This window comes from Dickeya sp. Secpp 1600 (assembly GCF_003049805.1).
GTDB lineage: Bacteria > Pseudomonadota > Gammaproteobacteria > Enterobacterales > Enterobacteriaceae > Dickeya > Dickeya fangzhongdai.
Genome location: NZ_CP023484.1, coordinates 1,267,414 through 1,382,756, shown reverse-complemented (window position 1 = coordinate 1,382,756; position 115,343 = coordinate 1,267,414). Strand labels below are relative to the sequence as shown.

Genomic DNA, 115,343 nt, shown 5'->3' with positions numbered 1-115,343 from the left:
TAACCGCAGCGCCTCCGGGTAAGGATCAAAATAGCGCTGCTGCGCCAGCCAGGCATCCGGGTACTCCGCCATGTAATGGCGCAGCAGGGTGAGCGGCGCCAGCAACGGCTGCATGCCCTGACGATAGCGATCGATCAACTGGGTCAGTTCCTGCCGCTGCCCGGCGGTCAACTGACGGCGAAAATACCCCTGCACATGCATCAGCACATTGGTGTGATTGCGCCGGGAAGCCGGGCGCGACAGCAGCGTCATAAATCGCAGCCGGTACTGCGCCGCAAACGCCTCCAGCGAATCCCACTGGTCCATCGCGGCGACGAACGGCCCCAGTTCGCGGTACTCCGGCTGCGAATGCGCCAGCAACAGCAGCTTGTAGCGGCTGTGGAAGCTCATCAGCGCGCCGCGGCTCAACCCTTTTTTCCATAACTGGTTGAATTCATGCAACGCATAGACCCGGGCAATGAAGTTCTCACGCAGCGCCGGATCATGCAGGCGACCGTCTTCTTCCACCGGCAGCCACGGCAACGTTTCCCTTACTTGCTGGGTAAACAGCCCCACCCCGCTTTTACGCGCGTTGTTCTGAGCGGCATCATAAATTTTAACCCGTTCCATACCGCAGCTCGGCGATTTGGCGCAAACGATATAACCGCACAGGTGCGCCAGTTCCGCCGCTTTTTCAGCGGAGAACGCGGCCATGTTGTCCGTCACATCCAGCCCGGAACCATTGCTGGCCAGCAGGCGCAGGCGCCCTTCATCCGACTTAACCAGCCGCAATGCCGGACGCGGCACCGGCAAGCCGATCGCCATCTCCGGGCATACCGGTTCAAAATGAAAATAGGGAGCAAGCTGCCCAACGGCAAAGGCCAGTCGTTTATGCCCGCCATCAAAACGCACCGGATTGCCAAGCAGGCAGGCGCTGATGCCAACGGGAATCAGATCGGCTGTCATGGTGTCCCCTGTATTAAAAGAGAGTGCTATCTCAATAGCATAGCGGAATTATCCCGCTTTCCCCGGAAGATAAACGTTACAGTCAGCGCATCCGCGCCGCGACTAACTGGCAAAATCATAACAGAGCGCGCCACGGCTACGCAGAGGGAAGCGGTCAGATATTCAGCAAAAGAAACAAGAAAAAGGGTACCAGCGGTAATAACAGCGCAAACAGCACAGAAAGGAAGAACAGCCGCCAGGCGGCTTTCCTGAACGAGCGGGGTCAATCAGTAAAAATAGCCGGCGGCATGCTCCGACTGTTCCAGCCACACCGGCTTATCGCTGGTCTTTAGCCAAACGCGATGCAGGTAGCTGTAAAAACGGGAACGGCCACGCCAGCACAGCATCACCGGCAGCGCCAGAATCCCCACCAACACCACGCCGATGCGGCGCAAGGCGACCCGGTACCAGGGATAAACAACGTAGGACATCATTAACGCCTCCTGATTAAACGGTTTACTTTTGATTAAATTTTACACTCATCGGACCAGATAGCAACACGAGAATTAACTATTTTTCCATCAACATCAATAAGTTAAATTATGGTTAATTTTTTGATTCTCAATGGTTACACATCACTAACCCACGCTAAAAAATCTGCCAGCCGGAATGCACCGACGCCTGCGCTCTTCTCTGGCATATCAGCAGCCTAACTGACGTATCTTTCACCATTTTTATACTTTTTTTACGCCCGCCTCGTGGAAATTTGCACCTTCTTTTTTCCGCTCTGCGTAGCCTGAACGCCGTAGGAAGAATCCCATTTCTCAGGCGCGCCTGACCAGTTAATGCCGTTGCACGGTGCGCCAGATAAGGGAAACGACCGGATGATAGCGAGTCAACACCGTTGGAGGTGACCTGTGAATATTGGCCTGATGGCAGGCGGTATGCTGGTGGTACTACTGCTGGTTTATCTTTTTTATGCATTGCTCAACGCGGAGGAATTCTGATGCCCAGCGATGCTTTTTTATTGATCGTCAGCCTGTTTGCGATCCTGCTGGTGCTGGCACAGCCGCTCGGCCAGTTTATGGCGCGGCTGGTGGAAGGCGAAACCGGCCGCATGCGCCGTTACGAGCTGGGCGCGGCCCGGCTGTGTGGTTTTTCAACCCGTGAAATGGGATGGCAACACTACACCGGCGCGATTCTGGTGTTCAACCTGTTGGGTATCGTGCTGCTGTTCCTGATGCTGGCGTATCAGGATCATCTGCCGCTGAACCCGCAGCAGATGCCGGGCCTGTCCTGGCATCTGGCGCTCAACACCGCGATAAGTTTTGTGACCAACACCAACTGGCAGGCTTACAGCGGGGAAAACACCCTGAGCTATTTCAGCCAGATGGTGGGGCTGACGGTACAGAATTTCCTGTCTGCCGCCACCGGCATCGCCGTGGCTTTCGTGCTGATGCGCGCCTTCGCCCGCCGCACTACCCACGAACTGGGCAACGCCTGGCTGGATCTGCTGCGCATCAATCTGTATCTGCTGCTGCCGATTTCACTGCTGCTCAGCCTGTTCTTCATTAGTCAGGGCAGTATTCAGAACTTCCTGCCCTACCAGCATCTCACCACGTTGGAAGGCGCATCGCAGGTGCTGCCGATGGGGCCGCTGGCCTCGCAGGAAGCCATTAAAATGCTGGGCACCAACGGCGGCGGTTTTTTAGGCGCCAACTCGGCTCATCCGTTCGAAAACCCGAACGCGCTGACCAATTTCGTGCAACTGCTGTCCATCCTGCTGATTCCGGCGGCGCTGTGCTTTACCTTCGGCCGGGTGGTGAATGACCGTCATCAGGGCCATACCCTGCTGTGGGCGATGTCGCTGATGCTGATCGCCGCCACCGCGGTAGTGATGTACGCCGAAGTGAGCGGCAATCCGCATCTGTTGTCGCTGGGCGCGGACAGCGCGCAAAACATGGAAGGCAAGGAATCCCGTTTCGGCATTCTGACGTCAGCCTTTTTCGCCGCCATCACCACCGCCACCTCCTGCGGCGCGGTCAACGCCATGCATGACTCGTTTACCGCGCTGGGCGGCCTGATCCCAATGTGGCTGATGCAGATTGGCGAAGTGATCTTCGGCGGCGTAGGTTCCGGCTTCTACGGCATGCTGGTGTTCGTGATGCTGACCGTGTTTATTGCCGGGCTGATGATCGGCCGAACCCCGGAATACCTCGGCAAGAAAATCGAAGCCTGGGAAATGAAGATGGCGGCGCTGGCGATTCTGATCACCCCGGCGCTGGTATTGTTGGGCACCGCGCTGGCGCTCGGCACCGAAGCCGGCCGCGCCGGCATCCTGAACCCTGGCGCACATGGCTTTAGCGAGGTGCTGTACGCCTACTCCTCGGCCGCCAACAACAACGGCAGCGCCTTTGCCGGCCTTAGCGTCAACACCCCGTTCTATAACCTGACGCTGGGTATCGCGATGCTGCTGGGCCGCTTCTCGTCGCTGATTCCGGTGCTGGCGATCGCCGGTTCGCTGGTGGCGAAAAAACGCCAGCCGGAAACCAAGGGATCGTTGTCCACCCGTGGCCCGCTGTTCATCGGTCTGCTGATCGCCATCATTTTGCTGATTAGCGCGCTGAACTTTATTCCTGCCCTGGCACTCGGTCCAGTTGCCGAGCATTTACAGTCAAGTCTGGTTCACTGAGCCGGAGAAAGAAGATGATTCGTAAACAGCAAACGCTTTTTGATTCCGCTCTGTTGCGTAACGCGCTGGTGGATTCGGTAAAAAAACTCGATCCGCGCGTCCAGTGGCGCAATCCGGTGATGTTCGTGGTGTATATCGGCAGCCTGCTGACCGCCGGTATCTGGCTGGCGATAGTCAGCGGACAAACCGCCGGCAGCGCCGGGTTCACCGGCGCGGTTTCACTGTGGCTGTGGGTGACGGTACTGTTCGCCAACTTCGCCGAAGCGCTGGCGGAAGGTCGCAGCAAGGCGCAGGCGGAAACCCTCAAAGGCGTGAAAAAAACCAGTTGGGCCAACAAGCTGGCCGCGCCGCACCATGACGCCGCCACCCAGAAAGTGCCGGCCGACAGCCTGCGCAAAGGCGACGTAGTGCTGGTGTCCGCAGGCGAGATGATCCCCTGCGACGGCGAGGTGCTGGAAGGCGGCGCCTCGGTGGATGAAAGCGCCATCACCGGCGAATCGGCGCCGGTGATCCGTGAATCCGGCGGCGATTTCGCCTCGGTGACCGGCGGCACCCGCGTGCTGTCCGACTGGCTGGTAATCCAGTGCACCGTCAACCCTGGCGAAACCTTTATCGACCGGATGATCGCCATGGTGGAGAGCGCCAAACGCCGCAAAACCCCGAACGAGGTGGCGCTCACCATCCTGCTGGTGGAACTGACCATCATTTTCCTGCTGGTGGTCGCCACGCTGTCGCCGTTCTCCTGGTTCAGCGTCACCGCCAACAACAGCGGCTCGGTGATTAGTATCACCGTGCTGGTAGCGCTGCTGGTGTGCCTGATCCCCACCACCATCGGCGGCTTGCTGTCGGCCATCGGCATCGCCGGCATGAGCCGCATGCTGGGCGCCAACGTCATCGCCACCAGCGGCCGTGCGGTAGAAGCCGCCGGCGACATCGACGTGCTGCTGCTGGACAAGACCGGCACCATCACGCTGGGCAACCGTCAGGCTTCCGCGTTTCTGCCGGCGCCGGGCGTGAGCGAGCAGGCGCTGGCCGACGCAGCGCAGCTGGCCTCGCTGGCGGACGAAACCCCGGAAGGCCGCAGCATCGTGGTGCTGGCCAAACAGCGTTTCGGTCTGCGCGAACGGGCGCTGCGGGACCTGGACGCCACCTTCGTGCCCTTCTCGGCGCAGACCCGCATGAGCGGCGTCAATATTCAGGGGCGCACCATCCGCAAAGGCGCGGTGGACGCGCTGCGCCGCTATATTGAAGCCAATCAGGGCCAGTTCCCGGCGGAAGTGGAAGACGCCGTCGCCGGCGTGGCGCGTCAGGGCGGCACCCCGCTGGTGGTCGCCGAAGGCAAGCGCGTACTGGGCGTGGTGGCGCTGAAAGATATCGTCAAAGGCGGTATCAAGGAGCGTTTCGCCGAACTGCGCAGCATGGGCATCAAGACCGTTATGATCACCGGCGATAACCCGCTGACCGCCGCCGCCATTGCCGCCGAAGCGGGCGTGGACGATTTTCTGTCGGAAGCCACGCCGGAAGCCAAACTGGCGTTGATTCGCCAGTATCAGGCGGAAGGCCGCATGGTGGCGATGACCGGCGACGGCACCAACGACGCCCCGGCGCTGGCGCAGGCCGACGTGGCGGTGGCGATGAACTCCGGCACCCAGGCGGCCAAAGAGGCCGGCAACATGGTGGATCTGGATTCCAACCCCACCAAGCTTATCGAGGTGGTGCATATCGGCAAGCAGATGCTGATGACCCGTGGTTCGCTGACCACGTTCAGCATCGCCAACGACGTAGCCAAATATTTCGCCATCATTCCGGCCGCGTTTGCCGCCACCTATCCGCAGTTGAACGCGCTAAACGTGATGCAACTGCACTCCCCTGCCTCGGCGATGCTGTCGGCGGTGATCTTCAACGCGTTGATTATCGTGTTTCTGATCCCGCTGGCGCTAAAAGGGATCAGTTATAAACCCATGAGCGCCGCGGCGCTGCTGAGCCGTAACCTGTGGATTTATGGGCTGGGCGGTCTGCTGGTGCCGTTCGTCGGCATCAAACTAATCGACGTGCTCCTGACTGTCACCGGGCTGGCGTAACTGAAGGTAATTATCATGAATTATGTCCGTTCTTCCATGGTTTTATTACTGCTGATGACCCTGATCACCGGCGTCGGCTACCCGTTGCTGGTCACCGCGCTGGGGCAATGGCTGTTCCCGGTGCAGGCCAACGGTTCCCTGCTTTATCGGCAGGACGAAGCGGTCGGCTCGTCGCTGATTGGGCAAGCGTTCAGCCGTGACGGGTACTTCCAGAGCCGCCCGTCCGCCACGTCGGACAGCGCCTACAACGCGATGGCGTCCGGCGGCAGCAACCTCGCCGTCAGCAACCCGGCGCTGGACAAAGCCGTCAGTCAGAACGTCGCGGCCTGGCACCAGCGCCGCGGCGACAACGCGCCGGTACCGGTGGAGCTGGTCACCGCTTCGGCCAGCGGCCTGGACCCGCACATTTCAGTGTCGGCCGCCGACTATCAGGCCGGACTGGTCGCCAAAGCGCGCGGTCTGACGCAGGATCAGGTAGAGCAGTTGATCAATCGCTATACGCGCACGCCGTGGCCCGCATTTATCGGAACGCCGGTGGTGAATGTCGTAGAATTGAATATGGCGTTAGACCAGCTTAAACCGCTTCCCTGATTAAGGGCCCACCCTACGAGGAACAGAAATGACCGACGAGGAACAGCGTCGACCCGACCCGGACAGCCTGCTGAGCCAGATTGAAGAACAGCCGCGCGGCAAACTGAAAATCTTCTTCGGCGCCTGCGCCGGGGTCGGGAAAACCTACGCCATGTTGCAGGAAGCGCAGCGCCTGAAGGCCCAGGGGCTGGATGTGCTGGTCGGGGTGGTGGAAACCCACGGGCGCAGCGAAACCGCTGCGCTGGTGGAGGGGCTGCCGCATTTGCCGATGAAGAAAATCAGCCATTACGGCCGTCATCACCATGAATTCGATCTGGACGCGGCGCTGGCGCGCTGCCCGGCGCTGATCCTGATCGATGAACTGGCGCACAGCAACATCCGTGGTTCCCGTCATCCCAAACGCTGGCAGGACGTGCAGGAACTGCTGGACGCCGGCATCGACGTGTTCACCACCGTCAACGTGCAGCACCTGGAAAGCCTGAACGACATCGTCGGCGGCGTGACCGGCATCCGGGTGCGGGAAACCGTCCCGGACCCGATTTTTGACGACGCCAATGAAGTGGTGCTGGTGGACCTGCCGCCTGACGACCTGCGCCAGCGCCTCAATGAAGGCAAAGTTTACCTGCCGATGCAGGCGGAACGCGCCATCGAAAACTTCTTTCGCAAAGGCAACCTGCTTGCTCTGCGCGAACTGGCGCTGCGGCGTATGGCCGACCGGGTGGACGACCAGATGCGGGCGATGCGCGCCAGTCAGGGACGCGAACGGGTCTGGCATACCCGCGACGCTATCCTGCTGTGCATCGGCCGCGGCGCGGGCAACGAAAAGCTGGTGCGCACCGCCGCCCGTCTGGCCGCCCGTCTGGGCAGCATCTGGCACGCGGTTTACGTCGAAACGCCGCGCCTGCACCGTCTGCCGGAAGGCGAACGACGGGCGATCCTGCGCGCGCTGAAACTGGCGCAGGATCTGGGGGCGGAGACCGCCACCCTTTCCGACCCGTCGGTGGAGCGCGCGGTACTGCGCTATGCCCGCGAGCACAATCTGGGCAAGATCGTGATTGGCCGTCACCCCGAACAGAAACTCGGCTGGTGGCGCCGCACCCGCTTCGCCGAGAAACTCGGCAAGTTAGGGCCTGACCTCGATTTGGTCGTGGTATCGGTGCAGGACGACGCCGCGCCGCCTCCGCCCAAGACCCCGGATATCCGGGGAATCACCGACAAATGGCGGTTGCAGCTGTACGGCTGCGGCGTCGCCGCCCTGCTCTGCACATTGATTACGCTGCTGGCGCTGTGGTCGCCGTTCTCCATGCTGGAGCCGGTCAATCTGGTCATGCTCTACCTGCTGGCGGTGGTGATCATCGCGCTGTTTTATGGCCGCTGGCCGTCGGTGTTCGCCGCGGTCATCAACGTCGCCAGTTTCGATCTATTTTTTGTGGTGCCCAAGGGGACATTCGCGGTAGCAGACGTTCAGTATCTGGTCACGTTTGCGGTGATGCTGACCATCGGTATTCTGGTAGGGAATCTAACCGCCGGCGTGCGTTATCAGGCCCGCGTCGCCCGCTACCGTGAGCAACGGGTGCGGCATCTGTACGAAATGTCCAAGGCGCTCAACCGCAGCCTGTCGGTGCAGGATATCGCCAAAGCCAGTCACCATTTCCTGCGTTCCACCTTTCAGGCCAAGATCGCCATTCTGCTGGCCGAGCCGGTATCCTCCCCGACGGCAGAGCTGCAACAGGCCGCGCTCGACGAACCCGATCAACTGATCGTCGATCAGGCCATCGCCCGCTGGAGCTACGATCACGCCGCCCCCGCCGGAGCCGGCACCACGACCCTGCCGGGCGTGCCGTATCAGCTTCTGCCGCTGGCGACGCCGCAACTGACCTTCGGCGTCATCGCCATCGAGCCGAATAATGTTCGCCAGCTGATGATTCCGGAGCAGCAACGTATGCTGGAAACCTTCACGGTATTGATCGCCAACGCGCTGGAGCGTTTGCATCTGGTCAAAAGCACCGAAAACGCGCGGCTGGACGCTGAACGCGAACAGCTACGCAACTCGCTGCTGGCTGCTCTGTCCCATGATTTGCGCACCCCGTTGACGGTGCTGTTTGGTCAGGCGGAAATCCTGACGCTTAACCTGGCGTCCGAAGGCTCGCCCTATGCGCCGCAGGCCAGCCAGATCCGCCAGCACATCCTCAGTACCACCCGGCTGGTCAACAACCTGCTGGATATGGCGCGCATCCAGTCCGACGGCTTCAATTTGCGCAAAGAGTGGCAAACGCTGGAAGAACTCGCCGGAAGCGCGTTGCGGCAGTTGGAAAATTCGCTGGCAAACAATACTATTCATTTACGGCTGCCGCAGGACATGACCCTGGTGTACTGCGACGCCAGCCTGATCGAACGGGTGTTGATCAACCTGCTGGAAAACGCCATCAAATATGCAGGCGAGCAGGCGACGATCACCGTTTCCGCCAGCCAGGTTTCCTCCCCGACCTCCGGCGATATGCTGGAAGTGCAGGTGCGGGATAACGGCCCCGGCATCCCCGAAGGTCAGGAAAGAATGATTTTTGACAAGTTCGCCCGCGGGCACAAAGAATCTTCCATTCCCGGCGTCGGTCTGGGGCTGGCGATCTGCCGGGCCATTGTGGAAATTCACGGCGGACGAATCTGGGCCACCAACGCGGATGACGGCGGCGCGGTGTTCCACTTTACTTTGCCGCTGGCGCCGCCGCCGGCGCTCGAACCTGAAGAGATGGAGTCCTGACCCTGTTACAGACCAACATCCTGATCGTAGAAGATGAGAAAGAGATCCGGCGTTTTGTCCGCAACGCGCTGGAGAACGAAGGCTGTCGCGTATTCGACGCTGAAACGCTGCAACGGGGACTGATCGAAGCCGCGACCCGTAAACCGGATCTGATTATTCTCGATCTGGGTCTGCCCGACGGCGACGGCATTGATTACATCCGGGATCTGCGCCAGTGGAGCGCGATTCCGGTTATCGTGCTGTCCGCCCGTACCGACGAGCAGGACAAGATAGACGCGCTGGACGCCGGCGCCGATGATTACCTCACCAAACCGTTCGGCATCGGCGAGTTGCTGGCACGGGTTCGGGTGGCGCTGCGCCGTTTCAGCGCCTCCCAGCAGGAAACCCCGCTCATTAGCTTTTCGAACGTCACGGTGGATTTGGTCAATCGTCAGGTCATGCGCGACCAGCAGGAACTGCACCTGACGCCGATTGAATTCCGGCTGCTGACCACCCTGCTCGCCAGCCCCGGCAAGGTGCTGACGCAGCGCCAACTGCTCAATCAGGTCTGGGGCCCTAACGCGGTGGAGCACAGCCATTATCTGCGTATCTACATGGGTCATTTGCGTCAAAAACTGGAACACGACCCGGCCCGCCCGCGCCATTTTCTGACCGAGACCGCCATCGGCTACCGGTTTATGCCCTAGCTTGTGTCCTTTAATGATTCATGCCGCTGGCGCCCTGCCCGCGTCAGGCGTAGCATCCTGATTTTTATCCGCGAGAAAAATATCAATGAGTAGCTGGTTACTTTACGCCTTGCTGTCGGCGTTGTGCGCCGCGCTGGTGGCGCTGTTTGGCAAAATCGGCCTGCAACAGCTGGACGCCAATACCGCCACCGCCATTCGTGCGGTGATCATGGCGCTGTTTCTGGTCGGCGTAGTGGTAGCGCAGGGCAAAACATCGTTGTTCGGCACCGTACTTGCCAACCACAAGGCGATGGTGTTCATCGTGCTGAGCGGCGTGGCGGGCGCGCTGTCCTGGCTGTTTTATTTTATGGCGCTAAAAAGCGGCACCGTCGCGCAGGTGGCGCCCATCGACAAACTGAGCGTGGTGTTCGCGGTGATTCTGGCGGCGCTGCTGCTGGGAGAAAAAGTGTCGCTGTTGGCCGGGGTTGGCGTCGCGCTGATTTCCGCCGGCGCGCTGTTGGTGGCGTTGGGATAAACGACTGGCCGCAGGCATAAAAAAGGCGCTGTTGACACAGCGCCCTGCTTTTCAACCGGGTTGACCCGTTACTTCGCGCTGCTCAACACCGCGCTGACAATCTCAACCGCTTCTTTCTCGATTTTCTCGCGGTGCTCCGCGCCGAGGAAACTTTCGCAGTAAATTTTGTAAGCCTCTTCCGTGCCGGACGGGCGCGCGGCAAACCAGCCGTTGTCGGTCATCACCTTCAGGCCGCCAATCGACGCGCCATTGCCGGGCGCAGCGGTCAGACGAGCGGTGATCGGGTCGCCTGCCAGCGTGCTGGCGGACACCATTTCCGGCGACAGTTTGGACAACGCTGCTTTCTGCGCGTGCGTCGCCGGCGCCTGCAAACGGTTGTAGCTCGGCGCGCCAAAACGCTCGGCCAGCGCATCATAGTGCTGCTGCGGGTTTTTGCCGGTCACCGCGGTGATTTCCGCCGCCAGCAGACACAGGATGATGCCGTCTTTGTCGGTCGACCACGGTTTACCGTCAAAACGCAGGAACGACGCGCCGGCGCTCTCTTCGCCGCCGAAGCCCAATGTCCCGTCGAACAGGCCGTCTACAAACCATTTGAAACCAACCGGCACTTCCACCAGTTTACGGCCGAGATCCGCCACCACCCGGTCGATCATGGCGCTGGACACCAGCGTTTTGCCGACCGCCACCGACTCGCTCCACTGCGGGCGATGACGGAACAGGTAGTTGATAGCCACCGCCAGATAGTGGTTCGGGTTCATCAACCCGGCCGGGGTGACGATACCGTGACGGTCATAATCCGGATCGTTGGCGAAAGCCAGATCAAACTTGTCGCGCAGCGCCAGCAGACCAGACATCGCCGACACGGACGAGCAGTCCATGCGGATCACGCCATCGTGATCCAGCGTCATGAAACGGAAGGTCTGATCGACGGCGTCGTTGACCAGCGTCAGGTCCAGCTGGTAGCGCTCGGCGATGCGCTGCCAGTAGGCAATGCCGGAGCCGCCGAGCGGATCGACGCCGAGTTTCAGGCCGGCGCGCTGAATCGCCGCCATGTCCACTACCTCGCCCAGCGCCTCGACATACGGTTCAACCAAATCGCGCTCGTGCAGATGACCGCTCAGGCGCGCCTTATCCAGCGACTGACGTTTCACGTCGCGCAGATTGTCCGCCAGCAGCGCGTTGGCGCGTTTCTCAATCACGCTGGTGAGGTTGGTGTCCGCCGGGCCGCCGTTAGGCGGGTTATATTTGATGCCGCCGTCTTCCGGTGGGTTATGGGAAGGGGTAATCACGATGCCGTCCGCCAGCGCGCCGCCCTGACGATTGTGCACCAGAATCGCGTTCGACACCGCCGGCGTCGGGGTAAAACCGTTATCCTGCTGAACAATGACGTCAACGCCGTTGGCCGTCAGCACTTCCAGCACCGAGATAAACGCCGGCTCGGACAACGCATGGGTATCTTTCCCCACGTAGCACGGCCCCGTGATGCCCTGGCGGCTGCGCTCTTCGGCAATCGCCTGAGCAATCGCCAGAATATGGGCTTCATTGAAGCTGTGGCGGGCGGCGCAACCGCGATGCCCGGAGGTGCCGAATTTAACCGACTGAGCCGGATTGGTGACATCCGGGCGCAACACATAATACTGGGACGTCAACTGTGCGACATTAATCAGGTCGCTTTGCCGGGTAGGTTGTCCGGCTCTCGGGTGATTAGCCATTGGCGTTTCTTCCTGACGCAGTGATTTAAATAGTGCCGCAAACTTTCTCAGTCAGTTCCGGCGGGAACTGCATCGCCAGCATGATGTACTCGATCATGCTGCGTTTGCGACCGGTATTGGTGTTGGTGATAACCCAGTAAGGCGTGTCGTCGATGTGCCGGGGTTTGGTCTGAGCGCCGTGCAGCAACAAGGTCTGCTCGTCGGCGGCAAAATAGACGCGGGTGCGGCCATGCAGCGATTCGGTAGCAGCCGCAAACGCTTCCGGCGACAGGCGATGCAGGGTGGACAGTACCAGCAGAAAACGATTGACCGCCTTGTTCTGCTCGGCATATTCGTCCGACAGCAGCAACTCGCGCACGGTTCTTATCCGGTCACGAGACGGCTGTGCGGCCGCAGGCTGGGCGATTGTCGACGCCGCTGGCGACGGAGTTGCCGCGGCGGCTGGCTGCGCGCCGCTGAATTTCAGCATGCGCCGTAAAATATCCGATGCACTCTCGCCGATATGCTGAGTGTGGCTGGCGATATAACGGTAAAGCTCGTCGTCGACCTCAATAGTTTTCATTTTTATCCAGTACTGTTTTATGTCTTTAATCAATCATCAGGAATTATACAGGCTATGCGCAACCCGCGAACAGCGTCAGACGCCGGTGACGCCAAATTCAGGATTATCCTGAATTTGCGCACGCATCCCTGTTCCATGAATGCGGCTTTCTATCCCCTGCCCCGACGAGCGCTGCCCGACAGAGTTTACCCTGCGGCGAAGCGTCATGGTAAAGTCATGATACCCTAAGCCACTGTCTCTCTGAATGAACTTCACCATGAAATTGAATTATCGCTGGCAAAACGCGCAACACCCGCAGAACCGGTTACCGGTTATTCTCATTCACGGCTTGTTTGGCAATCTGGACAATCTTGGCGTTCTGGCCCGCGACCTGCAAAAACACCACGATACGTTGCAGATTGATCTGCGCAACCACGGGCTGTCGCCCCGCTCTCCGGAGATGAACTACCCGGCGATGGCGCAGGATGTGCGTGAACTGATTGACGAACTGGGGCTGGAGCGTGTGATTCTGGTCGGTCACTCGATGGGGGGAAAGGTATCGATGGCGCTGACCGAAATGCTTGCCGGGCGTATCGAGCGCATTGTGGCGATTGATATCGCGCCGGTGGACTATCAGGTGCGTCGTCACGACAACGTTTTCGCCGCCATTCGCGCCGTTAGCGATGCTGGTGTGGAGCAGCGCGCCAAAGCCGCGGAAATCATGCGTGATTACCTGCCGGGCGAAGAAGGCGTCGTCCAGTTTTTGCTGAAGTCTTTCCAGCAGGGAGAATGGCGCTTTAACGTGCCGGTATTGTGGGATCAGTACGAACACATCGTTGGCTGGCAAGAGGTGCCCGCCTGGCCCGGCCCGATCCTGTTTATCCGCGGCAGCGAGTCGCCTTATCTGGACGATCGCTATCGCGATGCGCTGCTGCGCCAGTTCCCTGCCGCCAAAGCGCACGTGGTGAGCGGCGCCAGCCACTGGGTTCATGCGGAAAAACCGGAAGCGGTGCTGCGCGCCATCCACCGTTTCCTGGCCGCCGATTGATAACGCAGCAGGCAACGTCGGAATCTCGGCTGCCGGACATCGGCGCCAACCGGAGTCAATCTACGGTTTAATTGCGCGCCGCCCTCCAGTAAACCGTTGTCGCCACCGCAACGGCTGGGGTATCATGGCGCGCGCAGTATTGAGGGACGGCTGTCTGGCCACTTGCATCGTTAACCACATTTCATCAAAACGCGGCCTGAGTTGCCGAAAGCGACGGATTACCCCGGTGTTCGAATCCCGGTGATCAAAAGCGGCGTTTTGGCCGAATTTCTTGCAGTACCATTATCTATGGCAAAAGAACAAACGGATCGCACCACGCTGGATCTGTTCGCGAACGAGCGTCGTCCGGGGCGGCCCAAAACCAACCCGCTCTCCCGCGACGAGCAGTTACGGATCAATAAACGCAATCAGTTACGGCGTGACCGGGTGCGAGGTCTGCGTCGCGTTGAGCTGAAAATCAATAGTGAAGCGGTAGACATTTTGAATGCGTTGGCTGAACAAAAAAACATCAGCCGCAGTGAACTGATCGAACAAATACTGCTGGCGCAGCTGGCGGAACAAGAAAACTAAACCTCGCTGGCGTCGTCCATGACGCCGGTCGTCCTATTACATCAGAACGTTTCCACGACTATCAGAACGTTTCCCAGTTATCGCTGCTCTTTTTGCTGCTGCTCGTCGTAGCGGCCGGCAGGGCTTTGGCGGGAGCCGCCACCGCTTTGGACGGCGCCTGACGATCGCGTCTCGGCGGCAGACCGGCCGACTGTTCTTCCGACAGACGGAATACCGATACCGCTTCGGTCAGCACCATCGCCTGCTCTTCCAGCGAACGGGTTGCCGCCGAGGCTTCCTGTACCAGCGCGGCGTTCTGCTGAGTCACGCTATCCATTTCCGTGATTGCCTGACCGGCCTGTGCGATACCTTTACTCTGCTCATCCGACGCCGTGGCGATTTCCGCCATAATGTCGGTGACGTTGGTTACCGCGGTCACGATCTCGCTCATGGTGCTGCCCGCATCGGCTACCAGCGTCGACCCGTTATCCACACAACGCACCGACTCGGCAATCAGGTGTTCGATCTCTTTGGCTGCCTGCGCACTGCGCTGCGCCAGACTTCTCACCTCGCCGGCCACCACGGCAAAGCCCCGTCCTTGTTCACCGGCGCGGGCCGCTTCCACCGCCGCGTTCAACGCCAGAATGTTGGTCTGGAAGGCAATACCGTTGATAACGCTGGTGATCTCGGCGATTTTCTTCGAGCTGCCGGAGATTTCCGCCATGGTTTTCACTACATTATCAACCAAATCCCCGCCCTTACTGGCGGTGGTGGAAGCCTGACGGGCCAGCTGACTGGCGTGGCTGGCGTTTTCAGCGTTCTGTTTTACCGTTGATGTCAGCTGTTCCATGCTGGCGGCGCTTTCTTCCAGCGCTGCCGCCTGTGACTCGGTGCGAGCCGCCAGATCGTTGTTACCGGAAGCGATTTCCGATACGCCCTGATAAATAGAGTCAGCACTGGTACGAATGGTGCTGACGGTATTGGCCAGACTGCCCTGCATATCGCGCAACAGCGGGAACAGCCGGCCCACGCAGTTGTTGCCGAAATCCAGAATCGGTTTCCCCAGACGGCCGTTGGCAATCACCTGGAAATGATCGCGCAGATCGTTAAGCGGGCGCACCAGACAAGCCACCAGATAGCGGTCGGTCAGGAATAACATCACCAGACCGGCGATCAGCCCCGCCAGCAAAATGTTCTGGCCGACGCCAGTGATAGTCTCCAGTCGGTTGCCGGCATCGACGAACATCGTCGAACCCGCTTTATTAAAGTTGGTGAAAGAGACGTTGAACTGGCGGCTGAAGGCCGGCACGATATCTTTGGCGAATTTGTCATAGTCATCGAACTTTTTGTCCGCCGCACGCTGGAACATGGGCTCGACGCCCTGAGTAATCAGATTGCCCCAGTCGCGGATTACCGCGTCAACCAACTCCGGCGACATGCCGGCATGATCAATCTTCTTGAATGCTTCCAGGTTGGATTTCAGTAAATCCAGCGCGGCCTGTGATGATTTTTGCTGTTCGTCCGCTTTCTGGTTATCGCCGCTCTGACGATAGTCAATCGCACGCGCCAGTCGGGTCACCATGCGGAAATACTGGTCGTTGCCGGTGTTAACCAAATTCATATTGTTGACCAGCAACGCACTGGTTTTGGAGGTTTCGTTCATGGTCCGGAACGAATACATGGTGTAGACCGAAACAGCAATCCATAACACACAGAAGATGCCAAGCACCCACAGCATGGCTGTGCGAATGGCAATATTTTTTAGGAATTGCATAGTTGACTCCATAAATGGGCTATTGGTCGAGGAGGTAAGTCTTGTTTTGATTTATGCGATGAGAAAGTCTCTCGCTTTGTAAGAAACATTGCTGCACATTTACATTCAATAAAAGCACCATGCTCTGTCATCGTCAAAACTATAGGAATGTTTAGTGTTTTATGTCGTTTAAAAGCTAATAAAAATTAGATATTTAACCAATTATCCATATTTTCAGTCATCTGTACGAATATCGTATTTTAAAAAAATTAAAAAAACATTAAGGGAGTGATGCAAAAACAATCAATTAATCGCTTCCTCGCCATTTCACGATATGGCAACAGATACACGTTTATCCGTCAGACAGTGTCTGCTATTATTAGCGGATCGTGGGTGACGCAAGCACCATACCCTTAAGAATCAAGAGGTTATTTTATCTATGGCTCTCATAGGCATTTTTTTTGGCAGTGACACGGGCAATACCGAAAACATCGCCAAGACGATCCAGCAACAACTGGGCAGCGACGTCGCCGAACTGCACGACATTGCCAAAAGCAGCAAAGAAGATCTTGAGCGTTTCGACATCCTGCTGCTGGGTATTCCAACCTGGTATTACGGCGAAGCGCAGTGTGACTGGGATGACTTCTTCCCTACGCTGGAAGAGATTGATTTTGCCGGCAAGCTGGTCGCCATCTTCGGTTGCGGCGATCAGGAAGACTATGCGGAGTACTTCTGCGACGCCATGGGCACCATTCGCGATATTATCGAGCCGCGTGGCGCCAATATCGTCGGTCACTGGCCGACCGAAGGCTATTACTTCGAAGCCTCAAAAGGTCTGGCGGATGACACCCACTTTATCGGTCTGGCCATCGATGAAGATCGTCAGCCGGAGCTGACCAGCGAACGCGTCTCCAACTGGGTCAAGCAAATCAGCGAAGAGCTGAACCTGAAAGCACTGCAGGCCTGATTCATCTATGGCTCTGATACCGATGTATTCAGAGCCATATCTATATAGATAGACAAAACCTATCACAATCAGTGATACATTTTTTTAACTTTTCATTCCGACAGGGTACAATACCCACTCGGTCAGCCGGTTGCGTTTAATGACCTGTCTTGGCGTACAATATGTCTCTCGCAGGGAACAACTCTGAATACAGAGAGTTAGCAAGAATCATATTGTAAAAGTTCCGTGGTTTTCATTTCGACGGCGCGGTTCTATAATTGAGACACAGTGACCTTTTTTAAGCCGACCGATGATACTAGGCTAATAGCCTCCCAGATAAAGCAAGTAACAGGACTAAATCCGCATGACTGACAACAATACCGCATTAAAGAAGGCTGGCCTGAAAGTCACACTTCCACGACTGAAAATTCTGGAAGTGCTTCAGGATCCTCAATGCCACCACGTCAGCGCGGAAGACTTATACAAAAAGCTGATTGATATGGGGGAAGAGATTGGTCTGGCTACCGTTTACCGCGTGCTTAACCAGTTTGACGACGCCGGCATCGTTACCCGTCATAACTTCGAAGGCGGCAAGTCGGTTTTCGAACTCACGCAGCAGCACCATCATGATCATCTGATCTGTCTGGATTGCGGCCGGGTGATTGAATTCAGCGACGAGTCTATCGAAGCGCGCCAGCGTGAGATCTCCGAGAAACACGGCATCAAACTGACCAACCACAGCCTGTATTTGTACGGCCATTGCAGTAGCGGCGATTGCCGTGAAGACGACAATGCGCACAACGAACGCTAATCACTCGATGCAGAGAAAAAATAAAACCGCCGCGGCGGTTTTATTTTTGTCTTTTTCCCGGTAGCCGGGCGGCTGTTACCCCGCCCAACTGTCCCGCAAACCGACCGTGCGGTTAAACACCAGATTATCCGCGCTGGAATAAACGCGATCGGCGCAGAAATACCCTTCACGCTCAAACTGATAGGCTTTTTCAACTTCAGCCTGACCCAGACTGGCTTCCACAAAGCCCTGGGCGACCGTCAGCGAATCCGGGTTGATGGTGGAGAGAAAATCCTCCGCCGCGCCGGGGTTAGCCACGCTGAACAGACGGTCATACAGACGGAACTGCGCCGGCAGTGCATGAGCCGCCGATACCCAGTGGATCACGCCTTTCACTTTACGGCCGTCAGCCGGATCTTTGCTCAGGGTTTCCGTATCGCAGCTGCAGTAAATCGTGGTGATCACGCCCTGCTCGTCTTTATCAATGTGCTCGGCCTTAATGACATAGGCGTTACGCAGGCGCACTTCTTTGCCCAGCACCAAACGTTTGTACTGCTTGTTGGCTTCTTCGCGGAAATCAGCGCGATCGATATACACCTCGCGGCTGAACGCCACCTGGCGCGATCCCATTTCCGGTTTATTGGGATGATTGGGCATAGAAAGCCACTCTTCATGCCCTGCCGGCAGGTTCTCAATCACTACCTTCACCGGATCCAGCACCGCCATCGCCCGTGGCGCGTTCTCGTTCAGATCGTCGCGAATGCAGGATTCCAGCGCCGCCATCTCCACGGTGTTGTCCTGCTTGGTGACGCCGATACGACGACAGAACTCACGAATGGACGCCGCAGTGTATCCGCGACGACGCAAGCCGGAGATAGTCGGCATACGCGGATCGTTCCAGCCTTCCACCACTTTCTCGTTCACCAGCTGGTTCAGTTTACGCTTGGACATCACCGCGTATTCCAGATTCAGGCGGGAAAACTCATACTGCCGCGGGTGGGCAGGAATGGAGATATTATCCAGCACCCAGTCATACAGGCGGCGGTTGTCCTGAAATTCCAGCGTACACAGCGAATGGGTGATACCTTCCAGCGCATCGGAAATGCAGTGGGTGAAATCGTACATCGGATAAATGCACCATTTGTTGCCGGTCTGATGGTGCTCGGCAAATTTGATGCGGTACAGCACCGGATCGCGCATAACGATGAACGGCGAGGCCATATCGATTTTGGCGCGCAGGCACGCCGTGCCTTCAGCGAAACCGCCGCTGCGCATTTTCTCGAACAGCGTCAGGTTTTCTTCGACGCTACGGTCGCGGTACGGGCTGTTTTTACCCGGCGAGGTCAGGGTGCCGCGGTATTCGCGGATCTGCTCCGGCGTCAACTCATCGACATACGCCAACCCTTTATTAATCAGTTCAATCGCGTAAAAGTGCAGCTGATCAAAATAATCAGACGAGTAGCGAACGTTGCCGCTCCAGGAAAAACCCAGCCACTGAACGTCATGCTTGATGGACTCAACGTACTCGATATCTTCTTTTACCGGGTTGGTATCATCAAAGCGCAGGTTGCACTTGCCGTTGTAATCTTCGGCAATGCCAAAGTTCAGGCAGATGGACTTGGCGTGACCGATGTGCAGGTAGCCGTTCGGCTCCGGCGGAAAACGCGTCTGAATATGGTCGTGTTTGCCGGTAGCCAGATCTTCATCAATGATCTGGCGAATAAAGTTGGTTGGGCGGGCTTCAGCCTCACTCATGCTTGGTTCCTCAAATGCGAAAAAACAACCCATAACCACTAATGATCCAACAAGCCACGCTGGGAAACAACCGTTTGTTTCACGAAAGTTTAAGATAAAAAAACGGAGCGTACGTCTCCGTATGCTCCGTTTCCCGACATCTGACAACCATGGGGCGTCGCCGAATTATTCCTGCGACACCTCGCGTAACGCCGCCGCAATGTTTTCCGCCTGAGTGCCAACCACAATCTGCACGCTTTGCTTGTTGAGACGGATGACCCCGGCCGCCCCCAGCTTGCGTGCAGCGGGTTCATCCACCAGGCCGGAATCCTTCACGCTCAGGCGCAAGCGGGTAATACAGGCATCAATTCCGGTCAGATTATCCTTGCCGCCGATAGCCTGCAGGTAACCTCTCGCCACCGACTGGCTGTTGCCGGCAGGAGCGGCGGTTCCCTCGGATGAGGACTGCGCCGCGGCGGCTTCACGCCCCGGCGTCATCAGGTTAAAACGGGTGATGGTGAAGCGGAACACCACATAATAGATGACAAAGAACGCGGCGCCTTGCAGCAGCAGCATGTACCAGTTCGTCGCCAGCGGGTTGCGCGAAGACAACACCATATCCACCAGACCGGCGCTGAAACCAAAACCGGCAATCCAGTGCATACTGGCCGCGATGAATACCGAAATCCCGGTCAGTACGGCGTGCAGCACATACAGCACTGGCGCCACAAACATGAAGGAGAACTCCAGCGGTTCGGTAATGCCGGTGAAGAAGGCTGCAAACGCCGCCGCCACCATAATCCCCGCCACCCGACTGCGGTTTTCCGGACGAGCGCAGTGATAAATCGCCAGCGCCGCCCCCGGCAGGCCAAACATCATGATCGGGAAGAAACCGGCCTGATAGCGCCCGGTAATACCGGGAACGGCTTTGCCGGCGTCAATCGCCTGCTGCCCGCTGAGGAAGTTAGGAATATCGTTGATGCCGGCCACATCAAACCAGAACACCGAGTTCAGCGCATGGTGCAGCCCCACCGGAATCAGCAGACGGTTAAAGAAGGCATAGATACCGGCGCCGACCGATCCCAGTTGCTGAATATGCTCGCCAAAGGAAACCAGCGCGTTGTAGATCACCGGCCAGACGTACATCAGCACGAACGCCACCACGATCATCAGCATCGAAACCAGAATCGGCACCAGGCGGCGACCGCTGAAAAAAGAGAGCGCCTTGGGCAATTCGACCTGGCTGTAACGGTTGTATAGTTCGGCGGAAATGATCCCGACCAGAATACCGATGAACTGGTTTTCAATCTTACCGAACGCTTTTGGCACCTCCGCCAGTGGGATGTGCTGAATCATCGACACCGCCGCAGGCGAACACAATGTCGTCAGCACCAGATAGCCGACAAAACCGGACAACGCCGCGGCGCCGTCTTTATCTTTCGACATACCGTAGGCGACGCCGACCGCAAACAGCACCGCCATATGCTCGATAATGGCGGCGCCGGACTTGATCAACAGCGCGGCCAGCGCGCTTTCACTGCCCCAGCCGACCGGATCAATCCAGTAACCCACCCCCATCAGGATGGCGGCTGCGGGCAACGTGGCGACCGGCACCATCAGGGCGCGGCCTACTTTTTGTAAATAACCGAGTGTACTCACCTTCCCCTCTCTTTCCCTTACGGGCAAAAATTGTCTGTCAGCCTTGTTATAGAATCACCCGCCAGCTATGTGGGCCTGGCAAGAGTGCCAAAAAAATAATTCGTTACGCAAATTAATAACGGTGATTATGTGATAATTATCACCACAAAAGCACATACAAAATGTTTATGGCGCGGCATTAACACAACTTATTTTAAGACTAAAAAAAACGCGCTACACTAGCCCCAGATAAATTCCGAAACGTGGTGCGGGCATATTACCTGACGGCCATGCTATCCGACTGCGTTTACCCGATGAATAATTGCCTTCGCTAACCGATTGCCTGAGGAGAGCCCCATGAGACTGATTCCGCTAACGACCCCCGCCGAGGTTGGCAAATGGGCCGCCCGCTATATCGCCGAGCGCATCAACGCCTTCAACCCGACGGCGGAGCGCCCATTCGTGCTCGGCCTGCCGACCGGCAGTTCGCCGCTGGAAGCTTACAAATCCCTGATTGCGCTGTACGATGCCGGTCAGGTCAGCTTCAAACATGTCGTCACCTTCAATATGGATGAATACGTCGGGTTGCCGGCGAACCATCCGGAAAGCTACCGCACCTTCATGTACCAGAATTTTTTCAATCACGTTGATATTCCGGAAGGAAACATTAACCTGTTGAACGGCAACGCGGAAGATATCGCCGCCGAGTGTCAGCGTTATGAAGAAAAAATCAAGTCTTACGGCAAGATTCATCTGTTCATGGGCGGCGTCGGCAACGATGGCCACATCGCTTTCAACGAACCGGGTTCTTCTCTGGTGTCCCGCACACGTATCAAGACCCTGACGGAAGAGACCCGTATCGCCAATTCCCGTTTCTTTGGCGGCGACGTCAATCAGGTGCCCAAATATGCCCTGACGGTGGGTGTCGGTACGTTGCTGGATGCGGAAGAAGTGATGATTCTGGTCAGCGGCCGCCATAAGGCGCAGGCGCTTCAGGCCGCGGTGGAAGGCAACGTTAACCACATGTGGACCATCAGCTGTCTGCAGTTGCACGCCAAAGCGCTGATGGTGTGTGACGAACCGTCCACAATGGAGCTGAAAGTGAAAACCGTGAAATATTTCCGCGAGCTGGAAGCTGAAAATCTCAAAAATCTGTAATCGGTGAGCCAGGAGCTTATAGATGTACGCTTTAACCAACGGCCGTATTTTTACCGGCCATCAGATCCTTGACGGCCATGCGGTCGTCGTCGCCGACGGTTTGATCGAGGCAGTCTGCCCGACACGCGAACTGCCCGATAACTTGCCCCGGCGCGATCTCGCCGGCGCATTACTGGCCCCTGGCTTTATCGACCTGCAATTGAACGGCTGCGGCGGCGTCCAGTTCAACGACGCGCTGAACAATCTTTCCGTCAAAACGCTGGAAACCATGCAGCGGGCCAACGAAAAATCCGGCTGCACCAGCTTTTTGCCGACGTTGATCACCTCTTCCGACGAGTTCATGCGCCACAGCATCGGCGTGATGCGCGCCTGGCTCGCCCAGCATCGCCATCAGGCGCTTGGGCTGCATCTGGAAGGTCCCTGGCTCAACCCGGTGAAGAAAGGCACCCATGACGCCGCCTTTATCCGTCAGCCGGACGAGTCATTACTCAATTATCTGTGCGATAACGCCGATGTGATCGGCAAAATCACGCTGGCCCCGGAAATGGTATCGACGACGGTTATCCGGCAGCTGACCGCCGCAGGTATCGTGGTGTCCGCCGGTCACTCCAACGCCACCTGGGAACAAGCCAAACAAGGCTTTGCCGCCGGTATTCGCTTTGCCACTCACCTGTTCAACGCCATGCCGGCCCTTGCCGGGCGCGAACCCGGTCTGGTCGGCGCCGTCTATGACGCGCCGGAAGTCTACTGCGGCATCATCGCCGACGGCCGCCATGTCAGTTGGGCCAACATCCGCAACAGCAAACGCATCAAGGGCGACAAACTGGTGCTGGTCACCGACGCCACCGCGCCGGCCGGTTCCGACATCGACCGGTTCACATTTGCCGGTAAAACCATATACTACCGCGACGGCATTTGCGTGGATGAGCACGGCACCCTGAGCGGTTCGGCGCTCACCATGATCGATGCCGTGCGCAATTGCGTAGAACACGCGGGTATCGCTCTGGACGAGGCGCTAAGAATGGCGACGCTCTACCCGGCGAGAGCCATCGGAGAAGACCACCGACTGGGAAGCATTGAGACGGGCCACGTGGCTAACCTGACGGTATTGACCCGCGATTTTGACATCCTCAATACGTTTGTTAATGGTGAAGAAGTCTTTCATAAACAGTAAAACGTATTGCATCGACACGAGTAATGCGTCATGACCACAGGCGGACAAACCCAGATAGGGAACATTGATCTGGTCAAACAACTCAACAGTGCGGTCGTGTACCGCTTGATCGATCAGCAGGGCCCTATTTCCCGGATTCAGATTTCAGAGCAGAGCCAGCTTGCTCCCGCCAGTGTCACCAAAATTACCCGCCAGTTGCTGGAGCGCGGTCTGATCAAAGAGGTGGATCAGCAAGCGTCAACCGGCGGGCGCCGCGCCATTTCCATCATTTCCGAAACGCGGCCGTTTCATACCGTCGCGGTGCGACTTGGCCGCCACGACGCCACCCTCGCCTTATACGACCTGCAGGGCAAACGGCTGGAAGAAGAGCACTGCAACCTGCCGGAAAACACTCAGGATACGCTGGAAAGCGCGCTGTTCACGGTTATCGATCAGTTCATTGCCCGTCACCAACGTCGTATCCGCGAGCTGATCGCCATTTCGGTGGTGCTGCCGGGACTGGTCGACCCCATCGCCGGCGTGGTGCGTTATATGCCGCACATCAGCGTGGACAACTGGCCGCTGGTGGATAATCTCGAACGGCATTTCAACGTGCACAGCTTTGTCGGCCACGATATTCGCAGCCTGGCGCTGGCCGAGCATTACTTCGGCGCGACACGTGACTGTCAGGATTCGTTGCTGGTGCGGGTTCACCGCGGCGTGGGCGCCGGCATTCTGGTCAACGGCAAAATCTTTCTCGGCAGCAACAGCAATGTCGGGGAAATCGGCCATATCCAGATCGACCCGTTGGGCGACCGCTGCCACTGCGGCAACTTCGGTTGTCTGGAAACGGTAGTGTCGAACGGCGCGCTGGAGCAACGGGCACGTGATTTATTGCAGCAGGGATTTCCCAGCAAGCTGACGCTGGATAACTGCCAGATCGCCGCTATCTGCAAAGCCGCCAACCGGGGTGACCTTCTGGCCCGTGAACTGATCGAGGCCGCCGGGCAACATCTGGGCAAAGCCATTTCGATTGCCGTCAACCTGTTCAATCCGCAACGGGTGGTCATCGCTGGTGAAATTACCGGCGCGGACAAGATTCTGCTGCCCGCCATTCAACGCTGTATCAACGCACAGGTGCTGAAAGACTTTCGGCAAAACCTGCCGGTAGTCGTCTCCGAATTGCAGCACTTATCCGCCATCGGCGCCTTTGCGCTAGTGAAACGCGCGATGCTGAATGGCGTATTACTGCAACGTCTGCTTGAAAATCAGTAGGTTTAGTTTTCTGCTATAAGGCCGGATTATGAGATCGCTAAAAATCCGGCGCCTTCTCTCTGCCGTTTTGAATAAAACCCAATAAATCACACCAAAAATTACACATTCACCAGCACAATGGCTTTTTTCATTAAATGATATTGAACTGCCATCCCCTTTTGATGCTAAATCAGTGTTACCGATACGGCGGCGAGTCACCCTCTGAGGTGAGATACGGCAAGGAAAAGCGCTGATTACCGCCATACACTTTGACTGTTTCACGTTGTGATGCGTGGATAAAGGGAGCCTCTTGTATGTGTTCTATTTTTGGTGTGCTTGATCTGAAAACCGATCCGGTTGAATTGCGCAAAAAAGCGCTGGAATTGTCCCGTCTGATGCGTCACCGCGGCCCGGACTGGTCTGGTGTTTACGCCAGCGACAAAGCCATTCTGGCGCATGAGCGTCTGTCCATCGTCGACGTCAACACCGGCGCTCAACCGCTCTACAACCAGGCGCACACCCACGTTCTGGCCGTGAACGGCGAAATTTACAACCATCAGGCTCTGCGTCAGCAATACGGCGACCGCTATCAGTTCCAGACCGGTTCCGATTGCGAAGTGATTCTGGCGCTGTATCAGGAAAAAGGTCCGGAATTTCTGGACGAATTGCGTGGTATGTTCGCCTTCGCCCTGTATGACAGCGAAAAAGACGCCTATCTGATCGGCCGCGATCACCTGGGCATCATCCCGCTTTATATGGGCTATGACGAACACGGCAACTTCTACGTGGCGTCTGAGATGAAAGCGCTGGTGCCGGTGTGCCGCACCATCAAAGAATTCCCGGCCGGCAGCTACCTGTGGAGCCAGGACGGCGAGATTCGCGAATACTATCGTCGCGACTGGTTCGATTTCGACAACGTTAAAGACAACGTGACCGACGCCAACGAACTGCGCGAAGCGCTGGAAGAATCGGTGAAAAGCCACCTGATGTCTGACGTTCCTTACGGCGTGCTGCTGTCCGGCGGGCTGGACTCTTCCATCATTTCCGCCGTCACCAAAAAGTTCGCCGCCCGTCGCGTGGAAGACGATGAGCGCAGCGAAGCCTGGTGGCCGCAGTTGCACTCGTTCGCGGTCGGCCTGGAAGGCGCGCCTGACCTGAAAGCCGCACGCGATGTCGCAGAACATCTGGGCACCGTACACCACGAAATCCATTTCACGGTACAGGAAGGTCTGGACGCCATCCGCGACGTGATTTACCACATCGAAACCTATGACGTCACCACCATCCGCGCCTCAACGCCGATGTACCTGATGTCCCGTAAAATCAAGGCGATGGGTATCAAGATGGTGCTGTCCGGCGAAGGTTCGGACGAAGTATTCGGCGGCTATCTCTACTTCCACAAAGCGCCGAACGCGAAAGAATTTCATGAAGAAACCGTGCGTAAACTGCTGGCGCTGCACCAGTATGACTGCGCCCGCGCCAACAAAGCGATGTCCGCCTGGGGCGTCGAAGCCCGCGTGCCGTTCCTGGACAAGAAATTCCTGGACGTAGCGATGCGCATCAACCCGAAAGACAAAATGTGCGGCAACGGCAAGATGGAAAAACACATCCTGCGTGAGTGCTTCGAATCCTATCTGCCGCACAGCGTGGCCTGGCGCCAGAAAGAGCAGTTCTCTGACGGCGTGGGCTACAGTTGGATCGACTCTCTGAAAGAGGTCGCGGCCAAACAGATTTCCGACCAGCAACTGGAAACCGCGCACTTCCGTTTCCCGTACAACACGCCGACCACCAAGGAAGGCTACCTGTACCGCGAAATTTTTGAAGAACTGTTCCCGGTCCCAAGTGCGGCTGAATGCGTCCCTGGCGGTCCTTCTGTAGCCTGTTCGTCCGCTAAGGCGATTGAGTGGGATGAATCTTTCAAAAAGATGGATGATCCGTCGGGTCGCGCCGTCGGCGTGCACCAGTCCGCCTATCAGTAATCGGTTTTATTTTACTGTTTTAAACGGGCCCTTAGCGGCCCGTTTTTCTTATGGAATACAGCCAAAAGCCTGCTTTCTGACGCTTTTCTCACCACACTGTTCATAACCCAAACAAACAGCGCGAATACGCCGTTTTTAGGGAAAAAATGTGTTGACGCCAAAAGACCAACTCCGCATAATGCGCCCCGCAACGCCGATGAAGGTGACGCGGAAAAGATGGCTACGTAGCTCAGCTGGTTAGAGCACAGCACTCATAATGCTGGGGTCACAGGTTCGATTCCCGTCGTAGCCACCATTTTTTCCTGCGGGAGTGGCGAAATTGGTAGACGCACCAGATTTAGGTTCTGGCGCCGCAAGGTGTGCGAGTTCAAGTCTCGCCTCCCGCACCATTACCTTTGTCGGTGTAGAAAACCAAAGCGTCAGCCTAGGTATGCAATAGTTTTATTGGGGTATCGCCAAGCGGTAAGGCAGCGGGTTTTGATCCCGCCACTCCCAGGTTCGAATCCTGGTACCCCAGCCATGAATCAAGTGAGACACGTCATACGATGTGCGCCCTGTTGGGGTATCGCCAAGCGGTAAGGCAGCGGATTCTGATTCCGCCATCCCGAGGTTCGAATCCTCGTACCCCAGCCATATTCAGTCATGAAGCCAACGGCTTCTGACCGTGCAGTAATTTGGCTACGTAGCTCAGCTGGTTAGAGCACAGCACTCATAATGCTGGGGTCACAGGTTCGATTCCCGTCGTAGCCACCACCTTAAAATTGGGGTATCGCCAAGCGGTAAGGCAGCGGATTCTGATTCCGCCATCCCGAGGTTCGAATCCTCGTACCCCAGCCATACAGAAAAGCCCGTGCAAACGGGCTTTTTCTTTTTTTATGCTTTTATCGTTTATTGGTTACCGCTCATCAGCTATTTCATCTGCATCAATAACCGGCGCCGGCTTAACGCCAGTACCGGCTCGTTCATCAATGCGTCACCGAATTGGAAAACAGGTTAATCACCGCCACGCCGGCAATGATTAGCGCCATTCCCAATACCGCCGGCCAGTCCAACCGCTGATCGTAAAAAATCCAGCTTATCGCCGCGATCAACACAATCCCTACGCCCGACCAGATGGCGTAAATCACGCCGGTCGGCAATACCCGCATGGAAACGGTCAGACAGTAAAACGCGATGGCGTAGAACACCACCGTCACCACACTCGGCACCAGCCGGGTAAAGCTCTCCGACAATTTCAGCGCCGTTGTCGCCACCACTTCCGACACAATCGCCAGACAAAGAAATAAATAGGTCATCAGTTTCACTACTCAGAAATAAGGAATTCGCCGCAAGCCGTCAGGATAACGCGTTATGGTGGTCGCCTCTTGGCAGATATAGCGGTATCAATGTAATCACATCGTATGAACGCGGCATGACGGCGAACAGATCATGAAAAAACAGCGTAGCGGCTACGCTGTTTACAACCCCAACGCGTAACGCAACGCCTGCTGTTTCAGTTTTCCGGCGCGCTGCGCCGCCATCAACGCCAGGTTGCGGGCAAATTCAAGCGGCGGCAGCCGGTTACTGAACGCGCCGTAAAACAGATCCATGCCGCTTTGCATCAGCAGATTGTCAGGCTTGCGCTGCCGCTGATAACGTCGCAATACCGGCTCGCCGTACCAGACTGCGCCTTCATCACGCGCCCGAATCACCACATCGAGCAGCGTGGAAACGTCCCGATATCCCAGATTCACGCCCTGCCCCGCCAGCGGGTTGATGGTATGCGCAGCATCGCCAATCAGGGCCAGCCCCGGCAATACATACTGCTGCGCATGACGACGCACCAGCGGAAACGCGCCGGCCGCGACCGCATTGACCTCACCCAGCCGCGCAGGAAACGTCTCGGCGATAGCCTTATTCAGTTGAGGAAGCGACATCGCCTGCAACTGGCGGATACGCTGCGGGCTGTCGTACCACACCAGCGAGCACCAGCCGTCAAACAGCGGCAGAAACGCGCGCGGCCCGGACGGCGTGAAGCGCTGCCAGGTCGCCTCCTGCCGCGGGCCGGCCATTTCGGCGCTGATCAGCATGCAGGACTGGCGATATTGCCAGCCGGTGATACCAATGCCCGCCCACTGGCGAATTTTCGAATTGGCGCCATCAGCGCCAATCACCAGCGACGCAGACAGGCTATCGCCCTGCTCGCCAGTCAGCACCCATTGCTCGTCTTCACGATGCATGCGCTGCAATTGCCACGGACACAATAGCGTCACGCCGGGCGTCTTCTCCAGCACCTGCCACAACGCCAGTTGCAGAATACGGTTCTCTACCATGAACCCCAGCTCGGGTAACCCGAGGTCGGCCGCATCGAACACAACATGCGCATTGTCCCATTCCCAGGTTTCGAGCCGCCGGTAAGGCGCGCTGCGCATCAGCCCGACGCCCTGCCAGGCTCCCAGCCGCTCCAGCAGCCTGACCGACGCCTGACCAATCGCCGATACCCGCACGTCCGGCGCGCTGCCTGCGACAAACGGCGGCGGCGTTTCCTGCTCCAGCACCGCCACCTGAAAACCGTTCTGCGCCAGTCCCAACGCGGCGGCGGCACCAACCATGCCTCCGCCTACAATCACCGCATCATAGTGCATACCTGCCCCACTGTTTCTATTGCGCCGATAAAGAAGACTCAGGCGCCAGAAAGACAAAAGATGGCGATAGTTTACTGGATTTCGGCAACGTTTTTCAGAAAAGCGACGTGCCGCTCGCTCTGGTCACAACGACGGCAAAAGATTACAATACGCGCCCGCATGTACGCGCCCCGTTGAAGGTAAGCGTGTTTACCCGCACTGAGTAATGGCTAGTCGATGACGATGACAAAGAAACTGCATATCAAAACCTGGGGCTGTCAGATGAATGAATACGATTCATCGAAGATAGCCGATCTCCTGGAAAGTACGCACGGTTACCAGCTGACCGAAGTCGCGGAAGAAGCCGACATTCTGCTGCTGAATACCTGTTCGATCCGTGAAAAGGCGCAGGAAAAAGTGTTTCATCAGCTCGGCCGCTGGAAAACGCTCAAAGACGTCAACCCGAATCTGATTATCGGCGTGGGCGGCTGCGTAGCTTCGCAGGAAGGTGAACACATTCGCGACCGTGCGCATTACGTGGACGTGATTTTCGGGCCGCAGACCCTGCATCGTCTGCCGGAAATGATTAACCATGTGCAGGGTACCCGCAGCCCAATCGTGGATATCAGTTTCCCGGAAGTGGAAAAATTCGACCGGCTGCCGGAACCGCGCGCCGAAGGGCCGACCGCATTCGTCTCCATCATGGAAGGCTGCAACAAATACTGTACCTTCTGCGTGGTGCCTTATACCCGCGGCGAAGAAGTCAGCCGCCCGGTTGACGACGTCCTGTTTGAAATCGCCCAGCTGGCGGCTCAGGGCGTACGTGAAGTCAACCTGCTGGGCCAGAACGTGAACGCTTACCGCGGCGCGACGCACGATGACGACATCTGCAGTTTTGCCGAACTGCTGCGTCTGGTGGCGACGATTGACGGTATCGACCGCATCCGCTTCATCACCAGCCACCCCATCGAATTCACCGACGATATCATCAGCGTGTACGAAGATACGCCGGAGCTGGTGAGTTTCCTGCACCTGCCGGTTCAGAGCGGCTCCGACCGCGTACTGACCATGATGAAGCGCCGCCACACCGCGCTGGAATACAAGGCCATCATCCGCAAACTGCGTAAAGCCCGTCCGGCGATCCAGATCAGTTCCGACTTTATCGTCGGCTTCCCAGGCGAAACGCAGGAAGATTTCGAGCAGACCATGAAACTGATCGCCGATGTCGATTTCGACATGAGCTTCAGCTTTATCTACTCGCCTCGCCCCGGCACCCCGGCCGCCGACATGGTGGACGACGTGACCGAAGAAGAGAAAAAACAGCGGCTGTACATTCTGCAGGAACGCATCAACCAGCAGGCCATGCAGTACAGCCGCCGGATGATGGGCACAGTACAACGCATTCTGGTCGAAGGCACCTCGCGCAAGAGCGTGATGGAACTGTCCGGCCGTACTGAAAACAACCGCGTAGTGAACTTTGAAGGAACGCCCGACATGATCGGCAAATTCGTCGACGTGGAAATTGTCGACGTTTACCCGAACTCGCTGCGTGGCGTGGTAATCCGTACCGAAGATCAAATGGATCTGCGCGTTAGCGAGTCGCCGACGTCGGTTATCGCTCGTACCCGTAAAGAGAACGAGCTCGGCGTTGGCATCTATCAGCCGTAATACGCTGATGATCGTTCTCAGGCGGGCCGTCAAACGGCCCGCTTTTTCTTTGCTGCGACATCCGGAGTAGATTCATCCCATCCCCCCGCCGCCTTTATGCCGAATGTGACTTGCGCCCTGCGGGGTTCACGATAAATAATCAGGGTAATCTCTGCGCCACATCCGGGCAGATATCACTGCCTGTGGCACAGCGTCATTGCTCATTCTGCTTAAACCCAAGAGGAATAGTTTGAACGTAACGATAAAAGAAATTGCCCTCGAACCCGCGGACAACAAACGCCTGCTCAGTCTGTGCGGCCCGTTTGACGACAACATCAAACAGCTGGAACGCCGCCTCGGCATAGAGATCAATCATCGCGACAACAACTTCAAGCTGGTGGGGAAAGACCTCTGCATCGACGCCGCTGCCGACATCCTGCGTCATCTTTATGTGGATACCGCGCCGGTACGCGGCGTGATTCCGGATATCGAGCCGGAACAAATTCATCTGGCCATCAAGGAATCCCGGGTACTGGAACAGACCGCCGACAGCGTGCCGGAATACGGCAAGGCGGTGAATATCCGCACCAAACGCGGCGTGATCAAACCGCGTACCCCCAATCAGGCGCAGTACATCGCCCATATCCTCGATCACGACATCACCTTCGGTATCGGCCCGGCCGGCACCGGGAAAACCTATCTGGCGGTAGCCGCCGCGGTGGATGCGCTGGAACGTCAGGATATTCGCCGTATTTTGCTGACTCGTCCGGCGGTGGAAGCCGGTGAAAAACTGGGCTTCCTGCCGGGCGACCTGAGCCAGAAGGTAGACCCGTACCTGCGCCCGCTGTATGACGCGCTGTTTGAAATGCTGGGTTTCGAGCGGGTGGAAAAGCTTATCGAGCGTAACGTGATTGAAGTCGCGCCGCTGGCCTACATGCGCGGCCGCACGCTGAACGACGCCTTCATCATTCTGGATGAAAGCCAGAACACCACCATCGAGCAGATGAAGATGTTCCTGACTCGTATCGGGTTTAACTCGAAGGCGGTCATCACCGGCGACGTCACCCAGATCGACCTGCCGCGCAATCAAAAATCCGGTTTGCGTCATGCCATCGAGGTGCTGTCGGAAGTCGAGGAAATCAGTTTCAACTTCTTCCACAGCGAAGACGTGGTACGTCACCCGGTGGTCGCCCGCATCGTCAACGCTTATGAGGCATGGGAAACCGCCGATCAGAAACGCCGGGACGAACTGGCGGAGCAACGCAAACGCGAAGCGCAGGCCGCCGCGCAGGAGCAGAAATGAGTCAGGTTATTCTCGATTTGCAAATCGCCAGCGAAAATATCAACGGGCTGCCGTCGGAAGCCGACTTTCAGCGCTGGCTGGAAGCGGTGTTGCCGCAATTTCAGGAGGTGGCGGAAGTCACCATCCGGGTGGTGGACGAAGAGGAAAGCCATCACCTGAACCTGACTTATCGCGGCAAAGACAAACCGACCAACGTGCTGTCGTTCCCGTTCGAAGCGCCGCCGGAAGTGGAGCTGCCGCTGCTGGGCGACCTCATCATCTGCCGGCAGGTGGTCGAGCAGGAGGCGGTCGAACAGGGGAAAAGCGCGGATGAACATTGGGCGCACATGGTTGTCCATGGCAGCCTGCATCTGTTAGGTTATGATCATATCGAAGACAGTGAAGCCGAAGAAATGGAAGCACTGGAAACGGAAATCATGCAAAGTATGGGTTATGCCGACCCGTATCTGGCAGAAAAAGAAGATTTTACTGACAAGCCTTAAATCCGATATTTTAAGGATCAGACGCCAGCGGCGATACGCCACCGACGACATTCACCGCTGGTCATCATTTCTTAACAAGAGTGATATTAACTGACGCCATGAGCGACGACCATTCTCCCAATAGCGATACCCCCAGTCCCAAAAAGGGATTTTTCTCTCTTTTTCTCAATCAGATTTTCCACGGCGAATCCAAAGATCACGACGATCTGTTGGCATTAATCCGTGATTCGGAACAAATTGATCCGGAAATCCGCGACATGCTGGAAGGGGTGATGGATATCGCCGAACAGCGGGTGCGCGACATCATGATCCCGCGTTCGCAGATGATTACCCTCAAGCATAACCAGACGCTGGAAGAGTGCCTGGACGTGATCATCGAATCGGCCCACTCCCGTTTCCCGGTCATCAGCGAAGACAAGGACCATATCGAAGGCATCCTGATGGCCAAGGACCTGCTGCCGTTTATGCGCAGCAACTCCGAACCGTTCAGCATGGATAAAGTGCTGCGGCCTGCCGTCGTGGTGCCGGAAAGCAAGCGGGTGGACCGCATGCTCAACGAATTCCGTTCCCTGCGCTACCACATGGCGATCGTCATCGATGAATTTGGCGGCGTCTCCGGGCTGGTGACGATTGAAGACATTCTGGAACTGATCGTCGGCGAAATCGAAGACGAATACGATGACGAAGAAGACCGCGACATCCGCCAACTGAATCGCCAGACTTACACCGTGCGCGCGCTTACGCCGATCGAAGACTTCAACGAGACATTCTCCACCCGATTCAGCGACGAGGAAGTGGATACCATCGGCGGTCTGGTGATGCAATCGTTCGGTCACCTGCCGGCACGCGGGGAAACCATCGACATCGACGGTTACCTGTTCAAAGTTGCCATGGCCGACAGCCGCCGTATTATTCAGGTTCATGTCAGAATTCCTGACGACGTTCCGCAACCGCAACTGGAAGATTAATTCATTCATGGCAGTCGCTTCATTATTGCAACGCCAGCAGGTTCGCCTCCTGCTGGCGCTTTTATTCGGTGCCTGCGGCACACTGGCGTTCTCTCCTTATGATTTCTGGCCAGCCGCCATTATTTCGTTGATGGGGCTACAGGGTCTGACGCTGAACCGCCGGGCTCGTCAGGCGGCGGCGATCGGTTTCAGTTGGGGATTCGGTCTGTTCGGCACCGGCATCCATTGGGTCTACTACAGCATCGCCGATTTTGGCGGCATGCCCGGTCCGGTGAATGTCGGTCTGGTGGTGCTGCTGGCGCTCTATCTGTCGCTCTATCCGATGCTGTTCGCCGGGCTGCTTGCACGCCTGTGGCCGCAGACGAGCGTATGGCGCGTAGCACTGGCGGCGCCGGCGCTGTGGCAGGTCACCGAACTGCTGCGCGGTTGGGTGCTGACCGGCTTTCCCTGGCTGCAGTTCGGCTACAGCCAGCTTGATGGCCCGTTGAAAGGTATTGCGCCGATCGCAGGGGTCGATACCCTCACCTTCCTGTTGATGATTATCAGCGGGCTGCTGGTACTGGGGCTGACGCTGCGACGCTGGCAGCCAGCGCTGGTTGCCGCTGCGCTGTTGGTGCTGCCGTGGCCGTTGCGCTCGCTTGAGTGGTACAAACTGCAGCCGGAGCGCGCGGTCAACGTGGCGATGGTACAAGGCAACATTCCTCAGGCGTTGAAGTGGGATCCGAACGAACTGCTCAACACGCTGAAAGTCTATTTCGATAACACGTTGCCGGCGATGGACAAGGCGCCGCTGGTGATTTGGCCGGAATCCGCCATTCCGGATGTCGAAATCCGCCAGCAGGACTATCTGACGCAACTGGACGCCATCCTGCGCGAGCATCACAGCAGCCTGATCACCGGCATTGTCGATGCGCGCCGGGAAAACAATCGCACCGATTTCTACAACAGCATCATCGTGCTAGGCGATCAGCAGCCCTATCGTTACCCGACCACCAACCGCTACAACAAACATCATCTGGTGCCGTTTGGCGAGTTCGTGCCGCTGGAAACCCTGCTGCGCCCGCTGGCGCCGTTCTTCGATCTGCCGATGTCCGCGTTCAGCCGCGGCGGCTACCTGCAGCCGCAGTTGGTCGTTAACGGTTACCGCCTCACCGCCACCATCTGTTATGAGGTCATTCTGGGGCAACAAGTGCGCGACAATTTCCGCGCCGACACCGATATGCTGCTGACCATTTCCAACGATGCCTGGTTCGGCAACTCCATTGGTCCCTGGCAGCATTTCCAGATGGCCCGGATGCGGGCGCTGGAACTGGGCCGCCCGCTGCTGCGTTCCACCAACAACGGCGTAACGGCCGTCATCGCGCCCGACGGCAGCGTCAGCGCCAGTCTTCCGCAGTTCACCCGCGACGTACTGGAAACCCGCGTAACGCCGGCAACCGGCATCACGCCTTACGCCCGCTTCGGCTCCTGGCCGTTGTGGCTGCTGGAAGCCTTGCTGGGTCTTGCCGCGCTGGTTTATCGCTTCCGTTCCCGCTGATTTCCCTATTCGCCTTCTCACAACAAGACATGTCCGGACATGTCTTGTTTCATTTCTGGCACACAACTTGCTACTCATTGATATGAAACGTCTGACGTTGCACATTTGCGGGCCATCCTGCTCTGCGATAGCACAATACCAGGGCACGATCTGCACCAAATTAGTGCCATAAGTTTTTTATTGCAGCACTTTGGTGCGGAGCGCCTCGCAAAAAGCAAACATTCTCGTTTCATTATGTTTACAATCCGCTATTTTTAAACATGACAGCGTTTTATTCGCTCTTTAGCGGTGCACAACATGTGGCCGGTAATAGCCCAGCAGAATTTGCACCACCACAACAGCAAAGGAGTTAGAGCATGCAATTGCGTAAACTGGCACTGTCGTTAATGCTGATCAGTACAACAGCAACTATGGCTTATGCAGAAGAACAGCCGGCTTCGGCCCAAAAAGAAAACGCACCAATCCCCACGCTGAAAAAAGTCAAAGACAGTGGTGTTATCGTTATTGGTCACCGAGAATCTTCCGTGCCGTTTTCCTACTACGACAACCAGCAAAAAGTCGTAGGCTATTCACAGGCTTACTCCGACAAGATTGTTGAAGCCGTCAAAAAGGCGATCGATGCGCCCAATCTGCAGGTGAAGCTGCTACCCATCACCTCCCAGAACCGTATTCCGCTGCTGCAGAACGGTACTTTCGACCTGGAGTGCGGCTCCACCACCAACAACCTGGAACGCCAGCAGCAGGCTGCCTTCTCCAATACCATTTTCGTGATCGGTACGCGTCTGCTGACCAAAAAAGACTCCGGCATCAAGGATTTCACCGATCTGAGCGGTAAAGCGGTGGTCGTTACTTCCGGCACTACATCTGAAGTGCTGCTGAACAAAATGAATGAAGAGAAGAAACTGAACCTGCGCATCATCAGCGCCAAGGATCACGGTGACTCCTTCCGCACCCTGGAGAGCGGCCGCGCGGTGGCCTTCATGATGGACGACGCGCTGCTGGCAGGCGAACGCGCCAAAGCCAAAAATCCGGACGAATGGGTCATTGTCGGTACGCCGCAGTCTCACGAAGCCTACGGTTGCATGCTGCGTAAGAACGACCCTGAATTCAAAAAACTGGTGGACGCCACCATTGCTCAGGTACAAACCTCCGGCGAAGCCGCCAAATGGTACGAGCACTGGTTCACCCAACCGATCCCGCCGAAAAATCTTAACCTGAACTATGTCCTGTCCGACGACATGAAGGCACTGTTTAAGGCACCGAACGATAAGGCGTTGTAACCGTATTAATAATGACAATAAAGGGCAGTAATTCTGCCTTTCGATTGCTGATTCGTGGCAAGACAGACAGGCGCAGGGTGGTCGTTCCCCACCCTGCGAATCCACAAGCCACTCATCAATCTTCGGGGTAGCGAACGCTACCCTTTTTTTACCGGAGTTTGTTATGTCAATAGATTGGAACTGGGGCATTTTCCTGCAATCCGCTCCGTTCGGAAATACGACCTATTTGGGGTGGATTATTTCCGGCCTGCAGGTCACCGTATCGCTTTCTTTGTGCGCCTGGGTCATCGCCTTCCTGTTGGGCTCACTACTGGGTATTCTGCGGACCGTTCCCAACCGTCTGCTGGCCGGTATCGGCACCTGCTATGTGGAGCTGTTTCGCAACGTGCCGCTGATTGTCCAGTTCTTCAGTTGGTATCTGGTTGTGCCGGAGTTACTGCCAGCCAAAATCGGCATGTGGTTTAAGGCCGAACTGGACCCCAACATCCAGTTCTTCCTGTCTTCCATGTTTTGTCTGGGCATGTTCACCGCCGCCCGCGTGTGCGAACAGGTGCGGGCAGGCATTCAGTCGCTGCCGCGAGGCCAGAAGGCCGCCGGTCTGGCGATCGGCCTGACGCTCCCCCAGACCTACCGTTATGTCTTGCTGCCCAACGCCTACCGGGTGGTAGTGCCGCCGCTGACCTCGGAAATGCTCAATCTGGTGAAAAACTCCGCCATCGCCTCCACCATCGGTCTGGTGGACATGGCGGCGCAGGCCGGCAAGCTGCTGGATTACTCCGCTCACGCCTATGAGTCCTTCAGCGCGATCACGCTGGCCTATATCGGCATCAACGCCATCATCATGCTGATCATGCAGATTGTGGAGCGCAAAACCCGTCTGCCGGGCAATCTGGGGAGCAAATAAATGTACAACTTTGACTGGAGTTCGATTCCGCCCAGCCTGCCTTATCTGATCAAGGGGATGGGCGTCACGCTGGAAATCACCCTGACCGCGGTCGTGGTGGGGATTGTCTGGGGTACCGTGCTGGCGGTGATGCGCCTGTCGCCCATCAAGCCCATCAGTTGGTTTGCGAAACTGTACGTCAACCTGTTCCGCTCGGTACCGCTGGTGATGGTGCTGCTGTGGTTCTACCTGATCGTGCCGAGCTTATTACAAAATGTGCTTGGCCTTTCTCCGAAAACCGATATTCGGCTGGTATCAGCTATGGTAGCCTTCTCGCTGTTTGAGGCGGCCTATTATTCCGAGATTATCCGCGCCGGCATCCAGAGTATTTCCCGCGGGCAGGCCTCCGCCGCGCTGGCGCTGGGGATGACCCACTGGCAATCCATGCGGCTGGTGATTCTGCCTCAGGCGTTCCGGGCCATGATTCCCTTGCTGCTGACTCAAGGTATCGTGCTGTTTCAGGATACCTCGCTGGTGTATGTGCTCAGTCTGGCGGACTTCTTCCGTACCGCATCCACCATCGGCGAACGTGACGGTACTCAGGTGGAAATGATCCTGTTCGCCGGGTTTGTGTACTTTGTTATCAGCCTCTCGGCGTCGATACTGGTCAATTATTTGAAGAGAAGGACGGTTTGATGATTTTCCTGAAAAATGTTTCTAAATGGTATGGTCAATTTCAGGTGCTGACCGACTGCTCCACCGAAGTGAAAAAAGGTGAAGTAGTGGTGGTTTGCGGACCTTCCGGCTCCGGGAAATCGACCTTAATCAAAACCGTTAACGGCCTGGAGCCGATCCAGCAAGGTCAGATCGAAGTTAACGGCACCACTGTCAATGACAAACGCACCAATCTGGCGCAATTGCGCTCCAAAGTCGGCATGGTATTCCAGCATTTTGAGCTGTTCCCCCATTTGTCCATCGTCGACAACCTGACGCTGGCGCAGGTCAAGGTACTCAAGCGCGACAAAGAAGCCGCCCGCGAGAAAGGACTGAAGCTGCTGGCGCGCGTCGGCCTGTCGGCGCATGCCAACAAGTTCCCCGGGCAGTTATCCGGTGGTCAGCAACAGCGTGTGGCTATCGCCCGCGCCCTGTGTATGGACCCGGTGGCGATGCTGTTCGACGAACCGACCTCGGCGCTCGACCCGGAAATGATCAATGAAGTGCTGGACGTAATGGTGGAGCTGGCGCAAGAAGGCATGACCATGATGGTGGTGACCCACGAGATGGGGTTCGCCCGCAAGGTGGCGCACCGCGTCATCTTCATGGATGAAGGCAAGATCATTGAAGATACCCGCAAAGAGGACTTCTTCAGTAATCCGCAGTCTGACCGCGCTAAAGACTTTCTGGCGAAAATCCTGCATTAATCCGCAGCCTGTCGCCATATCGCAAGGGTGCTTCGGCACCCTTGTTTTTTTCCACACGCTCCCGGTCAGGGCGAAAACGGCTGGCGATGGAACTGGTCATGCCCGCATTTCGGGCACAGCGGCAAGACTTCCGGGGTATAAAAAGCAATGTGGTGATGGCACTGTTCGCACACCAGATTGCCCAGCCCTACCACCTCGCCGCTATGATATACGCCGTGGTGGCTGACATCCTTGAACACTTCGCGCCATTCCAGTTGCGTCTTGTCGGTGATATCCGCCAGGTTCTGCCACAGGCTTTCACGAATCACGCGCACGAACACGCTGTCGGCAAAGGCATTCTGGCTCTCCTCGTAACTGAGGGAGAAGGCTTCCAGATCACGCTGGAGCGCCAGTATTACCTGTTCAATCTCCTTTTGCGTCAGTTCATTGGTTTCCTGTAACTGGCGCCGGGCATCCGACATCAGCTTATCCATGTCCCGCTCGCCGCGGCTTAACCACTCGGTAACGGCGGACATCAACTCCCGGTAATACTGAACCACTTTGCTCATCGTGACTCCTTAGCGTGAAAGCGCTTATCGACGGGCCTGCACAGCCTAGTGTAGATGATTTTTCCGACACTACCGGGAGCCGCTTCCCAATCCGCGGGTTTAACCTCCGTCTTCGCTACCGGCGCCGCATAAATCGGCCCCGGACCGCCTCAAGCGGTTGTTGAGCCAGTCGCTTATCAGCTATGCTATGCGGATCTTTTGAAATGAAACAGAACATGCTACCGAGGTAGCGATTTTCACTAAGGACCACTGGCAGCCATGCAAGAGCAATACCGCCCAGAAGATATCGAAGCGCACGTCCAGCTTCACTGGCAAGAGAAACAGACTTTCAAAGTGACCGAAGAACCCGGCAAGGAAAAATACTATTGCCTTTCCATGCTGCCTTATCCTTCTGGCCGTCTACACATGGGTCATGTCCGCAACTACACCATCGGCGACGTGATCTCCCGCTATCAGCGTATGCTGGGCAAAAACGTTCTGCAGCCGATCGGCTGGGACGCCTTTGGCCTGCCGGCGGAAGGCGCGGCGGTGAAAAACAATACCGCGCCGGCGCCCTGGACCTACGCCAATATCGAATACATGAAAAACCAGCTGAAATTGCTGGGCTTCGGTTACGACTGGGATCGCGAAGTGGCGACCTGCAAACCGGATTACTACCGCTGGGAACAGTGGTTCTTCACCAAACTGTATGAGAAAGGCCTGGTTTACAAAAAAACCTCAGCGGTGAACTGGTGCCCGAACGACCTGACCGTGCTAGCCAACGAGCAGGTGATCGACGGATGCTGCTGGCGTTGCGACACCAAGGTGGAACGCAAGGAAATCCCGCAGTGGTTCATCAAAATCACCGCTTACGCCGACGAACTGCTCAACGATCTGGATACGCTGGAAAGCTGGCCTGAGCAGGTCAAAACCATGCAGCGCAACTGGATCGGCCGTTCCGAAGGGGTGGAAATCACCTTCCGGATCGCTGACGGCGACGACACCCTGACCGTTTACACTACCCGCCCGGACACCTTCATGGGCGTGACCTATGTCGCCGTGGCGGCTGGTCACCCGCTGGCGCTGAAAGCGGCGGAAAACAACCCGGCGCTGCAGGACTTTATCGCCGAATGCCGCAACACCAAAGTGGCGGAAGCCGACATGGCGACCATGGAGAAAAAAGGCGTCGCTACCGGTCTGTTCGCCATCCACCCGCTGACCGGCGAAAACGTGCCGGTGTGGGCCGCCAACTTCGTGCTGATGGAATACGGCACCGGCGCCGTCATGGCGGTACCGGGCCACGACCAGCGCGACTGGGAATTCGCCCACAAATATAGCCTGCCGGTGAAACCGGTTATTCTGATGGCAGACGGCAGCGAGCCGGATCTGTCCGCTCAGGCGCAAACTGAAAAAGGCCGCCTGTTCAACTCCGGCGAATTCGACGGACTGGACTTTGACGCCGCCTTTAACGCCATTGCCGACAAACTGGTGTCGCTGGGCGTCGGTCAGCGCAAGGTCAATTACCGTCTGCGCGACTGGGGTGTGTCCCGTCAGCGCTACTGGGGCGCGCCGATCCCGATGGTGACGCTGGAAGACGGCACCGTAATCCCGACGCCGGAAGACCAACTGCCGGTAGTGTTGCCGGAAGACGTGGTAATGGACGGCATCACCAGCCCGATCAAGGCCGATCCCGAGTGGGCCAAAACCACGGTCAACGGCCAGCCGGCGCTGCGTGAAACCGATACCTTCGATACCTTCATGGAGTCGTCCTGGTATTACGCGCGTTACACCTGCCCGCAGTACGATCAGGGCATGTTGGATCCGGCTGCCGCCAACTACTGGCTGCCGGTAGACCAGTATGTCGGCGGTATCGAACACGCCATCATGCACCTGATGTACTTCCGTTTCTTCCACAAACTGATGCGCGACGCCGGTCTGGTGAACTCCAACGAACCGGCTAAACGTCTGCTGTGTCAGGGGATGGTTCTGGCCGACGCCTTCTACTATGTCGGCAACAACGGCGAGCGTATCTGGGTATCGCCGAGCGACGCGACGCTGGAGCGCGACGACAAAGGGCGCATCACCAAAGCGTTCGATAAAGAAGGCCGCGAGCTGGTTTACGCCGGCATGAGCAAAATGTCGAAATCGAAAAACAACGGTATCGACCCGCAGGTCATGGTGGAACGCTACGGCGCCGACACCGTACGTCTGTTCATGATGTTCGCCTCCCCGGCGGAAATGACGCTGGAGTGGCAGGAATCCGGCGTGGAAGGGGCTAACCGCTTCCTGAAACGCGTGTGGAAACAGGTTTACGACCACACCGGGAAAGGCGCTACTCAACAGTTGGATGTGGCTGCGCTGACGGAAGACCAAAAAGCGCTGCGCCGCGACCTGCACAAAACCATCGCCAAAGTGACGGATGATATTGGCCGTCGTCAGACCTTCAACACCGCCATCGCGGCGATCATGGAGCTGATGAACAAGCTGGCCAAAGCGCCGCAGGAGTCGGAACAGGACCGCGCGCTGACGCAGGAAACGCTGCTGGCGGTAGTGCGGATGCTCTACCCGTTCACTCCGCACGCCTGCTTCGTACTGTGGCGCGAGCTGAAAGGCGAAGGCGACATCGATCAGGCGCCGTGGCCGGTAGCGGACGAACAGGCGATGGTGGAAGACTCTCGTTTGGTCGTGGTACAGGTCAACGGTAAAGTTCGCGGCAAAATCACCGTAGCGGCCGATGCCACCGAGCAACAGGTTCGCGATCGGGCGGCACAGGAGCCGCTGGTAGCCAAATATCTGGATGGCGTGACCGTTCGCAAGGTGATTTTCGTTCCAGGCAAACTGCTTAACCTGGTTGTGGGTTAAGGCAAGGAGGTACTGTGCGACACCCGTTTTTAACGCTGGTGCTGGGGCTGGTGGTCTTGATGACCGCCGGCTGCGGCTTTCATCTGCGCGGCACCACTCAGATGCCGGAGCAGTTGCATAATCTGATTCTGGACAGTGGCGACCCCTACGGCCCGATGACGCGGGCCATCCGTGAACAGTTGCGTCTCAACAACGTCAACATCATGGAAAATACCGAACGTAAGGATCTGCCGTCCTTCCGTTTTATGGGAGACCATCTGACCCGCAACACCGTATCTATTTTCCAGGATGGGAAAACAGCAGAGTACCAGCTGGTTCTGGAAGTAAAAACACAGGTGCTGATCCCGGGTGATGACATCTATCCGCTCAACGTGACGATTTTCCGCTCCTTCTTCGATAACCCGCTTGCTGCGCTGGCCAAAGACGCAGAGCAGGATATCGTACTGCGTGAAATGCGTGAGCAGGCGGCCCAACAGTTGGTACGAAAACTACTGACGATCAAAGGAAGCCAGAACGCGAAAATCAATCAGAAGGCGCAGGCCGCTACATCCGCACCGGCGCACCCATGATTCGGATCTATCCCGAACAACTGACCGCGCAGCTCCATGAGGGGCTGCGCGGCTGTTATCTGCTGTTCGGCAACGAACCCCTATTGCTGCAGGAGAGTCAGGATCAGATCCGGACCATCGCCCGTCAGCAAGATTTTCTGGAACACTTCAGTTTCACGCTGGATAACAACACCGACTGGGATGCTATTTTTTCCACCTGTCAGGCGCTCAGCCTGTTTGCATCCCGCCAGACCCTGCTGCTGATTTTGCCCGACGCCGGTCCCGGCGCCCCCATCAGCGAGCAACTGGTCAAGCTTTCCACCCTGTTGCATCCCGACATTCTGTTGATGGTACGGGGCAGCAAGCTCACCAAAGCGCAGGAAAACAGCGCCTGGTTCAAAGCGTTGTCGCAACAGGGCGTGTATGTCCCCTGCATGACGCCTGAACAGGAACAACTCCCCCGCTGGGTGGCGCATCGCGCTAAAAACATGAAGCTGGAACTGGATGACGCCGCCAGCCAGTTGATTTGCTATTGCTATGAAGGAAATCTGCTGGCGTTGGTGCAAGCGCTGGAGCGACTGTCGCTGCTGTATCCGGACGGCAAGCTGACGCTGCCGCGGGTCGAACAGGCGGTCAACGATGCCGCGCATTTCACGCCGTTCCACTGGCTGGATGCGCTGCTGGGCGGCAAAAGCAAACGCGCGTGGCACATTTTGCAGCAGTTACGGCTGGAAGAGTGTGAGCCGGTTATCCTGCTGCGCACCGTGCAGCGGGAATTGCTGTTGCTGCTACAGTTAAAACGACGCATGGCGACCACGCCGCTGCGCACGCTGCTTGATCAGCACAAGGTGTGGCAAAACCGACGTCCGCTGTTGACGCAGGCATTGCAACGTCTGTCGCTGACGCAATTACAGCAGGCGATTACCCTGCTGAGCCGGCTGGAGATCACCCTGAAACAGAATTACGGGCAACCGGTCTGGGCGGAACTGGAAACGCTGTCGATGATTCTGTGCGGTAAAGCGCTGCCCGACGGCCTGCTTGAGGTATAGCAATTTGTCGACATTCCCGGTCACCCAGCCCCTGACCGCCTACTTTGGCGGTACGTTTGACCCGATTCACTATGGGCATTTGCGCCCGGTCGCCGCGCTGGCGCAGGAAATTGGTCTGCAACGCGTTATTCTGTTGCCCAACAACGTCCCGCCGCACCGCGAGCAGCCGGAAGCCAGCGCCGGCCAGCGCAAGAGCATGGTTGAGCTAGCGGTACGCGATAACCCGCTGTTTCAGATCGACGATCGTGAACTGCAGCGCGCCACGCCGTCCTATACCATTGAGACGCTGGAAGCATTACGCGCCGAGAAAGGCGCCGGCGCGCCGCTGGCGTTCATTATCGGGCAAGACTCGCTGTTGACGCTGCATCGCTGGCATCGCTGGCAGGAAATTCTGGATTATTGTCATCTGCTGGTCTGCGCCCGCCCCGGTTACCGCCAGCAGTTGGATACCGCCGAGCTGGAAGCCTGGCTGGGCGCGCACCAGACTTACGATGTCGACCAGTTGCACCGCCGCTGTCACGGGCTGATTTACCTCGCCCATACCCCGCTTCTGCCGATTTCCGCCACCGACATCCGTCATCGCCGACAACAAGGCCTCGACTGCCATGATCTGCTGCCCGAAAGTGTGCTGAAGTATATTGACACACACGGACTCTATCGATAGTCATGCGTTGATACCACTCATTATAAGGCCGTGATATACTCCGCCGCTGGTTTCGGCTACAGGAAAACCACCTGCCGTCGCGGTGAAACGGCTATTTCACTGACGCCAGGCCAGCCCGCATAACCGGCAGATTAACCACTCATTAAAGGGGGAACCTTTGCAAGGCCAAGCACTCCAAGATTTCGTTATTGATAAACTTGACGATTTGAAAGGTCAGGATATTGTTGCCCTCAATGTAAAAGGGAAATCCAGTATCACTGACTGCATGATTATTTGTACCGGCACCTCCAGCCGTCATGTCAACTCCATCGCCGATCACGTTGTGCAGGAATCCCGCGCCGCCGGGCTGATGCCGCTAGGCGTTGAAGGGGAAAACGACGCCGACTGGGTCGTGGTCGATCTCGGCGACGTGATCGTCCATGTGATGCAGGAAGAGAGCCGCCACCTGTACGAACTGGAAAAACTCTGGGGCTGATATGAAGCTGCAACTGGTCGCCGTTGGCACCAAAATGCCCGACTGGGTGCAGACCGGCTTTACCGATTACATCCGCCGTTTTCCCAAAGACATGCCGTTTGAACTGGTGGAGATTCCGGCGGGTAAGCGCGGCAAGAACGCCGATATCAAACGGATTCTGGAACGGGAAGGCGAACTGATGCTGGGCGCCGTAGGCAAAGGCAACCGCATCGTAACGCTGGATATTCCCGGTTCGCGTTGGGAAACGCCGCAGTTGGCGCAGCAACTGGAGCGCTGGAAACAGGACGGTCGCGATATCAGCCTGCTGATTGGCGGCCCTGAAGGGCTGGCGCCGCAGTGCAAAGCCGCGGCGGAGCAAAGCTGGTCCCTGTCGCCGCTGACGCTGCCGCATCCGCTGGTGCGCGTGCTGGTGGCGGAGAGTCTGTACCGGGCCTGGAGTATTACCACCAATCATCCTTACCATCGGGAGTAAGGCGAACGATGAACCCTGTGAAGTAGCAATCGCTGGATGAATATAGAACGTAAACCCTTTCGTGACTATACGGCTGAGGCAGCCCTGTTCGTACGCCGGGCGCTGGTCGCGTTCCTGGGCATTTTGCTGCTGAGCGGTATTCTGGTCGCCAATCTATACCACCTGCAGGTTTTACGTTTTGACGATTATCGTACCCGTTCGAATGAAAACCGCATCAAGCTGGTGCCGATTGCTCCAAGCCGCGGCATCATCTATGACCGCAACGGCACCCCGCTGGCGCTCAACCGCACGATTTACCAGCTGGAGCTGATTCCCGAAAAAGTCAACAATCTGGAAGAGACGCTGCAGGCGCTCAAATCGATCATTGACCTGACCGATGAAGACATCGATAACTTCAGAAAAGAGCGTAAACGTTCGCGTCGCTTCACGTCCATCCCGGTCAAAACCGGATTGAATGAAGTGCAGGTAGCGAGCTTCGCCGTCAATCAGTACCGTTTTCCCGGCGTGGAAGTCAAAGGCTACCAGCGCCGCTACTACCCGTACGGTGCCGCGCTGACCCACGTCATTGGCTACGTCTCTAAAATCAACGATAAAGATCTGGAAAGACTGGACCAGGAAGGCAAGCTGGCGGACTACGCGGCGACCCATGATATCGGCAAGCTCGGTATTGAACGCTATTACGAAGATGTGCTGCACGGCAAACCGGGCTACGAGGAAGTGGAAGTCAATAACCGCGGCCGCGTGATTCGCCAGTTGCACGAACAACCGCCGCAAGCCGGCAAAGATATCTACCTGACGCTGGACCTTAATCTCCAGCTCTATATTGAGAAACTGCTGACCGGCAGCCGCGCCGCCGTGGTAGTCACCGATCCACGGGATGCGGGTATTCTGGCCATGGTATCCAATCCCAGTTACGACCCGAACCCATTCGTCGACGGCATTTCAGGCAAAGCCTATCGGGAACTACTCAACGATCAGAATCGGCCGCTGATTAACCGCGCGACACAAGGCGTATACCCACCCGCCTCTACTGTCAAACCCTACATCGCGGTATCCGCGCTGAGTGCTGGAGTTATCACTCCTTATACCTCGCTGTTTGACCCCGGCTGGTGGCAGTTGCCCGGCTCGGAAAAACGCTTCCGCGACTGGAAAAAATGGGGACACGGCCGCCTGAATCTCACCAAATCGCTGGAAGAATCCGCCGATACCTTCTTCTATCAGGTCGCCTATGACATGGGTATCGACCGCCTGTCTGAGTGGATGGGCAAATTCGGTTACGGTCATCTCACCGGTGTCGATCTGTCTGAAGAACGGGCCGGGATCATGCCGACCCGAGACTGGAAGATGAAACGCTACAAGAAACCCTGGTATCAGGGGGATACTATCCCGGTCGGCATCGGCCAGGGCTACTGGACCGCCACGCCGATCCAGATGATCAAAGCGCTGACCACGCTGATTAACGACGGCCAGGTCAAAACGCCACATCTGCTTAGCAGTACGCAGGAAAACAATACTCAGGTGCCTTACCGCCAGCCGGAGCACCAGCAGATCGGCGATATCCGCTCCGGTTACTGGGAAATAGCCAAAGACGGCATGTACGGCGTCGCCAACCGCCAGAACGGCACCGCCCACAAATTCTTTGCCGACGCGCCGTATAAGATTGCGGCCAAGTCAGGGACGGCACAGGTATTCGGCCTGAAGGAAAACGAAACCTATAACGCCAACCGGATTGCCGAACGGCTGCGCGACCACAAACTGATGGTTGCTTTCGCCCCTTACAGCAACCCGAAAGTCGCCATGTCCATCATTCTGGAAAACGGCGGCGCCGGGCCAGCCGTCGGGACAATCGTGCGTCAAATCCTCGACCATATTATGTTGGGCGACAACAATACCAACCTGCCGGACGCGCCGCCGTCGCCGCCGGGCAGTGAAACCGAGTAGAGGCACCATGACTGACAGTCAACAAAAAGGCTCAATCTGGACCAAAATGCACATTGATCTGCCTTTCCTTCTGTGTGTAATGGCGTTACTGGGCTATAGCATGTTCGTCATGTGGAGCGCCAGCGGGCAGGACACGGGCATGATGGAGCGCAAAATTGCCCAATGCGTGCTGGGGTTGGTCGTCATGATCGGCATGGCGCAAATCCCGCCGCGGGTCTATGAGGGCTGGGCCCCGTATCTGTACATTTTCTGTTTTATCCTGCTGGTCATGGTGGATGTATTCGGCCAGATCAGTAAAGGCGCGCAACGCTGGCTCGATTTAGGCGTGGTGCGCTTCCAGCCGTCGGAAATCGCCAAAATCGCGGTGCCGCTGATGGTGGCCCGCTATATCAACCGCGATATGTGCCCGCCGTCGTTGAAAAATACCGCCATCGCGCTGGCGCTGACGTTCGCCCCCACCCTGCTGGTGGCCGCCCAGCCGGACCTTGGCACCGCCATCCTGATTTGCGCTTCCGGCCTGTTCGTGCTGTTCCTCGCCGGCATGAGCTGGCGGCTGATCGCTATTGCCGCCATTTTGCTGGCGGCGTTCATTCCCGTACTGTGGTTTTTCCTGATGCATGATTACCAGCGCGACAGGGTAATGATGCTGCTGGACCCGGAAACCGATCCGCTCGGCGCCGGTTATCATATTATCCAGTCGAAAATCGCCATCGGTTCCGGCGGCCTGGCCGGCAAAGGCTGGCTGCAGGGCACCCAGTCTCAGTTGGAGTTCCTGCCGGAACGCCATACCGACTTCATCTTCGCGGTGCTGGCCGAAGAGCTGGGACTGATCGGCGTGCTGATCCTGCTGGGGTTGTACCTGTTCCTGATCATGCGCGGCCTGGTGATCGCCGCCAATGCGCAAACCTCGTTCGGCCGGGTGATGGTCGGTGGCTTGATGCTAATCTTTTTCGTGTATGTGTTTGTTAACATCGGCATGGTGAGTGGTATCCTGCCGGTGGTCGGGGTGCCGCTGCCGTTGGTCAGCTATGGCGGCTCGGCTCTGGTCGTCTTGATGGCGGGATTCGGTATCGTCATGTCGATACACACTCACCGCAAAATGTTATCCAAGAATTTATAGGGGTGAGCAATGCGTAAGGATTGGGTTTGGATTGGCGCGATCAGCCTGGCTCTGGCAGGCTGCGCGGTGACGGAACAGCCTCAGTCTCCCTCACCGCAGGCCACGGCGTACAATGGCCCGGTGGAAGAAATCGGCGGCGCGGAGCCGCGCTACGAACCGTACAAACCCGCCAACATGCAGGATTACAGCATGAACGGCAAAACCTACCGTATTGTCAAAAATCCGGAGAATTTCAGTGAAAGCGGGTTTGCCGCCTGGCACGATCGGGAATCAGTCGGTAACCGCACGGCGACCGGCGAAGAATTCGACGTCAACGCCATGGCCGCCGCTCATCCCACGCTGCCGATTCCGAGCTATGTGCGCGTCACCAACCTCAGCAACGGCCGTCGTCTGGTGGTGCGCGTCAACGATCGCGGGCCTTATACGCCGGGTAGAATCATCGATCTGACCAAAGGCGCGGCCGACCGCCTTAATCTGTCCAACAATACCAAGGTGAAGGTAGATTTCATCAGCGTGGCGCCGGACGGCTCGCTCTCCGGCCCCGGCACCATCGGCACCCGTGTCGCCAAACAGAGTTTTGCCCTGCCGTCACGCCCGACGCTGGGCTCCAGCGGTCTGGGAACGCCGGTCATGGAAAGCGCGCCGGCGACTGACGCTGCGGTGCGGCCGATCAGCAACGCCACCTTGACGCCGACAACAGGTAATAGCGGCAGCAATATCGTTAGCGGTAGCCCGGCTATCAACAATACCGGCGCCTCAAGCGGAGGCAGTTTCCTCGGCGCACCCAAACCGCTACCCAGCGGGGTGCTGGAAAGCCCGGAGCCAACGCCTGCCGCTACGCCAGTCAGAGCTACGGCGGTCGCGACAGCGCCGGTCGCCGTTCAGCCGTCACGCACGCTGTCGCAACCGGCTGTGCCTGCCGGTTCCGGCAACATCGTGGTGCAGGTCGGCGCACTGAGCGATCAGCAGCGGGCGCAAACCTGGCTGAAAAGCCTGAACGAGCGCTTCCGCGTGCCTGGCAAAGTCACCCTGAATAACGGTTTATACCGCATCCAGTTGGGGCCGTTCCAGAGCCGTCAGCAAGCTGCCGACCTGCAACAGCGCCTGTCCAGCGAAGCGCAACAGCCGTCATTTATCACCACCGTGTCTGGCGCGCAGTAACCTATTTCCGGTCGAAAGAGGGATAAATTCCCTCTTTCTTTATCTGTACGAGCGATAACGATATCGCCCCCGGCGATCGGCAAAATCGCGTAACGTATTGTCTGGTGCCGCCCCGATTTTCATCTGTTATAGTGTGGCTCGTTTTTTAACTTATACCCACGGATGTTGTTGTTCCAATCATGAAAACAGTAATCACGTCTTGTTTTACCAAACGTATTGCGCTCGGCACGTTGCTCGCCATCGGTGCATCCACTTTCGCCTACGCAGACGACATTAATCTGAAAACCATGATTCCTGCCGTCCCGGACATTGATGCCGAAGCGTACATCCTGATTGATTACAACTCGGGTAAAGTGCTGGCGGAAAAGAACGCCGACACCCGTCGCAACCCCGCCAGCCTGACCAAAATGATGACCAGCTACGTCATCGGCCAGGCGATTAAGGCCGGGAAGATCAGCCCGAACGATGTCGTGACTATTGGCAAAGACGCCTGGGCTACCGGCAACTCCGAGTTTCAGGGATCGTCGCTGATGTTCCTCAAACCGGGCGATCGCGTGCCGGTTTATTTGCTGAACAAAGGGATTATCCTGCAGTCCGGCAACGATGCCTGCGTAGCAATGGCTGACTACGTGGCGGGCAGCCAGGATTCGTTCGTCAACCTGATGAACGGTTACGTCAAGGCGCTGGGGTTGCAGAACACCAACTTCAAAACGGTTCATGGCCTGGATGCTGAAGGCCAGTACAGCTCAGCCCGCGATATGGCGCTGATTGGTCAGGCGTTGATCCGCGACGTACCGGATGAGTACGCGACCTACAAAGAGAAAGAATTTACCTTCAACAATATCCGCCAGACGAACCGCAACGGCCTGTTGTGGGACAGCAGCCTGGCCGTTGACGGCATCAAAACCGGCCATACCTCCTCCGCCGGCTACAATCTGGTGGCCTCTGCGACCGAAGGTCAGATGCGCCTGATCTCCGCCGTACTGGGTGGACGGACCTTCAAAGGTCGTGAAACAGAAAGCAAGAAACTGCTGACCTGGGGCTTCCGCTTCTTTGAAACGGTGGCGCCGCTGAAAACCGGCAAAGAATTCGCCTCCGAACCGGTGTGGTTCGGCGACAACGACCGGGTATCGCTGGGCGTGGATAAAGATGCCTACATCACCATTCCGCGTGGCCGCATGAAAGATTTGAAAGCCAGCTATGTGTTGACCAATACGGAACTGCACGCGCCGCTGGCCAAAAACCAGGTGGTGGGTACCATCAACTTCCAGTTGGACGGCAAAGTGATCGAACAGCGCCCGCTGGTAGTGATGAACGAAGTCAAAGAAGGCGGTATTTTCGGACGTCTGTTCGACTACATCAAACTGATGTTCCACCGCTGGTTCAGTTGATCCCCCTTGAATCCTGAGCAACCGCCCTCATGTTGCTCACTTAAGGATCGAACAACAGGATTTCGGTCATACTTAACACTCCCGCTTCGGCGGGAGTGATAATTTTGTACTAATGAATGACTCTGGAGTCGCCATGAAAACCAAACTCAACGAATTGCTTGAATTTCCATGCTCATTTACCTACAAGGTCATGGGGCTGGCAAAACCGGAGCTGGTGGATCGGGTTGTGGAAGTGGTTCAGCGCCATGCTCCCGGCGACTATAACCCGCAAATCAAGCCCAGCACCAAAGGCAACTACCATTCGGTGTCGATTACTATCATCGCCACCCATATCGAGCAGGTAGAAACGCTGTACGAAGAACTGGGTAACATCGATATTGTACGTGTGGTGCTGTAAGCCCGCCGCTCTCTGACCTTGTCTCCTTAATACGGAGACAAGCGAGGAAACCGCTATTCGCTGTAGCATCACCCCGCTATAATTGCGCTCATTCTTTCTTCACCCGACGATGACACTCTTGCAACAGGATACGATCACAGTACGTGACACGATGATAGTACGTGATGCGATGATAGTACGTGACGCGATCATGGTCAGTGACACGATCATAGTGCGCCAGTTGGGCGTACAGCCTTACGAGCCGGTATCACAGGCCATGCATACCTTTACCGAACAACGGGACAGCCACAGTTTTGACGAATTGTGGCTGGTGCAGCATCCGCCGGTCTTTACCCAGGGACAGGCGGGCAAAGCCGAACATGTTCTGATGCCCGGCGACATCCCGGTGATTCAAAGCGATCGCGGCGGTCAGGTGACCTACCACGGCCCCGGTCAGCAGGTGATGTATGTGCTGATCGATATCAAACGTCGCAAAGTTGGCGTACGTCAGTTGGTAACCGCTATCGAAAATACCGTCGTCAATACGCTGGCGCATTACGCCGTTGACGCACACGCCCGCCCCGACGCCCCCGGCGTCTACGTCGGCGAACGGAAAATCTGCTCACTGGGCCTGCGCATCCGTCACGGCTGCTCGTTTCACGGGCTGGCGCTGAACATTGCGATGGATCTGTCCCCTTTCCTGCGCATCAACCCTTGCGGCTATGCCGGTATGGCGATGACTCAACTTAGCGAACAGGTTCCCGGCGCAACGGTAGCCGAAACCGCGCCAGTAATGGTGAACGCGTTTATGGAACTGCTGGATTACCGGCAGCAGGAATGGCTGGAGTGGAACTGGTCGCAGCAAGGGGCCCCACATCCGCTGAGCGCGCCAGACGCAGCCTGACGCCGTTAAATTACATTTTATTTACATAATTTCTGTATTTTGTCCCCCAATGGCTGCTCGTCGGCGGACAAAGATGATATAATTTTGTGAGCTTTTTAAAAAAAAGTTTAACAACTCACGTAATCCAATGAATTTTATATAAATTCATAACAGCGATTCAGAACTGGAAATTACGCAAACATGAGTAAACCGATTCAGATCGAACGTGGCGTCAAATACCGCGATGCAGACAAAATGGCCCTGATCCCGGTACGTACCGTCGTCACCGAGCGTCAGGAGATGCTCCGCAAGCCGGAATGGATGAAAATCAAATTACCTGCGGACTCCAGCCGAATTCAGGGCATCAAGGACGCCATGCGCCGTAATGGTCTGCACTCGGTTTGCGAAGAGGCATCCTGCCCTAACCTGGCGGAGTGCTTCAATCACGGCACCGCCACGTTCATGATCCTCGGCGCCATCTGTACCCGCCGTTGCCCGTTCTGCGATGTCGCCCACGGCCGCCCGCTGACCCCGGATGCCAACGAGCCGGAAAAACTGGCTCAGACCATTCACGATATGGGGCTGCGTTATGTGGTGATCACCTCGGTTGACCGCGATGACCTGCGTGACGGCGGCGCCCAGCATTTTGCCGACTGCATCAGCGCCATTCGTCGTAAAAACCCGAGCATCAGAATTGAAACGCTGGTGCCGGATTTCCGTGGCCGTATGGATCGGGCGCTGGATATTCTGACCGTCACGCCGCCGGACGTATTTAACCACAACCTGGAAAACGTGCCGCGTCTCTACCGCCAGGTACGTCCGGGCGCCAACTATGAATGGTCGTTGCAGCTGCTGGAAAAATTCAAAGCCGCGCATCCCAATATTCCGACCAAGTCCGGTCTGATGGTTGGTCTGGGCGAGACCAATGATGAAATTCTGGATGTAATGCGCGATCTGCGTCGCCACGGCGTGACCATGCTGACGCTGGGCCAGTACCTGCAGCCGAGCCGCCACCACCTACCGGTACAACGTTATGTGCCGCCGGAAGAGTTTGAGGAAATGAAGGCGGAAGCGCTGGCGATGGGCTTTACCCACGCCGCCTGCGGTCCGTTCGTTCGTTCGTCCTACCACGCCGACTTGCAGGCCAAAGGGATTGAGGTGAAATAACGGGCTACAGCCTGCAATATCCCCTTACAAAATGACACAAGCAACACAAAAAGCGGATGGCAAAGCCCTCCGCTTTTTTATTTTGATGCCTGTCAGCGCTGATAATTATTCTTTAGGACGATTTTCGCTGATAGCGGCTGGATGTTCATCCTGAGCGGAAGATTTTGCCGCCGGCGCCGGCTGCTCATCACTCATGGATTTCTTGAAGCCTTTGATAGCGGCACCCAGATCGCTGCCCAGACTGCGCAGTTTATTGGTGCCGAACAGCAGAACAATCAAGGCGCCAATCACTAAGAGCTTGGCAATACTGATACCTTCCATACATACCTACCTGATGATGTGAGCTGGAAAAGCCAGCGCGCTTTACATCGCTCTTTTTTAAATCGATACACCGAATAAGGCAATGGTCATCTGTAACAAAGTAAGACGCCCATCGCCAGTCGCTGTTTTTATCCGGCATGTGATGCCTTGCTGTTATCGTAGTACAGGCGGCTTAAAACGGTTGTGATGCAGCACAGGTAACTGGCGACGAACAGCTTGAATACGCTCCAGCTTCAGTTCCGCCAGCAGCAATTCAGGCTGTTCGGCAGCCTGGGCAATAACCACGCCCATCGGGTCCACCACCATGCTATTGCCGATATTCCTGTCGCTACACTCCCCTGTCGCCACCAGATAACAGGTGTTCTCCAGCGCCCGGGTCCGGGCCAGCAATTCCCAGTGCGCTTCCTTCTGCGGGCCTTTCACCCAGGCCGCCGGCACTACCAGCACATCGGCGCCGTTGACCGCCAGTTGGCGCGCCATCTCGGCGAAACGGATGTCGTAGCACACCATCAGCCCGACACGCATTCCCGCCACCTCCACCACCGGCGGCAGGGCCGTTCCCGGCGTCACCCGTCGAGACTCCTGCACCGTAAAAGCGTCATACAAATGCAGCTTGTGGTAATGAACCAACACTTCGCCTCGCCGGATAACCAACAGCGTATTGTGCACACGACCATCCGCCGCCGGAGTATGCAGGGTAAACACCACGCTGATATCCAGCGACTGGCTGGCGGTCAGCAACTGGCTGACAAACGGGCCGGTGATCGGCTGGGCGCAACCGACTCCCCATTCCGGGTCCGTGTTGTCTCGCGCCAGCACCGCCTCCGGCAGCACCAGCAGATCAGCCCCGGCGGACGCCGCCTGGGCCATTAATGTTATGCACGTCTGGGCGTTGTCCTGCCATAAACGTTGCACGGCAAACTGGCCGAGCGCCACTTTCATATCTGGCTCCTTCATACATAACAGGCGGATACATTTGGTAAAACTACCACGGCTATAAAAAACATCGGCATGCGGGTAAACTTTAATAGCCAGTAACGGAGATGACATTCCTCCATAACCGCCTTCGGCTGATGATGTCTACGAGTCCCTCAATCGGGCGTGCCCTTTCGAGATTAGCCCAACTTACCCTTGAATGAAAAGGTGACTATGTATAGTACGTTACTTGCTGTTTTTATTGGCGGCGGGATTGGCAGCGTCGCGCGCTGGCAACTCAGCGTGCGCTTTAATAACCTGTTTCCCCAGATTCCCGCCGGCACACTGCTGGCCAACCTGATCGGCGCCTTCATTATCGGCGCGGCCATGAGCTATTTCATGCGCCAGCCCGACCTTCCGCCACACTGGAAACTGTTGCTCACGACCGGTTTTTGCGGCGGGCTGACAACATTCTCGACTTTTTCCTACGAAATGATTGCCCTGCTGCAGAGCGGCGAATGGGCCGCAGCGCTGTTCAATTTGCTGCTCAATCTGCTCGGTTCACTGATCATGACGGCGCTGGCGTTTGCGCTGGTAGGCTGGCTAAGCGCCCACTGAGAGATGGGATAAAGAGGATACAAAATAAAAACCCGCCATCAGGCGGGTTTTTCAGGAAATCGGTATAATTAAATAGCGATAACGTTAGCAGCAGAAGGTCCTTTAGCGCCGCTGGTGATTTCAAACTCTACGCGCTGACCTTCAGCCAGGGTTTTGAAACCGTTGCTCTGGATAGCAGAGAAGTGAACGAATACGTCCTTGCTGCCATCTTCCGGAGTAATGAAACCGAATCCTTTGGACTCATTAAACCACTTAACGCTACCTTTAATCTTAGACATCAAACTTACCTTTACATGAATGAACGACACAAAATCTGTGTCAAATACAGTACAGCAAGTAGCGGCGCATTTGTCCAGCCGAACATCACCAAAAAGTGATAAAACATGATAAAAAAGCGAACTGACTCCATTCACTCCGCATATTTATAAGCCACAACCGCATTATTTGGTATCTTACACGCAGTTAGCCACTTTTTTTGGTCATCCCAAACAACTATGCAGAAAATGCTGGGGTTACTTGGCGGTATGAGCTGGGAGTCGACCCTGCCTTATTACCGTATCATCAACCAATATGTGAAAGAGACATTAGGTGGGCTGCATTCCGCCCGGTTGCTGCTGCATAGCGTTGATTTTTATGATATCGAAAAAATGCAGTCTTCCGGCGACTGGGAGGCCGCGGCCGATTACTTGTCACAGGCCGCCATCGGGCTGAAACAGGCTGGCGCAGATGCCATTGTCATCTGTACCAACACCATGCATAAAGTCGCCGACCAGGTCGAACAGCGTTGTCAGTTGCCAATAATCCATATCGCTGACGCCGCCGCGGCCGAAATACAGCGGCAACAACTTGCCACCGTCGCGCTGCTGGGCACCCGCTATACCATGGAGCAGAGCTTCTATCGCGGCCGCCTGACTGAGCGTTTCGGCATCCAGGTGCTGATACCCGACCCGCTACAACGTGATGAAATCAATCGCATCATTTTCGATGAACTCTGCCTTGGGCAGATTCGCGATGAATCTCGTCAGGTTCTCTGCCGCATCATTGCCGATCTGCAGCAAAACGGCGCGCAGGGCGTGATATTAGGGTGTACCGAATTACCGCTATTGATCCGCCCGGATGATGTGATGATTCCGCAGTTGGATACCACGCAACTGCACGCGCTTGCAGCGGCACGCTTTGCTTTGGGTCAATGAGTCACGTTCGCACAGACAGGCAAAGGCAAATAATAGCCTCTTTTATTTACTCAGGCTTCCTCATTTAGCCAGCGTCATCCCCGGCAGCAGATCGAAAAACATGAGCGAAAAATTGAGAGATTCGTCACAAAAATGAGAAGAAAAAAACGGGGTAAAACGCGGGAGTTTATGAATAACACACTCACCTTAAGCGAAAATTAATTTTTAAAAATCAGCCTATTAAAACCAGTTTTTATCACATAAAAAAAGCAGCAACCCGTGGATTGCTGCTTTGGTGATACTCAATTAGGGACCTGGTGACTAATGACAGTAAATGAAATTGTACTAGTCTAAATACATCAGCAATTACTTACGCAGCATTGCGTCGATGAAGCTTTTCCAGTTGTTGAGTTCGACTTCGATCATGATGGTAGCTCCTTAGAGATTTGTTGTCTTACGGGGTTATTATACGCTTCTTTTTTGACCAAGATAAAGACTTTGGGGCGCAAAAATGTGCTCTCTTTCGCATTTCCGCAACATAGCCAACCAACTCAACCCCATGATTTCTTAAGATAATTTTAATACTCTGCCGTATCCGGCGTTTATGTTGTATGCTTTTTTCCCTTATGACATGAAAAATAACGGATTTTAAACATATGGCCATCATCCTGTACGGCATTAAGAATTGCGACACCATAAAAAAGGCCCGTCGCTGGCTGGAAGACCATCAGATTGACTACCGTTTTCATGACTATCGGGTCGACGGGCTGGAAGAGGAACGCCTGCAATCCTTTATCGATCGCACAGGCTGGCAACCGCTGCTGAATACCCGGGGCACCACCTGGCGTAAACTGGAAGAAGCGTACCGTAACACCATCGACAATGAAGCGGCGGCAAAAGCTGTTATGCTGGAGCAACCCGCGTTGATCAAACGCCCGCTGCTGGAGACTGATGACGGAAAAACTCTGCTCGGTTTCAGCGACGACAGCTATCAGCACTTTTTTACGGAGAACACCTCACATGTCTTGCCCGGTAATTGAACTGGCCCAGCAGCTCATCAAACGCCCGTCTCTCAGTCCGGATGACGCCGGCTGCCAGGCGCTCATGATTGAACGCCTGCAGGCCATCGGCTTCATCGTCGAAAAGCTGGATTTCGGCGATACCCAAAATTTCTGGGCCTGGCGCGGTCAGGGAAAAACGCTGGCGTTCGCCGGTCATACCGACGTAGTGCCTGTCGGTGATAACAACCAGTGGCAGACGCCGCCGTTTGAACCCGCTATTCGTGACGGCATGTTGTACGGTCGCGGCGCGGCGGACATGAAAGGCTCGCTGGCGGCAATGGTAGTGGCGGCGGAGCGTTTTGTCGCTGCGCACCCCAATCATCAGGGTCGACTGGCGTTTCTTATTACTTCCGACGAGGAAGCCAGCGCCGTCAACGGCACCGTCAAGGTCGTGGAAACGCTGATGGCGCGTCAGGAGCGGCTGGACTACTGCCTGGTCGGCGAACCGTCCAGTACCGATCGGGTCGGCGATGTGGTGAAAAACGGCCGGCGCGGCTCTATCACCGCCAATCTGCGGATTCACGGCGTTCAGGGTCATGTCGCTTATCCGCATCTGGCGGACAACCCGGTGCATCGGGCCATGCCGGCGCTGAATGAACTGGTGGCGACCGTCTGGGACCAGGGCAACGAATTCTTCCCGCCTACCAGCATGCAGATAGCCAACATTAACGCCGGCACCGGCAGCAATAACGTCATTCCCGGCGAGCTATACGTGCAATTCAATTTCCGCTTTAGCACTGAGCTGACCGATGAGCTAATTAAACAGCAGGTCAAAGCTCTGCTTGATCGTCACCAGCTTAACTACACGCTGGAATGGCAACTGTCAGGTCATCCGTTCCTGACCGGCCGCGGCGAACTGGTGGATGCAGTGGTCAACGCCGTTGAACACTACAGTGAAATCACCCCACAGCTCCTGACTACCGGCGGCACCTCGGATGGTCGCTTTATTGCCCGCATGGGCGCACAGGTGGTGGAGCTGGGGCCGGTCAACGCCACGATTCATAAAGTGAACGAGTGCGTCAGCGCCGCCGACCTGCAACTGCTGAGCCGCATGTATCAACGCGTTATGGAGCAATTGATCGCATGATGTCTTCCGCCTGTCTGACCGGCAAAAGCGCCCATCATCTGGTGACGTTAAGCGGGTCGCATCGCCTGCAACCTGAAGCGGTCGCGGCGTTTACGGCCATGCAGCAGGCGGCGCGGCAAGATGGATTCAACCTGCAACCCGCCAGTACGTTTCGGGATTTCGAGCGTCAGCGGCAAATCTGGAACGGCAAGTTTACCGGTCAGCGCCCGTTGCTGGATCAACACAGCCAGCCGCTAGACGCCCTCGCGCTGGACGAAGGCGCGCGTTGCGAGGCGATCCTGCGCTGGTCGGCGCTGCCGGGCGGCAGCCGTCACCACTGGGGCAGCGACCTGGATATTTATGACCCCGACCGCTTGCCCGCCGGCCAAAAACTGCAGCTGGAACCATGGGAATATCAGCCGGGCGGTTATTTTGCCGAACTCAGCGACTGGCTGACGCAACACATGGCCGCATTCGGCTTTTACCGGCCGTTCGCGCAGGACAGCGGCGGCATCGCCATTGAGCCCTGGCATCTCAGCTATGCGCCGCTGGCCCGCCTCGCCATGGCTCAGTTAACGCCGGAACACATTCTGCAAGCCTGGCAAGGCGAAGACATTGCCGGCCGGAGCTGGCTGGAGCCGAATCTGCCGATGTTGTTCCAGCGCTTTATACTGTCTGTTGAGGCACAATAACCCCGTTAACACGGGATATCTGTATATGAGGAACAACCATGGGATGGCTGGCTGATTACTGGTGGGTAATACTGCTGGTGTTACTGGGAATGCTGGTCAACGGCATCAAGGAGCTGAGCCGCCTTGATCATAAACGTTTTCTGCATGATAAACCGCCGTTGCCGCCGCACCGCGACAATAATGCGCAGTGGGACGACGAAGACGACTGGCCGCAGAAAAAGCCCTGACCCTGCACGCTGAAAACCACAAGGCCGGGCCACCCGATGGCGACCCGGCCTTCTTATTTTATAGCGACCTTCTGACTTATTACGATAAGCGCACTGTCAGTTGGTTAACAAAGTATCCGTCGGTTAACAAAATGTCCATCGGTTAACGACATGCCCGCCGGTTAGCGAAATGCCACCAGTTCGCCGCGCGCGCCCATCACCGCCTCATCCCAGAAGCGTTTCGGGATGTAATGATGCAGCCGGTCCAGCGCGTTATCCATCATGCGGCCGTCAATGGCATGCCCCAGTTGCGGCACCAGATCCAACGTGAAATCCGACCCCTGGGCACGCAGACTCTGTGCGGCCTGGCGAGCGTGATCCGCCGTAATCACCGGGTCCTCCTCGCCATGAATCAGGTGAACCACGACATCATACAACGGCTGCTCCGGCAACGCGGCAAAGCGGCCGCTAAACGCCACGGCCCGCCCGGCCAGATTTTTCTCCGCTTTCAATGCCTCAAGGATCATGATTGACCCTTGAGAAAAACCGATCAACGCAGTGTGGGAATAATCGATTCCCGTAGTTTCCTGCCAGTAGCGAACGGTTTCGATAAACCGCGGCATAATGGCGTTGACGCGACGAGCGCGATTATCCTCGGTGACGCCCTGTACCGAAAACCACTGGCGCCCTTCGCCCAGACCAATCGCTTCCGGACCGCCAACGCTGATAACCTGCGCCATAGGGAACGCCTCGGCAAAATAACGGCCGATCTGACCCATGGAAACCGGATTGTCGCCCACGCCATGAAATAGCAAAAACAACTGCTTAGGTGAAGGTGGATTTTGCACCACAAAATAGTCATGCTTCATATCGCCTCTCCTGCGGTTACCTTCAGGGGAAACCGTCTGTTCAAAAAATTTCAGTTGTCACTATACGCCCCTCGATAGCGGGTCAATATTGAGGTTTATTGAACAAGTCATTCCATTATCCTGTATCAGGATCAGTGTATATGAACGCAGGAAACCGGCAGGCCGAATCACAGTTCAAGTTACAAAATTGTGATCGCTACCACTTGAAATGAATTTGGAAAAGGAAACCACTTCTTTCGCTATGACACCATTCTCGTTATAAAGCTATTCTCTCTATAAAACCATTCTCGCCACAAAACAGTTGTCGCGATAAAACAGTTTTATTTATAAAACAATATCATGCCAACGTTGCCACTCAGCTTCGTCCAGTTGGCGCAGCGCCTGAGTCGCCTCCGCCCGCCAGCGCTGAACCAGCGCCTTTCTCCCCGCCAGTTGAAGCTGATGAACGCACTCCGCCGCGCTTCGCCCTTGCTCAAGCCATAGCCTCAAGGCGATTAATGCCATCGGCGATCGCATCATCAGGCGTGACAGCGCCCCCTGACAGGCCTCTGGCGGACGGTGGGCCATAGCAAATCCCACCAGATTGCGCCAATCATCCGCCGTGATCGTCTGATCCTCCACCAGCGGCAAATTCAGCGCCAATGGGATATCACGCCGCAGCCAGAACCAGTCCCGGATCAGTTCACGGTATGCTGACGCTGCCAACGCGCTGCCCGCTTCGCTGAGCGGAAACAACGCCATTGCGCTGTAACACCCGCTGCTGGCGTCAATATGGCTGCCGATACGCGCCAGTTGAAACCCGCAACGCTGCCAGAACCGCCACAATGCCGGCTGAAAACCGAAGCTGACCGACAGAAAATCCAGCTGTTCCTGCTGCGCCCGTTGCTGCTGCTCCCGGACCAGCGCCTGCCCGATCCCTTGACCACGCTGCGCCGCCAGCACCGCAATCCGGCTGATGCGGCGCGACCGTAATACCGGCGCCCACCACTGATTGCCGTGCGCCGCCAGCGACTGCGCCACCAGATTTCCTCTCGGCCGACGTCGCCCGGCCCAGACGTCCTGCGCCAGCGCCTCCGGCAACCCGCCCTCATCCACCAGCCAGATAACGCCGCCAACCTGCTCGTCGACACAGGCGCTGGCGATATGCATGCCGGGTGCATCCAGCAGGCGGCGTAAATCCAGCGGCGAAGTACGGTAGTGGGCGCTGCAGAGCAATCCATAGCACCCGGCAAGGCGTTCAGGTCGACTCAGCCAGTCGTCGCGCCGCTCCAGCCGAATCGCCGGTGACCCCGGCAACCGTTCCGGCACCTGTTTTTCGGCGTCAAACAGCATCACCCGATCGACGATATTCTCCAGCGGATCCTGCTCTGCCCAGCGTAGCGGCGCCGTCAGTTCAATCGCCTGCCAGTCCGGCAGTGACGCGCAGAATTTCAGCAGAAAACCGCGCCCCGTCCCTTCATACCCTTGTACCGTGGTCGTCATCACCACCCGACGGAAAAACGGCAACAACGCCTGCAATAACGGGGCAGGAATCGCCGCCGCCTCATCGATCAACAACCACTCCACCGGCGGTGCGCCATGTTGCTGACAGAACGCCAATAGCGCATCCGGCGCCCAGAACGTTGCCGCATCGCCAGCCTGACGCAGCAGGATTTCGCCGGCGGCGCGCGACGGCGCGCTCACCCAGCAGGCCCCCTGACACTGACGCGCCAGCATGCCGGCCAGCGTCGACTTGCCGCGTCCGCGCGGCGCGGTGATCACGGACACCGAGCAAGAGGTGCGCAGCAATTGCTGCAATACAGCCTGCTGACAGGAGGTCGCTTCGCCAGTGGCCGGCTGCCAGTCTGAACGGCGATGGGGAAGCGCTATCACCGGCTCGGCGTCCTGCTGGCGCCACAGCACAACCTCGTCATCGCGCAACAGCTGGTGCTGCGCATGTCGGATAAATCGGGGGGTGGCTATCGGCTCCGGTTGCTCGCTCCAGCGCAGGCTGTCCGTATCCGGACAATCGGGCCAGCGCTCCCACTCCGGAACCAGCAGGAGCAGCCAACTGCCGGCCCGGAGCGCGCCGGCCAGCATCGCCAGCGCCTCCGCATCCAGCCCGTCGCGGGCATCGAACACCGCATGCAGAAACTCCCGGCCCAGCACGCCACGCACGTTCCGCGGCGCTATCGCCGTCGTCCCCTCCGGCGCCGACGCGCTGACCCACAGCCAGTCGCCGGGCAACAAGGCGCTCAGGCGCTGTGCCTGAGCGCAGCACCAGTCGGACTGGCCGCTCAGTACCAACAGACGGCGAATGCCGTAACGCTGCTGATATTGCTGGCTGACAACAAAAGACTCCACGACACGCCCCGAAGAAAACTTAGCCTTTGCCGATCAGCAACGACAGCAACCCTGCCGCAATCAGCGGCCCCACCGGCACGCCGCGGAACAACGCCACACCCATCACGGTACCGACCAGCAGGCCGGCCACCACCGACGGCTGATTGCTCATCAGCGTCACCCCGCGCCCGCCCAGCCAGGATACGGCTACGCCGATCGCCACGGCCAGCAGCGATTTCCAGTGCAAAAAAGAGTAGAACACGTCGCCGGCGGAAATCTTGCCGCTGGCAATCGGCGCCATCACCCCGATGGTCAGCACCAGCACCCCAAACGACAGACCATATTTTTCCACCCACGGAAAATAGTGATTCAGCGGCGTAATACGCACCACTACCAGAAACAGAATAGCCAGCGTAACGGTCATGTTCTGGCTGATAATGCCGAGAGCGGCCAGCGCCAGTAAAATAAGCAGAGTCGGGTCAAAAAAGGCCATGAAACATCCTTGCCGGAATCAGTCAATGCGTAGGCGGGAGATAATAACACTCATTGGACAGGGACAGCATAGCGACTGCAACGCTGCCAGGGATAAACCGGCGGCGGATTCGGGGGAAATGTATAGTCTGCCATCATCAGGCAACAGACTCATTCTGGCAGCCGGAAACGAAGGCCGCCTGCCAGAACGTAAACGATTGCGCTGTTAGTCTAATTTAACACCCAGACGGTGTGCGACTTCCTCGTAGGCTTCAATCAGGCCGCCCAGGCTCTGACGGAAACGGTCTTTATCCATCTTGTTCAGGGTTTCTTTGTCCCACAGACGGCTGCCATCCGGCGAGAACTCATCACCCAGCACAACTTCGCCCTTGAACAGACCGAACTCCAGCTTGAAGTCCACCAGAATCAGACCAGCGTCGCCAAACAGCTTGCTCAGTACCTCGTTGGCTTTGTAGCTGAGTTCTTTCATCCGCGCCAGATTCTCTTCGCTTACCCAGCCGAAGGTCTTGCAGTAGGACTCATTCACCATCGGGTCGTGCATGGCGTCGTTTTTCAGGAACAAATCGAACAACGGCGGATTGAGGATTTCACCTTCCGTGATGCCCAGACGTTTAACCAGCGAACCTGCCGCACGGTTACGCACCACGCACTCGACCGGCACCATCTCCAGCTTCTTCACCAGCACTTCGGTGTCAGACAGCAGGCTCACCATCTGGGTCGGGATCCCGGCCTCTTCCAGCTTGGTCATGATGAAGTGGTTGAACTTGTTGTTCACCATCCCTTTACGATCAAACTGCTCAATGCGAGCGCCATCCCCTGCTGACGTATCATTGCGGAACTCCAGCACCAGCAGATCCGGATCTTCCGTGGTGTAGACCGTTTTCGCTTTTCCGCGATACAACTCAGCTAGCTTTTGCATCTTTCATTACTCCACACAAGTAAGGGCCACCCGCACCGGGCCCGTTAATTGAACGTGTTGATAAATCCATCACGTTGATGACAAATGAAGAAGGGCCGGAGAACCCGACCCTTATACGTTATTGCGTTTTACGACTTGCTGAACGCGGCCTGGAACACGGCGACCAGCGCATCATTTTGCGACTGGCTTAGCGTATGCCCTTTCGAATCGATGAATTGCAGCGTGCTGCGGTTACCCAAATCGCCGACCTGCAGTTTGTAATCTCCGTTCGGCAATTCCGGGTCGTGCACGCCCAGTTCATTCCAGGTGCCGCTGCCCGGCGCCTTATAGCTGACAGACACCGAACCTTGCGGACGGCTGCGATCGTTGACGGTCATACCGACCTTCTCCAGCGCCTTCGGCAGACGGTCCCATACCTGATTGTAGGAACCGCGCACCACCAGCAACGGCAGGCCGGAATCATCGGCGCCGCTCTGGACATTCAACTGCTGGCTGTTACGACTGGCCTGCGCGCTGTCGTTATCGTTCAGACGTTTGTCCAGTTCGTCGGACAGCGTATTGAGCATCAGCGCGGTATAACGCTGAATTTCGCTGCGATCCGTCACCGGGCTGGTATTCTGCTGCAGATCCAGCAGTTTCACGGTCAGCGCCAGCTGATACCCCTGCGTCTGCAGGCTTATCTGATAACGCGCCTGATGCGCTACATCCTCGTCTTCACGCTTCCAGTTGACCCAATCGGTCGTCAGCGTCCGGCTGGCGTCCTGACGGCTGGCGATCGTATAGCCTTTTGACTGGAGAACCTGCGTCAGCACCGTCCACAGGCTGCTGTTGCGCGCATTGTTTTCCAGCAATAACGTGGCGCTATTGCCGGAAACCTGACCGCGGGAACCATTCAACAAAGCCAATGGCTGCATCGGCGGACGAATATCCAGCGCCTTGCCTACCAGCCCATTCTGGTTGACCGGAGGAACCTCGTAATCCCCATTCTGCACCGGCAGAATCAGACCGGACGGCACATTCAGCGCCCGGTGCTCGGGGGTTTTCAGATAGGATTCATCGCCGTTGACCTGACGCTTGTAGCGTTGATCGCTGGTACAGGCGGCCAGCAACATGATCAGCGAAACACCGACAACTTTTGCCACCATCGACTTTTGCAATGAAGAACTCATCAAATCTCCCTAACGGTTACAGCAGACCCGCCTGCTTCATGGCCTGCTCCATCACGTCGCGACCGGCATCGGTCAGCGGCGTCATCGGCAGACGAAGCGTGTCGGTCGCCATCAATCCCAATGCCTTACAGGCCCATTTCACCGGAATCGGATTGGGTTCAACAAACAGTTTCTGATGCAGCGGCATCAGACGCTGATTCAGACGGCGGGCTTCAACGAAATTCCCTTGCGCCGCCAGCTCGCACAACGCCGCCATTTCGCGGGCTGCGATGTTGGCTGTCACGGAAATCACGCCGTCGCCACCCAGTTGCATGAAGTCCAGCGAGCTGGCGTCATCGCCGCTCAGCAGAATGAAATCTTCATGAACCAGCTCTTGGATCTGACTGACCCGGCTTAAGTTCCCGGTCGCTTCCTTGATCGCGACAATATTTTTGACTTCCGACAGACGGGCGACGGTTTCCGGCAACATGTCACAACCGGTACGGGACGGCACGTTGTAGAGGATCTGCGGCAGGTCGGTGTGCTCGGCAATCGCCTTAAAGTGCAGGAACAAGCCGTTCTGAGTCGGCTTGTTGTAATACGGCGTCACGGTCAGGCACCCGGCCACGCCCGTGTCGTTGAAACGCTGGGTGAGGGAAATCGCCTCAGCGGTCGAATTGGCGCCGGTGCCGGCAATAACCGGGATACGGCCATCGCTCAGTTCCAGCGTCAGCATCACCACGTCGCCATGCTCATCGTGACTCAAGGTGGCGGACTCGCCGGTGGTTCCCACCGACACAATCGCGGAAGTTCCGCTAGCGACATGATAATCAATCAGTTTTTTCAGGCTTGCACGATCAACGGCACCTTTGTCGTCCATCGGCGTAACCAGAGCAACAATACTACCCGTAAACATTGGCCATCCCCTCCACAAACAAGTGCTTCATGGTACTTTTGACTTCTATGCAAAAGCAAGCTTGCAACCGCGGTTGTCAGCGCTTGGCAGGTGGTTTTTTTTATGTTTACCATGTTACTCCCAACATTTTGTACAGGAAGCACTATTTTGCCGCGCCCACAAGAACACTATCTGGTCATTACCGCGTTGGGGACCGACCGTCCCGGTATCGTCAATACGATTACCCGCCACGTCAGCAGTTGTGGCTGCAACATCGAAGATAGCCGACTTGCGATGCTGGGCACGGAGTTCACCTTTATCATGCTGCTGTCCGGCAGTTGGAACGCGATTACGCTTATCGAATCCACCCTGCCGCTCAAGGGCGCCGAGCTGGATTTGCTGATCGTGATGAAACGCACCGAATCGCAGTCCCGCCCGCCGATGCCGGCCACCGTGTGGGTCAAGGTGGATGTCGCTGACTCACCACACATCATTGAACGCTTTACCGATCTGTTCGATTCCCATCAAATGAACATTGCCGAGCTGGTGTCCAAAACCCGCCCCGCCGATGGCGATACGCCGCCGCAACTGTACATCCAGATTACGGCGCACAGCCCGGCCATGCAGGCAGGTTCAATTATTGAGCCGGCCTTTCATCAGCTATGTACAGAACTGCACGCGCAAGGCAGTATTAGCGTTGTGAACTATCCACAGCACGAAGAGAAAGATGGAGAGTAGTGATGACCACACTGAAAGCCGGTGATATCGCACCGAAATTTAGCTTGCCCGACCAGGATGGCGAACAAGTTAATTTGGCCGACTTCCAGGGACAGCGGGTGTTGGTGTATTTCTATCCCAAGGCCATGACACCAGGTTGCACCGTGCAAGCCTGTGGGCTTCGCGATAACATGGACGAACTGAAAACGCTCGGCGTTGAGGTTCTTGGCATCAGCACCGATAAACCGGAAAAATTGTCCCGCTTTACTGAAAAAGAGCTGCTGAATTTTACCCTGCTGGCCGATGAGGATCACCAGGTGGCGGCACAGTTCGGCGTCTGGGGTGAAAAAACCTTCATGGGGAAAACCTACGACGGTATTCACCGGGTCAGTTTCCTGATCAACGCCGAAGGCAACATCGAAAAAGTGTTCGATGATTTCAAAACCAGTAACCACCACGACATCGTGCTGAATTACCTGAAAGGCGCCTGAGTCCTTTCCTTCCCGATTATTGCCGGCGCAGCGTCTGATGCGCCGGCAAACTGGTTTTCGCGCCGCATTTTCCGTTTTTTACGTCGTCTTTTTCCCCCACCCGTGTTTCATTGTGTGCCGCCGCTGGCTAAGATGATGGCAATTCTTTCAGGCTGTTCAGAAGGTTGTATCCGTTATGTCCTATCGGCTCAAACAGACGGTCATCGCCATGCTGGCAGGTGTGTTGCTGAGCGCAAGCCCGCAGGGTTTCCCGGCCGGCACACAGGAAAATCTGCCGGATATCGGCACCACCGCCGGCGGAACGCTCAGCATCAATCAGGAACTGGTGATGGGGGATTTCTATCTGCGCCAGTTGCGTGCCGGCGCGCCGCTGATTAACGACCCGCTGCTGCTGCAGTACATCAACCAACTGGGCGGGCGACTGGTCAAGTCGGCCGATTCCGTGCGTACTCCGTTCCATTTCTTTTTGGTCAATAACGACGAAATCAACGCCTTTGCCTTTTTTGGCGGCAATGTGGTGCTGCACTCCGGGCTGTTCCGCTACGTAGAGAATGAAAGCGAGTTGGCCTCGGTGCTGGCGCACGAAATCTCCCACGTGACCCAGCGCCATCTGGCACGCGCTATGGAAGCCCAGAAAGCCAACGCGCCGCTGGCCTGGGCCGGCGCTTTCGGCTCGCTGTTGCTGGCGATGGCGAATCCGCAGGCCGGATTCGCCGCGCTGAGCGGCACGCTGGCCGGCGCGCAGCAAAGCGTCATCAGCTTTACCCAGTCCAACGAACAGGAAGCGGACCGCATCGGGATTCAGGTGCTGCAACGCGCCGGATTCGACCCGCAGGCGATGCCCAATTTCCTGCAACGGCTGGCGGAGAGCTCCCGCTACGCCACCAAACCGCCGGAAATGCTGCTGACGCACCCGCTGCCGGAAAGCCGGCTGTCGGACGCCCGTAACCGCGCCAACCAGATGAAATCAATCCCGGTGCATTCCTCGCAGGATTTTCTGTTCGCCAAGGCTCGCGTGCTGGGCATGTACGGCTCGCAGGACAACCCGTATGGCGCCGCGTTGCTGGACAACTGGGCCAAAGGCAACGCGCGCGAGCAACAGGCCGCCCAATATGGCCGCGCGATCCGCGCCTATCAGGCCAAGAAATACGATGACGCGCGCGCCACGCTGCAACCGCTACTGGACAAGTCGCCGTCAAACCCCTGGTTTCTTGATCTGATGACCGATATTGATATCGGCCAACAGCACGCCGATCAGGCGGTCGCCCGCCTGCAGAAAGTGCCGGACGCGCAAGACAACCCGGTGCTGCAGCTCAACCTGGCCAACGCGATGGTGGAAAGCCGCAAATCTGCCGACGCCATCCGCATTCTGCGCAAATACACATACGCCCATCCGGACGATCCGAACGGCTGGGACTTACTGGCGCAGGCTTCCGCCGCGCAAAACATGCGCAGCGAAGAACTGGCGTCCCGGGCAGAGAGTCTGTCGCTAAACGGCAAGCTGGATCAGGCTATCCGCCTGTTAAGCAACGCCAGCTCACAAAGCAAACTCGGCAGCATGGATCAGGCGCGTTACGACGCCCGCATCGATCAACTGCGGGCGTTGCAGCAACGTTTCCGCCCTTATGAGAAATCCTGAAAAAGGTGAGTTGAATGACTAAACCGGTGACCATTTATCATAATCCTCGCTGCTCCAAGAGCCGCGAAACCCTGGCGTTGCTGCAGCAACAAGGCATCGAACCGGAAGTGGTGCTGTATCTGGACACGCCGCCGGATGCCGCCGCACTCGGTAAGCTGCTCAAACAACTGGGATTCGCCAGCGCACGCGAACTGATGCGCCGTAAAGAAGATCTGTACCGTGAGTTAAATCTGGCCGACGACAGCCTGACGGAAGCGCAACTGATTCAGGCGCTGGCGGACCACCCCAAACTGATTGAACGTCCGATCGTGGTCGCCAACGGCAAGGCTAAGCTCGGCCGACCGCCGGAGCAGGTGCTGGATATTCTGTGACGGAAAGCGTCACAGTCCGAGAATCTCTTTGACGAAAGGAATCGTCAGCTTACGCTGGGCGGTAATGGAAGCATGATCCAGCTGATCCAGCGTCATGAACAGCGTGCGCATCTCCCGATCCAGTCGTTTAAGCAGAAAACGGCTGACGTCTTCCGGCAGTTCAAAACCGCGCAGCCGGGCGCGCAACTGCAGTGCCTCGCCTTTCTCTTCATCCGACAGCGGCTGCAAGCGGTAGATCTGCCCCCAGTCGAGACGGGACGCCAGATCCGCCAGTTGCAGATTGATCTGGCGCGGCGGACGATCGCCGGTAATCAACAGCCGGGTGCGCCCGCCTTCCTGAATGCGGTTATACAGATTGAACATCGCCATTTCCCACGCCTCGTCGCCGGCAATCGACTCGATATTGTCGATGCAGACCAGCGCCAGTTGCTCCATTCCTTCCAGCACGTCCGGAACAAAATAGGCGCGTTTATCCAGCGGCACATAGCCGACCGCACGACCGAGGCGGGATAATTCCGCGCAAGCGGCATGCAACAGGTGGCTACGCCCGCCGCCTTCGCGCGACCAGAAATAGATATAGCTGCCATGTTCCTGATCCAGCGTCGTGTGGATAGCGGCCAGCAGAGACGTGTTTTCTCCCGGATAGAAACTGGCAAAAGTTTCGTCATCGGGTAAATAGAGTGGCAATGATAACTGTGCCGGAGTGTTCAGAAGCACCTCAAACCAAACAGGCAGGAAAACGGATCAAGTTTAGCATAGAAACCTTTTGCGATTGAACCGTCAACCGGCCGCTTCGCCGCATAGCCCGCCAGCGCACCGGCGGGCCGCGAGATTACTGTGCGGAAGCCTTGTCGTCCGTCTCGTCAATCACCTCTTCTTCCTTACGGAACACGCTGATGACGCGGAACAACAGGCTCAGGAACACGCCCACCACGGTTGCCAGCGCCATGCCTTTCAGCTCTACGGCGCCCAGATGGATTTTCGCGCCGCTGACGCCGATGATCAGGATCACCGAGGTCAGAATCAGATTCTGCGCCTTGTTGTAATCCACCTTGGATTCGATCAGCACCCGGATACCGGACGCGCCGATAACGCCGTACAGCAGCAGCGACACACCGCCCATCACCGGCACCGGCACCGCCTGAATCGCGGCGGCCAGTTTACCCACGCAGGAAAGCAGAATCGCGAGCACCGCCGCACCGCCAATGACCCAGGTGCTGTAAACCTTGGTGATCGCCAGCACGCCGATGTTCTCGCCATAGGTGGTATTCGGTGTGGAGCCAAAGAAACCGGACAGTATGGTGGACACGCCGTTGGCAAACAGAGAGCGGTGCAGACCCGGGTCGCGCACCAGATCTTTTTTCACGATATTGGCGGTCACCACCAGATGACCAATGTGCTCGGCAATCACCACCAGCGCAGCAGGCAGCACCGTCAGCATCGCCACCCACTCAAAACGCGGCGTGTAGAACGTCGGCAGCGCGAACCAGTGAGCCTGGGCGATCGGCGTCAGATCCACCACCCCCATAACGAAGGAGAGCGCATACCCCACCAATACGCCGATCAGGATCGGGATGATGGCCAGAAAACCGCGAAACAGCACGGATCCCAGTATGGTTACTCCCAGCGTCACCAGCGAAATGGTGACGGTTTTACTGTCCACGTCCGTGCCGGCGGCGGGCGACAACCCAGCCATGTTCGCCGCCACGCCCGCCAGCTCCAGACCGATCACCGCGACAATCGCGCCCATCGCCGCCGGCGGGAAAATCACATTCAGCCAGCCGGTCCCGGCTTTTTTCACCAGCAACGCCACCAGACAAAACAGCACGCCGCACAGAATAAAGCCGCCCAGCGCCACTTCATAGCCCAGCGGCAACAGCAGCAATACCGGAGAAATAAAGGCAAAGCTGGAACCGAGATAGGCCGGAATCTTGCCTCTACAGATAAACAGATAAAGCAGCGTGCCGATGCCGTTGAACAGCAACACGGTCGCCGGGTTGACCTTGAACAGAATCGGCACCAGCACGGTGGCGCCAAACATGGCGAACAGATGCTGGAAACTCAGCGGTATGGTTTGCAACAGCGGGGGGCGTTCACTGACGCCGATGGCGCGACGAGTCATCTTGTTTTCCTCTGTGTCTCAGACTGAAAAATACCGGGGGACCCGGCAGAAAGTTCAGCGCCGGCACACACCGGCGCAGAAAAAATGTCGCCATCCGTGGTATGCGCAAGAACACCCCGTCACGTCAGGAGCGGGCCGTAGCGTACGCAAAAAAAAGCCGACTCTGCAGTCGGCTGAATATCATTTGGTACCAAACAGTTTGTCGCCCGCATCGCCCAGGCCCGGCATGATGTAGCCGTGTTCGTTGAGGCCCTTGTCAATCGAGGCGGTGTACAGCTCCACATCCGGGTGCGCTTTCTCCAGCGCGGCGATCCCTTCCGGCGCCGCTACCAGCACCAGCACCTTGATGCTGCGGCAGCCGGCTTTTTTCAGCAGATCGATAGTGGCGATCATCGAGCCGCCGGTCGCCAGCATCGGGTCCACTACCAGCGCCATGCGCTCATCGATATTGGAAGCCAGTTTCTGAAAATAAGGCACCGGTTCCAGCGTCTGTTCGTCGCGGTACATCCCCACCACGCTGATGCGCGCGCTGGGCACGTTTTCCAGCACCCCTTCCATCATGCCGAGACCGGCGCGCAGAATGGGCACTACGGTAATTTTCTTACCTTTAATTTGGTCGACTTCGACCGGGCCGCACCAGCCTTCGATGGTCACCTTTTCCGTCGCCAGATCGGCGGTGGCTTCGTAGGTCAGCAAACTGCCGACTTCAGACGCCAGTTCACGGAAACGCTTGGTACTGACATCGTGCTCGCGCATCAGACCCAGTTTATGTTTGACGAGCGGGTGTTTCACCTCGACGATTTTCATTACTCTTTCTCCCCATCGGCAGTGGACGGCCAAAAAAATCGCGGGATTATACCGCTTTTTCGAATGTACGCCATAGATTCAAGTCTGATCCAAATCAAGCCGAAACGGAAATTACCGCCAGCCGATCCGCACACCCGCCGACGGTAGTCTTCATACCGGCCTGCCGAAACCGTCACGCCGCAAAGACACTACTCGCAAACGTTTGCTTACGCTGTTAGAATTAGCGCGCTCCATTTTTTAAACCAATCGTAACCTCCGTGGGGACTTCCGCAGTGACCGATAAAACCTCTCTCAGCTATAAAGACGCAGGCGTGGATATTGATGCTGGCAATGCATTGGTAGACCGTATCAAAGGTGTAGTGAAACAGACCCGTCGCCCGGAAGTCATGGGTGGATTGGGCGGTTTCGGTGCCCTGTGCGCCTTACCGCAAAAATACCGCGAACCGGTGCTGGTTTCCGGTACGGACGGTGTCGGCACCAAGCTGCGTCTGGCGATGGACCTGCAGCGTCACGATACGATTGGTATCGACCTGGTGGCGATGTGCGTCAACGATCTGGTGGTACAGGGCGCCGAGCCGCTGTTCTTCCTGGACTATTACGCCACCGGCAAGCTGGACGTGGACACCGCGGCCCGTGTTATCACCGGTATCGCCGAAGGCTGCAAACAGTCTGGTTGCGCGCTGGTTGGCGGTGAAACCGCCGAAATGCCCGGCATGTACCACGGCGACGACTATGATGTGGCCGGCTTCTGCGTCGGCGTAGTAGAAAAAGCCGATATCATCGACGGCAGCAAAGTACGTGAAGGCGACGCGCTGATCGCACTGGCGTCCAGCGGCCCGCACTCCAACGGCTACTCGCTGATCCGCAAGATCCTCGAAGTGAGCGGCGCCAACCCGGAACAGGTTCAGCTGGACGGCAAACCGCTGGCCGACCATCTGCTGGCCCCGACCAAAATCTACGTCAAATCGGTGCTGTCGTTGATCGAAAACGTAGACGTACACGCCATCTCCCACCTGACCGGCGGCGGCTTCTGGGAAAACATCCCGCGCGTGCTGCCGGAAGGCATGCAGGCGACCATCGACGAATCCAGCTGGCAGTGGCCGGCAGTATTCGAATGGCTGCAGCAGAGCGGCAACGTCAGCCGTCATGAAATGTACCGCACCTTTAACTGCGGCGTCGGCATGATTATCGCCCTGCCGGCGGATCAGGCGGAGCAGGCCATCGCCCACCTCAACGCCAACGGCGAAACCGCCTGGAACATCGGCGTGATTACCCGTACCAATGGCGGAGAGACAGTGGTTATTCAGTGATGAAAAACATCGTTGTCCTGATTTCAGGTCAGGGAAGCAATCTGCAGGCGTTGATCGACGCCTGTCAGAGCGGCCGCATCACAGGGCGAATCACCGCAGTATTCAGTAACAATCCAGAGGCTTTCGGTCTGGAACGAGCGCGTGACGCCGGCATCGCCGCCCACGCGCTGTTGCCGGGCGATTACGCCAGCCGCGCCGATTTCGATGACGCGCTGGCAGCCGAAATCGAGAAATATCAGCCGGACGTAGTGGTGCTGGCCGGATACATGCGTATCCTCAGCGCCGGATTCGTGGCGCGTTTCCTCGGCAAAATGCTGAATATCCATCCGTCGCTGCTGCCGAAATACCCCGGTCTGCACACCCATCGTAAAGCGCTGGAAAACGGCGACGGCGAGCACGGCACCTCGGTGCATTTCGTGACCGAAGAGCTGGACGGCGGCCCGGTGATCCTGCAGGCCAGAGTACCGGTTTTCCCGGGCGATACCGAGCAGGACGTGCAGGAACGGGTACAAACGCAGGAACACAGCATCTACCCGTTGGTGGTGGGCTGGTTTCTGGCCGGACGGCTGGCGTTGCGCGACAATCAGGCCTGGCTGGACGGCGACGTGATTCCGGCCAGCGGTTACGCCGCCGAGTAAGCCGACGCCTTCCTTACTCGCCCTGGCGCTTTGCCGGGGCGTTTTTCTAAGTGATACTCTCCGGCGAGCGTCGCCACGCCCGGCCGCCGTCTTTCCTCCCGGATAATGACCTTCGTCACAAAGGTTACAGAATTGTATGTAACCGCTTTCATCACTGTGACCTGACTCACGCAGTCTCTCCATAACGCCTGACAGAATATGCCCGGACAGCTTGAGTGTCGGGGTCGCCCTCATGAACTTTTTCCTCTGTGGTGAGTATTGATGATTACCATCCGTGATGTCGCGCGCCAGGCGGGCGTTTCCATCGCCACCGTTTCCCGCGTGCTCAATAACAGCAGCGCGGTCACCCAACAGACGCGCGATCTGGTCCTGCAGACGGTCGAGCAGTTGGGCTACCGCCCCAACGCCAATGCGCAGGCGTTGGCTTCACAGGTCAGCGACACCATCGGCGTAGTGGTGATGGACGTGTCGGACCCGTTCTTCGGCGCTATGGTCAAGGCGGTGGACACCGTGGCGCAGCGCCTGCAAAAACATGTACTGATTAACAACTCCTATCATCAGGAAGAAAAGGAACGGCACGCCATCGAAGTGCTAATCCGTCAGCGCTGCAACGCGCTGATCGTGCATGCCAAAGCTTTATCCGACGAGGAACTGGCGGAATTCATGGAGCAGGTGCCCGGTATGGTGCTGATCAACCGGCTGCTGCCGGACTACCCGCACCGCTGCGTCTGTCTCGACAACGTCAGCGGCGCGATGATGGCGACCCGCATGTTGTTGCAGCAGGGGCATCAGCGCATCGGTTATCTTCGCTCCAGCCACCCGATAGAGGACGTGACGGAACGCCTTACCGGCTGGCGACAGGCGCTGCAGGAACAGGGCATCAAGCCGCCCGATGAGTGGATCGCCAGCGGCGAGCCGGACCTGCAGGGCGGCGAAGCGGCCATGGTGGAACTGCTGGGACGCAACCAGCAACTGACGGCGGTGTTCGCCTACAATGACGGCATGGCGGCCGGCGCGCTGATGGCGCTGAAAGATAACGGCATCCCGGTGCCGGAGCGGTTTTCGGTGGTCGGTTTCGATGATATCCCGATTTCCCGCTACACCGACCCGCGCCTGACGACCATCCGATACCCTATTGTTTCTATGGCGAAAATCGCCACAGAACTGGCGCTAAAAGGCGCGGCCGGACTGCTGGACCCCACCGCCCGGCACTGTTTCATGCCGACGCTGGTACGGCGGCATTCGGTGGCTCCCCGGTAAAATGTGGAGACGGTCACTAATTCATTCAAATCATCCATGTAACCGCTTTCAATCTGTGAGTAAATTCACAGTTAATTAACATTACGCTCTCTATGATGAGGGCGTACTGCGGAGAACAGGCGCCTTGTAACACGGCCATCCTGTCTGTTGAACCGTTAACCGCCACAACGGCGGAAACGTTCACACTGTTGTTTAAGAATACATCGGTTTCAGGACGCATCGGTTTCAGGACGCATTGCCAGACGGTCGCCAGCCAACAGAATCGGTACCATCTGAAAACAGGGAAGTCAGGCTTTAAGCGGGCCATGCCCGCAAAACCGTCAGCCCGGCATGACCATGCCACGCCGACGCTTACTAACTGACAGCCGCGCTACGTCTACCCCGAGTCGTGCGGCCGGACTGAGAACTACCCTGCATAAACCCGGAGATATCATGAATAAGAAGGTTTTCACTCTCACCGCCCTGGTTGCCAGCATGATGTTCGGAGCCTCCGCCCACGCCGCGGATACCCGTATCGGCGTCACCATCTACAAATACGATGACAACTTCATGTCGATGGTGCGCAAGGACATTGAAAAAGAAGCCAAAGCCATCGGCGGCGTCGACCTGCTGATGAACGACTCGCAGAACGACCAGTCCAAACAGAACGATCAGGTGGACGTGCTGCTGGCCAAAGGCGTCAAAGCGCTGGCTATCAACCTGGTAGACCCGGCCGCTGCTGCGATTGTGGTGCAGAAAGCGAAGGCCGCCGACGTGCCGGTAGTGTTCTTTAACAAAGAACCGAACGCCAAAGTACTGGCCAGCTATGACAAAGCCTACTACGTCGGCACCGACTCCAAAGAGTCCGGTATCATTCAGGGTCAGTTGATCGCCAAACACTGGAAAGCCAACCCGTCATGGGATCTGAACAAAGACGGCACTATCCAGTACGCCCTGTTGAAAGGCGAACCGGGCCACCCGGATGCGGAAGCCCGCACCAAATATGTGGTAGACACCCTGACCAAAGAAGGGCTGAAAGTCCAGCAGTTGCAGATGGATACCGCAATGTGGGATACCGCGATGGCCAAAGACAAGGTTGACGCCTGGATGTCTGGTCCCAACGCCAACAAAATTGAAGTACTCATCGCTAACAATGACGCCATGGCGATGGGCGCGGTAGAAGCGCTGAAAGCCCATAACAAGAGCAGCATTCCGGTATTCGGCGTTGACGCCCTGCCGGAAGCCCTGTCGCTGATCAAATCCGGCGCACTGGCCGGCACCGTGCTGAATGATGCGGAAAACCAGGCTAAAGCCACGCTGGATCTGGCGAAAAACCTGGCGCTGGGTAAACCGGCTGGCGAAGGCACCAACTTCAAGATTGAAAACAAAGTGGTACGCGTACCGTACGTGCCGGTTGATAAAGACAACCTGGCGCAGTTCATGAAGTAATCTCGTCGGGGCGCAGCAACCGTTGCGCCCCTACTGTTTGGACGAATGATTTTCTCAGCCAGGCAGCCATGTTCAGCCCGGCAACGTTTCAGCCAGGTAATTATTTCGACCAGGTAAAATATGACCAGTGACACTCTAACCACTCAGCGCGAATTCCTGCTGGAGATGACCAATATCAGTAAGTCGTTTCCCGGTGTAAAGGCATTGGATAATGTCAACCTGAAGGTGCGCCCCCACTCCATCCACGCCCTGATGGGCGAAAACGGCGCAGGGAAATCGACTCTACTGAAATGTCTGTTCGGCATTTATCAGAAAGATTCAGGCAGCATTCAATTCCAGGGACAGGAAGTCGATTTCAAAAGCGCCAAAGAAGCGCTGGAGAATGGTGTATCCATGGTGCACCAGGAATTGAACCTGGTTTTACAACGTTCGGTCATGGACAACATGTGGCTTGGCCGCTATCCGAAAAAAGGGTTGTTCGTCGATCAGGAAAAAATGTATCGCGATACCAAAGCGATTTTCGATGAACTGGATATCGATATCGATCCGCGCGACAAAGTGGCCTCGCTGTCGGTCTCGCAAATGCAGATGATCGAAATCGCCAAAGCCTTCTCCTATAACGCTAAAATCGTCATCATGGACGAACCCACCTCGTCGCTGACGGAAAAAGAGGTGAACCACCTGTTCACCATCATCCGCAAGCTGAAAGACCGGGGCTGCGGCATCGTCTATATCTCCCACAAAATGGAAGAGATCTTCCAGCTGTGCGATGAAATCACCATACTGCGCGACGGTCAGTGGGTCGCCACTCAGCCGCTGGACGGCCTGAACATGGACCAGATCATCGCCATGATGGTCGGCCGCTCCCTCAATCAGCGGTTTCCGGACAAAACCAACACCCCTGGCGACGTCATGCTGGAAGTACGCGGCCTGACCTCCATGCGCCAGCCGTCGATCCGCGATGTGTCGTTCGATCTGCGTCAGGGCGAAATTTTAGGGATTGCCGGTCTGGTCGGCGCCAAACGTACCGACATCGTCGAAACGCTGTTCGGTATCCGCGAAAAACTCAGCGGTACCATCAAACTGCACGGCAAAGACATTAACAACCATACCGCTAACGAGGCCATCAACAACGGTTTCGCACTGGTCACCGAAGAACGCCGCTCTACCGGTATCTACGCCTATCTGGATGTCGGTTTTAACTCGCTGATCTCCAACATCCATAAATACAAAAACAGCCTCGGCCTGCTGGACAACAAGCGCATGAAAAGCGATGTGCAGTGGGTGATTGATTCGATGCGGGTAAAAACCCCCGGCCACCATACCGCCATCGGCTCGCTGTCCGGCGGTAACCAGCAGAAGGTGATCATTGGCCGCTGGCTGCTGACTCAACCGGAAATCCTGATGCTGGACGAACCGACCCGCGGCATCGACGTGGGCGCCAAATTCGAGATTTATCAGCTTATTTCCGAGCTGGCGAAAAAGGGCAAGGGAATCATCATCATTTCATCAGAAATGCCGGAATTGCTGGGCGTCACCGACCGCATCCTGGTGATGAGTAATGGCCTCGTCGCAGGCATTGTCGAAACCAAGAACACCACGCAGAACGAAATCCTCCGTTTAGCGTCGTTACACCTTTAATGATGCAAGGGCTGTTACCATGAAAGCTACTACTAAAAAAAGTGCGCTCACCTGGCTGAAAGACAGCGGCATTTATGCCGTGCTGCTGGTATTGCTGGTGATTATTATTATCCAGGACCCCACCTTCCTCAGTCTCACCAACCTGAGTAACATTCTTACCCAGTCTTCGGTGCGCGTGATCATCGCGCTCGGCGTGGCCGGGCTTATCGTTACCCAGGGCACCGACCTGTCGGCCGGTCGTCAGGTCGGCCTTGCTGCCGTCGTTGCGGCCACGCTGTTACAGGCGATGGACAACAGCAACAAGGTATTCCCAAATCTGGAAACCATGCCGATTCCGCTGGTTATCCTGATCGTTTGCGCGATTGGCGCGGTAATCGGTCTGGTCAACGGTCTTATCATCGCCTACCTGAAAGTGACGCCGTTCATCACGACATTGGGCACGATGATCATCGTCTACGGTATCAACTCGCTGTACTACGACATCGTCGGCGCGTCCCCCATCGCCGGCTTTGACGACCGCTTCTCTACTTTTGCACAGGGATTTATCCGCTTCGGCGACTTCAAGCTGTCCTATATCACCTTCTATGCGGTGATTGCGGCGGTGTTCGTGTGGATCCTGTGGAACAAGACCCGCTTCGGCAAAAATATCTTCGCCATCGGCGGCAACCCGGAAGCGGCTAAAGTCTCCGGCGTGAACGTCTCGCTGAACCTGATTCTGGTGTACATGCTGTCCGGCATCTTCTACGCCTTCGGCGGTATGCTGGAAGCCGGCCGTATCGGCAGCGCCACCAACAACTTAGGTTTCATGTACGAGCTCGATGCCATCGCGGCATGCGTGGTCGGCGGCGTGTCCTTTGCCGGTGGCGTGGGTACGGTCGCCGGCGTGGTGACCGGGGTTATCATCTTCACCCTCATCAACTACGGCCTGACCTACATCGGCGTCAGCCCTTACTGGCAGTACATCATCAAAGGCGGCATCATCATCTTCGCCGTGGCGTTGGACTCCCTGAAATACGCCCGTAAAAAATAACGCGCGTGCCGGACATCACACCGTCAAACCTGCCACCCCGGTGGCAGGTTTCTTTTTTTTATATGGTGCCTTTTATGTGGTGCCTTTTATGTAACGCCGCCGTCATCGATGCTTATTCCCCGCCCCTCGACCGCCTGACGAAGACCTTATTTTGCACACGCCCGCGGCTGCTATAAGATAGGACCTTTGTGATTTCCACCGACGGGACGCGGCAAGCAGCCCCGCGTTGCCCGTTGTGACGCTAGTTTGTAGGGAAAATGGATGAAAAAACTTCTCGCACTGATGGCGCTCGGTCTGAGCGCCTGCTTCATGCTCAGCGCCGCACAGGCCGGCAGCACGCTGGATCGGGTGAAACAGACCGGCGTAGTCCGCAACGTACTGTTCAACGACTATCCGCCATTTAGCTATCTCGACGATAAGAATCAACTGGTTGGCTTCGATGTGGACGTCGCCAACGCAGTGGCGCAGAAACTGGGCGCCAAACTGGAACTGGCGACGCCGGGCTGGGAAACCATCGTCGGCGGCAAGTGGCAAGGCCGTTGGGATATGTGCATCTGCTCCATGACCCCGAATGCCGAGCGCGCCAAAATGCTGGACTTCGCCACCCCTTACTACAGTACCTTCGCCGTACTGATCGTCCATAAGGATGAGAAAAACATCCAATCCGCCGCCGATCTGAGCAACAAGAAAGTCGGACTGGGACTGGGCTCCAGCTACGAGAACTACCTGAACAAAAGTCTGGTGATCCCAGGCGGCAAACCGATCGCCTTCCCGTTCGGCCATGTGCAGGCGGTACCCACCGATGAAGAAATGGCGTTCCGCAATCTGGCGCTGGGCCCGGGTAAACGGCTGGACGCGGTGATTTCCGATCGCATCACCGCCAAACCGCGCATCGAGAAACTGCCGCAACTGCGTATCCTGCAGCAACTGTATGCCGAGCCAAACTGGATTGCCGTCGACAAAGGCGACCCGGAATGGAGTAAAACGCTGGCCGATGCCATCGCCGCGCTGCGCGCCGACGGCACGCTGAAAGCCATCTCCATGAAGTGGTTTGGTGAAGACATCACCGGGGTCAACCCGTAATGTCGCGTTCGTCCGCTGAAACCCCGTCTCACATGCCGCCGGCGCCTGAACGCGCCGGATTTGGTTTTCGTCTGCGCGCCGGCCTGACCTGGCTGGTGCTGCTCAGCCTGCTGCTGTGGCTGTTTTCGTTTATGGATCTGGACACCGGCCTGATCAAGCAGAAACTGCCCTCCATGCTGGGGATGCATCTGTCGCCGGATGGTTTCATCCAGGGGGCGGTGCTGAGCGTCGTTATAACCATCATTTCAATGCTGTTCTGTATCCTGCTGGCGGTGATCACCGCCGCGGGCCGGCTTTCTTCCAGCGCGATCGCTTTCGGCTGCGCCACGTTTTACGTCTCGCTGTTTCGCGGCACGCCGCTGCTGGTACAAGTGCTGATCATCTATCTCGCGCTGCCGCAGGTCGGCATCGTAATGAGCGCCTTTACCTCCGGCATCATCGCGCTGTCGCTAAACTATGGCGCCTATCTGGCGGAAACCATCCGCAGCGGCGTACTCGCGGTTCCTCGCGGTCAGAAGGAAGCCGCCATGGCGCTGGGGCTGTCGCGCTGGGTGATCACCACCCACGTAGTGGCGCCACAGGCGCTGCGCATCATCATTCCGCCCGCCGGTTCCCAGTTCATTTCGATGATCAAAGACTCCTCGCTGGTGTCGCTGATGGGCCTGTGGGAGCTGAACTTTCTGGCGCAGTCTTACGGCCGCAGCACCTACCACTACATGGAGATGCTCACTACCGCCGCCGTCATTTACTGGCTGCTGTCCATCGGGCTGGAATTGCTGCAAGGCCGGCTGGAACGTCACTTTGGCCGCGGCTACGAACACCACGACGGTAAAAAGCCGTCCTGATACCCGCCGCTCCCCACTCGCCGCCCTGTCGCGGCGACTTTAATTATTTACATAACCTCTGCCAGCCCTGTGAAATATCAGGGCTTTTTCTTTTTTAACCCTGTTTCCGTTTTGTTTCCATTGCAAATAAAAATAATTATTATTATTTTTTTCTGCCTCATTTTTACGAGAAAAGAACATGCGCATCGTTTTTCTCTTCCTCACCGTACTCTGGTTCAGCCCGCTGACGCAGGCCAAAACCGTCACCGACATTACCGGTCGTCAGGTGGTGGTGCCAGATAACCCGCAACGCATTGTGCTGGGCGAAAGTCGCATGCTTTATACGCTGGCCTTGCTGGAACCGGGTAACCCGGCGCAGCGCGTGGTGGGCTGGCCGGGCGACATGGCGCGTTATGACGCCCAAAGCTGGGGCCGCTATACCACGAAATTTCCCGACATAGCCCGCATCCCGCAGTTGGGTAACGGCAATCTCAACAGCGTCAACGCGGAAGCCCTGCTGCCGCTGAAACCGGATCTGGTGATCCTGCCGCGGCTGGCTAAAGGCGCCGACAACGAGCAGAGCATCCAGCAGGCGCTGGCTCAGGCGGGTATCCCGTATATCTACGTCGACCTGCGCATCGATCTGCTGAAAAACACCGTGCCCAGCCTGCGCCTGCTCGGCGACGTGCTCAACCAGTCGTCGCGCGCCGACGCGTTTATTGCTTTCTACCAGCAGCACATGGACACCGTGAAAGCGCGACTGGCGCAGTATCAGGGTCGCAAAACCACGGTGATGCTGCATCTGCATCTTGGACGCCGCGACACCTGCTGCACCACGGCGGTTAACGGCAATCTCGGCGAACTGCTGGCCTTTGCCGGCGGCGACAACATCGCCGCCGGCAAAGTAAAAGGCGTATACGGCGAACTCAGCCCGGAGCAGGCGCTGGCCGCCAGACCGGATGTCTACATCGCCACCGGCATGGCCGGACCGGACGGCAAACGCCTTTCCGACCTGATGCTCGGCCCGGACGTTGCGCCCCGGCAGGCCGCCGACAGTTTCCGCACCCTGCTGATGCAGGAACCGCTGCTTTCACACCTGAGCGCCGTCGGCGCCGGCCGCGCCTGGAGCATGTGGCACAATTTTTATCTCAGCCCGTATCACGTGGTGATGGTGGAAATGTTCGCCAAAGCCCTCTATCCGACGCTGTTTGGCGATATCGACCCGCAGCGCACCTTACAACAACTCTATCAGCAGTTTTTACCGATTGATTTTTCAGGGACCTATTGGAGTCAGTTAACACATGAATAACCTTCACTGGCAAAAAGGCTGGCCGTTGCTGGCCCTGTTGCCCTTCAGTCTTCAGGCCGCCACTACACAGGTCGATAGCGACACCGCCGCAAAAAACACGAAAAAGCAGGAAGACACGATGGTGGTGACCGCCAGTACGCCTGCAAGCGGCGCACGGGAAACCGGCTACCAGCCGCACAACGCCGTCACCGGCACCCGTACCGAGAGCCGCCTGCTGGACATACCGCAAGCCGTCAATGTGGTGCCGCAGCAGGTACTGGAGGATCAGGCGGCCAGAAGTCTTGATGAAGCGTTATACAACGTCAGCGGCATCACCCAGGCCAACACCCTCGGCGGGACGCAGGACGCGGTGATGAAGCGCGGTTTCGGCGATAACCGCGATGGTTCCATCCTGCGCGACGGCATGCGTTCAATTCAGGCGCGCAACGTCACCCCGACCACCGAGCGGGTGGAAGTGCTGAAAGGACCGGCATCCATGCTGTACGGCTGGGGCGAGCCCGGCGGCATGATCAACATCATCAGTAAAAAACCGGAGTTGGTGCAGAAAACCCATATCGAAGGCTGGAACAGCAGTTTCAACGGCGGCGGCGGTCAGTTGGATGTCACCGGCCCGCTCGGCACCTCCGGTCTGGCTTATCGCATGATTGTCGATCACGATGAAACCGACTACTGGCGCAACTTCGGCCGCAACCGCCAGACCACCATTGCGCCGTCGCTGATGTGGTACGGCGAAAATACCACCGTGCGGGTGTCCTACGAGCACATGGAATACCTGACGCCGTTCGATCGCGGCACCGTGATCGACAGCCGTACCGGCAAACCGGTCAATACCCCGCGCGAACGCCGGTTTGACGAAACCTACAACGCCACCCGCGGCGATCAGGACACGCTGACCTTCCAGATGGAAAGCGCCATTAGCGATCGCTGGAAAACCAAGCTGAATTACGCCTACAGCCGTAATACCTACAACGATAATCAGGCGCGCGCCACCAGCTATAACGCCACTACCGGTATCCTGACTCGTCAGGCTGATGCCACCGCCGACGCCCGTAGCCAGTCGCAGAATGTGCAGTTGACGCTGAATGGCGATATCGACTGGGGCAGCATCAACCACCAATTGCTGTTTGGCGTGGACCACGAAGCCGACCGCACTTATCGTGGCGATATGCTGCGCAGCACCAGACGCTATAGTTTCAACGTCTATAACCCGGTCTACGGTTTGCAGCCGGCCTCCACCACCGTCAGCGCGGCGGACAGCGACCAGCGCGAAAACGTCGACAGTACCGGCGTCTTCATGCAGGATGCCATTCGTTTCAACGAACACTGGATGCTGCTGGGCGGCGTGCGTTACGACCATTTTGATGTGATGTCTGGCAAAGGACGTCCGTTCTCTACCAATACCGACGGTTCCGACAGTCGACTGGTCCCGCGCGCCGGGGTGGTCTACAACCTGAACGCCTGGTCATCGCTGTACGCCAGTTACAGTGAATCGTTCAAACCCAATACCTCGATCGCCACCCAGATTGGCTCAATGGCGCCGGAAACCGGCAAGTCTTATGAGGTGGGCGCCAAGCTGGATCTGCCCAACCGCGTTACCGCCAATCTGGCGCTGTTTGATATCCAGAAGCGTAACGTAATGGTGAGTGAGTTGGTGAACGGAGAAACCGTCACCCGCACCGCCGGCAAGGTCCGTTCGCAAGGGGTGGAAATGGATGTGGCCGGCAAACTGACCGACAGCCTGAGTCTGATTGGTTCCTACGCCTTTACCGATGCCCGCGTTACCTCTGACCCGGACAATCAGGGCAACGAAATGACCAACGTGGCGCGCCACACCGCCTCGCTGTTCCTGACCAACGACTTCGGCAATCTGGGCCTGCACGCTGGCGACGATCTGCGCGCCGGCATCGGCGCTCGCTACGTCGGCCGTCGCCCCGGCGACGCCGCCAACAGCTTCTTCCTTGACGACTACACCGTGGCTGACGCCTTTGTGACTTACAGCGTGCCGATCAACGGCTACAAGGTGAAGTGGCAGCTCAACGTCAAGAACCTGTTCGACAAAACCTACTACCCGTCGAGCGGCAACAACCTGCGCGTGGCGATTGGCGACCCGCGTGAAGTGGTGTTGCGCGCCAGCGTCGACTTCTAATCATCGGAACCACTCATCCGAACCGCGCAGCCTGCATCAGGGCTGCGCGTCTTTCCGCTCTTTTCTTCCGCTCTTTCCTTCCGCACTTTCGCCGCCAACCGATTGACCCGTTCCGGCAAGCTGGTTAACGTCACGCCATAGCCCACAATCCGGATACCTTATGCCAGACATCCATGAACCAAACATCGATGAAGTCGTGCGCCTGCGGCCGCTGGAGCGCGACGATCTCAGCTTCGTCCATCAGTTGGACAACAATGCCAGCGTCATGCGCTACTGGTTCGAAGAGCCTTACGAAGCGTTTGTCGAACTGAGCGACCTGTACGACAAGCACATTCACGATCAGAGCGAACGCCGCTTTATCATTGAGCACGACGCCATCAAGGTCGGGCTGGTGGAACTGGTGGACATCAACCATATCCACCGCCGGGCTGAATTTCAGATCATCATCGACCCGGCGCATCAGGGGCGAGGCTATGCCAGCGCTGCCGCCCGGCTGGCGATGGACTACGGCTTTTCGATTCTGAATCTCTACAAGCTGTACCTGATTGTGGACAAAGAGAACCAGAAGGCGATCCACATCTACACCAAGCTTGGGTTTGAGGTGGAAGGCGAGTTGATCCACGAATTCTTCATCAACGGCGAATACCGCAACACTATCCGTATGTGTATTTTCCAGCATCAGTATCTGGCGAAATACAAAAACCCCGGCGGCAAAAACGGTGAAGGCACCATACCTCGTTAACCGCGACCCCGCTTGGCCGCGTGACGGTAAAAAACGCCCGAGGTTAACCTCAGGCGTGATAACGCCTAAACAACGCATTGCCGCGCAGCAACCGCAGCCCCAGCCAGCTGCCGTACAGCGACAGCAACAGCGCCGCCAATACCGGCAATCCGCCCCACAGCCACATATTCGGCTGCCACGGAAAATCGAACACTTTGCGCTGCAACAGCCATAACGCCGCTTCCGCACCCAGCGCCGCCGCCATGCCGGCGGACAGTCCCAATACCGCAAACTCCCACCACAGCGTGGCGCGCAACAAACGCCGGCCGGCACCTAGCGTGCGATACACGATCAGTTCCTGACGCCGCTGACGCATGCCGACCTGAATCTGCGCCAGCAACAACAGCGCGCCGCAGAACAGCACCAGCACCACCATCACCTCCAGCGCCAGACCGACCTGCTGCAACACGGTGCCGATCTGCTTCAGAATGGCGCCGACATCCAGCACCGTCAGCGTCGGGAACTGACGGTTCAGTTGGGTGATCAGCGTATCGCCGCCTTCATAGCGGAAACTGGTCAGCCACGACTGCGGCTGGCTATCCAGCGAGCCGGGCGGAAAAATGAAGAAGAAGTTCGGCCGCAGACTTTCCCAGTCCACCTGCCTCAGGCTGCTGATCGTGGCCTGAAACGGCTGGGTATCGCCGGTGAAGGTCAGCGTATCGCCTATCTTCACCCCAAGACGTTGCGCTACCCCTTGCTCGATCGACACCTCGCCCGCTTTCGGCGGCCACTGCCCCGCCACCAGCGGATTACGGTCCGGCAATTGGCTCAGCCAGGTCAGGTTCAGTTCCCGGTTGACGGTTTCCCCACCGGGATCATCCTCATGCACCAGATCGGTGGCCCGCAGCCCGTTGATTTCCGTCAGACGGGCGCGAATGATCGGGTAGAACGTTTCCGGTTTCACCTGATGTTGCGCCAGAAAATCCGTTACCGGCGACACCTGATCGGCGCTGATATTCAGCACGAAGTAATTGGGGCTGCCGGGCGGCAACTGCTGCTGCCAGCGGTCCAGCAAATCGCCGCGCAACAGCAACAACAGCGCCAGCAGCATGAAAGACAGCGAAAACGCCGCCAACTGGCCCAGCGTCACCCACGGCTGACGCAGCAGGCGATTAATGGCGAGACGCAGCGACAGCGTTTTCAACGTCAGCCGGCGAAGCAGCAACAGGCTGCCCCAGCCAATGCCGCCCAGCAGCAGCGACAGCGCCAGCATACCGCCCAGCAACGACCACAACAGCGCGCCGCCGCCGGACAGCACCACCAGCAAGCCGATCACCACCGCCAACACCACCGGCAGGTAATAGCGCAGCGGCCAGACGTTCGCCACCACATCCTGACGCAAAACCCGCAGCGGTTGGGTCGCCAGCAGTTGCCGGTAAGGACGAATCCCCACCAACAGCGAAATCAACACCAGCGTACCCAGCGCCCAGCCCCACGGCCACAGCCCGGCGGCCGGTAATTCGCCGGGCAGCACCGGTGAAAGCGCGCGTATCAGCAGCGCCTCAAACCCTATTCCCAGCAGGCTGCCGCACAATGCCGACAACGCCAGCACCGATACCCACTGCCCGACGATCAACCGGCGCAGCGCCTGCCGCCCGGCGCCCAGCGTTTTAAGCACTGCCACCAGATCGTAACGGCTACGGCAGTAATGCCCCATCGACACCGCCACCGCCGCCACCGACAGCAGCAGGGTCAACAACGCCGACAACAACAGGAACTGCTGGGAGCGTTGCAGGGATTTGCCCAGCGCGCTCTGCGAATCTTCCATGCCGTACCAGCGCTGATCCGGCTTCAGCTGCGGTTTGATAACGTCGCTGAAACGGGCGATTTGCGACGGCGTGCCGGCAAACATGTAGCGCCAGGTAATGCGCCCGCCCGGCTGAATAGCGCCGGTTTTTTCCACGTCCGCCAGATTCATCAGCACCCGCGGCGCCGTCTCGAACGGGTTAAAGCCGGCATCCGGTTCCTGCACCAGTTCCCCGGCGATGGTCAATGTGGTATCCCCGACATCCAGCCGGTCGCCCACCTTCAACCCCAGCAAGGCCAGCAGACGCGGCGCGGCCAGCACCGTACCCGGCGCCACCCGTAGCCCGGCCGGCTGGGTTTTCAGCTCGCCATACAGCGGATAACGCTCGTCAGTGGCTTTAACCTGCGCCAGTTGCGCATTGTCGCCCGCGTAGGTCATGGTCATGAACGACACCTGCCGGCTCTGCGTCAGCCCCTGCTGCTGCGCCTGTTGCAGCCAGCTTTCATCCACCGGTCGGGACGCCCGCAGCACCCGGTCGCCGGCCAGGAAATCACGGCTCTGCTGGCTCAGCCCTTTCTCCATGCGATCGCTGATGGAACCGAGCGCCAGCACGCAGGCCACCGACAGCGTCAACGCCAGCCATACAATCAGTAACGACGGCGAGCGCCACTCCCGCCAAAACCAACGCCAGATCATGCATCCTCCCACAGTTTGCCGTCGCGCAGCCGCAGGCAACGTTCGCAGCGCGCCGCCAGTTGTTCGTCATGCGTCACCAGAATCAGGGTAGTGGCAAAGTCACGGTTGAGGGAAAACAGCAGGTTGGCGATACGCTCGCCGGTCTGGCGGTCCAGATTGCCGGTCGGTTCATCGGCGAACAGTACCCGCGGCCTGCCGCTAAATGCGCGCGCCAGCGCCACACGCTGCTGCTCGCCGCCGGAAAGCTGCGCGGGCAGATGCTGCAATCGCGCGCCCAGACCGAGCTGCTGCAACAGTTGCTCCGCCTGCTGGCGGCTGTGGCGATCGCTTTCACCCCGCAGCAACGCCGGTAACTGCACGTTCTCCAGCGCGGTCAACGTCGGCACCAGCATAAAGGACTGGAACACGAATCCCACGTCCTGCGCCCGCAACGCCGCCCGCCCTTCCTCATCCAGCCGATCCAGTCGCTGCCCAAGCAGCGACACCTGTCCGCTGCTGCCGTCATCCAGCCCGGCCAGAATTCCCAGCAAGGTGGATTTTCCCGAACCGGATTCACCCACCAGCGCAATGGTCTGAGCAGGTTTGACAACCAGCTCAACTCCGGTGAGGATGGAGAGCTGGTGTTCCCCCTGACCAACGTGCTTACTAAGATGATGAACTTCAAGAATGTTTTCCGCTGGCATATCGTTGTCCTTCTATTCTGGGGCCTGTTCAGTCTACGCGCCTTCGCGGCGGATACGTTGCTGGTACTGGGCGACAGCCTGAGCGCCGGCTATCGTATGGCGGCGAATCAGGCCTGGCCCACGCTGCTGGACGCGACCTGGCAGTCTCGTTCCCCCGCGCCCAAGGTCCGGGTGGTGAACGCCAGTATCAGCGGCGACACAGCAACGCAGGGGCTGGCGCGCCTGTCCACATTGCTGCAACAGCACCAGCCGCGCTGGGTATTGATCGAGCTGGGCGGCAATGACGGCCTGCGTGGTTTTCCCCCGCAGAACGTAGAGCGGGATCTCGCCGGCATCATTACCCAGATCAAGACGGCCAACGCCCAACCGTTGCTGATGCAAATCCGCTTGCCAGCCAACTACGGGCGGCGCTATACCGAATCGTTCAGCGCCGTTTATCCACGCCTCGCCAAAACGTTTGATATTCCGCTACTGCCGTTTTTCATGGAGCAGGTTTATCTCAAACCGGAATGGATGCAGGATGATGGCATCCATCCCAATCGCGATGCTCAGCCGTTTATCGCCGGATGGATGGCAAAACAGCTCGACCCCGTTATTAATCAGCACTGAGTCGATAAAGACTAACAGTTAACCACGACTCTTGATATTTAAGCGTTTTCGTTAGGTAAAGTTATGCAAAAAGCGGTTTTGATTACTGGTTGCTCCAGCGGTATTGGCCTGATTGCCGCTCAATGTTTGCAACAACGCGGCTATCGCGTACTGGCGGCCTGCCGCCGTCATCAGGATGTGGCGCGCATGAACTCGCTGGGCTTTGAAGGGATCGATCTGGATCTCGACAGCAGCGCCAGCGTCAGGCAGGCCGCCGACGTAGTCATTACCCTGACCGGCAACCGGCTCTACGGCCTGTTCAACAACGCCGGTTACGGGCTGTACGGGCCGCTCAACACCATTTCCCGTCAGCAACTGGAACAACAGTTTTCCAGCAACCTGTTCGGCACGCATCAGTTGACCCAGCTGTTGCTGCCCGCCATGTTGCCTCACGGCGAAGGGCGAATTATTCAGACCAGTTCGGTGATGGGGTTGATTTCCACTCCGGGGCGCGGCGCTTACGCCGCCAGCAAGTACGCGCTGGAAGCCTGGTCTGACGCGTTGCGTATGGAACTGCACGGCAGCGGTTTGTGCGTATCGCTGATCGAGCCCGGCCCGATCAGCACCAATTTCACCCACAACGTGGATCAGGCGCAGCAGGATCGACCGGTCACCAATCCCGGCATTGCCAGCCGCTTTGCCCTGCCGCCGGAAGCGGTGCTGCCCAAACTGATTCACGCGCTGGAAAGCCCGCGCCCGAAACTGCGCTACCCGGTGACGCTGCTCGCCCACGGCATTACCGTACTGCGCCGCCTGTTGCCGGGCCGCGCGCTTGATCACCTGTTGCGGACAAAATCCTGATTCGGGGTTGAAGTGGCGGACATCGCCCCCATTAATGGCTGAAACGGCTAAGAGAGAATGACATGTTAGAACAACACGCCAACGTGATTGATATCAACGAGACCAACCTGCATCAGGTGCTGGAACAGTCCATGAACGCCCCGGTGCTGTTCTATTTCTGGTCCGAACGCAGCACCCATTGCCAGCAACTGGAGCCGGTGCTGGACAAACTGGCGGCGGAATACGCCGGTCAGTTTATTCTGGCCAAAGTGGATTGCGACGCCGAGCAGCGCGTGGCGGCCCAGTTCGGCCTGCGCGCCATCCCGACCGTCTATTTGTTCAAAGACGGTCAGCCGGTGGACGGTTTTCAGGGGCCGCAGCCGGAAGAGGTGATCCGCGACCTGCTGCAGCGAGTGCTGCCGAAAGCCGAAGACCTGAAACTGGCGCAGGCTCAGCAACTGATTCAGGAAAACCAGTTAAAAGAAGCCGCCGTGCTGCTGAAAGACGCCTGGCAACTGGACGCCAAACGCAGCGATATCGCGCTGTTACTGGCGGAAGTGCAGATCCAGCTCAACCGCACCGATGACGCGCAAGCGGTGCTGGACACCATTCCGTTGCAGGATCAGGACACCCGTTACCACGGGCTGGTAGCGCAAATCGAACTGATGAAACAGGCGGCGGATACGCCGGAAATTCAGCAATTGCAGCAGCAACTGGCGGCCTCGCCGGATAATCAGGAGCTGGCGGTGCAGCTCAGCCTGCAACTGCATCAGGTCGGGCGCAACGAAGAAGCGCTGGAACTGTTGATGGGAATGCTGAAGAAAGATCTGACCGCCGCCGGCGGCAACGCCCGTAAAACGCTGATGGATATCATGGCCGCGCTCGGCACCGGCGATGCGCTGGCTGCCCGCTATCGCCGCCAGTTGTATTCGCTGCTGTACTGATCCCGACCATAACGACGGGGGCCGTTGCCCCCGCGTTCTCCGCCTCACCGATTGCTGCTTACAACGTCTCCAGCACGCTGATCCAGCCATGACCGCCATACACCGGCCAGCCATTGAGCCAGCGGCGCAGCATGTTCATCGCCAGCATCGCCACCACATCCTGATGGGTTCTACGGTTGTAGCGCCGCACATTCACCTGAATCGTCTGGGCGAATGTCCCTGCGGGGGTGTGCAACGCCAGCATCAGCACACCGTCATCAGAACGGCCGACGTACAGCGCCAGTTCCGTTTGCTGACGCTGCGCCAGCGTTCGGGTCGCCTCGGCGACGGCCGCCAGCGTCAACGCCTCGCTTTCCACCCGCAAGTCGCCGCCGGATAGCGGTACATCCGCCTCACGCAGTTGCCAGTTGAGCAGACCGGCGGTGAAGTCCTCGCCCACCGTCAGGCGCAACCCGCGTTCGGCCAGACGGCGCGCCAGTTGCGCCGGCAGCCCGTCAGTGCCTTCAAAAATCGCATTTTCGCCGGCAACGTCGCGCACCGTTTCCCACACGGCTTCCATCTCCGCACGCCGTGTGGCCGGGCCGGTCAGCTTCAGTTCGATAATCGGCATGGAGGAGCGATACCCCAGCACCACGTCCGGCGGCAGCGGCAGGCTGTCGAGCTGGCTGGCGAGATCGCTTTCAGAGCGGCCGAACGTGGTCAACCGCAGGCACAGCGGCGGTTCGCCGACGGCAAAACGCTGACGCAGGCGCGGCAGAATCTGCTGCTCCACCATCACTTTGAATTCGGAGGGCACACCGGGGGTGAAAAACATCAGGCACTTGTTCAACTGCATCGCAAAACCACAGGCGGTGCCGACCGGGTTATCCACCAATTCAGCGCTGGCGGGCAATTGCGCCTGTTTGCGGTTGCTGTCGGCCATGACCCGGCCACGCTCGACGAAGAAGGCTTCCATGCGGGCGATCCATTCGGCATGCTCGACCAGCGTTTCTCCGGCGGCCGTGGCCGCCGCCAGCGAGCTGAGATCATCGCTGGTCGGCCCCAACCCGCCATTGACGATCAGCACATCGGCGATCTGACTGCGCTCGGTCAACGCGGCCACCAGCTCTTCCAGCTTATCGCCCACCGTCATGCGGCTGGTCATCGGCACGCCCTGTGAAAACAAGTAATCCGCCAGCCAGGCGGCATTGGTATCCACAATTTGGCCGTGCAGCACTTCATCGCCGGTACATAACATCTCAACCCTAAGCATCCGCGTTACTCCTTATGATGGTTTCACACCACTTTAGAAATTCGACGCCATAAACACAATGACGCTCTCCGTCCGCTAAAAAAACGATCTGTAAAAAAACAAAAGGCGTGATAAACACGCCTTTTGTTTTTGTCTGCCAACCGATGTCGGGGAATCAGAAATTCAGCCCCACGCCAACGTAAGCGGTATCCGCTACGCGGTTGTCGTTGCCGTCTTCGCCGGACGCCATGTTGATGTAGCGATAGCCAACATCCAGCGACAGTGGGCGGAACGGCTGCCAGCGCACGCCGCCGCGGGCTTCCACATAGTGGTCCACATGGCTGGAGAACGCGTCCGGCGAGTAATAACCTTCACCGTACAGGGAAACGGAGCTGGTCACCGGCACCTGCAACCCGCCGCCCAGCGCGACGCCATAGCCATCTTTAAAACGGTTCTGGTTCAGGTAAAGCCCTTTGGCTCCCACTTTAAGCGACGCGTTGCTCAGCGCGAAGGTATAATCCAGACCGGCGCTGTAGACGTCATTGCTGTGTTTGTCATCATGGCTCCAGCCGGCATTGCCGGACAGGCCGGGCACACCCAGACCGAAACCGGCGCTGGCGCCCGTATAGTCACGACCCGCTTCCCCGGAAATACTGATGGCATGAGCGGAAACAGTCGCCAGCAGCAAACTTCCCGCACAAGCAATAACCCACTTTTTCATTTCTATAATCCTTAAAGACAAATAAGTTAAACGCGCACAACACCGTGATGTTAACACGCATTTTACCTAAATCTTCAGCAGCCAAAAGCATAAATAACCGACGAATGATGCTGTCGCGACAAAAAACAGGGCATTTTGCTCTTCCCGACCGAACGCGTCGATGACCGTTCGCTCCGCCATGCTCGCGCAGTTCCCCGTCACGCCAATCAGCGCGGCTGCTGCTCCACCCAGGTTTTCACCTGCTGTCGGGATACCTTGATCCCGCCGTTTTTCAATGCAGCCGGCAGCAGGTAACACGCCACCGGACGCTGAAATCCCGCCAGCCGGGACTGCCACCATGCGACCAACCGGGACAGCGGCAAGGCGTTTTCCACTTCGACGACCGCCACCGGGCGCTGGCCGAACTCCGGATCATCCACCGGCACCACGCAGGCATAGGTCACATCCGGATGCTGTAGCAGAACCGCTTCCACATCTTCCGGCTGAATCCCCTCGCCACCGCTGAAGAACTGGTTATCCAGCCGCCCCAGAATTCGCCATTCATGTCCATTCCACTGGCCGCGATCGCGGGTATGAAACCAGCCTTGCTCATCAGTGAGCGGGCTAAGTCCGCCTTCGCGCCAGTATCCCGCCGCCAGACAGCGGCCGCGCAGCAGAATTTCTTCGCCCTCCAGCCGTATCTCGCGTCCCGCCAGCGGCAACCCAACGCCGCCGCCGGCATCCGCGCGCTTGGCGCATACCGTGGACGCCAGCTCCGTCAGGCCGTAACCGCACCAGCAACGGATGCCCCGCGCCTCCGCCTGTTGAGTCAGTTCCGCCGGGATCATCGCGCCGCCCAACAACACCGCCCGCAGGCTGATCGGAGAACGGTTCTGCGACAGAAGACGCCAGAGCTGGGTAGGAACCAGCGAGGCGTGAGTACACACTCGCAAAGCGACATCCAACGGCTGGTCCGGCCTGACCACCAGCGATGCCCCGGCGGCCAGCCAGCGCCAGACAATCCCTTGTCCGGATACATGAAACAGCGGTAGCGACAGCAACCAGCGATCGCCCGCGCTGAACGCCATCAGCGCCAGTACGCCTTCGGCGCTCACCAGATGGGCTTCACAGGTGTGCACCGCCGCTTTCGGCATGCCGCTGGAACCGGACGTCAGCGTCATGGTCGCCAGCCGTTGCGCTTCCCACGGCAGCGCCGGCAGCACGTCATCCGACGACGACGCCGACAGGCTCAGAGGAATGATGCTTTGCGGCCACGCATACCCATCGACGCTCAGCCCATACTCAATATTCAGCGCGGGCAACAACGCATCCAGCAGCGTATCGGGCAGTTGCGGATTCAATGGCAACAGACGCGCCCCGCACTGCAACAGCGCCAGATAACAGAACAACATATCGGTACTGTTTTTGCCGCGCAGCGCCACCCCCATGCCTGGCCGCACCCCCTGACGAACGAAACCGGTCGCCAGTTGATTCAGATGACTCGCCAGTTGCTGCCAGCTCCAGATTCCGTCGTCGTCCATCAGCGCCGGCGCCATCGGCTGGGACGCAGCCCAGCTTCGCCAGGGCCAGTCGGTCAGGCTTGCCATATCGGCTCCAGACGGTCCGCCGCGATCAGCGGCAACGCGCTGTCAGGCCAGGCGCGCACCACCTGCGTCTGCATCAGATCCAGCGTATCCAGCCCCGGCAGAACGCCCGGCGTCAGCCAGCGCGCCAGTCGCGCCAGTTGCGTCAGCCCCAGACTGGACTCGATGCTGGAACTGATCACCGCCGTCAGGCCAGCCTGATGCGCCTGCTCCACCAGTTGGCGACAGCGGTTCAGGCTGCCGGTCAGCGAAGGTTTGATAATAATGGCGGCCACGCCCGGTTCCGCTTCAACCCGGAATCCCGGCTCGCGCACGCTTTCGTCCCAGGCGATGGCAATGCCGGTGGCGCGAGCGAAATCGCGCGACTCGTCGCGGGTTTTGCAGGGTTCTTCCAGAAAAGCGATGCGGGAACGATAGGCCGGCGTCACATAGCGGGCGAATCCGTCGGCTTTAGCCCGCGTCCAGCTACGGTTGGCATCCAGCCGCAGCCGTAGTTCGGGCAGCGCGTCCAGCAACAGGTTGACGATCATGCCGTCGCGTACCGCTTCATACAGCCCGACCTTCACCTTAGCCACCGGTTCAGGCAGGCTTTGCAGCATGGCGAACAATTCATCCGGATCGCCATTGCACAGCGGCGCTTTACGATAGTCCGCGTCGTCAGGTAACTGGCCGGACAGCTCGGCCAGCGCGCAGCTAACGCCGAAATCGACCGAGGGCAAACCGCACTCGTCCAACGCCTGCCCTGACAACCAGGCTTGCAGTTGCGTCTGTACCGCGCCGGACGCCTCCTCCAGCGTCTCCACACTGAATTGCGGCAATGGCGCGACTTCGCCCCAGCCTTCCCGTTCGCCGTCACGCAGGCGAATAAGCAGCCCGTCGCGGGTTTTCAGGCGCTGGTTGCGCAGCACCACCCCGGCATCCATCGGCACGCTGTAACGATAGAGGATGGCCTGACGCATCAGGGATTCCGTTTAAATTTGCTGAAGTCGGGCTGGCGTTTTTCGTTAAAGGCATTGCGGCCTTCCTGCCCTTCTTCCGTCATGTAGAACAGCATGGTGGCGTTGCCGGCCAGTTCCTGCAATCCGGACTGACCGTCGCAGTCGGCATTCAGCGCGGCTTTCAGGCAGCGCAGCGCCATCGGGCTGTTTTGCAGCATTTCACGGCACCAGCGCACGGTTTCGCGTTCCAGTTCCGCCAACGGCACCACGGTGTTGACCAATCCCATATCCAGCGCCTGCTGTGCGTCATACTGACGGCACAGGAACCAGATTTCGCGAGCCTTTTTCTGACCGACGATGCGCGCCATGTACGAGGCGCCCCAACCGCCGTCAAAGGAACCGACACGCGGCCCGGTCTGACCGAAAATGGCGTTTTCCGCCGCAATGGTCAGATCGCACATCATGTGCAGCACATGGCCGCCGCCGATGGAATACCCGGCCACCATCGCCACCACCGGTTTCGGGCAGGTACGGATTTGACGCTGGAAGTCCAGCACGTTGAGATGATGGACGCCGCTGTCGTCTTGGTAGCCGCCGTAGTCGCCGCGGACTTTCTGATCGCCGCCGGAGCAGAACGCTTTCTCGCCGGCGCCGGTCAGGATGATCACGCCGATACCGTCATCATGACGGGCGTTGTCCAGCGCCTGAATCATCTCTTTTACCGTTTGCGGGCGGAACGCGTTGCGCACCTGAGGACGATTGATGGTGATTTTGGCGATGCCATCGGTCGACTTGTGATAAAGGATATCGACAAAATCCCCGCTGCAATCGTGCCATGCTACCGGTGCGTAAAGCAGTTCTTCACTGGGATAAAGCATATTGAATCTTCCTTTCGGGATGCGAAATAAACTGACGAATCCGTTCGGCATACTCTGACGGATTCGCCTGATGAGCGTTGTGTCCGGCGTGGTCCACACTCAGCAACGGCAAACGATGCTGCGCGGCCAGCGCCTGAAATTTAGTGTCCTGACCGCCACAGAGGTAACCGAACGGAACCCGTAGCCGCTGCAGGGCGTCAACCAGACAGGGTTGACGGGATAAAGAGGTCGCTTCCAGCATATCGGCGACCGCCGGTCCGTGATTGCCGCGCCGCAATGCAATCAACCGTTCGCGTTGCGCCGACGACAGGCGGGCGAAAACCGGCTGCTGATACCAGTCCGGCAGCACGCTATCAAGCGGCTCATGGCGAAAACGGCGCGCCCAGTCGGCATCATGCCGCTGTCGCGCCTCACGTTCTGCTGCCGACGCCAGCCCCGGATGACCGCCTTCCACCAGCAGCCCCCGCAAACCGGCAGCGTCGCCCCGGCTGGCGTGATACATGGCAATGCGCCCGCCCAGCGAATACCCCAGCAGCCAGTAGTCGGTTACCGCCTGTTGCGCCAGCAGCGCGGTCAGTTGGCGACTCACGTCGGCAAAATCCGCCGTCGGCAACGACCGGGACGCGCCATGTCCCGGCAAATCCACCAGCAGTAGCGGCCAGTCGGCCAGATACGGCAACACCGGCTGCCAATCTTCGCCGCTGCCGAGCAGGCCATGCAGCATCACCAGCCAGGGTTGCCCCGGCTGCGGCTGCCCCACCCAACGGCAATGCATCGTCACCACGACGGCACCTCGGCCGACAGCCGCTGCAGCGTTTCGGCGCCGGCTTTGGGTTCCACCACGACTTCCAGCAGCGTGGTACCACCCTGCCGCCACCCGGCATTTACCGCGTTCTGTACTTCAGACCATTGCTGCGCTCGCGCGTAACGCAGCCCGAACAGCGCCGCCGCATGACGAAAATCCACCTGCTGCGGCATACAGTAAAAAGCTTCGCGTTGCGCCTCTGGCGTCGGCAATAACGAAAAAATCTGCCCGCCGTCATTATTAACCACCACCAGCACCAGCGGCGCAGGCGGCTGACGCAGCAGCGCCAGCCCGTTAAGGTCATACAACGCCGACAGATCGCCGACGATGGCGAGCATCGGCCGGACATCGGCGCGCTGCACACCCGCCAGCGTCGACAGCAGGCCGTCAATGCCGCTGGCGCCGCGGTTGGCGTACACCGGATACCCCGCCGGCAAACGGGCGAACGCATCCACCAGCCTTACCGTCAGGCTGTTGCCGACGAAAAACTGCCCTTGCGGCGGCAGCAGTTCGGCGACGCGATGCGCCAATTGCGCCTCGCCGAAACCGCCGGACAAGCGGGCAGCCACCTGGCGGATGACCCGTTCGGCACAGGCTTCAACCTCTGGCGCCCAAGGCGATTGAGCAACGGCCGGATGCGCCGTCAGCCAGTCGGCAATGTCGGCCACCAATCGACGACCACGATGCTGCGCGGGGTCAAGCCGTCCCGGCTGGCTGTCGACCAGCCAGTATTGGTCGGGCGTCGCCGTCGCCTGCCACTGCAGCAGACGTTTGCCCGTCAGGCTGGCGCCGAACTGCACCACGATCTCAGCCTGACGCAGCGTTTCCGCCTGCGGATGCTGAAGCCACAAATCGGCGCAGGCCAGTGGTTGACCGGTCTGCGACAACACATCGCCAATCAGCGGCCAGCCGAGCTGGCGCGCCCAGGCGGCTAGCTGTTCTCCGACCTGCGCGGGCACTCGCCCGGCGATCACGACGCCGCGCCGTTGCCGCCATTGCGGCCAGTCCGGCTGCATTGTTGTTGCCGGCGTCGCGCACGCGCCCTGCAGCCACGGCTGCGGTTGATGCCACCAGTCGCCCAGCGCCTGCAGCCAGTCCTGAAAGGCTGCCGGATCGTCTTCGCCATATAACGGCTCGGCAAACGGGCAATTGATATGCAGCGCGCCGTGGCGCAGCTCGGCCAGAGCGTTATCGAGGGCGGAAACCAGCCAGCGGGCCGGAATATCACAGGTGGGACGCGGTAAGTTGAGCGTTAATGTCGGGTGCGAGGCAAACATGCCGGGCTGCCGAATCGCCTGATTGGCGCCGCAGTCGATCAGCTCCGGCGGGCGATCCGCCGTCAGGATCACCAGCCGCTCGCCGGTCAGCCCGGCTTCAATAATCGCCGGATAGAGATTGGCCGCCGCCGTGCCGGACGTCACTATCACCGCCACAGCTTCGCCAGAGGCTTTAGCCAGCCCCAGCGCCAGGTGACCAAGACCCCGCTCGTCAAAATGGGTGTGACAGACCAGCGACGGGTGCGAAGCAGCCGCCAGCGTCAGTGGTGTGGAACGCGATCCCGGCGCAATGCAGATATGACGGACACCCTGATGGCTGAGCGCCTCAACGATAACCGTTGCCCAGCGGCGGTTAAAAATATGTGTGGACATGATCGACTCAACAACTCCGGTTGCGGGTTGTGGCAATAATTATATTTTTTTTCATCCGGCCAACTTTGATGTAAACCAGTAACAGGCAATAAATCGCGCTATGAAATAGCGTCTTCCAGCAACGACTTCAGTCCGGCGGCCTTGTTTTCCAGTTCCTGCCATTCTTGTTCTGGATCAGATCCCGCCACAATGCCCGCGCCGGCATACAGCGTCAGTTGCCGGTCCGCGACGCTGGCGGAGCGCAACGCCACGCTGAATTCGGACTGCTGACGCGACAAATACCCCGCCGAGCCGGCGTACCAGCCGCGGTGAAACGGCTCATGCCGGGCCAGAAACGCCCGCGCCGCGGCGCGCGGCAACCCGGCCACCGCCGCGGTCGGCTGCAACAGATGCAGGCACTCGCTATCCGTTCCGCTGCGCAGGGTCGCCTGAATCGTTCGCCGCAGATGCTGCACTTTGCGCAGACGAACGATCTCCGGCGGCATCACATCCAGCGTCAACGCCGCCTGATGCAGGCGCTGGCAAATATCGTCCACCACCAGCATGTTCTCACACTGATTCTTGACATCATTCATCAACCAGTCTGCCAGCGCAGCGGCTTTTTCATCGTCATGATCGCTGGCCACCGTTCCGGCCAGCGCCTCCGTTTCCAGGCGGGTATGCCGCCGCCGATAAAGCCGCTCAGGGCTGGACCCCAGAAACGCCTGATGCGGCGCGAAAGCCAGCATAAAATGATAACAGCGGTAATTGGCCGCCCGGCTGGCCGCCATCAGCGTGGTCGCCCGCAACGGCCGATCGAGCGACAGCATCGAGGCGCGTGCCGGCACCACTTTTTCCATCTGTCCGGCGGCAATGTCCGCCAGCGCCAGATGCAACAGGTCGATCCACTGCTGGCGATCCGGACAATGGCGGGTAGCTTCTATACGGGTATGCAGCGTCGGCAACGGCTGCGGCGGCAATAGCCGGCGCAGAAAATCCTGTGCGTCGCGCGCATCATCGCGCAGCGAGGTCTCACTGCACAGATTGACCCGCAGACGCAGACGCAACCCTTGTCGCAACAGGGCGATGCGCGGCAAAAACAGAAACGCAGCGGCATTCGCTTCCGCTACCGGATGCTGTTCAAACGCATTCAACCCCCAGAGACGCACGCTGTCATCCACATCATGACGTTGCAGAAAGTCCTCAGCGTGTGCGATATCGTCAAACACACGCACCTGACCACACACCGCCGCCTCTTCATCGTCCTGACGATGCTGCCAGTAAAACTGCGGATAAACGGGCTGCGAGGCCAGCCACGCCAGCAACGGCGAGCCGTCCTGCAACGACATGGTCAGCGTGATTGCATGAAAGCCCGCCTGCTCCGGCAAGGGTTCGTTGAGCGCCTGATGCATCTGGCGCAGCAGGTCAGAGAATTGCTGCACATTCACCCCATAGCCTAACTGAAAGTAGGGAATTATACGGGGCTATCCCTACAAAAAAAAAGTCATTAGCTTGATACCTACCCCGTAATAACCTGCTTACCCACACCCTATTTCTATGAATAGGCCTCTCCCCGGCCGTTCGCCAGCGAACAGAACGCACCCGCAGTTGAATAACGTCACCCAGAGGTTGGAGCCAGATTCATGGTGATTTATCTCAAATTGCGGCAGACATCCCAAAACGATTGCGATAATTCCTATTTCCAATTCTGGATTGCCGCAACGCCAAATAACCCCACGCTTAACCCACAATAAAAACAGGGTTTAGATTATTCTTTATCACGCCTTTTTATTTGCAGGCTTCCGCCATAAAAAGTATTCACAATATAAAAAATTTCGTCGCTTTTTATTTTTTGACGAAAGATGACTCAAGGTAACGTATTGTCATGTCGGCATATCGGGCCAGATGAACGCCACACCAGGCAGCATGGCGCTCAGCGAATAATCCCGGGCGGATGGACATATTCCTTCATCAACGATAATTCATCTCGTTTATATTTTCTGATTTTGTTCACCGCACAGAATGAAAAAGCAATCCGATGAAATTAGCATTAAGTGACAAAATTCTTACGACCGACAGTTCTAAAATTTTTCTCGCTATCATCAAATTCTTCATTCCGCTTTATCATAAATTACCTTCTCATTGCCGGGCTTGTCCCGGCATTTTTTATCTGCGAGCTTATTGTGGAACCCTTCCCGCATTTTCTGTCGACAAGACACATCCTCTTTCGATAAAACGTCGCAATTGTGGTAAAAATACCCCTCTGTCAGGTTCAGCGACGATAGTTATTCAGCAATGAGTTCAACCTTGAGTTCCTCCACGCTTGACCAGTCACAGCGACTGGACGACAAAGCGGTACAGTTCGCCACACGGGCGGTGTTTTTCATCACGGGCGCGGCGATGTCGGCCTGGGCGCCGCTGGTGCCGTACGCCAAATCCCGCCTTAACATCAACGACGCGTCGCTGGGAATGCTGCTGCTGATGATTGCCATCGGCTCGCTGACCGCCATGCCGCTGGCCGGCGTGCTGAGCGCGCGCCTGGGATGCCGCCGGGTAATGCTGTCCGCAGCCGCGCCGTTGTTTGTGGTGTTGCCGGCCCTGACGCAGGTTTCCACATTGCCCGCCATGGCGGTATTGCTGTTCCTGTTCGGCGCGGCGATTGGTCTGCTTGACGTCACCATGAATATTCAGGCGGTGGTGGTCGAGCAGGCCAGCAAAAGGGCCATGCTGTCCGGGTTTCACGGTTTTTACAGCGTCGGCGGCATCGCCGGTGCGGGCGGCGTCAGCGGCCTGTTGTGGCTTGGTTGTTCGCCGTTATGGGCGATCATCATCATGGTGCTTCTGCTCCTTCTGTTGCTGCTGTGCGGCACGCATCGCCATTTGTTGCATGGCTCGGGTCACGCCGAACGCTCCCCGCTGTTTGTGCGGCCGCGCGGCGTGGTGATGACCATTGGCGCGCTTTGCTTCATTATGTTTCTGGCGGAAGGCGCGATACTGGACTGGAGCGCCCTGTTCCTCAGCGGCGAACGCGGGCTCGACTCCCGGCTCGCGGGCGTTGGCTACGCCGCCTTTTCCATCGCCATGACGCTGGGGCGCCTCAACGGCGACCGGTTAACGCAGAAGCTGGGGCGCTACGTCATGGCAGCCGGCGGCAGTTTATGCGCCGCACTCGGCCTGTTGCTGGCGATTGCGGTGGATAACCCGGTTTCCGCGATAACCGGGTTTATCCTGGTCGGCCTGGGCGCCTCCAACGTGGTGCCGATTCTGTTCTCGGCGGCAGGCAGACAGCGGATCATGCCCGCCGGGCTGGCCGTTGCCTCAGTCAGCACTCTCGGCTATACCGGTATTCTGACCGGTCCAGCGCTACTCGGCTTCATCGCCCAATGGAGCAGCCTATCGCTGGCTCTGGGCCTTGTCGCACTGTTGCTGCTGATTGTCAGCCTCAGTATCCGTCCTCTTACCCGTTCATCAGGAGCCTGATTTCATGCCTGCGGCTATCGTGCGTTTTTTCCTGCTGTTTATTCTGTTGCTGCTGCTGATGACCGGCGCTTACAGCTATAACTACGTCAACAGCTGGATGACGGAGAAAAAATCCGCCCTGACAGACATTGCGGAAGGAATGCAAAAGCGCATCGATGCTTACCGCTTCTTTACCGATCAAATCTACAAAAATCTGATCAGCGATCCGACACCGCCCGATACTCCCAACATCAATCTGATTACGCTGATGCCGAATGTGTTTTATGTCGAGAAAAGCGGCCACAAAACGGATGCCTTGATTTTCGGGCCGCACGACAAAACCACGCTCGGCGCCATGCACCGGATATCGCAATATCTGGACGTCCTGTGGGGCGCGAAAACCGATATCTACTCGATGTACTACCTCAATGGGCAGGACAACAGCCTGACCATGGTCTCCACCCAGCCGCTGAAAGATATCTCGTCACAGTTCCGCGGCAGCTACCTCTCATCGATGGTGGAATCGCGCAAAACCGAGATGCTGCAGCAGGCGAATACGCTGGATGAACGGGAAAGCTTCTCCCCCTTACGCAAGCTGCGTTTTTACAACGACTATTACTTTACCCTGCGCACGACGTTCAATCAGCCTGGGCATCTGGCTACCGTCATTGCGTTCGACTTGTCTATCAACGATCTGATCCCGCGCAATATGTCGCGGGACAGTTTCATGCTGCGCCAGCAAACACCGCCGGTAAACGCCGACGCCAGCGCGGATAACGACATCCCCACCGATATTCGCCGTGAAGGCGCGCTGCTGGAAATCTCGGCCCAGTTGATGAACTCGCCGATCAAACTGGTCTATGCCATTCCGTTGGGCCGGCTGGTGACCGATATGCTGCGCAACAATATCTGGGTGATTGCGCTCAATCTGGCGTTGCTGGCTATCTCGCTGATGGGGGTCTACGCGTTGCGGCGCTACTACGCCCGGCCGAAGGATGACCTGTCCCATCACTTGAAAGAACAACAGCGAATGTACGGCGAGATCGTCAGCCGCATCCCGGTCGGGGTGCTGGTTTACGATTTCAGCAACAACAAGGTGATGGTGGCGAACGCGCTGGCGGAACGGTTATACCCGCACCTCAGCCTGAAGAAAATCTCCACGCTGGCGGAGGAGCATCAGGGCGTTATTCAGGCCACGGTGGATAACGAGATGTACGAGGTGCGCGTGTTCCACAGCCAGCACACGCCGTCGCTGTGCCTGTTCCTGCTGCGCGAACAGGATCAGGAAATATTGATTACCAAAAAGCTGCAGCTGGCGCAGCGGGAATTCGACAAAAACGTCTCGGTTCGCAAACGCCTGTTCCGCAACCTGAGCCAGGAGTTTAAGCAACCGCTGTCCGCCGTACACCAGTTGGCGCTGACGCTGCGCAAAACCGACAACCCGCCAGAGCATCAGAAAACGGTTCAGGCGCTGATCGCCGAAACCAGCGGCGCCATCCGTCTGATGGAAAACATCGCCCTGCAGGCGCGACTGGAAACGGTGGAATGGCATCTGGTCCATGACTCGTTTTCACCGCTGACGCTGATTGACGATTTGATGCTGGAATTGCTGCCGCGTATCCAGCAAAAAGGGTTGAAGCTGTTCAATCATTACAAGCTCGACCCGCGCCAGACCTATCTGGGCGACAGCGAATTGCTGAAGAAAACCTTGTCGCTGCTGCTGGACTACTCCATCACCAATACCGACTACGGCAAGATCACCCTGTCCTGCGAGCCTTCGGCGCATACCCCCGAGCAGTTGCTGATCCGCATTAGCGATACCGGCACCGATATTTCCGGTATGGAGCGGGACAATCTGGTGCATCCGTTCGCTACCACGCCGCTATCCGATCGCTTCCGGCACAATTCCGGATTAACCCTATTTCTATGCAATCAACTCTGCAACAAACTAGGGGGTCAACTGCAAATCAACAGTCGACCAGGACTCGGCACCCAGTACGTGCTGACCTTGAAAATGCAGCCGGACCCGCTGCCTGCGGAAGAAGATGAGAAATTATTGGACGACATCACGCTACTCCTGAACATTACCTCGGATGAGGTACGTACCATTGTTAGCCGTATGGTGAGCAACTGGGGCGCGGATGTCGTGGTATATGACGAACGACTGGTGAGTCAGGATGCGGAAATCACGATTACCGACGATCCCAGCCGGATGGCCGACGATACATTGCTGGTGACCAGCGACGATACGCTGCTGGTGCCGCTGGGGCATCGCCGCCTGCGTACCAACTACAATGTCAGCCAGTTACTGCTGGAAGGTCTGCTGAAACTGATCGAACAGCAACTGGATACTTCTCCGGACGATCCCCTGCCTGAAGAGCAGGACGATATCGGCTTCTATGTCCGTCAGTTACGCAACAGTGACTACTATTCCTTGTTTGTTGATACAGTACCGGAGGATTTAAAGAGACTATATACTGAGACCCAAGATGGCGATTTTTTGTCACTTGCGCAAACAGCACACCGCCTGAAAGGTGTCTTTGCCATGCTGAATCTTCATCCCGGCAAGCAGTTATGTGAAGCGCTGGAAAAGCTTATTACCACCCAGGATCGCGCGCAGATAGAAGCCAACCTTCAGCAGATCGAAGGTTTTGTCACAGCATTGCTGCAGCCCGGTGGCCAACAATATGAGTAAAAAACAATGAGCAATCTAAACGTAATTATTGCAGACGACCATCCTATTGTTTTGTTTGGCATTAAAAAGTCGCTGGAACAAATCGAATGGGTTAACGTCGTGGGTGAATTCGAAGACTCGACAGCCCTGATTAACAATCTTCCCAAACTTGACGCCAATGTTCTGATCACCGATCTATCCATGCCGGGGGATAAATACGGCGACGGCATTACCCTGATCAAATACATCAAGCGCCACTTCCCGCACCTGTCGATCATTGTACTGACCATGAACAATAATCCGGCCATTCTCAGCGCAGTGCTGGAGCTGGATATTGAAGGGATTGTCCTGAAACAGGGCGCGCCAACCGACCTGCCCAAAGCGCTGGCCGCGTTGCAGAAAGGCAAAAAATTCACGCCGGAAAGCGTCAGCAAGGTGCTGGAAAAAATCAGCGCCAGCGGTTACGGCGACAAGCGCTTGTCGCCCAAAGAAAGCGAGGTTTTACGCCTGTTTGCCGAAGGGTTCCTGGTTACTGAAATCGCCAGAAAACTCAATCGCAGCATCAAAACCATCAGCAGTCAGAAGAAATCGGCCATGACCAAACTGGGTGTGGACAACGATATCGCCCTGCTGAACTACCTCTCCTCGGTCGGCGTGTCGCCGTCTGACAAAGAGTGATTCACCTACCGGCGAGCGGGTGACCTGCTCGCCGGCCTTCCCCCAAGCCGGCCTGAGTTACGACTGAACCGGCTTGTTCTGCCTGACCAGATTACTGTAATACGACAGCGACTGCTGCAACGTATCCAGCGTCACCGGTTTAGACAGACAATTATCCATACCGGCTTGCAGACAGCGCTGCCGTTCTTCCGCCAATGCATTGGCGGTGACGCCGATTACCGGCAACGTCTGCCCCATTTCCCGCAGCCGCTGGGTAAAACGGTAACCGTCCATATTCGGCATGTTGACGTCGGTAAGGATAATATCCACCGGATTCTTCGCCAGTACATCCAGCGCATCCAGCCCGTCATTGGCCGTAATGACCTGATACCCCAGCGAACCGAGTTGATCGGCCAGCAAACGGCGGTTAATCGGATGGTCATCCACCACCAAAAGGCGAATATCGCTGTTTTCGGTACGATTGTAACTGACGGACGGCAGGGACAGCGCCGCCGCGGACAATTCATCCTCACCCCGATAAATACGTTGCAGCAACACCGGCAATTCGTGCAGCGCGGCCGTACTGTACAGCCAGTACCCCGCCCGAACCTCCTGTGCGGCGCCAGCCTGCATACCGCTAATCTCCACGCAGGCGTGCGCATTTGGCAGCGTATCCGGCACATGATCACAAATCATCACGTCATCTTTACCGACGAGCTGCCCTTCTTCGTACCGCTGCGCATCCAGACCGCAGGCATTCAGCAAGCCCAGCAGATAGCGCTCCATCAGCGCATTACGAATCTGTAACCAGCAGGTTTTCCCCTGTAAATCTGGCACCTGCAACGTCTGCGGGTAGTGAGCGCGGTAAAGCGGAATGCGAATGCCGAACTCACTGCCAAGCCCCGGTTCGGATTCAATGGTGATGTCCCCATCCATCAGGCTAACCAGCTTTTCACAAATCGCCAGCCCCAGCCCGGTGCCCTGAAAGTGGCGTTGAACCCCGGTCCCGGCCTGAAAGAAGGGGTCAAATAATTTCATCACCGCACGGGTATCGATACCGACGCCGGTATCCCGTACCTTGAACACCAGGTAACCGTCATCGCAACACGCCACCTGGAACACAATACAGCCGGTATCGGTAAACTTGATGGCGTTACTGAGCAAGTTGCTCAACACCTGCTGCAACCGCACTGCATCGCCCATCAACCGCAAGGGCACGTTAGGATCGATATAGCAATACAGCACCAGCCGTTTTTTCACCACCAGCGGCAGATAATTACTCACGATATGGTTTATCACCTCACGCGGCGCAAACTCGCTGGGCTCGATCTTCAGCTGTTCCGACTCGATCTTGGAGAAATCAAGAATATCGCTGATGATCTTCAGCAGCAGCGCCGAGGAGTTTTGCATCGCCGTCACCAGCCGGTTGGCATCCGATGGCAACGATTTCGTTTGCAGCAAATCCAGATTACCGATGATGCCATACAGCGGTGTGCGTAATTCATGGCTGACGGTCGCCAGGAACATCGACTTGGACTGGCTGGCCTGCTCGGCAGCGTTGGCCATCTCCTGCAACGACTCTTCCATGCGCACACGGGCGCTGACGTCGAGCAGCACGCAGATGGCCACGTTTTCGTTACGGTAGCGCGAGTGCACAAAACTGATTTGCAGATGGTGATTGCGCCCGGTCACCACATCCAGCGATTTGGATTGCTGCTCGCAGATGATGCGCACAATGCGCACCCGGTCTTCATACGTCAGCAGGCTGAGATAGTTATGCGCCAGTTCGTTGCTGATAATATTAGTGCCGTCGCTGATCCTCAGAATGCAGATGCCTACCGGCGCCGACGCCACGATCTTGCGGTTAAACTGTTCGTTTTCTTCCAACTGAAACGCGTTGCGCTCCGCCGGCCGAAAAATTTTACGCTCAAACAGTCGGGTCAATAAAAACAGACAGATAGCCGATGCCAGATTCAACAACGCAATATTGATGATCAGCGTATTGAGCGACATCAGAATCACTTCCAGCGGCAGCGAATACACCACGGTCATCGACGTAGGCGGCAGCGCCTTCTTCATCAACAAGGCGCCGTAGCCATCGCTGTAGCCAAAGTAGTTGTTCGAGTCCGGGTAATGGCTAAGGCTATTGCCGGACTGGCTGTCGGTAAACTGCAGCAGAACCCGGTCATTCTGATCCAGTAATCTGACGCTGAACGGCAGGTCGCCATTCAACATGAAGTCATCCAGCCGAATACTCTGTTCGATCCCCATCATGGTCACCAGATGGTTATCCACATACACCGGCGTCAGCGCGTACAGATACCCCGCATCCGGCGTCGGGCCGGGCGTCACCCAAAACAGGCTCTCCTCGCGACGATTCCCCGCCCGATTGGATTTCTGATTCTGCAACCGTTCCTGCACGCTCTTCATCAGGCTATCGCTATCCAGCGACTGATTGCGAATGCCAAAATCGACAATGCACTGCTGACTGCTGTCGACAAAAAAGATGCGGTTAAGGTCATAAACCGACGAGAAATCATCATGCCACTGTTCAAAAAAGCTAGTCAGCGACTGTAATTGAGCGGGGTTCTTCTCATACTGTTCGCCACAGTCAAAGGTGGACGACAGCGGATAAATAGAGAACGGCGTCTTTTTGGCGGCGGCGCCGCGTTCCCGTGGCGCGACAGGCGCACCGAATCGGTTAGCGGCAATGTACCGCAGCTCGCGCGCCACATCGGTGGTATGGCGAATATACCCCAGCGATTGTTCGAAATTGAGGGAGAAAATCTGTCGCAGATGCGATTCCCGTTGATTCAGTTCCTTATTCACGTAAAAAACCGAAATCAGTGCGCCCAGAATCCACAGCGTGGTCGCCAGCGCCCGGAACATATACCGGGAGACTTTAAGGGTGGTCTGAAAAGAAGCGATAACTTTCAAAGGCATACCGTAAAGGTTGTCAGCACGGGAAAATCAGGTCGGGATCAGTCGATACAGTACCGATCCTGCATAAAAAAAGCCAGCGCGTCGGGCGCTGGCTCTGGAAGGTCATCATCGGCGGATGAAGGGGTTATTCATCGTCTGCCGGCGTATCGTCATCGTTCTCCGGTTCATCGATGTCCTCTTCCGGCAGTTCGCCGTCAACCGGCACCACGCTGTCGAGTTCATCGTCTTCCACCGGCTCAGCCACACGCTGCAGGCCAACCACTCGCTCGTCCTCAGCGGTACGAATCAGCGTCACGCCCTGAGTATTACGACCAACGATGCTGACCTCGGATACACGAGTACGCACCAGCGTACCGGCATCGGTGATCATCATGATCTGATCGGCGGAATCGACCTGCACCGCGCCGACCACCTTACCGTTGCGCTCGCTCACCTTGATGGAGATAACACCTTTGGTAGCACGGGATTTCACCGGATACTCGATGACGGCGGTACGCTTGCCGAAGCCATTCTGCGTCACAGTCAGAATATCGCCTTCGCCGCGCGGCACAATCAGCGACACCACCAGATCGTCGTCCTGCAGGTTGATGCCGCGCACCCCGGTAGCGGTACGTCCCATAGTACGTACAGCCGATTCGGAGAAACGCACCACCTTGCCTTCGGCGGAGAACAGCATCACTTCATTGCTGCCGTCGGTCAGGTCGACGCCAATCAGCTCGTCGCCGTCGTTGAGATTAACAGCGATGATACCGGCGCTGCGCGGACGGCTAAACTCAGTCAGCGCGGTCTTCTTCACCGTACCGCTGGCCGTGGCCATGAACACGTTCATGCCCTCTTCGTACTCGCGCACCGGCAGAATGGCGGTAATGCGTTCATCCTGCTCCAACGGCAACAGGTTGATGATCGGACGACCGCGGGCGCCGCGGCTCGCTTCCGGCAACTGATACACTTTCAGCCAGTAGAGACGGCCACGGCTGGAGAAGCACAGGATGGTGTCGTGGGTATTCGCCACCAGCAGCCGATCAATAAAGTCCTCTTCCTTGATGCGGGCGGCGGATTTGCCTTTGCCGCCACGACGCTGAGCTTCATAGTCGCTCAGCGGCTGATACTTGACGTAACCCTGATGCGACAAGGTCACCACCACGTTCTCTTCGGAAATCAGATCTTCGATATTGATGTCGGCGCTGTTATGGGTGATCTCGGTACGACGCGCGTCGTTGTACTGCTCGCGGATCGCCTCCAGCTCTTCGCGGATCACTTCCATCAGACGTTCAGGACTGCGCAGGATGAACAGCAGTTCGGCGATCTGCTCCAGCAGTTCCTTGTATTCATCCAGCAGTTTTTCATGTTCCAGACCGGTCAGTTTCTGCAGACGCAGATCCAGAATCGCCTGCGCCTGCTGTTCGGTCAGGTGATATTTACCCTCGTGGATGCCGAACTCCGGCTCCAGCCATTCCGGACGCGCAGCGTCATCGCCGGCGCGCTCCAGCATGGCGGCCACGCTGCCCAGCGCCCACGCCTGCGCCACCAGCGCGTTTTTGGCTTCGGCCGGGGTAGAAGCATGGCGGATCAGCTCGATGATCGGGTCGATATTAGCCAGCGCAATCGCCAGACCTTCCAGGATATGGGCGCGTTCGCGCGCTTTGCGCAGTTCGAAAATGGTACGACGCGTCACCACTTCGCGGCGGTGACGGACAAATGCCGCCAGAATTTCCTTGAGGGTCATCAGCTTCGGCTGGCCCTGATGCAGCGCCACCATGTTGATGCCGAACGACACCTGCATCTGAGTCTGGGAGTACAGATGGTTGAGCACCACCTCACCTACCGCATCGCGCTTGATTTCAATCACGATGCGCATGCCGTCCTTGTCGGACTCGTCACGCAGCGCGCTGATGCCTTCAATGCGCTTCTCTTTTACCAGCTCGGCGATCTTTTCAATCAGTCGCGCCTTGTTCACCTGATAAGGGATTTCATGCACGATGATGGTTTCACGGCCGGATTTGGCGTCCGCCTCCACTTCGGCGCGGGCGCGGATATACACTTTGCCGCGGCCGGTGCGGTAGGCTTCTTCAATGCCGCGCTTGCCGTTGATGATGGCGGCGGTCGGGAAGTCCGGCCCCGGAATATGGGTCATCAGCCCTTCGACGCTGATGTTTTCATCATCGATATAGGCCAGACAGCCGTTAATCACTTCCGTCAGGTTATGGGGCGGAATGTTGGTCGCCATCCCCACCGCGATCCCGGAAGAACCGTTGACCAGCAGGTTGGGGATACGGGTGGGCATCACGTCCGGGATCTGCTCTGTGCCGTCGTAGTTAGGCACAAAATCCACCGTCTCTTTATCCAGATCGGAAAGCAGTTCGTGGGCGATTTTCGACATGCGCACTTCGGTATAACGCATCGCCGCGGCGGAGTCGCCGTCGATGGAACCGAAGTTGCCCTGGCCGTCCACCAGCATGTACCGCAGCGAGAACGGCTGAGCCATACGCACGATAGTGTCGTAAACCGCGCTATCACCATGCGGGTGATATTTACCGATAACGTCCCCGACCACACGGGCCGATTTTTTATAAGGCTTGTTCCAGTCGTTACCCAGCACACTCATCGCGTACAGCACGCGGCGGTGTACCGGCTTAAGACCATCGCGAACGTCCGGTAACGCACGCCCGACGATGACGGACATGGCGTAATCCAGATATGAACTTTTCAGCTCTTCCTCGATGTTGACCGGTGTAATTTCTCTGGCTAGGTCGCTCATGGAGCCGCTATCCCTCTATTCACATCTACCCGATTTTAAAAGGTGGAAAATCATATCATAAACCGGGGTTTCAGGGGAAACTTCGCGCCGGTTTCCTGACGTTTCTTTCATGAGGCGTCTCGCATTTTGTTACTGCAATGTTACCGCCATCACAAGGTACGGAAACCACGACGCTATCGTTAGCGACTACAACAACCGCCTTCCGCTCGTTATACTCGCCCCAGTCAATATTGATGAAAGGTGATCACTCTGCATGAACACAGACGCCATGAACACAGACACCATGAATACAGACGCCACAAATGCAGGCGCCGCTAATCCTGATGCGCTGAAAACATCCGCACCGACCCAGAACGTCGACCACGATGAAATCGCCAAATTTGAAGCCGTCGCCTCGCGCTGGTGGGATCTGGAAGGCGAATTCAAACCGTTGCACCGCATCAACCCGCTGCGTCTGAATTACATTCTTGAACGCGCCGGCGGCATTTTCGGCAAGCAGGTGCTGGATGTCGGCTGCGGCGGCGGCATTCTGGCCGAAAGCATGGCGCGGGAAGGCGCGCGCGTCACCGGGCTGGATATGGGCGGCGAACCATTACAGGTAGCCCGGCTGCACGCGCTGGAAAGCGGTGTTCAGGTCAGTTACGTGCAGGAGACGGTGGAAGCCCACGCAGACGCCCATGCCGGCGCTTACGACGTGGTGACCTGCATGGAGATGCTGGAACATGTGCCGGACCCGCGCTCAGTGGTGCTGGCCTGCGCCCGGCTGGTCAAACCCGGCGGCCATGTCTTTTTCTCCACCATTAACCGCAACGCCAAAGCCTGGCTGATGCTGATTGTCGGCGCCGAGTACCTGACCAACATGGTGCCGCGCGGCACGCACGACATCAAAAAGTTCATCCGCCCGGCGGAACTGCTGGACTGGGTGGATCAGACGCCGCTGCGTGAACGCCATATGCTCGGCCTGCACTATAACCCGCTGCTGGACAGCTTCCGACTCGGCGCGAATGTCGACGTCAACTATATGATCCACACCACACGATGACCCACACCACAAGATGATCCATACCACACGCCTTGGCTGAATCTGTCAGGCGCAGGTCGGAACATTCCGGTTTCCCAATACCCCGGCCGGTGGATAAAACCACCGGCTTTTTTATCGCCAGAGAATAAGTTTTCAGGCATAAACCACGCCGTATCCGCTCCCTGACGACATATCAATCTCAGATAATTCTTAATTACTTGTCTGAAACACGGTTTTGATCAGGCAGATAGTTTTGCCACCGGATAAGAAACCGGCGGTTGATCAATTTTTTTATTTTTTCTCCCCTCGCGGTTGACAAAAAAGGAAGCCGCGCAGTGGCTGGGATTTAGCGCGCTTGTAACATTTATTCCCTATGTTATCCACAAGAGGAAGCCGTTTTGCTCACTTGCAATGCGGAAATTTTCACATTATCTTGTTATCAAAAACCGCCCCACCCCCTATATATAGTGTTTACTTCTGACAGAAAACACTATTTTTTTATTTGCGTTTTTTGTAAATAAAAAGGCGGGTGAGCCAAGCAAAACAAAATACGTGTCAAAAAAACAGGTGCTACGCCACATGAACCAGAGTCTACTTGTTACCAAACGCGATGGCAGTAAAGAACGCATCAACCTGGACAAAATCCACCGGGTAATCACCTGGGCAGCAGAAGGGTTACACAATGTCTCGGTTTCTCAGGTAGAACTACGTTCCCACATCCAGTTCTACGACGGCATCAAGACCGCCGATATCCACGAAACCATCATCAAGGCCGCCGCCGACCTGATCTCCCGCGAAAGCCCGGACTACCAGTATCTGGCCGCGCGTCTGGCCATCTTCCATCTGCGCAAAAAAGCCTACGGCCAGTTTGAACCGCCGAAGTTGTATGACCACGTAGTGAAAATGGTCGAAATGGGAAAATACGATCGCCATTTGCTGGAAGACTACACGGAAGACGAATTTGCTCAGATGGACGCTTTCATCGATCACTGGCGTGACATGAATTTCTCCTACGCGGCGGTAAAACAGCTGGAAGGGAAATATCTGGTACAAAACCGCGTGACCGGTGACATCTACGAAAGCGCCCAGTTCCTGTATATTCTGGTCGCCGCCTGCCTGTTCTCCGGCTACCCGCGCGAAACCCGTCTGGACTATGTAAAACGCTTCTATGACGCGGTATCGACGTTCAAAATTTCGCTGCCGACGCCGATCATGTCCGGCGTGCGCACCCCGACCCGCCAGTTCAGCTCCTGCGTGCTGATCGAGTGCGGCGACAGCCTGGATTCCATCAACGCCACCTCCAGCGCGATCGTGAAATACGTCTCCCAGCGTGCCGGCATCGGCATCAACGCCGGCCGTATTCGAGCGCTGGGCAGCCCGATCCGCGGCGGTGAAGCGTTCCACACCGGCTGTATTCCGTTCTACAAACATTTCCAGACCGCGGTGAAATCCTGCTCGCAGGGCGGGGTGCGCGGCGGTGCGGCCACACTGTTCTACCCGCTGTGGCATCTGGAAGTGGAAAGCCTGCTGGTGCTGAAAAACAACCGCGGCGTAGAAGGCAACCGCGTGCGCCACCTCGACTACGGCGTGCAGCTCAACAAGCTGATGTACCAGCGTCTGGTCAAAGGCGAAGACATCACGCTGTTCAGCCCGTCCGACGTGCCGGGGTTGTACGACGCCTTCTTCAACAATCAGGATGAATTCGAGCGCCTGTACGTGAAATACGAGCGGGACGGCAGCATTCGCAAGAAGCAGCTCAAGGCGGCGGAACTGTTCTCGCTGATGATGCAGGAACGCGCCTCCACCGGCCGTATCTATATTCAGAACGTCGACCACTGCAACACGCACAGCCCGTTTGATCCGCTGGTCGCGCCAGTGCGCCAGTCCAACCTGTGTCTGGAAATCGCGCTGCCGACCAAACCGTTGGAAGACGTCAACGATGAAAGCGGCGAAATCGCGCTCTGTACATTATCGGCTTTCAACCTGGGCGCCATCAGTTCGCTGCACGAGCTGGAAGAACTGGCGACATTGGCGGTACGCGCGCTGGATGCCCTGCTCGACTATCAGGACTACCCGATTCCGGCCGCCAAACGCGGCGCGATGGGCCGCCGTACGCTGGGCATCGGCGTGATCAACTTCGCCTACTATCTGGCGAAACACGGCGTACGCTACTCCGACGGCAGCGCCAACAACCTGACGCACCGCACCTTCGAAGCGATTCAGTACTACCTGCTGAAAGCCTCGAACCAGCTGGCGCGCGAACAAGGCGCCTGCCCGTGGTTTAACGAAACCACGTATTCGCAGGGCATTTTGCCGATCGACAGCTACAAGCGCGATCTGGACAGTATTTGCAGCGAACCACTGCATCATGACTGGGAAACGCTGCGCAAAGACATCCAGACCTATGGCCTGCGCAACTCCACGCTGTCGGCGCTGATGCCGTCTGAAACCTCGTCGCAGATTTCCAATGCCACCAACGGCATTGAGCCGCCGCGCGGCCATATCAGCGTCAAAGCGTCGAAAGACGGTATCCTGCGTCAGGTCGTGCCGGAGTACGAAACGCTGAAAGACGCCTACGAGCTGCTGTGGGACATGCCGTCCAACGACGGTTATCTGCAGCTGGTGGGTCTGATGCAGAAATTCGTCGATCAGGCGATTTCCTCCAACACCAACTACGATCCGGCGCGTTTCCCGTCAGGAAAAGTGCCGATGACCCAGTTGCTGAAAGATCTGCTCACGGCGTATAAGTTCGGGTTGAAAACCCTCTATTACCAAAACACCCGCGACGGCGCCGAAGACGCTCAGGATGACCTGCTCGACACCGCGCCGCAGGATGACGGCTGCGAAAGCGGCGCGTGCAAGATCTAAGTACGACGCCGGGGAAATCCGCGACAGCGGGTTTCCCCGGCATGACGATATTCCTAATCCTGTAGCCGCTGCCCTGCCGATAGCGCCTGGCGCAGCGACGACGCAACCCGCTCGGGTTGCCAAAAGT

General features: G+C 57.4%; 101 protein-coding genes, 6 tRNA genes and 1 riboswitch (1 of these 108 running past the window's edge). Of the genes, 72 read left to right on the top strand and 35 right to left on the bottom strand.

Features of this window, described 5'->3' with window-relative positions:
- On the bottom strand, positions 1–945 hold the 5' portion of the coding sequence (locus CPA59_RS06330) for a 2-thiouracil desulfurase family protein (RefSeq protein WP_107758900.1). 15 nt of this gene lie to the left of the window's left edge; the window shows 945 of its 960 coding nt (coding positions 1–945); its start codon is at positions 943–945; the stop codon falls past the left edge of the window.
- 266 nt (positions 946–1,211) lie between these two features.
- Entirely contained in the window at positions 1,212–1,418 is a 207-nt protein-coding gene (locus CPA59_RS06325; protein WP_038918308.1) for a YbfA family protein, read from the bottom strand.
- Positions 1,419–1,856: 438 nt separating this feature from the next.
- Between CPA59_RS06325 and kdpF the strand changes: the two genes are divergently transcribed.
- The 7 genes from kdpF (at position 1,857) to CPA59_RS06290 (ending at position 10,246) form a co-directional block, all read left to right on the top strand.
- A complete protein-coding gene (gene kdpF / locus CPA59_RS06320) occupies positions 1,857–1,931 on the top strand; it encodes a K(+)-transporting ATPase subunit F (protein ID WP_202428405.1) in 75 nt (24 codons plus the stop codon).
- On the top strand, positions 1,931–3,616 hold the full coding sequence (kdpA, locus tag CPA59_RS06315) for a potassium-transporting ATPase subunit KdpA (RefSeq protein WP_107758899.1): 1,686 nt from the start codon (positions 1,931–1,933) through the stop codon (positions 3,614–3,616). Before kdpF ends, kdpA begins: the two co-directional genes overlap by 1 nt.
- A gap of 14 nt (positions 3,617–3,630) precedes the next feature.
- Positions 3,631–5,697: a potassium-transporting ATPase subunit KdpB gene (gene kdpB / locus CPA59_RS06310; RefSeq protein WP_038918306.1), complete on the top strand. Its 2,067-nt coding sequence runs from the start codon at positions 3,631–3,633 to the stop codon at positions 5,695–5,697.
- A gap of 15 nt (positions 5,698–5,712) precedes the next feature.
- The gene (gene kdpC, locus CPA59_RS06305; protein ID WP_107758898.1) at positions 5,713–6,288 is read left to right on the top strand and encodes a potassium-transporting ATPase subunit KdpC; all 576 of its coding nucleotides are present in this window, start codon (positions 5,713–5,715) and stop codon (positions 6,286–6,288) included.
- 28 nt (positions 6,289–6,316) lie between these two features.
- On the top strand, positions 6,317–9,046 hold the full coding sequence (gene kdpD / locus CPA59_RS06300; RefSeq protein WP_107758897.1) for a two-component system sensor histidine kinase KdpD: 2,730 nt from the start codon (positions 6,317–6,319) through the stop codon (positions 9,044–9,046).
- Positions 9,043–9,732, top strand: a complete 690-nt coding sequence (gene kdpE / locus CPA59_RS06295) for a two-component system response regulator KdpE (RefSeq protein WP_038918302.1) — start codon at positions 9,043–9,045, stop codon at positions 9,730–9,732. The genes kdpD and kdpE overlap by 4 nt, the downstream gene beginning before the upstream one ends.
- Positions 9,733–9,817: 85 nt before the next feature.
- Complete coding sequence (locus CPA59_RS06290) at positions 9,818–10,246, top strand: EamA family transporter (protein WP_038918300.1); 429 nt, start codon at positions 9,818–9,820, stop codon at positions 10,244–10,246.
- 68 nt (positions 10,247–10,314) lie between these two features.
- Here the strand turns inward: CPA59_RS06290 and pgm are convergent, their stop codons facing one another.
- Positions 10,315–11,958, bottom strand: a complete 1,644-nt coding sequence (gene pgm / locus CPA59_RS06285) for a phosphoglucomutase (alpha-D-glucose-1,6-bisphosphate-dependent) (protein WP_038918299.1) — start codon at positions 11,956–11,958, stop codon at positions 10,315–10,317.
- 25 nt (positions 11,959–11,983) lie between these two features.
- The gene (seqA, locus tag CPA59_RS06280) at positions 11,984–12,520 is read right to left on the bottom strand and encodes a replication initiation negative regulator SeqA (protein WP_107758896.1); all 537 of its coding nucleotides are present in this window, start codon (positions 12,518–12,520) and stop codon (positions 11,984–11,986) included.
- Positions 12,521–12,776: 256 nt separating this feature from the next.
- Between seqA and ybfF the strand changes: the two genes are divergently transcribed.
- Both ybfF and ybfE read left to right on the top strand, forming a co-directional pair.
- The gene (gene ybfF / locus CPA59_RS06275; protein ID WP_038918297.1) at positions 12,777–13,547 is read left to right on the top strand and encodes an esterase; all 771 of its coding nucleotides are present in this window, start codon (positions 12,777–12,779) and stop codon (positions 13,545–13,547) included.
- Positions 13,548–13,835: 288 nt separating this feature from the next.
- Positions 13,836–14,117 carry a LexA regulated protein gene (gene ybfE, locus CPA59_RS06270; protein ID WP_033111703.1) on the top strand — a complete coding sequence of 94 codons (282 nt, stop codon included), beginning with the start codon at positions 13,836–13,838 and terminating at the stop codon, positions 14,115–14,117.
- Positions 14,118–14,178: 61 nt separating this feature from the next.
- Here ybfE and CPA59_RS06265 read toward each other — a convergent pair whose 3' ends face one another.
- The gene (locus CPA59_RS06265) at positions 14,179–15,870 is read right to left on the bottom strand and encodes a methyl-accepting chemotaxis protein (RefSeq protein WP_049853563.1); all 1,692 of its coding nucleotides are present in this window, start codon (positions 15,868–15,870) and stop codon (positions 14,179–14,181) included.
- A gap of 418 nt (positions 15,871–16,288) precedes the next feature.
- Between CPA59_RS06265 and fldA the strand changes: the two genes are divergently transcribed.
- Positions 16,289–16,816 (top strand): flavodoxin FldA, encoded by a 528-nt coding sequence (fldA, locus tag CPA59_RS06260; RefSeq protein WP_049853562.1) that lies wholly within the window; start codon positions 16,289–16,291, stop codon positions 16,814–16,816.
- Positions 16,817–17,159: 343 nt separating this feature from the next.
- Complete coding sequence (gene fur / locus CPA59_RS06255; protein ID WP_013316991.1) at positions 17,160–17,606, top strand: ferric iron uptake transcriptional regulator; 447 nt, start codon at positions 17,160–17,162, stop codon at positions 17,604–17,606.
- Between the two features lie 75 nt (positions 17,607–17,681).
- On the opposite strand, the gene glnS is transcribed toward fur, so the two are convergent.
- Together glnS and nagE are read right to left on the bottom strand one after the other, a co-directional pair.
- The gene (gene glnS / locus CPA59_RS06250) at positions 17,682–19,340 is read right to left on the bottom strand and encodes a glutamine--tRNA ligase (protein WP_107758895.1); all 1,659 of its coding nucleotides are present in this window, start codon (positions 19,338–19,340) and stop codon (positions 17,682–17,684) included.
- A 165-nt stretch (positions 19,341–19,505) separates the two neighbouring features.
- A complete protein-coding gene (gene nagE, locus CPA59_RS06245; RefSeq protein ID WP_038918292.1) occupies positions 19,506–20,978 on the bottom strand; it encodes an N-acetylglucosamine-specific PTS transporter subunit IIBC in 1,473 nt (490 codons plus the stop codon).
- A gap of 336 nt (positions 20,979–21,314) precedes the next feature.
- On the opposite strand from nagE, the gene nagB reads away from it, so the two are divergent.
- From nagB to CPA59_RS06190, 10 genes are all read left to right on the top strand, one after another.
- Complete coding sequence (gene nagB, locus CPA59_RS06240) at positions 21,315–22,115, top strand: glucosamine-6-phosphate deaminase (RefSeq protein WP_038918291.1); 801 nt, start codon at positions 21,315–21,317, stop codon at positions 22,113–22,115.
- 22 nt (positions 22,116–22,137) lie between these two features.
- A complete protein-coding gene (gene nagA, locus CPA59_RS06235; protein ID WP_038918289.1) occupies positions 22,138–23,289 on the top strand; it encodes an N-acetylglucosamine-6-phosphate deacetylase in 1,152 nt (383 codons plus the stop codon).
- Positions 23,290–23,319: 30 nt separating this feature from the next.
- Positions 23,320–24,543 carry an ROK family protein gene (locus CPA59_RS06230; protein WP_038660899.1) on the top strand — a complete coding sequence of 408 codons (1,224 nt, stop codon included), beginning with the start codon at positions 23,320–23,322 and terminating at the stop codon, positions 24,541–24,543.
- A gap of 293 nt (positions 24,544–24,836) precedes the next feature.
- A complete protein-coding gene (gene asnB, locus CPA59_RS06225; protein WP_038918287.1) occupies positions 24,837–26,501 on the top strand; it encodes an asparagine synthase B in 1,665 nt (554 codons plus the stop codon).
- A 218-nt stretch (positions 26,502–26,719) separates the two neighbouring features.
- Positions 26,720–26,796 (top strand) — tRNA-Met (locus CPA59_RS06215).
- Between the two features lie 9 nt (positions 26,797–26,805).
- Positions 26,806–26,890, top strand: a tRNA-Leu gene (locus CPA59_RS06210).
- 56 nt (positions 26,891–26,946) lie between these two features.
- Positions 26,947–27,021, top strand: a tRNA-Gln gene (locus tag CPA59_RS06205).
- Positions 27,022–27,059: 38 nt separating this feature from the next.
- Positions 27,060–27,134: transfer RNA gene (locus tag CPA59_RS06200), tRNA-Gln, on the top strand.
- A gap of 43 nt (positions 27,135–27,177) precedes the next feature.
- Positions 27,178–27,254: transfer RNA gene (locus tag CPA59_RS06195), tRNA-Met, on the top strand.
- A gap of 9 nt (positions 27,255–27,263) precedes the next feature.
- Positions 27,264–27,338: transfer RNA gene (locus CPA59_RS06190), tRNA-Gln, on the top strand.
- Between the two features lie 128 nt (positions 27,339–27,466).
- Here CPA59_RS06190 and CPA59_RS06185 read toward each other — a convergent pair.
- Complete coding sequence (locus tag CPA59_RS06185; RefSeq protein ID WP_107760771.1) at positions 27,467–27,796, bottom strand: multidrug efflux SMR transporter; 330 nt, start codon at positions 27,794–27,796, stop codon at positions 27,467–27,469.
- A gap of 162 nt (positions 27,797–27,958) precedes the next feature.
- Positions 27,959–29,125 carry a 3-demethoxyubiquinol 3-hydroxylase gene (gene ubiF, locus CPA59_RS06180; RefSeq protein WP_107758893.1) on the bottom strand — a complete coding sequence of 389 codons (1,167 nt, stop codon included), beginning with the start codon at positions 29,123–29,125 and terminating at the stop codon, positions 27,959–27,961.
- Positions 29,126–29,347: 222 nt separating this feature from the next.
- On the opposite strand from ubiF, the gene miaB reads away from it, so the two are divergent.
- The 9 genes from miaB to CPA59_RS06135 all read left to right on the top strand — a co-directional run bounded on the left by miaB (position 29,348) and on the right by CPA59_RS06135 (position 38,625).
- Positions 29,348–30,772: a tRNA (N6-isopentenyl adenosine(37)-C2)-methylthiotransferase MiaB gene (miaB, locus tag CPA59_RS06175; protein ID WP_038920849.1), complete on the top strand. Its 1,425-nt coding sequence runs from the start codon at positions 29,348–29,350 to the stop codon at positions 30,770–30,772.
- Positions 30,773–31,001: 229 nt separating this feature from the next.
- Positions 31,002–32,054, top strand: a complete 1,053-nt coding sequence (locus tag CPA59_RS06170) for a PhoH family protein (protein ID WP_038918284.1) — start codon at positions 31,002–31,004, stop codon at positions 32,052–32,054.
- Entirely contained in the window at positions 32,051–32,536 is a 486-nt protein-coding gene (gene ybeY / locus CPA59_RS06165; protein ID WP_038918283.1) for an rRNA maturation RNase YbeY, read from the top strand. The genes CPA59_RS06170 and ybeY overlap by 4 nt, the downstream gene beginning before the upstream one ends.
- 98 nt (positions 32,537–32,634) lie before the next feature.
- Positions 32,635–33,504 (top strand): CNNM family magnesium/cobalt transport protein CorC, encoded by an 870-nt coding sequence (gene corC, locus CPA59_RS06160; RefSeq protein ID WP_038918281.1) that lies wholly within the window; start codon positions 32,635–32,637, stop codon positions 33,502–33,504.
- A 7-nt stretch (positions 33,505–33,511) separates the two neighbouring features.
- Complete coding sequence (lnt, locus tag CPA59_RS06155; protein ID WP_049853558.1) at positions 33,512–35,041, top strand: apolipoprotein N-acyltransferase; 1,530 nt, start codon at positions 33,512–33,514, stop codon at positions 35,039–35,041.
- A gap of 356 nt (positions 35,042–35,397) precedes the next feature.
- Positions 35,398–36,321 (top strand): glutamate/aspartate ABC transporter substrate-binding protein, encoded by a 924-nt coding sequence (locus CPA59_RS06150; RefSeq protein ID WP_038918278.1) that lies wholly within the window; start codon positions 35,398–35,400, stop codon positions 36,319–36,321.
- Between the two features lie 163 nt (positions 36,322–36,484).
- The gene (locus CPA59_RS06145; protein ID WP_038660924.1) at positions 36,485–37,225 is read left to right on the top strand and encodes an amino acid ABC transporter permease; all 741 of its coding nucleotides are present in this window, start codon (positions 36,485–36,487) and stop codon (positions 37,223–37,225) included.
- The gene (gene gltK / locus CPA59_RS06140) at positions 37,226–37,900 is read left to right on the top strand and encodes a glutamate/aspartate ABC transporter permease GltK (protein ID WP_038918277.1); all 675 of its coding nucleotides are present in this window, start codon (positions 37,226–37,228) and stop codon (positions 37,898–37,900) included.
- Positions 37,900–38,625, top strand: a complete 726-nt coding sequence (locus CPA59_RS06135) for an amino acid ABC transporter ATP-binding protein (protein ID WP_038660930.1) — start codon at positions 37,900–37,902, stop codon at positions 38,623–38,625. Before gltK ends, CPA59_RS06135 begins: the two co-directional genes overlap by 1 nt.
- Before the next feature lie 65 nt (positions 38,626–38,690).
- Here CPA59_RS06135 and CPA59_RS06130 read toward each other — a convergent pair whose 3' ends face one another.
- Positions 38,691–39,173: a zinc ribbon-containing protein gene (locus tag CPA59_RS06130; protein WP_013316973.1), complete on the bottom strand. Its 483-nt coding sequence runs from the start codon at positions 39,171–39,173 to the stop codon at positions 38,691–38,693.
- 258 nt (positions 39,174–39,431) lie between these two features.
- Here CPA59_RS06130 and leuS point away from each other — a divergent pair, with 258 nt between their 5' ends.
- The 13 genes from leuS to lipA all read left to right on the top strand — a co-directional run bounded on the left by leuS (position 39,432) and on the right by lipA (position 53,261).
- Entirely contained in the window at positions 39,432–42,014 is a 2,583-nt protein-coding gene (leuS, locus tag CPA59_RS06125; RefSeq protein WP_107758892.1) for a leucine--tRNA ligase, read from the top strand.
- A 14-nt stretch (positions 42,015–42,028) separates the two neighbouring features.
- On the top strand, positions 42,029–42,583 hold the full coding sequence (gene lptE, locus CPA59_RS06120) for an LPS assembly lipoprotein LptE (protein ID WP_038918275.1): 555 nt from the start codon (positions 42,029–42,031) through the stop codon (positions 42,581–42,583).
- Positions 42,580–43,611 carry a DNA polymerase III subunit delta gene (holA, locus tag CPA59_RS06115; protein WP_049854200.1) on the top strand — a complete coding sequence of 344 codons (1,032 nt, stop codon included), beginning with the start codon at positions 42,580–42,582 and terminating at the stop codon, positions 43,609–43,611. The genes lptE and holA overlap by 4 nt, the downstream gene beginning before the upstream one ends.
- Positions 43,601–44,275 (top strand): nicotinate-nucleotide adenylyltransferase, encoded by a 675-nt coding sequence (nadD, locus tag CPA59_RS06110; protein ID WP_107758891.1) that lies wholly within the window; start codon positions 43,601–43,603, stop codon positions 44,273–44,275. The genes holA and nadD overlap by 11 nt, the downstream gene beginning before the upstream one ends.
- Positions 44,276–44,432: 157 nt before the next feature.
- Positions 44,433–44,750: a ribosome silencing factor gene (gene rsfS, locus CPA59_RS06105; protein ID WP_107758890.1), complete on the top strand. Its 318-nt coding sequence runs from the start codon at positions 44,433–44,435 to the stop codon at positions 44,748–44,750.
- Position 44,751: 1 nt separating this feature from the next.
- Positions 44,752–45,222, top strand: coding sequence for a 23S rRNA (pseudouridine(1915)-N(3))-methyltransferase RlmH (rlmH, locus tag CPA59_RS06100; RefSeq protein ID WP_107758889.1), 471 nt, complete (start codon positions 44,752–44,754; stop codon positions 45,220–45,222).
- Between the two features lie 36 nt (positions 45,223–45,258).
- Complete coding sequence (gene mrdA / locus CPA59_RS06095; protein ID WP_038918271.1) at positions 45,259–47,163, top strand: peptidoglycan DD-transpeptidase MrdA; 1,905 nt, start codon at positions 45,259–45,261, stop codon at positions 47,161–47,163.
- A gap of 7 nt (positions 47,164–47,170) precedes the next feature.
- A complete protein-coding gene (mrdB, locus tag CPA59_RS06090) occupies positions 47,171–48,283 on the top strand; it encodes a peptidoglycan glycosyltransferase MrdB (protein ID WP_038660958.1) in 1,113 nt (370 codons plus the stop codon).
- A gap of 9 nt (positions 48,284–48,292) precedes the next feature.
- Positions 48,293–49,444, top strand: coding sequence for an endolytic peptidoglycan transglycosylase RlpA (gene rlpA, locus CPA59_RS06085; RefSeq protein WP_107758888.1), 1,152 nt, complete (start codon positions 48,293–48,295; stop codon positions 49,442–49,444).
- A 179-nt stretch (positions 49,445–49,623) separates the two neighbouring features.
- Positions 49,624–50,835: a D-alanyl-D-alanine carboxypeptidase DacA gene (gene dacA, locus CPA59_RS06080; RefSeq protein ID WP_038918269.1), complete on the top strand. Its 1,212-nt coding sequence runs from the start codon at positions 49,624–49,626 to the stop codon at positions 50,833–50,835.
- A 133-nt stretch (positions 50,836–50,968) separates the two neighbouring features.
- The gene (gene ybeD, locus CPA59_RS06075) at positions 50,969–51,232 is read left to right on the top strand and encodes a DUF493 family protein YbeD (RefSeq protein WP_013316963.1); all 264 of its coding nucleotides are present in this window, start codon (positions 50,969–50,971) and stop codon (positions 51,230–51,232) included.
- A gap of 190 nt (positions 51,233–51,422) precedes the next feature.
- On the top strand, positions 51,423–52,115 hold the full coding sequence (lipB, locus tag CPA59_RS06070; RefSeq protein WP_107760770.1) for a lipoyl(octanoyl) transferase LipB: 693 nt from the start codon (positions 51,423–51,425) through the stop codon (positions 52,113–52,115).
- 180 nt (positions 52,116–52,295) lie between these two features.
- A complete protein-coding gene (gene lipA, locus CPA59_RS06065) occupies positions 52,296–53,261 on the top strand; it encodes a lipoyl synthase (protein ID WP_038918268.1) in 966 nt (321 codons plus the stop codon).
- Between the two features lie 105 nt (positions 53,262–53,366).
- Here the strand turns inward: lipA and tatA are convergent, their stop codons facing one another.
- Positions 53,367–53,582: a Sec-independent protein translocase subunit TatA gene (tatA, locus tag CPA59_RS06060; RefSeq protein ID WP_038660971.1), complete on the bottom strand. Its 216-nt coding sequence runs from the start codon at positions 53,580–53,582 to the stop codon at positions 53,367–53,369.
- Positions 53,583–53,735: 153 nt separating this feature from the next.
- Positions 53,736–54,524, bottom strand: a complete 789-nt coding sequence (locus CPA59_RS06055) for a deaminated glutathione amidase (RefSeq protein ID WP_049854197.1) — start codon at positions 54,522–54,524, stop codon at positions 53,736–53,738.
- An 88-nt stretch (positions 54,525–54,612) separates the two neighbouring features.
- Positions 54,613–54,672: riboswitch (Fluoride riboswitch) on the top strand.
- A 59-nt stretch (positions 54,673–54,731) separates the two neighbouring features.
- Between CPA59_RS06055 and crcB the strand changes: the two genes are divergently transcribed.
- Complete coding sequence (gene crcB / locus CPA59_RS06050) at positions 54,732–55,115, top strand: fluoride efflux transporter CrcB (protein ID WP_038918265.1); 384 nt, start codon at positions 54,732–54,734, stop codon at positions 55,113–55,115.
- 68 nt (positions 55,116–55,183) lie between these two features.
- Here the strand turns inward: crcB and cspE are convergent, their stop codons facing one another.
- A complete protein-coding gene (gene cspE, locus CPA59_RS06045; RefSeq protein ID WP_009113827.1) occupies positions 55,184–55,393 on the bottom strand; it encodes a transcription antiterminator/RNA stability regulator CspE in 210 nt (69 codons plus the stop codon).
- Positions 55,394–55,609: 216 nt separating this feature from the next.
- Between cspE and CPA59_RS06040 the strand changes: the two genes are divergently transcribed.
- Entirely contained in the window at positions 55,610–56,308 is a 699-nt protein-coding gene (locus CPA59_RS06040) for an aspartate/glutamate racemase family protein (protein WP_107758887.1), read from the top strand.
- Between the two features lie 345 nt (positions 56,309–56,653).
- Here CPA59_RS06040 and ypfM read toward each other — a convergent pair whose 3' ends face one another.
- Complete coding sequence (gene ypfM / locus CPA59_RS23280; RefSeq protein ID WP_139348332.1) at positions 56,654–56,713, bottom strand: protein YpfM; 60 nt, start codon at positions 56,711–56,713, stop codon at positions 56,654–56,656.
- A gap of 230 nt (positions 56,714–56,943) precedes the next feature.
- Between ypfM and CPA59_RS06035 the strand changes: the two genes are divergently transcribed.
- From CPA59_RS06035 to CPA59_RS06020, 4 genes are read left to right on the top strand one after another with little or no spacing between them, the layout of a single operon-like run.
- Complete coding sequence (locus CPA59_RS06035; RefSeq protein ID WP_049854196.1) at positions 56,944–57,327, top strand: ArsC family reductase; 384 nt, start codon at positions 56,944–56,946, stop codon at positions 57,325–57,327.
- Positions 57,308–58,435: a succinyl-diaminopimelate desuccinylase gene (dapE, locus tag CPA59_RS06030; protein ID WP_038918262.1), complete on the top strand. Its 1,128-nt coding sequence runs from the start codon at positions 57,308–57,310 to the stop codon at positions 58,433–58,435. Before CPA59_RS06035 ends, dapE begins: the two co-directional genes overlap by 20 nt.
- Positions 58,432–59,106 (top strand): M15 family metallopeptidase, encoded by a 675-nt coding sequence (locus CPA59_RS06025; protein ID WP_038918261.1) that lies wholly within the window; start codon positions 58,432–58,434, stop codon positions 59,104–59,106. Before dapE ends, CPA59_RS06025 begins: the two co-directional genes overlap by 4 nt.
- Positions 59,107–59,144: 38 nt before the next feature.
- The gene (locus tag CPA59_RS06020) at positions 59,145–59,333 is read left to right on the top strand and encodes a YpfN family protein (RefSeq protein ID WP_022632647.1); all 189 of its coding nucleotides are present in this window, start codon (positions 59,145–59,147) and stop codon (positions 59,331–59,333) included.
- Positions 59,334–59,494: 161 nt separating this feature from the next.
- Here the strand turns inward: CPA59_RS06020 and ypfH are convergent, their stop codons facing one another.
- The 6 genes from ypfH to dapA form a co-directional block, all read right to left on the bottom strand.
- Positions 59,495–60,181, bottom strand: a complete 687-nt coding sequence (gene ypfH / locus CPA59_RS06015; protein ID WP_100849142.1) for an esterase — start codon at positions 60,179–60,181, stop codon at positions 59,495–59,497.
- A gap of 324 nt (positions 60,182–60,505) precedes the next feature.
- On the bottom strand, positions 60,506–62,524 hold the full coding sequence (locus CPA59_RS06010) for a tRNA(Met) cytidine acetyltransferase TmcA (protein WP_107758886.1): 2,019 nt from the start codon (positions 62,522–62,524) through the stop codon (positions 60,506–60,508).
- A gap of 19 nt (positions 62,525–62,543) precedes the next feature.
- Positions 62,544–62,996 carry a DUF441 domain-containing protein gene (locus tag CPA59_RS06005; protein ID WP_038918258.1) on the bottom strand — a complete coding sequence of 151 codons (453 nt, stop codon included), beginning with the start codon at positions 62,994–62,996 and terminating at the stop codon, positions 62,544–62,546.
- A 204-nt stretch (positions 62,997–63,200) separates the two neighbouring features.
- Positions 63,201–63,914 carry a phosphoribosylaminoimidazolesuccinocarboxamide synthase gene (gene purC / locus CPA59_RS06000; RefSeq protein ID WP_022632643.1) on the bottom strand — a complete coding sequence of 238 codons (714 nt, stop codon included), beginning with the start codon at positions 63,912–63,914 and terminating at the stop codon, positions 63,201–63,203.
- A 128-nt stretch (positions 63,915–64,042) separates the two neighbouring features.
- Entirely contained in the window at positions 64,043–65,083 is a 1,041-nt protein-coding gene (bamC, locus tag CPA59_RS05995; protein ID WP_107758885.1) for an outer membrane protein assembly factor BamC, read from the bottom strand.
- A 16-nt stretch (positions 65,084–65,099) separates the two neighbouring features.
- Positions 65,100–65,978: a 4-hydroxy-tetrahydrodipicolinate synthase gene (gene dapA, locus CPA59_RS05990; protein ID WP_038661016.1), complete on the bottom strand. Its 879-nt coding sequence runs from the start codon at positions 65,976–65,978 to the stop codon at positions 65,100–65,102.
- Positions 65,979–66,125: 147 nt separating this feature from the next.
- Here dapA and CPA59_RS05985 point away from each other — a divergent pair, with 147 nt between their 5' ends.
- From CPA59_RS05985 to arsC, 4 genes are all read left to right on the top strand, one after another.
- Complete coding sequence (locus CPA59_RS05985) at positions 66,126–66,695, top strand: glycine cleavage system transcriptional repressor (RefSeq protein WP_038918254.1); 570 nt, start codon at positions 66,126–66,128, stop codon at positions 66,693–66,695.
- A 2-nt stretch (positions 66,696–66,697) separates the two neighbouring features.
- Positions 66,698–67,165, top strand: a complete 468-nt coding sequence (gene bcp / locus CPA59_RS05980; RefSeq protein ID WP_038918253.1) for a thioredoxin-dependent thiol peroxidase — start codon at positions 66,698–66,700, stop codon at positions 67,163–67,165.
- Between the two features lie 175 nt (positions 67,166–67,340).
- Positions 67,341–68,804, top strand: a complete 1,464-nt coding sequence (locus tag CPA59_RS05975) for a M48 family metallopeptidase (protein ID WP_049854192.1) — start codon at positions 67,341–67,343, stop codon at positions 68,802–68,804.
- A gap of 14 nt (positions 68,805–68,818) precedes the next feature.
- Positions 68,819–69,175, top strand: coding sequence for an arsenate reductase (glutaredoxin) (arsC, locus tag CPA59_RS05970; RefSeq protein WP_049854191.1), 357 nt, complete (start codon positions 68,819–68,821; stop codon positions 69,173–69,175).
- A gap of 9 nt (positions 69,176–69,184) precedes the next feature.
- On the opposite strand, the gene hda is transcribed toward arsC, so the two are convergent.
- The 3 genes from hda to upp form a co-directional block, all read right to left on the bottom strand.
- The gene (hda, locus tag CPA59_RS05965; protein WP_038918249.1) at positions 69,185–69,892 is read right to left on the bottom strand and encodes a DnaA inactivator Hda; all 708 of its coding nucleotides are present in this window, start codon (positions 69,890–69,892) and stop codon (positions 69,185–69,187) included.
- Positions 69,893–70,007: 115 nt separating this feature from the next.
- Positions 70,008–71,297, bottom strand: coding sequence for a uracil permease (gene uraA, locus CPA59_RS05960; protein ID WP_038918248.1), 1,290 nt, complete (start codon positions 71,295–71,297; stop codon positions 70,008–70,010).
- Positions 71,298–71,477: 180 nt separating this feature from the next.
- Positions 71,478–72,104, bottom strand: a complete 627-nt coding sequence (gene upp / locus CPA59_RS05955; protein WP_013316936.1) for a uracil phosphoribosyltransferase — start codon at positions 72,102–72,104, stop codon at positions 71,478–71,480.
- Between the two features lie 272 nt (positions 72,105–72,376).
- Between upp and purM the strand changes: the two genes are divergently transcribed.
- The 11 genes from purM to speG all read left to right on the top strand — a co-directional run bounded on the left by purM (position 72,377) and on the right by speG (position 85,515).
- A complete protein-coding gene (purM, locus tag CPA59_RS05950; RefSeq protein ID WP_039694842.1) occupies positions 72,377–73,414 on the top strand; it encodes a phosphoribosylformylglycinamidine cyclo-ligase in 1,038 nt (345 codons plus the stop codon).
- The gene (purN, locus tag CPA59_RS05945) at positions 73,414–74,052 is read left to right on the top strand and encodes a phosphoribosylglycinamide formyltransferase (RefSeq protein WP_038918246.1); all 639 of its coding nucleotides are present in this window, start codon (positions 73,414–73,416) and stop codon (positions 74,050–74,052) included. The genes purM and purN overlap by 1 nt, the downstream gene beginning before the upstream one ends.
- A gap of 261 nt (positions 74,053–74,313) precedes the next feature.
- Positions 74,314–75,312: an HTH-type transcriptional regulator GalS gene (gene galS, locus CPA59_RS05935; RefSeq protein WP_107758884.1), complete on the top strand. Its 999-nt coding sequence runs from the start codon at positions 74,314–74,316 to the stop codon at positions 75,310–75,312.
- Positions 75,313–75,744: 432 nt separating this feature from the next.
- Positions 75,745–76,740 (top strand): galactose/glucose ABC transporter substrate-binding protein MglB, encoded by a 996-nt coding sequence (mglB, locus tag CPA59_RS05925; RefSeq protein WP_038918244.1) that lies wholly within the window; start codon positions 75,745–75,747, stop codon positions 76,738–76,740.
- A gap of 120 nt (positions 76,741–76,860) precedes the next feature.
- Positions 76,861–78,381 (top strand): galactose/methyl galactoside ABC transporter ATP-binding protein MglA, encoded by a 1,521-nt coding sequence (gene mglA, locus CPA59_RS05920; RefSeq protein ID WP_038661050.1) that lies wholly within the window; start codon positions 76,861–76,863, stop codon positions 78,379–78,381.
- A gap of 19 nt (positions 78,382–78,400) precedes the next feature.
- Positions 78,401–79,411: a galactose/methyl galactoside ABC transporter permease MglC gene (gene mglC, locus CPA59_RS05915; protein ID WP_100849139.1), complete on the top strand. Its 1,011-nt coding sequence runs from the start codon at positions 78,401–78,403 to the stop codon at positions 79,409–79,411.
- Positions 79,412–79,672: 261 nt separating this feature from the next.
- Positions 79,673–80,494, top strand: coding sequence for an ABC transporter substrate-binding protein (locus CPA59_RS05910; protein ID WP_038918242.1), 822 nt, complete (start codon positions 79,673–79,675; stop codon positions 80,492–80,494).
- Entirely contained in the window at positions 80,494–81,339 is an 846-nt protein-coding gene (locus CPA59_RS05905; protein WP_080762631.1) for an amino acid ABC transporter permease, read from the top strand. The genes CPA59_RS05910 and CPA59_RS05905 overlap by 1 nt, the downstream gene beginning before the upstream one ends.
- Positions 81,340–81,517: 178 nt before the next feature.
- Positions 81,518–82,627: an ABC transporter substrate-binding protein gene (locus CPA59_RS05900; protein ID WP_049854189.1), complete on the top strand. Its 1,110-nt coding sequence runs from the start codon at positions 81,518–81,520 to the stop codon at positions 82,625–82,627.
- Entirely contained in the window at positions 82,620–84,773 is a 2,154-nt protein-coding gene (locus CPA59_RS05895; protein ID WP_049854188.1) for a TonB-dependent siderophore receptor, read from the top strand. Before CPA59_RS05900 ends, CPA59_RS05895 begins: the two co-directional genes overlap by 8 nt.
- Before the next feature lie 160 nt (positions 84,774–84,933).
- A complete protein-coding gene (gene speG / locus CPA59_RS05890) occupies positions 84,934–85,515 on the top strand; it encodes a spermidine N1-acetyltransferase (protein ID WP_107758883.1) in 582 nt (193 codons plus the stop codon).
- A 49-nt stretch (positions 85,516–85,564) separates the two neighbouring features.
- Here the strand turns inward: speG and ybbP are convergent, their stop codons facing one another.
- Positions 85,565–87,997, bottom strand: a complete 2,433-nt coding sequence (gene ybbP / locus CPA59_RS05885) for a putative ABC transporter permease subunit YbbP (protein ID WP_107758882.1) — start codon at positions 87,995–87,997, stop codon at positions 85,565–85,567.
- Entirely contained in the window at positions 87,994–88,680 is a 687-nt protein-coding gene (ybbA, locus tag CPA59_RS05880) for a putative ABC transporter ATP-binding protein YbbA (RefSeq protein ID WP_033570141.1), read from the bottom strand. Before ybbA ends, ybbP begins: the two co-directional genes overlap by 4 nt.
- Between ybbA and tesA the strand changes: the two genes are divergently transcribed.
- The 3 genes from tesA to CPA59_RS05865 all read left to right on the top strand — a co-directional run bounded on the left by tesA (position 88,651) and on the right by CPA59_RS05865 (position 91,052).
- Positions 88,651–89,289, top strand: coding sequence for a multifunctional acyl-CoA thioesterase I/protease I/lysophospholipase L1 (gene tesA / locus CPA59_RS05875; protein WP_161129900.1), 639 nt, complete (start codon positions 88,651–88,653; stop codon positions 89,287–89,289). The two genes, ybbA and tesA, sit on opposite strands and share 30 nt — an antisense overlap.
- A gap of 63 nt (positions 89,290–89,352) precedes the next feature.
- On the top strand, positions 89,353–90,129 hold the full coding sequence (locus CPA59_RS05870; protein WP_107758881.1) for an SDR family oxidoreductase: 777 nt from the start codon (positions 89,353–89,355) through the stop codon (positions 90,127–90,129).
- A gap of 62 nt (positions 90,130–90,191) precedes the next feature.
- On the top strand, positions 90,192–91,052 hold the full coding sequence (locus CPA59_RS05865) for a co-chaperone YbbN (protein WP_038918237.1): 861 nt from the start codon (positions 90,192–90,194) through the stop codon (positions 91,050–91,052).
- Positions 91,053–91,110: 58 nt separating this feature from the next.
- Here the strand turns inward: CPA59_RS05865 and CPA59_RS05860 are convergent, their stop codons facing one another.
- The 8 genes from CPA59_RS05860 to menF all read right to left on the bottom strand — a co-directional run bounded on the left by CPA59_RS05860 (position 91,111) and on the right by menF (position 100,284).
- Entirely contained in the window at positions 91,111–92,304 is a 1,194-nt protein-coding gene (locus tag CPA59_RS05860; RefSeq protein WP_107758880.1) for a nicotinamide mononucleotide deamidase-related protein YfaY, read from the bottom strand.
- 154 nt (positions 92,305–92,458) lie between these two features.
- On the bottom strand, positions 92,459–93,004 hold the full coding sequence (locus CPA59_RS05855; RefSeq protein WP_038918235.1) for a YfaZ family outer membrane protein: 546 nt from the start codon (positions 93,002–93,004) through the stop codon (positions 92,459–92,461).
- Positions 93,005–93,210: 206 nt separating this feature from the next.
- Positions 93,211–94,590, bottom strand: coding sequence for an o-succinylbenzoate--CoA ligase (gene menE, locus CPA59_RS05850; RefSeq protein WP_049842516.1), 1,380 nt, complete (start codon positions 94,588–94,590; stop codon positions 93,211–93,213).
- The gene (gene menC / locus CPA59_RS05845; RefSeq protein ID WP_107758879.1) at positions 94,578–95,546 is read right to left on the bottom strand and encodes an o-succinylbenzoate synthase; all 969 of its coding nucleotides are present in this window, start codon (positions 95,544–95,546) and stop codon (positions 94,578–94,580) included. The genes menE and menC overlap by 13 nt, the downstream gene beginning before the upstream one ends.
- The gene (gene menB / locus CPA59_RS05840) at positions 95,546–96,403 is read right to left on the bottom strand and encodes a 1,4-dihydroxy-2-naphthoyl-CoA synthase (RefSeq protein ID WP_033570148.1); all 858 of its coding nucleotides are present in this window, start codon (positions 96,401–96,403) and stop codon (positions 95,546–95,548) included. Before menB ends, menC begins: the two co-directional genes overlap by 1 nt.
- Complete coding sequence (gene menH / locus CPA59_RS05835) at positions 96,387–97,178, bottom strand: 2-succinyl-6-hydroxy-2,4-cyclohexadiene-1-carboxylate synthase (protein ID WP_107758878.1); 792 nt, start codon at positions 97,176–97,178, stop codon at positions 96,387–96,389. The genes menB and menH overlap by 17 nt, the downstream gene beginning before the upstream one ends.
- 2 nt (positions 97,179–97,180) lie before the next feature.
- On the bottom strand, positions 97,181–98,857 hold the full coding sequence (gene menD / locus CPA59_RS05830) for a 2-succinyl-5-enolpyruvyl-6-hydroxy-3-cyclohexene-1-carboxylic-acid synthase (protein ID WP_107758877.1): 1,677 nt from the start codon (positions 98,855–98,857) through the stop codon (positions 97,181–97,183).
- A gap of 98 nt (positions 98,858–98,955) precedes the next feature.
- Positions 98,956–100,284 (bottom strand): isochorismate synthase MenF, encoded by a 1,329-nt coding sequence (menF, locus tag CPA59_RS05825; protein WP_107758876.1) that lies wholly within the window; start codon positions 100,282–100,284, stop codon positions 98,956–98,958.
- Positions 100,285–101,131: 847 nt separating this feature from the next.
- Between menF and CPA59_RS05820 the strand changes: the two genes are divergently transcribed.
- Genes CPA59_RS05820 through rcsB form a run of 3 tightly spaced genes read left to right on the top strand, consistent with a single transcriptional unit; the run spans position 101,132 to position 105,647 of the window.
- Positions 101,132–102,316 carry an MFS transporter gene (locus CPA59_RS05820; RefSeq protein ID WP_107758875.1) on the top strand — a complete coding sequence of 395 codons (1,185 nt, stop codon included), beginning with the start codon at positions 101,132–101,134 and terminating at the stop codon, positions 102,314–102,316.
- Positions 102,317–102,320: 4 nt separating this feature from the next.
- Entirely contained in the window at positions 102,321–104,990 is a 2,670-nt protein-coding gene (gene rcsD / locus CPA59_RS05815; protein ID WP_107758874.1) for a phosphotransferase RcsD, read from the top strand.
- A 6-nt stretch (positions 104,991–104,996) separates the two neighbouring features.
- Complete coding sequence (gene rcsB / locus CPA59_RS05810; protein WP_013316908.1) at positions 104,997–105,647, top strand: response regulator transcription factor RcsB; 651 nt, start codon at positions 104,997–104,999, stop codon at positions 105,645–105,647.
- 57 nt (positions 105,648–105,704) lie between these two features.
- On the opposite strand, the gene rcsC is transcribed toward rcsB, so the two are convergent.
- On the bottom strand, positions 105,705–108,569 hold the full coding sequence (rcsC, locus tag CPA59_RS05805; RefSeq protein ID WP_107758873.1) for a two-component system sensor histidine kinase RcsC: 2,865 nt from the start codon (positions 108,567–108,569) through the stop codon (positions 105,705–105,707).
- 124 nt (positions 108,570–108,693) lie between these two features.
- Positions 108,694–111,327 carry a DNA topoisomerase (ATP-hydrolyzing) subunit A gene (gene gyrA, locus CPA59_RS05800; protein WP_107758872.1) on the bottom strand — a complete coding sequence of 878 codons (2,634 nt, stop codon included), beginning with the start codon at positions 111,325–111,327 and terminating at the stop codon, positions 108,694–108,696.
- A 283-nt stretch (positions 111,328–111,610) separates the two neighbouring features.
- On the opposite strand from gyrA, the gene ubiG reads away from it, so the two are divergent.
- Positions 111,611–112,369, top strand: coding sequence for a bifunctional 2-polyprenyl-6-hydroxyphenol methylase/3-demethylubiquinol 3-O-methyltransferase UbiG (ubiG, locus tag CPA59_RS05795; RefSeq protein ID WP_071605175.1), 759 nt, complete (start codon positions 111,611–111,613; stop codon positions 112,367–112,369).
- A gap of 558 nt (positions 112,370–112,927) precedes the next feature.
- Entirely contained in the window at positions 112,928–115,216 is a 2,289-nt protein-coding gene (nrdA, locus tag CPA59_RS05790; protein WP_107758871.1) for a class 1a ribonucleoside-diphosphate reductase subunit alpha, read from the top strand.
- Positions 115,217–115,343: the final 127 nt, after the last annotated feature.

What these genes read in the sequence shown, in the direction of transcription:
- CPA59_RS06325 (WP_038918308.1), bottom strand. Translation starts at nt 1,418, where the DNA reads ATGATGTCCTACGTTGTTTATCCCTGGTACCGGGTCGCCTTGCGCCGC.
- kdpA (WP_107758899.1), top strand. Translation starts at nt 1,931, where the DNA reads ATGCCCAGCGATGCTTTTTTATTGATCGTCAGCCTGTTTGCGATCCTG.
- kdpB (WP_038918306.1), top strand. Translation starts at nt 3,631, where the DNA reads ATGATTCGTAAACAGCAAACGCTTTTTGATTCCGCTCTGTTGCGTAAC.
- kdpC (WP_107758898.1), top strand. Translation starts at nt 5,713, where the DNA reads ATGAATTATGTCCGTTCTTCCATGGTTTTATTACTGCTGATGACCCTG.
- kdpD (WP_107758897.1), top strand. Translation starts at nt 6,317, where the DNA reads ATGACCGACGAGGAACAGCGTCGACCCGACCCGGACAGCCTGCTGAGC.
- CPA59_RS06290 (WP_038918300.1), top strand. Translation starts at nt 9,818, where the DNA reads ATGAGTAGCTGGTTACTTTACGCCTTGCTGTCGGCGTTGTGCGCCGCG.
- pgm (WP_038918299.1), bottom strand. Translation starts at nt 11,958, where the DNA reads ATGGCTAATCACCCGAGAGCCGGACAACCTACCCGGCAAAGCGACCTG.
- seqA (WP_107758896.1), bottom strand. Translation starts at nt 12,520, where the DNA reads ATGAAAACTATTGAGGTCGACGACGAGCTTTACCGTTATATCGCCAGC.
- ybfF (WP_038918297.1), top strand. Translation starts at nt 12,777, where the DNA reads ATGAAATTGAATTATCGCTGGCAAAACGCGCAACACCCGCAGAACCGG.
- ybfE (WP_033111703.1), top strand. Translation starts at nt 13,836, where the DNA reads ATGGCAAAAGAACAAACGGATCGCACCACGCTGGATCTGTTCGCGAAC.
- CPA59_RS06265 (WP_049853563.1), bottom strand. Translation starts at nt 15,870, where the DNA reads ATGCAATTCCTAAAAAATATTGCCATTCGCACAGCCATGCTGTGGGTG.
- fldA (WP_049853562.1), top strand. Translation starts at nt 16,289, where the DNA reads ATGGCTCTCATAGGCATTTTTTTTGGCAGTGACACGGGCAATACCGAA.
- fur (WP_013316991.1), top strand. Translation starts at nt 17,160, where the DNA reads ATGACTGACAACAATACCGCATTAAAGAAGGCTGGCCTGAAAGTCACA.
- glnS (WP_107758895.1), bottom strand. Translation starts at nt 19,340, where the DNA reads ATGAGTGAGGCTGAAGCCCGCCCAACCAACTTTATTCGCCAGATCATT.
- nagB (WP_038918291.1), top strand. Translation starts at nt 21,315, where the DNA reads ATGAGACTGATTCCGCTAACGACCCCCGCCGAGGTTGGCAAATGGGCC.
- nagA (WP_038918289.1), top strand. Translation starts at nt 22,138, where the DNA reads ATGTACGCTTTAACCAACGGCCGTATTTTTACCGGCCATCAGATCCTT.
- CPA59_RS06230 (WP_038660899.1), top strand. Translation starts at nt 23,320, where the DNA reads ATGACCACAGGCGGACAAACCCAGATAGGGAACATTGATCTGGTCAAA.
- asnB (WP_038918287.1), top strand. Translation starts at nt 24,837, where the DNA reads ATGTGTTCTATTTTTGGTGTGCTTGATCTGAAAACCGATCCGGTTGAA.
- CPA59_RS06185 (WP_107760771.1), bottom strand. Translation starts at nt 27,796, where the DNA reads ATGACCTATTTATTTCTTTGTCTGGCGATTGTGTCGGAAGTGGTGGCG.
- ubiF (WP_107758893.1), bottom strand. Translation starts at nt 29,125, where the DNA reads ATGCACTATGATGCGGTGATTGTAGGCGGAGGCATGGTTGGTGCCGCC.
- miaB (WP_038920849.1), top strand. Translation starts at nt 29,348, where the DNA reads ATGACAAAGAAACTGCATATCAAAACCTGGGGCTGTCAGATGAATGAA.
- ybeY (WP_038918283.1), top strand. Translation starts at nt 32,051, where the DNA reads ATGAGTCAGGTTATTCTCGATTTGCAAATCGCCAGCGAAAATATCAAC.
- corC (WP_038918281.1), top strand. Translation starts at nt 32,635, where the DNA reads ATGAGCGACGACCATTCTCCCAATAGCGATACCCCCAGTCCCAAAAAG.
- lnt (WP_049853558.1), top strand. Translation starts at nt 33,512, where the DNA reads ATGGCAGTCGCTTCATTATTGCAACGCCAGCAGGTTCGCCTCCTGCTG.
- CPA59_RS06150 (WP_038918278.1), top strand. Translation starts at nt 35,398, where the DNA reads ATGCAATTGCGTAAACTGGCACTGTCGTTAATGCTGATCAGTACAACA.
- CPA59_RS06145 (WP_038660924.1), top strand. Translation starts at nt 36,485, where the DNA reads ATGTCAATAGATTGGAACTGGGGCATTTTCCTGCAATCCGCTCCGTTC.
- gltK (WP_038918277.1), top strand. Translation starts at nt 37,226, where the DNA reads ATGTACAACTTTGACTGGAGTTCGATTCCGCCCAGCCTGCCTTATCTG.
- CPA59_RS06135 (WP_038660930.1), top strand. Translation starts at nt 37,900, where the DNA reads ATGATTTTCCTGAAAAATGTTTCTAAATGGTATGGTCAATTTCAGGTG.
- CPA59_RS06130 (WP_013316973.1), bottom strand. Translation starts at nt 39,173, where the DNA reads ATGAGCAAAGTGGTTCAGTATTACCGGGAGTTGATGTCCGCCGTTACC.
- leuS (WP_107758892.1), top strand. Translation starts at nt 39,432, where the DNA reads ATGCAAGAGCAATACCGCCCAGAAGATATCGAAGCGCACGTCCAGCTT.
- holA (WP_049854200.1), top strand. Translation starts at nt 42,580, where the DNA reads ATGATTCGGATCTATCCCGAACAACTGACCGCGCAGCTCCATGAGGGG.
- rlmH (WP_107758889.1), top strand. Translation starts at nt 44,752, where the DNA reads ATGAAGCTGCAACTGGTCGCCGTTGGCACCAAAATGCCCGACTGGGTG.
- mrdA (WP_038918271.1), top strand. Translation starts at nt 45,259, where the DNA reads ATGAATATAGAACGTAAACCCTTTCGTGACTATACGGCTGAGGCAGCC.
- mrdB (WP_038660958.1), top strand. Translation starts at nt 47,171, where the DNA reads ATGACTGACAGTCAACAAAAAGGCTCAATCTGGACCAAAATGCACATT.
- rlpA (WP_107758888.1), top strand. Translation starts at nt 48,293, where the DNA reads ATGCGTAAGGATTGGGTTTGGATTGGCGCGATCAGCCTGGCTCTGGCA.
- dacA (WP_038918269.1), top strand. Translation starts at nt 49,624, where the DNA reads ATGAAAACAGTAATCACGTCTTGTTTTACCAAACGTATTGCGCTCGGC.
- ybeD (WP_013316963.1), top strand. Translation starts at nt 50,969, where the DNA reads ATGAAAACCAAACTCAACGAATTGCTTGAATTTCCATGCTCATTTACC.
- lipB (WP_107760770.1), top strand. Translation starts at nt 51,423, where the DNA reads ATGGTCAGTGACACGATCATAGTGCGCCAGTTGGGCGTACAGCCTTAC.
- lipA (WP_038918268.1), top strand. Translation starts at nt 52,296, where the DNA reads ATGAGTAAACCGATTCAGATCGAACGTGGCGTCAAATACCGCGATGCA.
- tatA (WP_038660971.1), bottom strand. Translation starts at nt 53,582, where the DNA reads ATGGAAGGTATCAGTATTGCCAAGCTCTTAGTGATTGGCGCCTTGATT.
- CPA59_RS06055 (WP_049854197.1), bottom strand. Translation starts at nt 54,524, where the DNA reads ATGAAAGTGGCGCTCGGCCAGTTTGCCGTGCAACGTTTATGGCAGGAC.
- crcB (WP_038918265.1), top strand. Translation starts at nt 54,732, where the DNA reads ATGTATAGTACGTTACTTGCTGTTTTTATTGGCGGCGGGATTGGCAGC.
- cspE (WP_009113827.1), bottom strand. Translation starts at nt 55,393, where the DNA reads ATGTCTAAGATTAAAGGTAGCGTTAAGTGGTTTAATGAGTCCAAAGGA.
- CPA59_RS06040 (WP_107758887.1), top strand. Translation starts at nt 55,610, where the DNA reads ATGCAGAAAATGCTGGGGTTACTTGGCGGTATGAGCTGGGAGTCGACC.
- CPA59_RS06035 (WP_049854196.1), top strand. Translation starts at nt 56,944, where the DNA reads ATGGCCATCATCCTGTACGGCATTAAGAATTGCGACACCATAAAAAAG.
- dapE (WP_038918262.1), top strand. Translation starts at nt 57,308, where the DNA reads ATGTCTTGCCCGGTAATTGAACTGGCCCAGCAGCTCATCAAACGCCCG.
- CPA59_RS06025 (WP_038918261.1), top strand. Translation starts at nt 58,432, where the DNA reads ATGATGTCTTCCGCCTGTCTGACCGGCAAAAGCGCCCATCATCTGGTG.
- CPA59_RS06020 (WP_022632647.1), top strand. Translation starts at nt 59,145, where the DNA reads ATGGGATGGCTGGCTGATTACTGGTGGGTAATACTGCTGGTGTTACTG.
- ypfH (WP_100849142.1), bottom strand. Translation starts at nt 60,181, where the DNA reads ATGAAGCATGACTATTTTGTGGTGCAAAATCCACCTTCACCTAAGCAG.
- CPA59_RS06005 (WP_038918258.1), bottom strand. Translation starts at nt 62,996, where the DNA reads ATGGCCTTTTTTGACCCGACTCTGCTTATTTTACTGGCGCTGGCCGCT.
- purC (WP_022632643.1), bottom strand. Translation starts at nt 63,914, where the DNA reads ATGCAAAAGCTAGCTGAGTTGTATCGCGGAAAAGCGAAAACGGTCTAC.
- bamC (WP_107758885.1), bottom strand. Translation starts at nt 65,083, where the DNA reads ATGAGTTCTTCATTGCAAAAGTCGATGGTGGCAAAAGTTGTCGGTGTT.
- dapA (WP_038661016.1), bottom strand. Translation starts at nt 65,978, where the DNA reads ATGTTTACGGGTAGTATTGTTGCTCTGGTTACGCCGATGGACGACAAA.
- bcp (WP_038918253.1), top strand. Translation starts at nt 66,698, where the DNA reads ATGACCACACTGAAAGCCGGTGATATCGCACCGAAATTTAGCTTGCCC.
- CPA59_RS05975 (WP_049854192.1), top strand. Translation starts at nt 67,341, where the DNA reads ATGTCCTATCGGCTCAAACAGACGGTCATCGCCATGCTGGCAGGTGTG.
- arsC (WP_049854191.1), top strand. Translation starts at nt 68,819, where the DNA reads ATGACTAAACCGGTGACCATTTATCATAATCCTCGCTGCTCCAAGAGC.
- uraA (WP_038918248.1), bottom strand. Translation starts at nt 71,297, where the DNA reads ATGACTCGTCGCGCCATCGGCGTCAGTGAACGCCCCCCGCTGTTGCAA.
- upp (WP_013316936.1), bottom strand. Translation starts at nt 72,104, where the DNA reads ATGAAAATCGTCGAGGTGAAACACCCGCTCGTCAAACATAAACTGGGT.
- purN (WP_038918246.1), top strand. Translation starts at nt 73,414, where the DNA reads ATGAAAAACATCGTTGTCCTGATTTCAGGTCAGGGAAGCAATCTGCAG.
- galS (WP_107758884.1), top strand. Translation starts at nt 74,314, where the DNA reads ATGATTACCATCCGTGATGTCGCGCGCCAGGCGGGCGTTTCCATCGCC.
- mglB (WP_038918244.1), top strand. Translation starts at nt 75,745, where the DNA reads ATGAATAAGAAGGTTTTCACTCTCACCGCCCTGGTTGCCAGCATGATG.
- mglA (WP_038661050.1), top strand. Translation starts at nt 76,861, where the DNA reads ATGACCAGTGACACTCTAACCACTCAGCGCGAATTCCTGCTGGAGATG.
- mglC (WP_100849139.1), top strand. Translation starts at nt 78,401, where the DNA reads ATGAAAGCTACTACTAAAAAAAGTGCGCTCACCTGGCTGAAAGACAGC.
- CPA59_RS05910 (WP_038918242.1), top strand. Translation starts at nt 79,673, where the DNA reads ATGAAAAAACTTCTCGCACTGATGGCGCTCGGTCTGAGCGCCTGCTTC.
- CPA59_RS05905 (WP_080762631.1), top strand. Translation starts at nt 80,494, where the DNA reads ATGTCGCGTTCGTCCGCTGAAACCCCGTCTCACATGCCGCCGGCGCCT.
- CPA59_RS05900 (WP_049854189.1), top strand. Translation starts at nt 81,518, where the DNA reads ATGCGCATCGTTTTTCTCTTCCTCACCGTACTCTGGTTCAGCCCGCTG.
- CPA59_RS05895 (WP_049854188.1), top strand. Translation starts at nt 82,620, where the DNA reads ATGAATAACCTTCACTGGCAAAAAGGCTGGCCGTTGCTGGCCCTGTTG.
- speG (WP_107758883.1), top strand. Translation starts at nt 84,934, where the DNA reads ATGCCAGACATCCATGAACCAAACATCGATGAAGTCGTGCGCCTGCGG.
- ybbP (WP_107758882.1), bottom strand. Translation starts at nt 87,997, where the DNA reads ATGATCTGGCGTTGGTTTTGGCGGGAGTGGCGCTCGCCGTCGTTACTG.
- tesA (WP_161129900.1), top strand. Translation starts at nt 88,651, where the DNA reads ATGAACTTCAAGAATGTTTTCCGCTGGCATATCGTTGTCCTTCTATTC.
- ybbA (WP_033570141.1), bottom strand. Translation starts at nt 88,680, where the DNA reads ATGCCAGCGGAAAACATTCTTGAAGTTCATCATCTTAGTAAGCACGTT.
- CPA59_RS05870 (WP_107758881.1), top strand. Translation starts at nt 89,353, where the DNA reads ATGCAAAAAGCGGTTTTGATTACTGGTTGCTCCAGCGGTATTGGCCTG.
- CPA59_RS05865 (WP_038918237.1), top strand. Translation starts at nt 90,192, where the DNA reads ATGTTAGAACAACACGCCAACGTGATTGATATCAACGAGACCAACCTG.
- CPA59_RS05860 (WP_107758880.1), bottom strand. Translation starts at nt 92,304, where the DNA reads ATGCTTAGGGTTGAGATGTTATGTACCGGCGATGAAGTGCTGCACGGC.
- CPA59_RS05855 (WP_038918235.1), bottom strand. Translation starts at nt 93,004, where the DNA reads ATGAAAAAGTGGGTTATTGCTTGTGCGGGAAGTTTGCTGCTGGCGACT.
- menE (WP_049842516.1), bottom strand. Translation starts at nt 94,590, where the DNA reads ATGGCAAGCCTGACCGACTGGCCCTGGCGAAGCTGGGCTGCGTCCCAG.
- menC (WP_107758879.1), bottom strand. Translation starts at nt 95,546, where the DNA reads ATGCGTCAGGCCATCCTCTATCGTTACAGCGTGCCGATGGATGCCGGG.
- menB (WP_033570148.1), bottom strand. Translation starts at nt 96,403, where the DNA reads ATGCTTTATCCCAGTGAAGAACTGCTTTACGCACCGGTAGCATGGCAC.
- menH (WP_107758878.1), bottom strand. Translation starts at nt 97,178, where the DNA reads ATGCATTGCCGTTGGGTGGGGCAGCCGCAGCCGGGGCAACCCTGGCTG.
- menD (WP_107758877.1), bottom strand. Translation starts at nt 98,857, where the DNA reads ATGTCCACACATATTTTTAACCGCCGCTGGGCAACGGTTATCGTTGAG.
- CPA59_RS05820 (WP_107758875.1), top strand. Translation starts at nt 101,132, where the DNA reads ATGAGTTCAACCTTGAGTTCCTCCACGCTTGACCAGTCACAGCGACTG.
- rcsD (WP_107758874.1), top strand. Translation starts at nt 102,321, where the DNA reads ATGCCTGCGGCTATCGTGCGTTTTTTCCTGCTGTTTATTCTGTTGCTG.
- rcsB (WP_013316908.1), top strand. Translation starts at nt 104,997, where the DNA reads ATGAGCAATCTAAACGTAATTATTGCAGACGACCATCCTATTGTTTTG.
- rcsC (WP_107758873.1), bottom strand. Translation starts at nt 108,569, where the DNA reads ATGCCTTTGAAAGTTATCGCTTCTTTTCAGACCACCCTTAAAGTCTCC.
- gyrA (WP_107758872.1), bottom strand. Translation starts at nt 111,327, where the DNA reads ATGAGCGACCTAGCCAGAGAAATTACACCGGTCAACATCGAGGAAGAG.
- ubiG (WP_071605175.1), top strand. Translation starts at nt 111,611, where the DNA reads ATGAATACAGACGCCACAAATGCAGGCGCCGCTAATCCTGATGCGCTG.
- nrdA (WP_107758871.1), top strand. Translation starts at nt 112,928, where the DNA reads ATGAACCAGAGTCTACTTGTTACCAAACGCGATGGCAGTAAAGAACGC.